Annotated in this window: 104 protein-coding genes, 1 pseudogene and 1 riboswitch (1 of these 106 only partly in view); of the genes and pseudogenes, 46 read left to right on the top strand and 59 right to left on the bottom strand. The window is 69.3% G+C overall.

All coding sequences use genetic code 11. The annotated features are described in order from the left end of the window. The 3 genes in view from FCK90_RS07640 to FCK90_RS07630 are tightly spaced (at most 4 nt apart) and all read left to right on the top strand, a layout consistent with a single transcriptional unit that may run on beyond the window. Positions 1 to 5: the 3' end of a thiolase family protein gene (locus FCK90_RS07640; protein ID WP_158033705.1), read on the top strand. Its footprint begins 1,210 nt before the window's first position; the window shows 5 of its 1,215 coding nt (coding positions 1,211–1,215); its start codon lies off the left edge, out of view; it ends in the stop codon at positions 3 to 5. A 4-nt stretch (positions 6 to 9) separates the two neighbouring features. Further along, entirely contained in the window at positions 10 to 813 is an 804-nt protein-coding gene (locus FCK90_RS07635) for an enoyl-CoA hydratase/isomerase family protein (protein ID WP_158033704.1), read from the top strand. Continuing rightward, positions 806 to 1,669 (top strand): 3-hydroxyacyl-CoA dehydrogenase family protein, encoded by an 864-nt coding sequence (locus FCK90_RS07630; protein ID WP_158033703.1) that lies wholly within the window; start codon positions 806 to 808, stop codon positions 1,667 to 1,669. The genes FCK90_RS07635 and FCK90_RS07630 overlap by 8 nt, the downstream gene beginning before the upstream one ends. A gap of 102 nt (positions 1,670 to 1,771) precedes the next feature. On the opposite strand, the gene FCK90_RS07625 is transcribed toward FCK90_RS07630, so the two are convergent. The 3 genes from FCK90_RS07625 to FCK90_RS07615 are packed head-to-tail and all read right to left on the bottom strand — an operon-like array spanning position 1,772 to position 5,311. Next, positions 1,772 to 3,094, bottom strand: a complete 1,323-nt coding sequence (locus FCK90_RS07625) for a dihydrolipoamide acetyltransferase family protein (RefSeq protein ID WP_158033702.1) — start codon at positions 3,092 to 3,094, stop codon at positions 1,772 to 1,774. Between the two features lies 1 nt (position 3,095). Then, entirely contained in the window at positions 3,096 to 4,166 is a 1,071-nt protein-coding gene (locus FCK90_RS07620; RefSeq protein WP_158033701.1) for an alpha-ketoacid dehydrogenase subunit beta, read from the bottom strand. Continuing rightward, positions 4,163 to 5,311 (bottom strand): thiamine pyrophosphate-dependent enzyme, encoded by a 1,149-nt coding sequence (locus FCK90_RS07615; protein ID WP_158033774.1) that lies wholly within the window; start codon positions 5,309 to 5,311, stop codon positions 4,163 to 4,165. The genes FCK90_RS07620 and FCK90_RS07615 overlap by 4 nt, the downstream gene beginning before the upstream one ends. 292 nt (positions 5,312 to 5,603) lie before the next feature. On the opposite strand from FCK90_RS07615, the gene FCK90_RS07610 reads away from it, so the two are divergent. Further along, positions 5,604 to 6,104: an Lrp/AsnC family transcriptional regulator gene (locus FCK90_RS07610; RefSeq protein WP_158033700.1), complete on the top strand. Its 501-nt coding sequence runs from the start codon at positions 5,604 to 5,606 to the stop codon at positions 6,102 to 6,104. 20 nt (positions 6,105 to 6,124) lie between these two features. Here the strand turns inward: FCK90_RS07610 and FCK90_RS07605 are convergent, their stop codons facing one another. Next, positions 6,125 to 6,547: a PaaI family thioesterase gene (locus tag FCK90_RS07605; protein ID WP_158033699.1), complete on the bottom strand. Its 423-nt coding sequence runs from the start codon at positions 6,545 to 6,547 to the stop codon at positions 6,125 to 6,127. A 133-nt stretch (positions 6,548 to 6,680) separates the two neighbouring features. Here FCK90_RS07605 and paaZ point away from each other — a divergent pair, with 133 nt between their 5' ends. Further along, a complete protein-coding gene (gene paaZ, locus FCK90_RS07600) occupies positions 6,681 to 8,807 on the top strand; it encodes a phenylacetic acid degradation bifunctional protein PaaZ (protein WP_181954237.1) in 2,127 nt (708 codons plus the stop codon). A gap of 22 nt (positions 8,808 to 8,829) precedes the next feature. Here the strand turns inward: paaZ and FCK90_RS07595 are convergent, their stop codons facing one another. The 3 genes from FCK90_RS07595 to paaI all read right to left on the bottom strand — a co-directional run bounded on the left by FCK90_RS07595 (position 8,830) and on the right by paaI (position 11,428). Continuing rightward, complete coding sequence (locus FCK90_RS07595; protein ID WP_158033698.1) at positions 8,830 to 9,435, bottom strand: TetR/AcrR family transcriptional regulator; 606 nt, start codon at positions 9,433 to 9,435, stop codon at positions 8,830 to 8,832. Between the two features lie 122 nt (positions 9,436 to 9,557). Then, a complete protein-coding gene (locus FCK90_RS07590) occupies positions 9,558 to 10,898 on the bottom strand; it encodes a phenylacetate--CoA ligase family protein (RefSeq protein ID WP_181954236.1) in 1,341 nt (446 codons plus the stop codon). Between the two features lie 122 nt (positions 10,899 to 11,020). After that, positions 11,021 to 11,428: a hydroxyphenylacetyl-CoA thioesterase PaaI gene (gene paaI, locus FCK90_RS07585; RefSeq protein WP_158033697.1), complete on the bottom strand. Its 408-nt coding sequence runs from the start codon at positions 11,426 to 11,428 to the stop codon at positions 11,021 to 11,023. Positions 11,429 to 11,659: 231 nt separating this feature from the next. Here paaI and paaA point away from each other — a divergent pair, with 231 nt between their 5' ends. The 7 genes from paaA (at position 11,660) to FCK90_RS07550 (ending at position 17,055) form a co-directional block, all read left to right on the top strand. Beyond that, positions 11,660 to 12,619: a 1,2-phenylacetyl-CoA epoxidase subunit PaaA gene (gene paaA / locus FCK90_RS07580; protein ID WP_158033696.1), complete on the top strand. Its 960-nt coding sequence runs from the start codon at positions 11,660 to 11,662 to the stop codon at positions 12,617 to 12,619. 130 nt (positions 12,620 to 12,749) lie between these two features. Next, positions 12,750 to 13,016 carry a 1,2-phenylacetyl-CoA epoxidase subunit PaaB gene (paaB, locus tag FCK90_RS07575; RefSeq protein ID WP_158033771.1) on the top strand — a complete coding sequence of 89 codons (267 nt, stop codon included), beginning with the start codon at positions 12,750 to 12,752 and terminating at the stop codon, positions 13,014 to 13,016. A gap of 2 nt (positions 13,017 to 13,018) precedes the next feature. Then, positions 13,019 to 13,840: a 1,2-phenylacetyl-CoA epoxidase subunit PaaC gene (gene paaC, locus FCK90_RS07570; protein WP_158033695.1), complete on the top strand. Its 822-nt coding sequence runs from the start codon at positions 13,019 to 13,021 to the stop codon at positions 13,838 to 13,840. A 55-nt stretch (positions 13,841 to 13,895) separates the two neighbouring features. Continuing rightward, a complete protein-coding gene (gene paaD, locus FCK90_RS07565) occupies positions 13,896 to 14,483 on the top strand; it encodes a 1,2-phenylacetyl-CoA epoxidase subunit PaaD (protein ID WP_246180075.1) in 588 nt (195 codons plus the stop codon). Next, positions 14,483 to 15,691 (top strand): 1,2-phenylacetyl-CoA epoxidase subunit PaaE, encoded by a 1,209-nt coding sequence (paaE, locus tag FCK90_RS07560; protein WP_158033694.1) that lies wholly within the window; start codon positions 14,483 to 14,485, stop codon positions 15,689 to 15,691. Before paaD ends, paaE begins: the two co-directional genes overlap by 1 nt. Positions 15,692 to 15,700: 9 nt before the next feature. Further along, complete coding sequence (locus tag FCK90_RS07555; RefSeq protein ID WP_158033693.1) at positions 15,701 to 16,486, top strand: enoyl-CoA hydratase/isomerase family protein; 786 nt, start codon at positions 15,701 to 15,703, stop codon at positions 16,484 to 16,486. 164 nt (positions 16,487 to 16,650) lie between these two features. Next, positions 16,651 to 17,055 carry a DUF6157 family protein gene (locus FCK90_RS07550; protein WP_158033692.1) on the top strand — a complete coding sequence of 135 codons (405 nt, stop codon included), beginning with the start codon at positions 16,651 to 16,653 and terminating at the stop codon, positions 17,053 to 17,055. Positions 17,056 to 17,076: 21 nt separating this feature from the next. Here the strand turns inward: FCK90_RS07550 and pdxR are convergent, their stop codons facing one another. Genes pdxR through FCK90_RS07530 form a run of 4 tightly spaced genes read right to left on the bottom strand, consistent with a single transcriptional unit; the run spans position 17,077 to position 21,489 of the window. Next, positions 17,077 to 18,576 carry a MocR-like pyridoxine biosynthesis transcription factor PdxR gene (pdxR, locus tag FCK90_RS07545; protein WP_158033691.1) on the bottom strand — a complete coding sequence of 500 codons (1,500 nt, stop codon included), beginning with the start codon at positions 18,574 to 18,576 and terminating at the stop codon, positions 17,077 to 17,079. Between the two features lie 50 nt (positions 18,577 to 18,626). Then, positions 18,627 to 19,343 carry a TSUP family transporter gene (locus FCK90_RS07540; RefSeq protein WP_181954234.1) on the bottom strand — a complete coding sequence of 239 codons (717 nt, stop codon included), beginning with the start codon at positions 19,341 to 19,343 and terminating at the stop codon, positions 18,627 to 18,629. Next, positions 19,340 to 20,098, bottom strand: coding sequence for an SDR family NAD(P)-dependent oxidoreductase (locus FCK90_RS07535; protein ID WP_158033689.1), 759 nt, complete (start codon positions 20,096 to 20,098; stop codon positions 19,340 to 19,342). Before FCK90_RS07535 ends, FCK90_RS07540 begins: the two co-directional genes overlap by 4 nt. Continuing rightward, positions 20,095 to 21,489: an aspartate aminotransferase family protein gene (locus FCK90_RS07530; RefSeq protein WP_158033688.1), complete on the bottom strand. Its 1,395-nt coding sequence runs from the start codon at positions 21,487 to 21,489 to the stop codon at positions 20,095 to 20,097. The genes FCK90_RS07535 and FCK90_RS07530 overlap by 4 nt, the downstream gene beginning before the upstream one ends. 228 nt (positions 21,490 to 21,717) lie before the next feature. Between FCK90_RS07530 and FCK90_RS07525 the strand changes: the two genes are divergently transcribed. After that, a complete protein-coding gene (locus FCK90_RS07525) occupies positions 21,718 to 23,250 on the top strand; it encodes an alanine/glycine:cation symporter family protein (RefSeq protein ID WP_158033687.1) in 1,533 nt (510 codons plus the stop codon). Between the two features lie 11 nt (positions 23,251 to 23,261). Here the strand turns inward: FCK90_RS07525 and FCK90_RS07520 are convergent, their stop codons facing one another. Genes FCK90_RS07520 through FCK90_RS07500 form a run of 5 tightly spaced genes read right to left on the bottom strand, consistent with a single transcriptional unit; the run spans position 23,262 to position 29,965 of the window. Further along, entirely contained in the window at positions 23,262 to 24,962 is a 1,701-nt protein-coding gene (locus tag FCK90_RS07520; RefSeq protein ID WP_158033686.1) for an amidase, read from the bottom strand. After that, positions 24,959 to 26,083: an agmatine deiminase family protein gene (locus FCK90_RS07515; RefSeq protein ID WP_246180073.1), complete on the bottom strand. Its 1,125-nt coding sequence runs from the start codon at positions 26,081 to 26,083 to the stop codon at positions 24,959 to 24,961. The genes FCK90_RS07520 and FCK90_RS07515 overlap by 4 nt, the downstream gene beginning before the upstream one ends. Continuing rightward, positions 26,083 to 27,642, bottom strand: coding sequence for an APC family permease (locus FCK90_RS07510; protein ID WP_158033685.1), 1,560 nt, complete (start codon positions 27,640 to 27,642; stop codon positions 26,083 to 26,085). The genes FCK90_RS07515 and FCK90_RS07510 overlap by 1 nt, the downstream gene beginning before the upstream one ends. A gap of 12 nt (positions 27,643 to 27,654) precedes the next feature. Further along, the gene (locus FCK90_RS07505) at positions 27,655 to 28,551 is read right to left on the bottom strand and encodes a universal stress protein (RefSeq protein WP_158033684.1); all 897 of its coding nucleotides are present in this window, start codon (positions 28,549 to 28,551) and stop codon (positions 27,655 to 27,657) included. Between the two features lies 1 nt (position 28,552). Beyond that, positions 28,553 to 29,965 (bottom strand): flavin monoamine oxidase family protein, encoded by a 1,413-nt coding sequence (locus FCK90_RS07500; protein WP_158033683.1) that lies wholly within the window; start codon positions 29,963 to 29,965, stop codon positions 28,553 to 28,555. Between the two features lie 133 nt (positions 29,966 to 30,098). Here FCK90_RS07500 and FCK90_RS07495 point away from each other — a divergent pair, with 133 nt between their 5' ends. Beyond that, the gene (locus tag FCK90_RS07495) at positions 30,099 to 30,755 is read left to right on the top strand and encodes a TetR/AcrR family transcriptional regulator (protein ID WP_158033682.1); all 657 of its coding nucleotides are present in this window, start codon (positions 30,099 to 30,101) and stop codon (positions 30,753 to 30,755) included. A gap of 10 nt (positions 30,756 to 30,765) precedes the next feature. Here the strand turns inward: FCK90_RS07495 and FCK90_RS16010 are convergent, their stop codons facing one another. After that, positions 30,766 to 31,335 (bottom strand): PaaI family thioesterase, encoded by a 570-nt coding sequence (locus FCK90_RS16010; protein WP_425481693.1) that lies wholly within the window; start codon positions 31,333 to 31,335, stop codon positions 30,766 to 30,768. Positions 31,336 to 31,518: 183 nt separating this feature from the next. On the opposite strand from FCK90_RS16010, the gene FCK90_RS07485 reads away from it, so the two are divergent. Further along, positions 31,519 to 33,573, top strand: a complete 2,055-nt coding sequence (locus tag FCK90_RS07485) for a M13 family metallopeptidase (protein WP_158033681.1) — start codon at positions 31,519 to 31,521, stop codon at positions 33,571 to 33,573. Positions 33,574 to 33,644: 71 nt separating this feature from the next. On the opposite strand, the gene FCK90_RS07480 is transcribed toward FCK90_RS07485, so the two are convergent. After that, positions 33,645 to 34,628 (bottom strand): hypothetical protein, encoded by a 984-nt coding sequence (locus FCK90_RS07480; protein WP_158033680.1) that lies wholly within the window; start codon positions 34,626 to 34,628, stop codon positions 33,645 to 33,647. A gap of 286 nt (positions 34,629 to 34,914) precedes the next feature. On the opposite strand from FCK90_RS07480, the gene FCK90_RS07475 reads away from it, so the two are divergent. The 3 genes from FCK90_RS07475 to FCK90_RS07465 all read left to right on the top strand — a co-directional run bounded on the left by FCK90_RS07475 (position 34,915) and on the right by FCK90_RS07465 (position 36,191). Beyond that, positions 34,915 to 35,358: a VOC family protein gene (locus FCK90_RS07475; RefSeq protein ID WP_246180072.1), complete on the top strand. Its 444-nt coding sequence runs from the start codon at positions 34,915 to 34,917 to the stop codon at positions 35,356 to 35,358. A 111-nt stretch (positions 35,359 to 35,469) separates the two neighbouring features. Further along, positions 35,470 to 35,862, top strand: a complete 393-nt coding sequence (locus tag FCK90_RS07470) for a YidH family protein (RefSeq protein WP_158033679.1) — start codon at positions 35,470 to 35,472, stop codon at positions 35,860 to 35,862. After that, a complete protein-coding gene (locus tag FCK90_RS07465) occupies positions 35,859 to 36,191 on the top strand; it encodes a DUF202 domain-containing protein (protein WP_158033678.1) in 333 nt (110 codons plus the stop codon). Before FCK90_RS07470 ends, FCK90_RS07465 begins: the two co-directional genes overlap by 4 nt. A 39-nt stretch (positions 36,192 to 36,230) precedes the next feature. Here the strand turns inward: FCK90_RS07465 and FCK90_RS07460 are convergent, their stop codons facing one another. Together FCK90_RS07460 and FCK90_RS07455 are read right to left on the bottom strand one after the other, a co-directional pair. Further along, a complete protein-coding gene (locus FCK90_RS07460; protein ID WP_158033766.1) occupies positions 36,231 to 37,643 on the bottom strand; it encodes an amino acid permease in 1,413 nt (470 codons plus the stop codon). Positions 37,644 to 37,900: 257 nt separating this feature from the next. Next, positions 37,901 to 39,187: an adenylosuccinate synthase gene (locus tag FCK90_RS07455; protein ID WP_158033677.1), complete on the bottom strand. Its 1,287-nt coding sequence runs from the start codon at positions 39,185 to 39,187 to the stop codon at positions 37,901 to 37,903. 169 nt (positions 39,188 to 39,356) lie between these two features. Further along, positions 39,357 to 39,450, top strand: a riboswitch (SAM riboswitch). 106 nt (positions 39,451 to 39,556) lie between these two features. On the opposite strand from FCK90_RS07455, the gene metE reads away from it, so the two are divergent. Beyond that, entirely contained in the window at positions 39,557 to 43,030 is a 3,474-nt protein-coding gene (gene metE, locus FCK90_RS07445) for a 5-methyltetrahydropteroyltriglutamate--homocysteine S-methyltransferase (protein WP_181954233.1), read from the top strand. 79 nt (positions 43,031 to 43,109) lie between these two features. Here metE and FCK90_RS07440 read toward each other — a convergent pair whose 3' ends face one another. After that, positions 43,110 to 43,529 carry a DUF3151 domain-containing protein gene (locus FCK90_RS07440; RefSeq protein WP_158033676.1) on the bottom strand — a complete coding sequence of 140 codons (420 nt, stop codon included), beginning with the start codon at positions 43,527 to 43,529 and terminating at the stop codon, positions 43,110 to 43,112. Between the two features lie 184 nt (positions 43,530 to 43,713). On the opposite strand from FCK90_RS07440, the gene FCK90_RS07435 reads away from it, so the two are divergent. The 4 genes from FCK90_RS07435 to iolB all read left to right on the top strand — a co-directional run bounded on the left by FCK90_RS07435 (position 43,714) and on the right by iolB (position 48,393). Next, positions 43,714 to 44,973 carry an FUSC family protein gene (locus tag FCK90_RS07435; protein WP_158033675.1) on the top strand — a complete coding sequence of 420 codons (1,260 nt, stop codon included), beginning with the start codon at positions 43,714 to 43,716 and terminating at the stop codon, positions 44,971 to 44,973. A 67-nt stretch (positions 44,974 to 45,040) separates the two neighbouring features. Next, a complete protein-coding gene (locus FCK90_RS07430; RefSeq protein WP_158033674.1) occupies positions 45,041 to 46,435 on the top strand; it encodes a galactokinase in 1,395 nt (464 codons plus the stop codon). Between the two features lie 193 nt (positions 46,436 to 46,628). Beyond that, positions 46,629 to 47,366: a GntR family transcriptional regulator gene (locus FCK90_RS07425; RefSeq protein WP_158033673.1), complete on the top strand. Its 738-nt coding sequence runs from the start codon at positions 46,629 to 46,631 to the stop codon at positions 47,364 to 47,366. A 94-nt stretch (positions 47,367 to 47,460) separates the two neighbouring features. After that, positions 47,461 to 48,393 (top strand): 5-deoxy-glucuronate isomerase, encoded by a 933-nt coding sequence (iolB, locus tag FCK90_RS07420; protein WP_158033672.1) that lies wholly within the window; start codon positions 47,461 to 47,463, stop codon positions 48,391 to 48,393. A gap of 61 nt (positions 48,394 to 48,454) precedes the next feature. Here the strand turns inward: iolB and FCK90_RS07415 are convergent, their stop codons facing one another. The 20 genes from FCK90_RS07415 to FCK90_RS07320 form a co-directional block, all read right to left on the bottom strand. Further along, positions 48,455 to 49,765 (bottom strand): MFS transporter, encoded by a 1,311-nt coding sequence (locus tag FCK90_RS07415; protein ID WP_158033671.1) that lies wholly within the window; start codon positions 49,763 to 49,765, stop codon positions 48,455 to 48,457. A 75-nt stretch (positions 49,766 to 49,840) separates the two neighbouring features. Beyond that, complete coding sequence (locus FCK90_RS07410) at positions 49,841 to 50,890, bottom strand: Gfo/Idh/MocA family protein (protein ID WP_158033670.1); 1,050 nt, start codon at positions 50,888 to 50,890, stop codon at positions 49,841 to 49,843. Then, entirely contained in the window at positions 50,887 to 51,804 is a 918-nt protein-coding gene (locus tag FCK90_RS07405) for a sugar phosphate isomerase/epimerase family protein (protein WP_158033669.1), read from the bottom strand. Before FCK90_RS07405 ends, FCK90_RS07410 begins: the two co-directional genes overlap by 4 nt. A gap of 74 nt (positions 51,805 to 51,878) precedes the next feature. Continuing rightward, positions 51,879 to 52,802: a hydroxyacid dehydrogenase gene (locus FCK90_RS07400; RefSeq protein ID WP_158033668.1), complete on the bottom strand. Its 924-nt coding sequence runs from the start codon at positions 52,800 to 52,802 to the stop codon at positions 51,879 to 51,881. Further along, entirely contained in the window at positions 52,795 to 54,024 is a 1,230-nt protein-coding gene (locus tag FCK90_RS07395) for a Gfo/Idh/MocA family protein (protein ID WP_158033667.1), read from the bottom strand. Before FCK90_RS07395 ends, FCK90_RS07400 begins: the two co-directional genes overlap by 8 nt. Before the next feature lie 99 nt (positions 54,025 to 54,123). Next, positions 54,124 to 54,915, bottom strand: a complete 792-nt coding sequence (locus tag FCK90_RS07390; protein ID WP_158033764.1) for an HpcH/HpaI aldolase family protein — start codon at positions 54,913 to 54,915, stop codon at positions 54,124 to 54,126. Continuing rightward, complete coding sequence (gene iolD / locus FCK90_RS07385) at positions 54,912 to 56,849, bottom strand: 3D-(3,5/4)-trihydroxycyclohexane-1,2-dione acylhydrolase (decyclizing) (protein WP_158033666.1); 1,938 nt, start codon at positions 56,847 to 56,849, stop codon at positions 54,912 to 54,914. The genes FCK90_RS07390 and iolD overlap by 4 nt, the downstream gene beginning before the upstream one ends. Before the next feature lie 49 nt (positions 56,850 to 56,898). Continuing rightward, positions 56,899 to 58,344 carry an aldehyde dehydrogenase family protein gene (locus FCK90_RS07380; RefSeq protein WP_158033665.1) on the bottom strand — a complete coding sequence of 482 codons (1,446 nt, stop codon included), beginning with the start codon at positions 58,342 to 58,344 and terminating at the stop codon, positions 56,899 to 56,901. A gap of 148 nt (positions 58,345 to 58,492) precedes the next feature. Next, complete coding sequence (locus FCK90_RS07375; RefSeq protein ID WP_158033664.1) at positions 58,493 to 59,500, bottom strand: LacI family DNA-binding transcriptional regulator; 1,008 nt, start codon at positions 59,498 to 59,500, stop codon at positions 58,493 to 58,495. A 63-nt stretch (positions 59,501 to 59,563) separates the two neighbouring features. Beyond that, positions 59,564 to 60,541, bottom strand: a complete 978-nt coding sequence (locus FCK90_RS07370; protein ID WP_158033663.1) for a sugar phosphate isomerase/epimerase family protein — start codon at positions 60,539 to 60,541, stop codon at positions 59,564 to 59,566. A gap of 90 nt (positions 60,542 to 60,631) precedes the next feature. Continuing rightward, on the bottom strand, positions 60,632 to 61,645 hold the full coding sequence (iolG, locus tag FCK90_RS07365) for an inositol 2-dehydrogenase (protein ID WP_158033662.1): 1,014 nt from the start codon (positions 61,643 to 61,645) through the stop codon (positions 60,632 to 60,634). 114 nt (positions 61,646 to 61,759) lie between these two features. Beyond that, positions 61,760 to 63,319 (bottom strand): sugar porter family MFS transporter, encoded by a 1,560-nt coding sequence (locus FCK90_RS07360; protein ID WP_158033661.1) that lies wholly within the window; start codon positions 63,317 to 63,319, stop codon positions 61,760 to 61,762. 227 nt (positions 63,320 to 63,546) lie between these two features. Beyond that, positions 63,547 to 64,422, bottom strand: coding sequence for a sugar phosphate isomerase/epimerase family protein (locus tag FCK90_RS07355; RefSeq protein ID WP_158033660.1), 876 nt, complete (start codon positions 64,420 to 64,422; stop codon positions 63,547 to 63,549). 31 nt (positions 64,423 to 64,453) lie between these two features. Beyond that, positions 64,454 to 65,497 carry a Gfo/Idh/MocA family protein gene (locus FCK90_RS07350; protein WP_158033659.1) on the bottom strand — a complete coding sequence of 348 codons (1,044 nt, stop codon included), beginning with the start codon at positions 65,495 to 65,497 and terminating at the stop codon, positions 64,454 to 64,456. 93 nt (positions 65,498 to 65,590) lie between these two features. Next, positions 65,591 to 67,096 (bottom strand): CoA-acylating methylmalonate-semialdehyde dehydrogenase, encoded by a 1,506-nt coding sequence (locus FCK90_RS07345; RefSeq protein ID WP_158033658.1) that lies wholly within the window; start codon positions 67,094 to 67,096, stop codon positions 65,591 to 65,593. Positions 67,097 to 67,142: 46 nt separating this feature from the next. Continuing rightward, positions 67,143 to 69,125, bottom strand: coding sequence for a 3D-(3,5/4)-trihydroxycyclohexane-1,2-dione acylhydrolase (decyclizing) (locus FCK90_RS07340; RefSeq protein WP_246180071.1), 1,983 nt, complete (start codon positions 69,123 to 69,125; stop codon positions 67,143 to 67,145). Continuing rightward, positions 69,122 to 70,105 carry a Cgl0159 family (beta/alpha)8-fold protein gene (locus tag FCK90_RS07335; RefSeq protein WP_158033657.1) on the bottom strand — a complete coding sequence of 328 codons (984 nt, stop codon included), beginning with the start codon at positions 70,103 to 70,105 and terminating at the stop codon, positions 69,122 to 69,124. Before FCK90_RS07335 ends, FCK90_RS07340 begins: the two co-directional genes overlap by 4 nt. 12 nt (positions 70,106 to 70,117) lie before the next feature. Next, positions 70,118 to 71,101, bottom strand: coding sequence for a 5-dehydro-2-deoxygluconokinase (gene iolC, locus FCK90_RS07330; protein ID WP_158033656.1), 984 nt, complete (start codon positions 71,099 to 71,101; stop codon positions 70,118 to 70,120). 55 nt (positions 71,102 to 71,156) lie between these two features. Beyond that, positions 71,157 to 72,119 carry a sugar phosphate isomerase/epimerase family protein gene (locus FCK90_RS07325; RefSeq protein WP_158033655.1) on the bottom strand — a complete coding sequence of 321 codons (963 nt, stop codon included), beginning with the start codon at positions 72,117 to 72,119 and terminating at the stop codon, positions 71,157 to 71,159. Between the two features lie 221 nt (positions 72,120 to 72,340). Then, positions 72,341 to 73,000: an SDR family oxidoreductase gene (locus FCK90_RS07320; protein WP_158033654.1), complete on the bottom strand. Its 660-nt coding sequence runs from the start codon at positions 72,998 to 73,000 to the stop codon at positions 72,341 to 72,343. A gap of 281 nt (positions 73,001 to 73,281) precedes the next feature. Between FCK90_RS07320 and FCK90_RS07315 the strand changes: the two genes are divergently transcribed. Beyond that, complete coding sequence (locus tag FCK90_RS07315) at positions 73,282 to 73,743, top strand: hypothetical protein (RefSeq protein WP_158033653.1); 462 nt, start codon at positions 73,282 to 73,284, stop codon at positions 73,741 to 73,743. Positions 73,744 to 73,757: 14 nt separating this feature from the next. On the opposite strand, the gene FCK90_RS07310 is transcribed toward FCK90_RS07315, so the two are convergent. Beyond that, positions 73,758 to 74,462, bottom strand: coding sequence for a hypothetical protein (locus FCK90_RS07310; RefSeq protein ID WP_158033652.1), 705 nt, complete (start codon positions 74,460 to 74,462; stop codon positions 73,758 to 73,760). 708 nt (positions 74,463 to 75,170) lie between these two features. Between FCK90_RS07310 and FCK90_RS07305 the strand changes: the two genes are divergently transcribed. Further along, positions 75,171 to 75,377: a cold-shock protein gene (locus FCK90_RS07305; protein WP_158033651.1), complete on the top strand. Its 207-nt coding sequence runs from the start codon at positions 75,171 to 75,173 to the stop codon at positions 75,375 to 75,377. Positions 75,378 to 75,624: 247 nt separating this feature from the next. Continuing rightward, positions 75,625 to 75,975: a hypothetical protein gene (locus tag FCK90_RS07300; RefSeq protein WP_158033650.1), complete on the top strand. Its 351-nt coding sequence runs from the start codon at positions 75,625 to 75,627 to the stop codon at positions 75,973 to 75,975. Positions 75,976 to 76,038: 63 nt separating this feature from the next. On the opposite strand, the gene FCK90_RS07295 is transcribed toward FCK90_RS07300, so the two are convergent. The 5 genes from FCK90_RS07295 to FCK90_RS07275 all read right to left on the bottom strand — a co-directional run bounded on the left by FCK90_RS07295 (position 76,039) and on the right by FCK90_RS07275 (position 80,729). Beyond that, positions 76,039 to 77,292, bottom strand: a complete 1,254-nt coding sequence (locus FCK90_RS07295) for a phospholipase D-like domain-containing protein (RefSeq protein ID WP_158033649.1) — start codon at positions 77,290 to 77,292, stop codon at positions 76,039 to 76,041. Between the two features lie 54 nt (positions 77,293 to 77,346). Then, the gene (locus FCK90_RS07290; RefSeq protein WP_158033648.1) at positions 77,347 to 77,799 is read right to left on the bottom strand and encodes a hypothetical protein; all 453 of its coding nucleotides are present in this window, start codon (positions 77,797 to 77,799) and stop codon (positions 77,347 to 77,349) included. Between the two features lie 106 nt (positions 77,800 to 77,905). Beyond that, positions 77,906 to 78,499, bottom strand: a complete 594-nt coding sequence (locus FCK90_RS07285; protein ID WP_158033647.1) for a hypothetical protein — start codon at positions 78,497 to 78,499, stop codon at positions 77,906 to 77,908. Between the two features lie 98 nt (positions 78,500 to 78,597). Beyond that, complete coding sequence (locus FCK90_RS07280; protein ID WP_158033646.1) at positions 78,598 to 79,878, bottom strand: ABC transporter permease; 1,281 nt, start codon at positions 79,876 to 79,878, stop codon at positions 78,598 to 78,600. Further along, positions 79,875 to 80,729: an ABC transporter ATP-binding protein gene (locus tag FCK90_RS07275; RefSeq protein ID WP_158033645.1), complete on the bottom strand. Its 855-nt coding sequence runs from the start codon at positions 80,727 to 80,729 to the stop codon at positions 79,875 to 79,877. The genes FCK90_RS07280 and FCK90_RS07275 overlap by 4 nt, the downstream gene beginning before the upstream one ends. Positions 80,730 to 80,918: 189 nt before the next feature. On the opposite strand from FCK90_RS07275, the gene FCK90_RS07270 reads away from it, so the two are divergent. Both FCK90_RS07270 and FCK90_RS07265 read left to right on the top strand, forming a co-directional pair. Then, positions 80,919 to 81,947 (top strand): TOPRIM nucleotidyl transferase/hydrolase domain-containing protein, encoded by a 1,029-nt coding sequence (locus FCK90_RS07270; RefSeq protein WP_158033644.1) that lies wholly within the window; start codon positions 80,919 to 80,921, stop codon positions 81,945 to 81,947. A 101-nt stretch (positions 81,948 to 82,048) separates the two neighbouring features. After that, positions 82,049 to 82,894 carry a PhzF family phenazine biosynthesis protein gene (locus FCK90_RS07265; RefSeq protein ID WP_158033643.1) on the top strand — a complete coding sequence of 282 codons (846 nt, stop codon included), beginning with the start codon at positions 82,049 to 82,051 and terminating at the stop codon, positions 82,892 to 82,894. Positions 82,895 to 82,970: 76 nt separating this feature from the next. On the opposite strand, the gene FCK90_RS07260 is transcribed toward FCK90_RS07265, so the two are convergent. From FCK90_RS07260 to FCK90_RS07250, 3 genes are all read right to left on the bottom strand, one after another. Further along, the gene (locus FCK90_RS07260) at positions 82,971 to 84,428 is read right to left on the bottom strand and encodes a benzaldehyde dehydrogenase (RefSeq protein WP_158033642.1); all 1,458 of its coding nucleotides are present in this window, start codon (positions 84,426 to 84,428) and stop codon (positions 82,971 to 82,973) included. Between the two features lie 161 nt (positions 84,429 to 84,589). Continuing rightward, positions 84,590 to 86,236 carry an MDR family MFS transporter gene (locus tag FCK90_RS07255; protein ID WP_158033641.1) on the bottom strand — a complete coding sequence of 549 codons (1,647 nt, stop codon included), beginning with the start codon at positions 86,234 to 86,236 and terminating at the stop codon, positions 84,590 to 84,592. After that, entirely contained in the window at positions 86,233 to 86,856 is a 624-nt protein-coding gene (locus tag FCK90_RS07250) for a TetR family transcriptional regulator (protein WP_158033640.1), read from the bottom strand. Before FCK90_RS07250 ends, FCK90_RS07255 begins: the two co-directional genes overlap by 4 nt. A 128-nt stretch (positions 86,857 to 86,984) precedes the next feature. Here FCK90_RS07250 and FCK90_RS07245 point away from each other — a divergent pair, with 128 nt between their 5' ends. The 8 genes from FCK90_RS07245 (at position 86,985) to FCK90_RS07210 (ending at position 95,536) form a co-directional block, all read left to right on the top strand. Further along, complete coding sequence (locus FCK90_RS07245; RefSeq protein WP_158033639.1) at positions 86,985 to 88,007, top strand: LLM class flavin-dependent oxidoreductase; 1,023 nt, start codon at positions 86,985 to 86,987, stop codon at positions 88,005 to 88,007. Positions 88,008 to 88,064: 57 nt separating this feature from the next. Next, complete coding sequence (locus FCK90_RS07240; RefSeq protein ID WP_158033638.1) at positions 88,065 to 88,481, top strand: GNAT family N-acetyltransferase; 417 nt, start codon at positions 88,065 to 88,067, stop codon at positions 88,479 to 88,481. Between the two features lie 199 nt (positions 88,482 to 88,680). Then, positions 88,681 to 90,018 (top strand): threonine/serine exporter family protein, encoded by a 1,338-nt coding sequence (locus FCK90_RS07235; RefSeq protein WP_158033637.1) that lies wholly within the window; start codon positions 88,681 to 88,683, stop codon positions 90,016 to 90,018. Between the two features lie 157 nt (positions 90,019 to 90,175). Then, positions 90,176 to 91,111, top strand: a complete 936-nt coding sequence (locus FCK90_RS07230; protein ID WP_246180070.1) for an alpha/beta hydrolase — start codon at positions 90,176 to 90,178, stop codon at positions 91,109 to 91,111. Positions 91,112 to 91,195: 84 nt separating this feature from the next. Further along, the gene (locus FCK90_RS07225; protein WP_158033636.1) at positions 91,196 to 92,266 is read left to right on the top strand and encodes a Gfo/Idh/MocA family protein; all 1,071 of its coding nucleotides are present in this window, start codon (positions 91,196 to 91,198) and stop codon (positions 92,264 to 92,266) included. Positions 92,267 to 92,374: 108 nt separating this feature from the next. After that, entirely contained in the window at positions 92,375 to 92,944 is a 570-nt protein-coding gene (locus FCK90_RS07220) for a TetR/AcrR family transcriptional regulator (protein ID WP_158033635.1), read from the top strand. Further along, positions 92,941 to 93,834, top strand: a complete 894-nt coding sequence (locus tag FCK90_RS07215) for a DMT family transporter (protein ID WP_158033634.1) — start codon at positions 92,941 to 92,943, stop codon at positions 93,832 to 93,834. The genes FCK90_RS07220 and FCK90_RS07215 overlap by 4 nt, the downstream gene beginning before the upstream one ends. Positions 93,835 to 94,678: 844 nt before the next feature. Further along, positions 94,679 to 95,536 carry a PhzF family phenazine biosynthesis protein gene (locus FCK90_RS07210; protein WP_158033633.1) on the top strand — a complete coding sequence of 286 codons (858 nt, stop codon included), beginning with the start codon at positions 94,679 to 94,681 and terminating at the stop codon, positions 95,534 to 95,536. 14 nt (positions 95,537 to 95,550) lie between these two features. Here the strand turns inward: FCK90_RS07210 and FCK90_RS07205 are convergent, their stop codons facing one another. Then, positions 95,551 to 96,108 carry a methylated-DNA--[protein]-cysteine S-methyltransferase gene (locus tag FCK90_RS07205; RefSeq protein ID WP_181954232.1) on the bottom strand — a complete coding sequence of 186 codons (558 nt, stop codon included), beginning with the start codon at positions 96,106 to 96,108 and terminating at the stop codon, positions 95,551 to 95,553. A gap of 241 nt (positions 96,109 to 96,349) precedes the next feature. Between FCK90_RS07205 and FCK90_RS07200 the strand changes: the two genes are divergently transcribed. Beyond that, entirely contained in the window at positions 96,350 to 97,216 is an 867-nt protein-coding gene (locus tag FCK90_RS07200; protein ID WP_158033631.1) for a hypothetical protein, read from the top strand. Between the two features lie 208 nt (positions 97,217 to 97,424). Here the strand turns inward: FCK90_RS07200 and FCK90_RS07195 are convergent, their stop codons facing one another. Beyond that, a complete protein-coding gene (locus FCK90_RS07195; RefSeq protein ID WP_158033630.1) occupies positions 97,425 to 97,694 on the bottom strand; it encodes a DUF1540 domain-containing protein in 270 nt (89 codons plus the stop codon). A 430-nt stretch (positions 97,695 to 98,124) separates the two neighbouring features. Between FCK90_RS07195 and FCK90_RS07190 the strand changes: the two genes are divergently transcribed. After that, a complete protein-coding gene (locus FCK90_RS07190) occupies positions 98,125 to 98,556 on the top strand; it encodes a carboxymuconolactone decarboxylase family protein (protein ID WP_246180069.1) in 432 nt (143 codons plus the stop codon). Then, positions 98,553 to 99,494, top strand: a complete 942-nt coding sequence (locus FCK90_RS07185) for a sigma-70 family RNA polymerase sigma factor (RefSeq protein WP_181954231.1) — start codon at positions 98,553 to 98,555, stop codon at positions 99,492 to 99,494. Before FCK90_RS07190 ends, FCK90_RS07185 begins: the two co-directional genes overlap by 4 nt. Before the next feature lie 22 nt (positions 99,495 to 99,516). Here the strand turns inward: FCK90_RS07185 and FCK90_RS07180 are convergent, their stop codons facing one another. Then, the gene (locus FCK90_RS07180; protein ID WP_181954230.1) at positions 99,517 to 100,539 is read right to left on the bottom strand and encodes a pirin family protein; all 1,023 of its coding nucleotides are present in this window, start codon (positions 100,537 to 100,539) and stop codon (positions 99,517 to 99,519) included. 10 nt (positions 100,540 to 100,549) lie between these two features. Beyond that, positions 100,550 to 100,855: a GNAT family N-acetyltransferase gene (locus FCK90_RS07175; protein WP_158033627.1), complete on the bottom strand. Its 306-nt coding sequence runs from the start codon at positions 100,853 to 100,855 to the stop codon at positions 100,550 to 100,552. Positions 100,856 to 101,068: 213 nt separating this feature from the next. Here FCK90_RS07175 and FCK90_RS07170 point away from each other — a divergent pair, with 213 nt between their 5' ends. Beyond that, positions 101,069 to 102,043, top strand: a complete 975-nt coding sequence (locus tag FCK90_RS07170; RefSeq protein WP_246180068.1) for an arsenic resistance protein — start codon at positions 101,069 to 101,071, stop codon at positions 102,041 to 102,043. A 129-nt stretch (positions 102,044 to 102,172) separates the two neighbouring features. Here the strand turns inward: FCK90_RS07170 and FCK90_RS07165 are convergent, their stop codons facing one another. The 5 genes from FCK90_RS07165 to FCK90_RS07145 form a co-directional block, all read right to left on the bottom strand. Next, a complete protein-coding gene (locus FCK90_RS07165; RefSeq protein ID WP_158033625.1) occupies positions 102,173 to 103,888 on the bottom strand; it encodes an ABC transporter permease in 1,716 nt (571 codons plus the stop codon). Beyond that, a complete protein-coding gene (locus FCK90_RS07160; RefSeq protein WP_158033624.1) occupies positions 103,885 to 104,871 on the bottom strand; it encodes an ABC transporter ATP-binding protein in 987 nt (328 codons plus the stop codon). Before FCK90_RS07160 ends, FCK90_RS07165 begins: the two co-directional genes overlap by 4 nt. Then, on the bottom strand, positions 104,868 to 105,767 hold the full coding sequence (locus tag FCK90_RS07155) for a MerR family transcriptional regulator (RefSeq protein WP_158033623.1): 900 nt from the start codon (positions 105,765 to 105,767) through the stop codon (positions 104,868 to 104,870). The genes FCK90_RS07160 and FCK90_RS07155 overlap by 4 nt, the downstream gene beginning before the upstream one ends. Positions 105,768 to 105,906: 139 nt before the next feature. Beyond that, a complete protein-coding gene (locus tag FCK90_RS07150; protein WP_158033622.1) occupies positions 105,907 to 106,926 on the bottom strand; it encodes a phosphatidate cytidylyltransferase in 1,020 nt (339 codons plus the stop codon). Then, entirely contained in the window at positions 106,926 to 107,669 is a 744-nt protein-coding gene (locus FCK90_RS07145; protein WP_158033621.1) for a CDP-alcohol phosphatidyltransferase family protein, read from the bottom strand. The genes FCK90_RS07150 and FCK90_RS07145 overlap by 1 nt, the downstream gene beginning before the upstream one ends. Positions 107,670 to 108,043: 374 nt before the next feature. Between FCK90_RS07145 and FCK90_RS07140 the strand changes: the two genes are divergently transcribed. The 6 genes and pseudogenes from FCK90_RS07140 to FCK90_RS07115 form a co-directional block, all read left to right on the top strand. Next, positions 108,044 to 109,141: an ABC transporter substrate-binding protein gene (locus FCK90_RS07140; protein WP_158033620.1), complete on the top strand. Its 1,098-nt coding sequence runs from the start codon at positions 108,044 to 108,046 to the stop codon at positions 109,139 to 109,141. Further along, a pseudogene (locus tag FCK90_RS07135) lies at positions 109,138 to 109,999 on the top strand (ABC transporter ATP-binding protein). The gene FCK90_RS07140 and the pseudogene FCK90_RS07135 overlap by 4 nt, the downstream one beginning before the upstream one ends. Further along, on the top strand, positions 109,996 to 110,832 hold the full coding sequence (locus FCK90_RS07130) for an ABC transporter permease (RefSeq protein WP_158033619.1): 837 nt from the start codon (positions 109,996 to 109,998) through the stop codon (positions 110,830 to 110,832). The pseudogene FCK90_RS07135 and the gene FCK90_RS07130 overlap by 4 nt, the downstream one beginning before the upstream one ends. 147 nt (positions 110,833 to 110,979) lie before the next feature. Continuing rightward, positions 110,980 to 111,921 (top strand): TauD/TfdA dioxygenase family protein, encoded by a 942-nt coding sequence (locus FCK90_RS07125; protein ID WP_158033618.1) that lies wholly within the window; start codon positions 110,980 to 110,982, stop codon positions 111,919 to 111,921. Positions 111,922 to 112,197: 276 nt separating this feature from the next. Then, complete coding sequence (locus FCK90_RS07120) at positions 112,198 to 112,740, top strand: hypothetical protein (RefSeq protein ID WP_246180067.1); 543 nt, start codon at positions 112,198 to 112,200, stop codon at positions 112,738 to 112,740. Between the two features lie 140 nt (positions 112,741 to 112,880). Continuing rightward, the coding region (locus FCK90_RS07115) for a hypothetical protein (RefSeq protein ID WP_220433302.1) at positions 112,881 to 113,325 on the top strand (445 nt) is incomplete at its 3' end.

Raw genomic sequence — 113,325 nt, 5'->3', positions numbered from 1 at the left:
CGTGACGCGATGAACGTTTCCGATTCGACGACGTTCACGGCGCTGACCGTCCGCTCGACGGAGGACCGCGTCCATGTCCAGCTGGACCGGCCGGAGGTGCGCAACGCGATCGACGCCGCCATGGTCGAGGAACTGCACGCGGTGTGCACCCACCTGGAGCGCGACCCGCGGACGCTGATCCTCACGGGCACTACCGTGAACGGCAAGGGGATCTTCGCCTCCGGCGCGGACATCGGCCAGCTGCGCGACCGACGGCGGGCCGACGCGCTGCGGGGGGTCAACTCCCGCCTGTTCGACCGGATCGCCAGGCTGCCCATGCCGGTAATCGCGGCCCTGGACGGCTACGCCCTCGGCGGCGGGGCGGAGCTCGCCTGGGCCGCGGACTTCCGGCTGGGCACGCCGCAGCTCAAGATCGGCCAGCCGGAGACCGGCCTGGGCATCATCGCCGCGGCAGGGGCGCTGTGGCGCCTCAAGGAACTGGCCGGCGAGTCGCTCGCCAAGGAGATCCTGCTGGCCGGCCGGGTCCTCACGGCCGAGGAGGCCCTGGCCGCCGGCCTGACCAGCGAGATCCACGAGGCCGACGGTCTCCTGGACGCCGCGCACGCCCTGGCCGACCGGATCGCACGGCAGGACCCCCTGGCCGTGCAGATCAGCAAGAAGGTGTTCCACATGCCGCGCGAGGCGCACCCCGCCGTGGACGAGCTCGCCCAGGCCATCCTGTTCGAGTCCCAGGCCAAGTTCGATCGTATGCAGGCGTTCCTGGACCGGAAGAAGACAGACCGGCAGAAGACGGGAGACACGAAGGATGACTGAAGAACACGCACGGAACGTCCCCGCCAGCGTGGGCGTGCTCGGCGGCGGCCGCATGGGCGGCGGCATCGCGCATGCCTTCCTGGTCTCGGGGGCCGCCGTCGTCGTCGTCGAGGTCTCCGCGGCGGCTGCCGAAGCGGCCAGGGAGCGGATCGAGGCGGACCTGGCCAAGTCCCTGGAGCGCGGCAAGCTCGACGGGAACCTGGATCAGTGGGCGCAGCGGCTGCGCGTCTCCGTGGACTACGGGGACTTCGCGGGCTGCGACCTGGTGGTCGAGGCCGTCCCCGAGGCCTGGGACCTGAAGGTCGCCAGCTTGCGCGAGATCGAGGCGAGCGTGGACGAGTCGGCGTGGATCGCCACCAACACCTCCTCCCTATCGGTCGACGGGCTGGCCGCCGAGCTCCAGCGGCCCGAGCGGTTCTGCGGCCTGCACTTCTTCAACCCCGTCCCGGCGTCCAAGCTGGTGGAGGTGGTCCTGGGCGAACGGACCTCCCCGGAGCTGGTCTCCCTGGCGCCGACCTGGGTCGGGGGCCTGGGGAAGACACCCGTGACGGTCCACGACGCACCGGGATTCGCCTCCTCGCGCCTCGGGGTGGCCATCGCCCTGGAGGCCATCCGGATGGTCGAGGACGGCGTGGCGACGGCCGAGGACATCGACAACGCCATGGTGCTCGGGTACAAGTTCCCCGTGGGACCGCTGGCGCTGACCGACATCGTGGGCCTGGACGTCCGCCTGGGCATCGCCGAGTACCTGGCCGCCGAGCTGGGGGAACGTTTCGAGCCGCCCCAGCTGATGCGCGACATGGTCGCGCGCGGGGAGCTCGGCCGGAAGTCGGGGAAGGGCTTCTACAGCTACTGAAACCCTTCCTTCTGCCGGCCACCGGCTACCGAGTGGTGAGTTGAGCCGCCCATCAGCGCTGATGGGCGGCTCAACTCACCACTCGGCGATGGGATACCGGTCTCAGAGCATCGCCACGGCACTCTCCGGGTCCTCCGCGCAGTCGGCGACGAAGCGGAGGAAGCCGCCGGCCGAGGCGCCGTCGCACACCCGGTGGTCGAAGGCCAAGGTCAGCACCATGATCTTGCGGATGGCCAGCTGCTCGTCGACCACCCACGGCCTGGAGATCACCCGCCCCATCCCCAGGATGGCCGCCTCGGGGTGGTTGATGATCGGCGTCGCCCCGTCCGTGCCGAACACGCCGTAGTTGTTGATGGTGAACGTGGAACCGGATAGCTGCGCCGCGGTCGCCTTCCCCTCGCGGGCGGTCTGGGCCAGATCGCGGAACTGCTCCTGCAACGCCTCCGCGCTCCTGCCCTGGGCATTGCGCACGACCGGGACCACGAGGCCCCGATCGGTCTGCGCGGCGAATCCCAGGTTGACGTCGCCGAACCCGACGATCTCCTGCCCATCCGGTTCCTCGGGAGCCGGGTCCACGCGGACGTTCAGCTCGGGGAACTCCACCAGTCCCGCGAGCGCGAACCGGGCCATGAACGCCATCAGCCCCGGCGCATGCCCCCGACGCTCTTTGAGCCGCGCTCGCAGGTCCATGAGCCCGGTGACGTCCACGTCCATCCAGACCGTCGCCTCCGGGATCTCCCGGCGGGAGCGCACCATCGTCTCCGCGATCGCCTTGCGGATCCCCGTGATCCGCTGCCGCCCGGCCACGGGCAGGCCCGTGCGGGGGTCCACGGACTCGCTCGTGCCGGTCTCCGGTATAGGCAGGGGGTCGCCGGCAGATCCGGTGGCGGATGTGGAGTCGGTGCTGACCGGGGAGCTCTCGATGGCCTCCAGGACATCACGGCGCATGATCAGCCCTCCGGGGCCGGAGCCGGTCAGCTCCCCCACGTGCACGCCGTGCTCGCGTGCGAGGTTGCGCACGAGCGGGGAGGTCACCTTGGGCGCCAGGCGCGGAGCCTCGGCCATCCTCTCGTGGGCCTGCCGAGCAGCCGCCTCGGCATCGGCCGTCCTCCGGCGACGACGACGGCGCCCCGTGTCCTGTTCCTGCGACGTTCCGTAGCCGATCAGGACGTTGCCGGATCCCTCCTGGCCGGTGTCCACGGAGATCAGGGGCTGGCCCGTCTGGAGGGTCTCGCCGGCCTGGCCGTGCAACTGCACGACCACTCCCGCCCACGGGCAGGGGACCTCCACCAGGGACTTGGCGGTCTCGACCTCGACGACCGGCTGATCGACGGCGACCTCATCGCCCTCGGCCACGAGCCAGCGCACCAGATCGGCCTCGGTCAGGCCTTCGCCCAGGTCGGGAAGCAGGAAAGTGCGGGGCATGTCAGTCCTCCCACTGCATGTCGTCGATGGCGTCCAGGATCCGGTCCACGGACGGCAGGTGGTACTGCTCCAATCTGGGCGCCGGGTACGGGATGTCGAACCCGGTCACGCGCAGCACCGGCGAGGCCAGCGAATGGAAGCAGCGTTCCTGGATCCGCGCCACCAGCTCGGCGGCCACGGAGGCGAAACCCTGCGCCTCGGCCACCACCAGGGCGCGCCCGGTGCGCTCCACGGAGGCGCAGACGGTGACGTCGTCCAGCGGCACGATGCTGCGCAGGTCCACCACCTCCACGCTGACGCCCTCCTCCTCCGCGGCCTGCGCCGCCTTCAGGGCGGTGGGCAGCGAGGGGCCATAGGTCACCAGGGTCAGATCGGTGCCCGCGCGGACGACGGCGGCGCGTCCTTCCCGGCGCTCGCCGCCGTCGTAGCGCGAGCGCAGCCGGCCGACGTCGAGATCGGCCTTGGACCAGTAGAGCTTCTTGGGCTCGAAGAAGACCACGGGATCGTCCGAGTCGATGGCTTCCCGGAGCATGAGGTAGGCGTCCTCCACGGTCGCGGGCACGTAGACCTTCAGGCCGGGGGTATGCGCGTAGTAGGCCTCCGACGAGTCGCAGTGGTGCTCCACCCCGCCCACGCCGCCCCCGTAGGGGATGCGGACGGTCACCGGGAGCCGCACCCGGCCGCGGGTCCGGTTGCCCATCTTGGCCAGGTGGGAGGCGACCTGCTCGAAGGCGGGGTAGGCGAAGGCGTCGAACTGCATCTCGACCGCGGGACGCATGCCGTTGATCGCCATACCCACGGCCGTGCCCACGATGCCGGACTCCGCCAGCGGCGTGTCGAAGCACCGCTGCCTCCCGTAGGTCGCGGCCAGGCCGTCGGTGACCCGGAAGACCCCGCCCAGGGTGCCCACGTCCTCGCCGAAGATCACCACCTCCTCGTGGTCCTCCAGGGAGTGGGCCAGCGCCGCGTTGAGGGCACCGGCGAAGGTGAGTTCCACGGGCGCGGGCTGTCGGGCAGCCGATACGGCCCCGGCGCCTCCCCTCCGGTCCGTGGCCTGCGTGGCGGCGGTCATCGCGCGTCCTCCTGGGCGTCGGGAGAGTCGGCCGCGGACTCGGCGGCCAGTTCCTCCATGAGCCGGTCGCGCTGCTGCCTCAGCTGCGCGGTGGGCTCGGTGTAGACGTGGTCGAACATCTCGAGCGGGTCCGGTTCGGCCTCGGCGTTCATGGCCTGCCGCAAGGCGGCGGCGACCGCTTCGGCGTTCCCGGTGATCCGGGTGGCGGCGTCGTCGTCGAGCACGCCGCGCGAGCGCAGGTAGGCCTCCATCCGCAGCACCGGGTCCTTCTCCGCCCACTGCCGGACCTCCTCCCGCTCCCGGTAGCGGGTGTCGTCGTCGGCGTTGGTATGGGCCTGCATCCGGTAGGTATGGGCCTCCACCAGCAGCGGGGTGCGTTCGGAGCGGGCCAGCTGCACGGCGCGCCGCAACGCGGCCAGCACCGCCACGAGGTCGTTGCCGTCCACGCGCTCGCCCGCCATGCCGTAGCCCACCGCCTTGTGGGCCAGTGTCGGGGCGGCCGACTGCCGGGCCAGCGGGACGGAGATGGCGTAGCCGTTGTTCTGCACCAGGAACACCACGGGCAGGCGGAAGACGGCGGCGAAGTTCAGCGCCTCGTGGAAGTCGCCCTCGGAGGTGGCGCCGTCGCCGCACATGGCCAGCACCACGGTGTCCTCCCCGCGCAGCACCGCGGCATGAGCGGCGCCCACGGCGTGCAGCAGCTGGGTGGTCAGGGGCGTGGCCTGGGCGCCGACGCGATGCTCGAGGGGGTCGTACCCGCAGTGCCAGTCCCCGCGGAAGGAGACCATCACCTCCAGCGGGTCCACGCCCCGGGCGATGACCGCCACGGTGTCCCGGTAGGTGGGGAAGAGCCAGTCCCCCTCGTCCAGGCACAGGGCGGCGGCGACCTGGCAGGCCTCCTGGCCATGGCTGGACGGGTAGACGGCCAGACGGCCCTGGCGCACCAGCGCCGTGTTCTGGTCATTGACCCGGCGGCCGACGATCAGCTGCTCGTAGGCCTCGAGCAGCAGGTCGTCCCCCGGGACGGGATACTCGTGGCCGGGGCCGGTCCCCTGCTCCTCGGCGGGCAGGAGCGTGCCGTCAGGGGAGAGCATCCGGATCTCCCGCTCGGCGGGCAGCATGTAGTCCTCGGGGCTGATCCCCATGCGGGCGCTGACCCGCTCGATGGGGGTCAGGTCTTCCTGCGCCGGGGGGATGGGCGGTCCCGCCGGGATGTCGATGGACTCGGACACGGCTCCTCCTGGACTGCGGCCGCGGTGGCGGCCCGGATGTATTGCTTTCCGTCCAGGCAGTGTGACCTAGGGATGAGATCCGTCTCCAGTAATCCGCCGATCATCGGACTAACCATGATTTCTTGGCTATATTGGTGGACGAAATGCCGAAGCGTGACCTGCCTCACAACGTTGTGTCCAGCAGCGTTCCGACCCAGGAGAACCCATGCCCCCACCGCGAGCGGAGTCCCCCGGCGATCCCGCCGGTCACCACGCGCCGGCCCTCGACGACGTCGACCGGCACCTCCTCGACGAGCTGATCCGCGATGGGCGGCAGTCCATCACCGCGCTGGCCGCCGGGGTCCACATCTCCCGGGCACAGGCGTACGAGCGCGTGGCCCGGCTGCGCGCCACCGGGGTGCTGAAGGGGTTCTCAGCCCTGGTCGACCCCGTCCGGGCGGGCCTGGGCACCTCGGCGTACGTCACCATGAAACTGCGGCAGAACTCATGGCGGGAACTCGAGGAGGCTCTGGACGCCGTCCCCGCCGTCGAGCACGTGGCGCTGGTGGGCGGGCAGTTCGACGTCGTCGTCCTGGTCCGCGCCCGGGACTCCCGGGAACTGCGCGACATCGTCTTCGAGCGCATCCAGCCCCTGCCCTATGTGCTGGAGACCCAGACGCACCTGATCTTCGAGGAACGCCCGTACCCGCAGAGGCTCGCCCGGTAGCCCGCCGGACCCGGGCGACCTCAGCCCGGGATCTCGCCCGTCTTCAGGAAATTGGTGATGCGCGCCGTGCACAGGCGCGTGCCGTCCTCATGCGTCAGCACCACCTCGTGCGTCGTGGTGGAGCCGCCCAGGTGGATGGCCGTGGCCACGGCCGTGACCAGGCCGGAGCGCCGCGACTGATGATGGGACGCATTGATCTCCAGCCCCACGGCCACCTTGCCGATGGTGGAGCCGTGGATCACCGCGGCCCAGGATCCGGCGGCCTCCGCGAGGGCGACCATCGCCCCGCCGTGCAGCAGCCCGAAGGACTGGCGGTTGCCCTCCACCGGCGCGGTGATCACGACGCGTTCGGCGGACTGCTCCAGCACCTGGACGCCCATCCGCTCGTCCAGTTCGCCGAGGCGGATGGCCCACGGCCCGGGCTGGTCTTGAAGGTCGGTCATCTCTTCTCCTGGCGGACGGGGCCGGGCGGCGGGAACCGTCCCGGCCCGGTTGTGGCTTAGGTCTCCATCACAGGCTATAGTCAGAATAACTGACCGAACAGTCAGGATATCCTCACCGCCGGAAGGAGCCCCCGTGAGCCAGTCCGTCTCCGAGAGCGCGACCGCAGCGCAGGCCCGCCACTGCGCCATTCTGCCCAGCTATGTCGAAGACGCCTGGTGGATACCGGAGGAGCCGGTGCGAACGACCGAAGTGCTGGACGCGGTCACCGGCGAGCCGGTCGCGACGGTCAGCACCGACGGCATCGACCTGGGTCGCGCCGTCGCGCATGCCCGCGCCGTCGGCCAGAAGTCCCTGGGAGAGCTGACCATCCATGAGCGCGCCCTGAAGCTCAAGCAGCTCGCCCTGCACCTGCAGGAGCACAAGAAGGAGCTCTACGACCTCTCCTTCCGGACCGGCTCCACCCAGCGGGATCACTACATCGACATCGACGGCGGCATCGGCACGCTGTTCACCTTCTCCTCGAAGGGCCGGCGCGAGCTGCCCAACGCCCAGACGATCGTCGACGGCAACATCGAGCCGCTCTCGGCGGACGGCTCCTTCCTGGGAGAGCACATCTACACCCGCCTTCCCGGCGTCGCGGTGCAGATCAACGCCTTCAACTTTCCCGTGTGGGGCATGCTGGAGAAGTTCGCGCCGTCGTTCATCGCGGGCGTGCCCTCCATCGTCAAGCCCGCGACCCCCACGGGCTACGTGACCGAAGCGTGCGTGCGCCTCATGGTCGACTCCGGCATCCTGCCGCCGGGCTCGATCCAGCTGATCTCCGGCTCCGCCCGCGACCTGCTGGACCACCTGGACTACCGCGACCACGTGGCCTTCACCGGCTCCGCCGGGACCGCCCGCACCCTGCGGGAGCACACCGGCGTCCTGGAGAACGGGGTGCGCTTCACCGCGGAGACGGACTCCCTCAACGCCGCGATCCTCGCCCCGGACGCCGGCCCGGGCACCCCGGAGTTCGACGCCTACATCACGTCCGTGGTGCTGGAGATCACCGCCAAGGCCGGCCAGAAGTGCACCGCCGTCCGGCGCGTCATCGTCCCGCAGGAGCACCTGGAGGCGGTCGTCGGCGCACTGGCCGAGCGCGTCGGGCAGGGCGCCTGCCTCGGTGACCCGAGGGAGAAGTCCACCACGGTCGGGGCGCTGGCCTCGGCCGAGCAGCTGGGCGAGGTCGCCGGTGCGGTCGAGCGCCTGATCGCCGCGGGCGGCGCGGTCCGCGTCGGCGGCCCCGAGGGGCAGAGGCCCGCCACCGGGTCCTTCTACCCCGTCACGGTGCTCTCCTTCGAGGACCCGCGCACCCCCGAGGTCCACTCGGTCGAAGCCTTCGGCCCCGTCACCTCCGTGATCGGCTACGGCACGATCGAGGAGGCCATCGAGCTCGCCGCCCTGGGCTCGGGATCCCTGGTGGCCACCGTCTGCACCCATGACCCGGGCACCGCAGCCGCGTTCGCCTCCGGGATCGGCGCCCACCACGGGCGCGTCCTGTTCCTGGACCGCGACGACGCCAAGACCTCCACCGGCCACGGCTCCCCCATGCCGCACCTCGTGCACGGAGGGCCCGGCCGCGCCGGCGGCGGAGAGGAGCTGGGCGGCGTGCGCGCCGTCAAGCACTACATGCAGCGCACCGCCATCCAAGGGTCGCCGGACCTGCTCACCGGCATCACCGGCATCTGGCACCAGGGCGCGACGGCCAGGATCGCCACCCGCGCCACCGTCGACTCGGGCGAGACCGAGCACCCGTTCCGCAAGTCGCTCGAGACCCTGCGCATCGGCGACCAGTTCCGCTCAGACCTGCGCACCGTGAGCCTGCAGGACATCACCGATTTCGCACAGGAGACGGGCGACACCTTCTACGCCCACACGGATGAGGAGGCGGCCACCGCCAACCCGTTCTTCCCCCGCAGGGTCGCCCACGGGTACCTCCTGGTCTCCTGGGCTGCCGGCCTGTTCGTCGATCCGGCCCCGGGTCCCGTCCTGGCCAACTACGGGCTCGAGAACCTGCGGTTCATCACCCCCGTCACCTACGACGACGCCATCCGGGTCACCCTGACCGCCAAGCAGATCACGCCCCGCGTCACCGACGACTACGGCGAGGTCCGATGGGACGCGGTGCTGCACAACCAGGACGACGAGCTGGTCGCCCAGTACGACGTCCTCACCCTGGTCGCCAAGACCTGGCCGCTGCCCGCGGCGGAGTCCGACTGACCGGTAGCCGGTCTCGGGCCGCTCAGGGGGCCCGGAGGCCGTCCAGCGCGATCTTGGCCACCGTGTCGGCCACCTCTTCCGGCCCGCCGATCCCGGTGGGCCGGTACCAGTCGACCATGGAGTTGACCATGCCCATCAGCAGCCGGGGTGCCGCGACGGCGCTGATGTCGGTGCGGATGTCGCCGTCGTCCTGGGCCTGGGCGATGAGCTCGCCCACCTGCCGGGTGAAACGCCGCCGTCGCTGCAGCGCCGTGATCTCCACCTCGGAGTTGCCCCGGACCCGCAGCAGCAAGGTCACGTAGGGCATCTGCTCGACCAGCACCCGCACGGAACCGCGGAGGACCAGCTCGAGGCGCTCCACGGCCGGCAGCGGGCGGGCGTGCACGGCGTCGTACTCCGCCTCCAGGGAGTCCAGGGCACGGTTCAGGGAGAGCTCGAGCAGCTCCTCCTTGGAGCTGACGTGATGGTAGATCGCCGACTTGGTGATCCCCAGGTGCTCTGCGAGCTTGCCCATCGACGTCGCGTCGTACCCGTGCTGGTTGAACACCTCGACGCATACCTGGAGCAGCTGCTCACGGTCGTACCCGGGCCTGCCACGTCGGACTGCTGCGGGCTGGGTTGTCGTCATAGGCGTTCAGGAACCTCGGCTGGCTGGGGCGGATCAGCAGCAGCCTACGCTGCCCCTCACGCCGCTTCCCAGCTCCCGGACACAGCAGGACTCATAACGGGCCTCGTCAGCGCCCGACGGCGTCATTCCTTGGGCCGCTCGTCGAAGATCCGGCGGATCTTGCCGGAGGACCGCTGCAGTGCTCCCGGCTCCTCGATCAGAATGGCCGCCGAGGACCCGATCTTGGTCTTGATCTCATGCTGCAGTCGCTTGGCGCCCTCCTCGGCGACCTCCCGCGCCACATCCTCGCGCCGCTCGATGCGCACGGACATCTGGTCCATGCGATCCGGGCGGGTGAGCACCAGCTGGAAATGCGGGGAGAGGGACGGGATCTGCAGAGCGAGCTCCTCGATCTGCGACGGGAACAGGTTGACCCCGCGCAGGATGATCATGTCGTCCGAGCGGCCGGTGATCTTGCCCATCCGCCGGTGCCCGGGCCTCGCGGTGCCGGGCAGCAGACGGGTCAGGTCGTGGGTCCGGTAGCGGATGATGGGCAGGGCCTCCTTGGTCAACGCGGTGAAGACCAGCTCGCCGGGACGGCCCATCTCCAGGACCTCGTCGGTCATGGGGTCGATGATCTCGGGCCGGAAATGGTCCTCCCAGATGTGCAGCCCGTCCTTGGTCTCGGCCGACTCGCCGGCCACCCCCGGCCCCATGACCTCGGAGAGTCCGTAGATGTCGGAGGCGGTGATGTCGAAGGTCTGCTCGATCTCCCTCCGCATCTCCTCCGTCCACGGCTCGGCCCCGAGCACGGCGTGCCGGAGCGAGGTCTTCCTGGGATCCAGCCCCCTGGCCCTGAACCCGTCGGCGATCGTCAGCAGGTAGGTGGGGGTGCAGAGGATCGCGGCGGGCTCGAAATCCGTGATCAGCTGGACCTGCTTCTCCGTCTGCCCGCCGGACATGGGGATCACCGCGCAGCCGAGCCGCTCGGCGCCGTAGTGCGCCCCCAGCCCGCCGGTGAACAGCCCGTAGCCATAGGCGTTGTGCACCCGCTCCCCCGACCGCACGCCGGAGATCCGCAGGCAGCGCGCCACCAGGGTGGCCCAGGTGGCGAGGTCGTTCTCGGTGTAGGCCACCACGGTGGGCTGGCCGGTCGTCCCCGACGAGGCGTGGATCCGGCGGATCTCGGAGAAGTCCACCGCGAACCCCTTGAAGGGGTATGCCTTCCGCAGGAACTCCTTGTCCGTGTACGGGAAGAGGCGGAGGTCCTCCAGCCGCTTGAAGTCGGACGGGTGCACCCCGTGCTGATCGTAGAGCTCGCGGTAGGCGGGCACGTTCTCGTAGGCGTAGTGCAGGCTCCAGCGGAGCCGCTCGAACTGCAGCGCCTCGATCTCATCCCGGCTCATCAGCTCCTCGGGGTCCGGTACGGAGCGATCCACACCCGGAGCTGCGGGGAGATAGGGATTGGCGATTGAGGTGGTCATGGTGCACAGTCCTCGTCGTTGAAGAAACTCTGGCGTGGGTGTCTCTGGCAGTGGGCGTTTCCGGCGGTAAGCCGGGTCGGGCCTGCGGGCGCGGGCGGGGCCGGCATCGGGCGCCCGCGGTGTCAGGCTTTGCGTGCCGCGGGAATGGTGCGGTGGCGTCCGCGGAAGAGGGCGATGACGGTCTCCCCGTGGGTCACGGTGATGTCGCAGATCCCGCTGCGCCCGTTCTCCTGGATCAGCCGCCCCTCGGCCTCCAGGACGTCGCCGGCCCGGGTGGGGGCCAGGAAGTTGATGTCCACGCCGGAAGCCACGGTCACGGTGCCGTCGTCGTGAACGGGGTGGTTGCAGGTCAGTGCGAAGCACGTGTCGGCCAGCGTGAAGATCATTCCGCCGTGACTGATCCCGAACCCGTTGGTCATCTCCTCCCGCACCGTCATGCGGACGACGGCGTGGCCGGGCTCGGCCGTGACGACTTCCATTCCCATCCACCGGGTGGCGGAGTCGTTGGCCAAGATCTTGTGCTCTCCCACACAACCTCCCAAAAATGACCGATCGGTCAGTAATAGGCACAGCGAACCACCACAGGCCATCCGTGTCAAGGCTCACACCGGAGCGCCCATCGTTACGGGGTCGGCATTGACTTGCGAGCCGCCGGGCACCTATCCTGACCGAACGGTCAGTAAATAGCCGTCAGCTCCCTCCCGCGAGGCCGCCTCGCGGGGAACACGGAGCACAGGGAGCACGCCAGGGAAGGAGCCGTCATGACCGATCAGGTTCACAGCGGTCAGGAGTACTTCGAGCACCTCATCGATCAGGACTCCCGCGTGGAACCACGCGATTGGATGCCGGACGCCTACCGGAAGACGCTGGTCCGCCAGGTCTCCCAGCACGCGCACTCCGAGATCATCGGCATGCAGCCGGAGGCCAACTGGATCAGCCGGGCCCCCTCGCTCAAGCGCAAGGCCATCCTGATGGCCAAGGTCCAGGACGAGGCGGGGCACGGCCTCTACCTCTACTCGGCCGCGGAGACGCTGGGCACCCCGCGCGACGAGCTCAACCAGCAGCTGCTGGACGGCCGGGCCAAGTACTCCTCGATCTTCAACTACCCCGCCCGGACCTGGGCCGACATCGGCGCCATCGGCTGGCTGGTCGACGGCGCCGCGATCTGCAACCAGGTTCCCCTGTGCCGTGCCTCCTACGGACCGTACGGCCGCGCGATGGTGCGCATCTGCAAGGAGGAGTCCTTCCACCAGCGCCAGGGATGGGAGATCCTCTACGAGCTCTCCCACGGCACCGAGGCGCAGCACCAGATGGCCCAGGACGCGGTCGATCGTTTCTACGGTCCCGCCCTGCAGATGTTCGGCCCCCCGGACGCGGACTCGCCCAACTCGCAGCAGTCGATGGCGTGGAAGATCAAGCGGTTCTCCAACGACGACCTCCGTCAGCGCTTCGTGGACATGATCGTCCCCCAGGCCGAGGCCCTCGGGCTGACCCTGCCGGATCCGGACCTGGCGTGGAACGAGGAGCGGGGGCACTACGACTACGGCGAGCTGGACTGGGACGAGTTCTTCGCCGTCCTCAAGGGCCAGGGGCCGTGCAACAAGCAGCGCATGCAGCGCCGCCGCGAAGCCCACCGGGAAGGCCAGTGGGTCCGCGAAGCCGCCGCCGCATACGCCGCCAAGACCTCCCGCACCGCCACCTCGGCACTGATCGGAGCCTGACGCCATGTCGGAGAACACCACCAGGAGCACCGCCGGCGACGGCGCCGAGGACAGCGGGACGACCACTCCGCCGACCCGGATCACGGCCGCCCGGGACCGTCAGGGCGGAGGGAGCGCGGAGGCCTGGCCCATGTGGGAGGTCTTCGTGCGATCGGCCCGGGGCCTGTCCCACGTCCATGCCGGCTCCCTGCACGCACCCGACGCCACCATGGCGGTCCGCAATGCCCGCGACCTCTACACGCGCCGCAACGAGGGCACCTCCGTATGGGTGGTCCCCTCGGATGCCGTGACCTCCTCCGACCCCGATTCCAAGGGCGGGTACTTCGAGTCCTCGGCGGGCAAGTCCTATCGCCACGCCACCTACTACACCAAGAGCGAAGGGGTGAAGCACCTGTGAGCATGGCATCCACCGAATCGGCCACCACCCAGTCGGCCGGCACCGCGATCACCCCGGAGGACATCGCCGCGCGGGGCGTCAAGGCCGACGAGGACATCGCCCGCTACGCGCTCATGCTCGGTGACGACTCCCTGATCCTCGCCCAGCGCCTGGGGCACTGGATCTCCCGGGCACCGGAGCTGGAAGAGGACGTCGCCCTGGGCAACATCGCCCTGGACCTCCTGGGGCATGCCCGGTTCTTCCTGACCTATGCGGGCACGGCCTGGGACAGGAGCGAGGACGACCTCGCATACTTCCGCGACGAGGAGCAGTTCCGCTCCTGCCGCCTGGTGGAGCAGGAGAACGGGGACTTCGGGCGGACCATCGCCCGACAGCTGATCTTCAGCTACTACCAGTACGAGCTCTACCGCCGCCTGGCGAACTCCAGTGACGCCACCCTGGCCGCGATCGCCGCCAAGGCGCTCAAGGAGGTCCAGTACCACCAGGATCACGCCACGCAGTGGAGCCTGCGGCTGGGGCACGGCACCGAGGAGTCGGCCCGCCGCCTCCAGGAGGGATTCGACGTCCTGTGGCCGTACGTCGGCGAGCTGTTCGAAGACGTCGAGCCGATCGCCGCGCTGGGCAACCGCGCGGTCGCGCCCTCCTCGCTGCGCGAGGACACGATGGGCCGGATCGTCTCGGCCCTCGAGGAGGCCGGCATGACCGTCCCCGACGCCAAGCCCGCCTACGGCTCGGACCGCACGGGCCGGTTCTCGGAGCAGCGGGGGTACATCCTGGCCGAGATGCAGGTCCTGGCCCGTCAGCACCCGGGTGCCACATGGTGACCCGGACGGAGCGCCGGAGGAGCCGGCACCGGATCGACCGATCACGGAATCAGGCATGAGCACCATGGAGATGCCCCGCATCGACTTCGAGCAGGACCCGGAGGCCGCCCCGCGCCCGACGGGCGACGACATCCCGCGGCGCGACGACGACCTGCGCCCCGGCGACCCCGCCGCCGCGCGGATCTGGGACGTCGCGGCCACCGTCAACGACCCGGAGATCCCTGTGCTCTCGGTGGCCGATCTGGGCATCCTGCGCGGCGCGAGCGCCGCGGGCGATGGCGCCGTCGTCGTCATCACCCCCACTTACTCGGGATGCCCGGCCATGGAGACCATCACCCGGGATCTGCGGGCGGCGCTGGCCGAGGACGGCTACTCGCCCGTGGAGGTGCGCACCGTGCTGCAGCCCGCCTGGACCACGGACTGGATGACCGAGGAAGGACGCCGCAAGCTCGACGAGTACGGCATCGCCCCGCCCACCGGGCGAGCCGCGGCCGGGCCGGTCGCCCTGAGCCTCGCCGTGAAGTGCCCGCACTGCGATTCCCTCTCGACCCGCGAGCTCACCCGCTTCGGCTCGACCTCGTGCAAGGCGCTGTGGGTCTGCAACGACTGCCTGGAACCCTTCGACCACTTCAAGGTGCACTGATGAGCGAAACGATCAACGCCCCGGCCGGGACCTCGCCCGTGGGGACCGGCGGCGCGGGGGCCAAGCGCCGTCGCGCGACCTTCCACCGGCTGCGGGTCTCGGAGATCCGCTCGCTGACCACCGACTCCATCGAGGTCACCTTCCACGTCCCGGAGGAACTGGCCGACGACTACGACTACGCCCCCGGCCAGTACGTGGCCCTGCGCGGCCGGATCGACGGCCAGGAGATCCGCCGCTCGTACTCCATCTGCGCCGAGCCCGTGCGCGGCGAGATCAAGGTGGCGATCAAGAAGACCCTGGGCGGCGTGTTCTCCACCTGGGCGAACGAGGAGCTCAAGGTCGGCGACGAGCTGGAGGTCATGAACCCGCAGGGCGCGTTCACATCCAGCCACTCGGTGAACATCACCTCCATGAACGACGCCGAGCAGCTGGCCGCCCGCGAGGTGGCCAAGAACGCCCACGTGCACCTGGTGGCCTTCGCCGCCGGCTCGGGGATCACCCCCATCATGGCGATCACCCGCGCGGTGCTGGCCGCCTCCGCGAACTCGTCGGTGGACCTGGTCTACGCCAACCGGTCGTCGTCGGACGTGATGTTCGCCGAGGAACTGGGCGATATGAAGGACCGCTACCCGTCGCGGTTCGCCATCCATCACGTGCTCTCCCGCGAACAGCGGATCAACCCGCTGCTGTCCGGGCGGATCGACGCCGAGAAGCTCACCGAGCTGCTGGACCACGTGATCCAGGTGGACCGCACCGACGAGTGGTTCCTGTGCGGCCCCTTCGAACTGGTGCAGATGTGCCGCGACACCCTCGCCGAGCGCGGGGTGCCGGAGGAGGCGATCCGCTTCGAGCTGTTCACCACGGGCAACCCCCAGGACCCGCAGGGGCAGACCGGCCGGGTGGTCCACGTGGACCCGTCCGGGGAGAACGTGGAGATCACCTTCACCCTCGACGGCCTGACGGGCCAGGTCGAGTCGCCCGTGGCGGCGCACGAGACGGTGCTCAACGCCGCCCTGCGCTCCCGCCCGGACGTCCCGTTCGCGTGCGCGGGCGGCGTGTGCGGCACCTGCCGGGCGAAGGTGGTGGACGGCGAGTACGAGATGGCGGAGAACTTCGCCCTGGAGCCCGACGAGGTGGCAGCCGGGTACGTCCTGACCTGCCAGACCCGCCCCACGGGCAAGACCCTGTCCGTCGACTTCGATTCCTGAGGTGCAGCCATGATCGAGACCTCGATCGACGACGGCGTTGCGGAGATCGTCCTCAACGCCCCGGAGAAGATGAACTCGCTGGACGAGTCCGCGCTGGCGGCTCTGGAACAGGCCTATGCGGAGGTCTCCTCCGCCGCCGAGGCCGGTGAGGTGCGGGCGGTGCTGCTGCGCGGGGAGGGCCGCGGTTTCTGCGCCGGGCGCGACATCTCGCACGTGACCCCCGCCGATGACGACGCCACGGCCTACCTGAGCGAGAAGGTCACCCCGGTACTGCGGACCATGAGCGCGGTCCCGGTCCCGACCTTCGCCGCGGTGCAGGGCGCCTGCCTGGGCGTGGGCCTGGGGCTGGCCGTCGCCACGGACGTGGTCTACGTGGCCGAGGACGCCAAGATCGGCTCGCCCTTCGCCAACCTGGGGGCCACCCTGGACTCCGGGGGCCATTGGCTGTTCACGGAACGGCTGGGGGCGCACCGCACCCTGGACCTCATCTACACCGCGGAGCTGATCAGCGGGACGGAGGCGGTGCAAGCCGGGCTGTTCTCCCGTGCGATCCCGCGTGACGAGCTCCTGGACTTCACCCGGACCAAGGCGACCCGGGTGGCGGGAGGGGCCACTCTGGCCTTCCGCGCCTCCAAGGAGCTGGTGGCGCAGATCCGCGACCGGCGCGTGGGGCTGTGGGAGTCCCTGGATGCGGAGAACATCGCCCAGGGGCAGCTGTGCACCACGGCCGACTACGCCGAGGGCTTCGCTGCGTTCCAGGGCAAGCGCAAACCGGAGTTCACGGGCCGGGGATGAGACGGGGCCGCCGTCGCCCGTCATCTCGCGGCACAGCGCGGCAACCCCTTCTCAGACCGGCAGGATGCTTCGTAAGCTGCATCGAACCAGCTGGGCACCGGCTTGCGGGCACCGGCCCTGGTGAGAAGGGCCTGCCGGCCGGTCCGTTCGACAAGGAGCGCACCGTGCATTCGACCAACTACCGCCGCACCCTGATCACCGTCGCCTCCGACACCCGCGCGCAGAAGGGCACCGAGCCCCCGCACGGCAAAGGCAGCATTGCCGAGCGCCAGTACGTTCTCCTGCACAACCGGGAGTACCAGCTCACCAGCGACGAGCTGATCTTCACCGTCTACGCGGACCGGCAGGGGATCCCCGCGCAGGAACGCGGCCGCGCGCTCAAGGAGTACTACGCCCAGGGACGCGCGTGCCTGCGGTCCTCTCCCCTGGCCAAGAGCTACGGCTGGGGATTCCATTTCGACGACGACGGCCTGCTCGCCCTGGTCCCGGTCGATTCCCAGCGCTACGCGGAACTGATCGAGGACGATTCGGTCACCAAGTTGCCGGCCATGCGCTCCAAGCGGGCCTGACCCGCCACAAGGCCCTCCGGGTCACGGCTGGGCGGCAGCCGCCTCCTCGGCCAGTCGCGACAGGACCCGGATCCCCGGGAGGATGCGGGCATGCGGGATGGCGCTGAAGCCGAGCCGGAAACTGTTGCGCGGGGGCTCCGGGCGGAGGTGGTACCGCTCACCGGGGGTGATGATGACTCCGTGCTCCCGTGCCCCGGCCGCCAGCGCCGTCGCATCGAAACCGGCGGGTCCGGTGATCCAGTAGTTCAGTCCTCCGGGCGGGGTGGGCACCTGCCACGGAAAATGCTCGGCGAGGGCTTCGCCGATGCCGGCCCAGTTGCGTTGCAGTTCCTTCCGACGCCACCGCAATGCCGTCTGATAGCTTCCCGATTCGATGAAATGCCCCAGTGCTCGCTGGTCGACCCCGGAGGGGTGCTTCGTGGCCAGGTAGCGCCGCTCCCTGAGCTCGGCGATGAGGGGTTCGGCGGCCACGACGAAACCGAGGCGCAGTGCGGGGGTGAGGAACTTCGAGAAAGTGCCGAGGTAGATCACCCTGCCGGAGTCGTCCGCGGCACGCAGAGGCGGAGTGGGCGCTCCGACGTAGCGGATCTCGGAGTCGTAGTCGTCCTCGATCACCAGGAAGTCCCGCTCCGCCGCCTGCCCGAGGATCTCCGCTCGGCGGTCGGGGGAGAGCGTCACGTTGGTGGGATGCTGATGGCTCGGCGTCACGTAGAGCAGGTCGAACGGCCGGGAGTAGTCGGGACGCACTCCCCGCTCGTCGACGTCGAAGAACTCCAGGCGGGCCCTCCGCCCGTGAAAGATACGCGCTGCGTCGAGATACCCGGGGTCCTCCATCGCCACCGTCCGCGTGCCATCGAGCAGCGCATCGGCGAGGAGGGCGAGCGCCTGCTGGGTCCCGGAGGTGACGATGACCTGCTCGGGCGAGGCGTGGATGCCCTTGAGAGGAAGCAGGAAGGTCGTGACGGCCTTCACGAGCAGCGGATCGTCGGTGTCCACGGCATCGCGGAGCGTGTACCCGGCGTGCGGGCCGTCGAAGGCGCGCGTCAACGCCCGGATCCAGGCGCGCGTCGGGAAGGTCGCGGGGTTCACCTGGCCCGAGAGGAAGGGGTACGGCGCGCTGAGGTAGTCGGGGTCGGAGACCGACTTGCTCTGCCACGGGTCACCCGCCCTGAGCAGGACCCCCTGCCAGTCGACGGCGGACTCGTCACCATCGGCCGGAGGCCCTCCGGGTCCGGGAGACGATGCCTCACCCGACGGCGGGGGCCCCGCAGCCGCCACGGTAGGCGAGGGGTAGAGCCCCGAACGCGGGCGGCTGATCAGCAGCCCCTCGGCGACGAGGGAGTTCAAGGCGGTGAGCACCGTTCCCCGCGAGACCCCCATGGACTGAGCGAGGAAACGGCTGGACGGGATCGGCCTCCTGGGCGGGTACGCGCCTTCGCGCAGCGCCGTCTCGACAGTCTCCCGCACCTGCTGGTGGAGCGGGCGGGAGGTCCCGGCGGGGGCGTTCTCGGGGTCGGGCATCTGGCATCTCCTCGTCACAGCACGGGTCACAGCACAGGTCACAGCACGGGTCACAGCACGGTACGCGTCAGGAGGAGGGCCCCCGCCAGAAGCGCGATCCACAGGCCGGCCTTCCGGACGGCGGTTCCCGGCAGCCGGCCCCGCAGCGGGGCGGCCGCGATCATGCCGATCGCGATGCCCGGAACGAGCCACAGCGCCCCGAGCGCGCTCGGGGCCTCGAGCCGGCCCGCCAGGACCAGGACGACCAGGGAGACCGTGCACGCCACGAGGAAGAACAGGGAGAGGTTGGCGCGGTACCGTTGCGGCTCGCTCCGGTTGTAGACGACCAGCAGAGGCGGCCCCGGAGCGGCGGCCAGGGTGCTGAGCGCGCCGCCCATCGTGCCGGCCAGCGCGAGGACCCATTGTCGCTGAGGGACGCGCAGGCCCGCCAGGGCCGCGGATGCGGCCGCGGTGACCGTCGCCCCGACCGCGAGGGAGAGCCAGAAGACATCCAGCCGCGGCAGCAGCGGCAGGGCCGCCAGGGCACCGACCACCCCGAGCAGCGACGGCAGGACCAGATCCAGGCTCCGCAGCCCCAGCCGGTCCTGCCAGAGCGCGATGGCGAAGACCGGCGGTGAGACGAGCAGGAGAATACCCGGCATCAGCTCTGGTTGCAGCGTCATGAGAAGCGGTCCCGCGATGACCCCGAACCCCGACCCGGCGACGGCCTGGATCCAGGAGGCTGCGGCGGCCACCGCGATGACGGCGACGATCAGCTCGACGGTCACCGCCTGTGGATCACCTGCGCGGAGGACTGATCGCGAGCGAGCATGAGGACCTGGTCGATGTTCACATGCGGCGGGCGAGTGGCCACCCAGACGACGGCGTCGGCGACGTCCTCCGCCGCCAGCGGGGTGACGCCGTCGTAGACGGCAGCGGCCTTGGCCTGATCGCCGCGGAAGCGCACCAGGCTGAAATCGGTGTGCACCATGCCGGGGTCGATCTCACTGATCCTCACGGGTTGGCCGAGCATCTCGATCCTCAGGACCCGCGAGAGGACGGCCACGGCGTGCTTGGCGGCGTTGTACCCCGCCCCGCCCCGGTAGGGCTCGCGTGCAGCGACCGATCCGATGTTCACGACCTGCCCGTCACCGGATGCGATCAGGCGGGGCAGCAGTGCCTTGGTCATCCGCAGCGTGCCGAGCACGTTGACCTCGTACATCCACTGCCAGTCCTCGACCGCGGCGTCCTGCACCGGTTCCGCCCCGAGGGCGCCCCCGGCGTTGTTGACCAGGAGGTCGACGGGGCCTACCGCCTCGGCGAACGCATCGACGGATGCCTGGTCGGTGACGTCCAGCGCGAGCGCCGTTCCCCCGCACGCCGCGGCGACCTCCTCCAGCAGGTCGATGCGGCGCGCGCCGAGGACCACCCGGTAGCCCGCCCCGGCGAGCGCGAGCGCCGAAGCGGCACCGATCCCGCTGCTGGCGCCGGTCACCACGGCGACTGGCGGACCACCGGCACGGCCGCGGGTCTCCGGGGTCATGCCGGCACCCCTTCGAGAACGGGCTCGTCGCGGGTACCGCCGGCAGAGGTCTCGACGTAGGAGTCGGCGACCTCCAGTGCGCGGTCGAGAATGGCCAGGGCCTCTCGCACCTCCTCCTCGGTGGTGTTCAGGGGCGGTGCCAGGTGGATGCGATGGTAGTTGTTGAAGACCAGCAGCCCGTCGTCCCTGCACGCTGCGAGCACGGCGCCGATCGCGGCGTTGCTGCTGCCGTATGGCGACAGCTCCTCGCGCGTCACCGGGTTCTTCACCAGGTCCAGGGCGAAAAAGGCGCCGAGTCCCCGCACCTCGCCCACGCTGGGATGTCTCGCGGCGATCCGGGCCAGCCCCGGTGCGAGGATCTCCTCCCCCAGCCTGGCCGCGTGCTCGACCGCGCGCTCGTCCACCATGGCCTTGATCGTGGCCACGGCGGCGGCGCAGGCCAGCGGGTGCCCGGAGTAGGTCAGGCCGCCGGGGTAGGGCCTGTCCCCGAAGAACTCGGCGATCGGCCGAGAGATCCCCACCCCGCCGAGGGGGACGTAACCCGAGTTCACTCCCTTGGCGAAAGTCACCAGGTCGGGGACGACGCCGTAGTTGTCCAGGGCGAACCACGCTCCGGTACGGCCGAAACCCACCATGACCTCGTCGAGGATCATGACGATGCCGTAGCGATCACAGATCTCGCGGACGCCCTGCAGGTAGCCGGGCGGGGGCGGCATGACGCCCGCGGTCCCCGGGATCGTCTCCACGATGATCGCCGCGAAGGCATCGGGGTCCTCGAAACGGATCGTGCTCTCGAGATGCTCGAGGGCACGATCGCGTTCCTCGTCCTCCGTGGTGGCGTGGAACTGGGTGCGGTAGAGGAACGGTCCGTGGACGTGCACGACGCCGGAGGCGCCGTAGTCGTTCGGCCAGCGGCGGTGATCACCGGTGACGTTGATCGCCTGCTGCGTCGCCCCGTGGTAGCCGCGGAAGAAGGACAGCACCTTGTAGCGTCCGGTGTACAGCCGTGCCATCCGGATCGCGTTCTCCACGGCCTCGGCTCCGCCGTTGGTGAAGAAGACCTTGTCGAAGCCGTCGGGCAGCCGCTCGGCCACCAGTCGGGCGGCCTCGGAACGCGCCCCGTTGGCGTGGGCGGGCGCGATCGTGCACAACGCCGCCGCCTGATCGCGGATCGCTTCGACCACCCTGGGATGCTGATGGCCGAGGTTGGTGAAGACCAGCTGGGAGGAGAAGTCCAGGTACCCCTTGCCGTCGGCGTCCCAGACCCGGGACCCCTCCGTCCGCGTGATCACGAGCGGATCGAGGGCGTTCTGCGCCGACCACGAATGGAAGACGTGAGCCCGGTCCTCCTCATAGATGCGGCGCCCCTCGGCGCTTTCGGGAATGGGCATGAGACCTCCTCGGCTACGGTGCGGATACGATGCCGAATCAGTATGCGTGGCCGGAAATCCCGGTGTAAGGACCAGATCCCGTCGACTTCCCAGAGCCAGTGGAAACACGAAAAGGGCATTCCCTGCCCAGATCGAAACCGGTGCGAAACGGCGGATTGGCTAACGTCGATGCAGCCGTATCCGTTTCCTCCCGGGTCTTCTCCCACATGATCGAATCGAGGTCCACCGGTGGAACAGCTCCACGACATTCTCGAAACCATCAGCGGGGCAGTATGGGGGCCCTGGCTCCTGCTGCCGCTCCTGCTCGGCACCGGCATATTCCTGACCATCAGACTGGGCGCGATCCAGTTCCGCCTGTTCGGCAAGGCGATGTCACTGGCCTTCGGACGACGCCGGAAAACCGGCGGGGAGAAGGGTGAGATCTCGTCCTACCAGGCGATGTCCACGGCCCTCGGGGCGACGGTCGGCACGGGCAACGTCGTCGGAGTGGCGCTGTCGCTCAGCCTGGGCGGGCCCGGTGCGCTGTTCTGGATGTGGTTCACCGCCCTGGTGGGGATGGCCTCCAAGTACGCGGAGTGCTTCCTCGGCGTACGGTTCCGCACCCGTGACAAGAACGGCGAGATGACCGGCGGGCCGCAGGTGTACCTGGTACGGGGGATCCCCAACCGGTTCGGCTGGTTCCTGTCCATGATGTTCGCCTTCTGCGCGGTCATCGCCACCTTCGGCGTGGGCAACATGACGCAGTCCAACGCGATATCCGTCAACCTGGCGAACTCGTTCTCCGTTCCGCCGGTCCTGACCGCCGTGGTCATCGGGCTCCTGACCCTGCTGGCCCTCATGGGCGGCATCAAGACCATCTCGCGCGTCACGCTGTTCTGCGTGCCCATGATGATCGGCTTGTACCTGCTGGGCGGGCTCTACATCATCGCCCTCAACTACCAGGGCATTCCCGAGGCCATCGCGCTCATCTTCGGCAACGCGTTCACACCGCACGGCATGGGCGGCGGCGCCGCCGGATCGCTGCTGATGGTCATCCAGATCGGCGTCGCCCGGTCCTTGTTCTCGAACGAGTCCGGGATGGGGACCGCCTCGATCCCGTCGTCGATCGCCCGGACGAGCCACCCGGTGCGGCAGGGGCTCGTGTCCATGACGCAGACCTTCGTCGACACCCTCGTCGTCATCTCCGTCACGGGATTCGTCCTGCTGACCACGGGGGCCTGGCAGGGCGACAACCCGGGGATCAACACGTCGACCGCCTTCGGTACGGGCCTGCCAGGCGAGTGGGGCGGCATGGTGGTCACTGTATGCCTGGTGCTGCTCGGGTACTCGACCGTCCTCGGCTGGGCCTACTACGGGGAGCGCTGCGTCGAGCGCCTCGGCGGTGCCCGTCTGGGGATCACCGCCTACCGAGTGGTCTTCTCCATCGCGTGCGGTGTGGGAGCGATCGCGCCGCTGTCGATCGTCTGGATCTTCTCGGACATCATGAACGGCCTCATGGCCATCCCGAACCTGATCGGGCTGATCCTGCTGTCCGGCCTGGTGGTGCGCGAGACGAAGCTCTATCTCAAGCACGACCCGGATTTCGAGGCCGACTCGGACCGGATCGGGAGGTTCATGGGCGATCACCTCGGGGCCCTGGACGCCCAGATCGACCACCAGGTGGATCTGTCCGTGTCGCCGTCGGCCCTCGAACACCCGACCACGACGGAGCTGCGCGTCATCGGCAAGATGAAAGAGATGCAGGAGGCCAGCCGGCGTTGAGGCTTCCGGACCTAACCGAACGACGGCGGGGTGCGGCGGGCACCCGTGGCCTCGAAGGCCGCCGCGAGGCGCAGGAGACGGGAATCGTCGAAGGCCCGGCCGGCGAACGTCAGGCCGACCGGCATTCCGGTATCGCTCATGGTGCCCATCGGGACGGTCACGGTGGGGATGCCCAGGTGACGCGGGACGAGGTTGCCGTTGGCCACCCAGGTCCCGTTGCGCCAGGCGAGGTCGGCTGAGGCCGGGTTGACGTCGGCATCGGCGGGCGCCACATCGGCGACGGCCGGGAAGACCACCGCGTCCAGCTCCAGGGAGTCCATCCACTGCTCGAGGTCCAGCCGGCGGGTCTCCTCGAGTCCCCGCAGTCCTTCCCCGAGCCCGGGGATCTCGGTCACCGCGGAGACGGGGTGCTCGCGCACGTGGGCGGGGTACCCGGCGATGTCGTCGTCGAAGCCGTCGTAGCGGTCCGGCAGGGCGCCCTCCGGATGCGGGAAGATCCGCGCGCCGTCGACGTCGGTCAGTGCACGCAGCTGCGGGTCCCCGTTGGCCTTGAGGAAGTCGTCCCAGGCCCAGGCCGAGAGGTCCACGATCTCCCGGCGCAGGTACTCCGAGCTGACCAGGCCCCGCGTGGCGATGGTGGGGGCACCCGGGCGGTCCCCTTCGTAATTGGAGACCACGGGGAACGGGACCTCCACGACCTCCGCCCCGGCGGCCAGCAGATCGTCACGGGCGGCGGCCCATCTCTCCATGACGGTTCCGCGCGTGACGATCCTCCGGCCGGTGGGTCCGCCGATCCCGGGGCTCTCCGAGGTTCCCGCCTCCGGATCGGCGTTGACGTACATCGCCGGCACGCCGAATCGCTGACCGGCCAGCACCTCGCGGGCTTCGGCGTCGCCGGTCACCGCCAGGCCGGGGTAGGAGCGCGGGCGGACCGCCGAGGCCGGGGGAACCGGGACCCACGGCTGCACCCGCCAGAAGTCACCGCGGGTGCTGTGATCGTCGGCCACGATCACGTCCAGGACCTCCAGCAGGTCGGCCATGGTACGGGTGTGCGGCACCACCACGTCCATGGTGGGCACCAGCGGCCAGTTACCGCGCATCGAGATCACCCCGCGTGACGGGGTGTAGGCGCACAGGGCGTTGTTCGATGCCGGGGCCCTGCCCGATGACCAGGTCTCCTCCCCCAGCCCGAAAGCGGCGAAGCCGGCCGCGGTGGCCGTCCCGGAGCCGTTCGAGGACCCCGAGCCGAAGGCGGAGGTCAGGTAGGCACGGTTGTACGGGCTCTCGGCGCGGCCGTACACGCCGCGCTGCATCCCGCCGTTGGCCATGGGCGGCATGTTGGTCAGCCCGATCAGCACCGCGCCGCCGGCCCGCAGCCGTTCGATCGCGAACGCATCCCACTGCGCCACCAGGTGCTCGAAGGCCGGGGATCCGGCCGCGACCATGAGACCGCGCACCTGATAGCTGTCCTTGGCCGTGTAGGGAATGCCGTCAAGCAGCCCCAGGAGCTGCCCCCTGGAGCGGCGCGCGTCCGATTCCCGCGCCTCCGCCAGTGCCGCGGGATTGCGGACGACGACGGAGTTCAGCGCTACGTCGAGGCGATCGATCCGTTCCAGGTAGGCCAGCACGAGGTCCTCGCTGGTGACCCGGCCGGATTCCAGCGCGGCGCGCAGCTGCGCGATCGATGCCTCCGCGACGTCGAAGGCGTTCACCGGGCTTGCTGCTCGCGCAACGGAGCCTGTGCCGAGGCGAAGGCTGGCTGCTGCTGGGTGATGCAGTGGATGCCGCCCCCGTTGGCGAAGATCTCGCGGGCGTCCACCAGCTCCACGGACCGGCCCGGATAGGCGGCCTTCAGGATCCCGGCGGCCACGGCGTCGTGGGGATCGTCGAAGGCGCACAGCACCACCGCATCGTTGGCGACGTAGTGGTTGATGTACGAGTAGTCCACGAACCCCTCCTCCGTGCGGGTCACGGTCGGCGCGGGTACCCGGACGATCTCCAGCTCCCTCCCGCGGGCGTCCGTGGCGCCTTCGAGGACCTCGAGGATGACCCGCGAGACCTGGTGGTCGGGATGCCCCGGATCCGTCTGGTCGTGCACCAGAACCTTCCCGGGCCCCGCGAAGGAGGCGACGATGTCCACGTGGCCGCGGGTGCCGAACTCCTCGTAATCCCGGGTCAGCCCGCGGGGCAGCCAGATGGCCTTGGTGGTCCCGAGCCGGGCGTGGATCTCCGCCTCGACGCCCTCGCGGGTGGCGCCGGGGTTGCGCCCCGGGTCCAGCTGGACGGTGTCGGTCAGCAGCACCGTGCCCTCGCCGTCGACGTGGAACCCGCCGCCCTCGTTGACCAGCCAGCTGTCCAGCACGGGGACCTCGGCCCGGCCGGCCACGAGACGGGCGATCCTGGCATCGTTCTCCCAGGAGGCCCACGACTGCCCGCCCCATCCGTTGAAGGTCCAGTCCACGGCCGCGGGGCGTCCGGCGGCGTCGCGCACGAACGTGGGCCCGATGTCGCGCATCCACGCGTCGTCGAGGTCGTGGACGACGACGCCGATGCCCTCAGGCAGCATCTCCCGCGCCAGCGCCGCGTCCGGTGGGGAGGCCACCATGACGACGGGCTCGTACCGCGCGATGGCCCCGGCCACCACGGCCCATGCCTGCCGCGCCCGGGTCAGGGACGCGGAGCCCTCGGGGCCGAAGGTGTCGTTGGCCGGGGGGAACGCCATCCACGTCCGCTCGTGCCGCTCCCACTCGGCGGGCATCAAGGATCCGGAGGGCGCGGATTCGGTAGGTCCGGAGGGGGCCGTCGTCGCGGGTTCCGGGGCGTGCTCGGGCATCAGTCGATCACCGGCAGTTCTGTGGTCTCGAAGCGGCTGCGGAAGAAGTCGGGGTTTCGGCGGTACTGGATGAACATGGCCACGAAGCCCAGGGCCAGGATGCCCACCCCGAGGATGAACACCAGGCCGATGCCGCCCACCTGGGAACCGGAGCCGTATTCGGGGTCCATCGAGTCGATCGAGGTCTGGACGAAGAAGACCAGCAGCAGGATCCCGCCCAGCAGAGGGGCCAGGAACTGGGACAGGAAGCTCTTGACCTTGCGGAAGGACTGGCGCCGGAAGTACCAGACGCAGGCCAGGGCCGTGATCCCGTAGTAGAAGCACACCATCATGCCCAGGGCGGTGATGGTGTCCCACAGGACGTTCTCGGAGATCACCCGCATGAAGGCGTAGAACACCGCGGAGATCACCGCAGAGGCGATCGTGGCGTAGCCCGGGGACTGGAACCGCGGGCTGATCCGGGCGTACTTCTCCGGCAGGGCGCCGTAGAAGCCCATGGCGAGCATGGTCCGGGCCGGGGAGATCATGGTCGACTGCAGGGACGAGGCGGAGGAGGAGAGCACCGCCACGGACATCAGGATCGCGAACGGTCCCATGACCGGCCCGGCGAGGGCCGCGAAGATGTTCTCCTGGATATCGGGATTGCCCATGCCCAGCCCCTGGTCGGAGACGCCCGAGAAGGACAGCATGGACAGGGAGACCACCAGGTAGAGCGTGACGATCACGAGCATGGTGGTGATCGCCGACTTGCCGGGGGTCGTGGTCGCTTCGGTGGACTCCTCGTTGAGGGTCAGCACCACGTCCCAGCCCCAGTAGATGAACACGGACAGGGAGATGCCCGCGGCGAAGACGGAGAAGGACCCGACCCCGAACGGGTTGAACCACTCCGGGCTGATGCTCAGGCCCCCGAAGGAGGTGCCGCCCGCGACGTGGGCGAAGGCCGCCACGGAGAACCAGAGCAGCACGACCACCTGGAAGGCCACCAGGATGTACTGGAGCACCTTGGTGGCCTCGAGCCCGCGGTAGGAGACCCACGCCGCCCCGGCCATGAACACCAGGCACGTGGCGATGTTGACCGGCACGTTGCGGGTCAGCTCGGCGATCGCGTCGTTGCCGGTGATCTGGGCCAGCGCCAGGTAGAAGAAGTCCACCGCGATCCCGGCCAGGTTGGACAGCACCAGGATCGTGGCCGCCAGCAGGCCCCAGCTGCCCATCCAGCCCACCCACGGGCCGAAGGCCTTGGAGACCCAGGTGAAGGTGGTGCCGGAGTCCGGCATGGCCCGGTTGAGCTGGCGGTAGCCCACCGCCACGAGCAGCATCGGGATGAACCCGACCAGCAGGATGGCGGGCAGGTGGGTGCCCACGGCAGCCGCGGTGGGGCCCAGCGCTCCCGAGAGCGTGTAGGCCGGGGCGATCGTGGAGACACCGATCACCACGGCGCCGAGCAGGCCCACCGAGGCCTTGCTCAGTCCCTTGGAGGTGTCCTGCGGGGCCTCCGTGCCCGCGGTGGGCTGGAGGCCCTGGGCGTTGCTCCCGCCCTCATGTCCGTTCGGCGACATCGTGCACGCTCCTTATCCGCCGAGGAGCCCGGCGCTGCCGGTCTCGGTCGCTCCGGGCCGCGGGACCACGACCATGGGTACGGGCAGGTGCCGCAGCAGCCGGGCCGCCGTGGTGCCCAGGAACAGCTGACGGCCCTGGGCCAGACGCGAGGAGCCGATGAGCAGGACGCCGCCGGGCTGCCAGTCCACGGTGGCCACCGCCTTCTTCAGCGAGGCGCCGGAGGCGACATTGACCTCGGTATCCGTCTCGGTCACGTCGCGGACGGTCTTCCCCACGTGCTCGCGCACGGATTCGACCACGGCCGCATCGCGGGCGCCGTCGTCGTCGGTGAGGAAGGAGATCACCTCCAGCGGCAGGCCCGTGCGATCGGCCACCTCGTGGGCCTCCCGGATCACCTGCTGCGCCCCCGGCCGTGTGCCCACGGCGGCGTAGATGCGATCCGGCGGCACCTGCGGCCTGTAGTTCCGCGGAGCCAGCGCGACCGGTACGGACGAGCTGTGCAGCAGCGCATCGGCCACCGATCCCACGGACAGCCGGCCCTTGCCGGATCCGGCGCTGATCGCGATCATGGCCGCGCCCAGCTGGTCGATGGCCTCGAGCAGGCCGGTCACCACGGAGTGCGAGCGCCACAGGTGGGTGCGCGCGGTCACGGCCCCGTCGGCCGCATCTCCGGCGGCCCCTTCGACGACGGCCAGCGCCTCCTCCAGCCAGACCCGCGCCTGGGCCTCGAGCACCGGTGAGATATCGCCGACCGGCGGGTAGACCCGCTGATAGGGGTTGTCCTCGCGCAGCACCAGGACGATCTCCAGCTCCGCCTCGAAGGCCCGGGCCATGGCCGTGGCCATCTTCAGGGCGTTCTGCGCGGACGTGGTGCCGTCGTAGCCGACGACGTACCGGGTGGTCTCCATGTCAGCCTCCCAGCACTTCACGGGCGGCGAGCCTGCCCTGGCGCAGGGCGCCGTCGACGTGCTGGTAGCCCTCCGCGGCGAGATCCGAGCACGCCCAGAAGATGGGGCCCACCGGATTGCGCTGGTCGGCGCCGTACCGGTGCAGTCCGCCCAGGTCGTAGCTGGCCGCGTAGGCGCCGCGGGTCCACTCCTCGGAGCCGAAGTCGGATTCGTAGTAGACCACCGGGTCCAGGGCCTCCTCGCCCAGGTAGTGCGAGAGGCTCTCCAGGATCAGCCTCTTCCGCTCCGCGGCGGGGAGCTTGAAGACCTCGTCGGCCTTCTCGTCGGAGACGAAGCCCACCAGGGTCCCCCGCGAGTCCCCGTGGTTGGTGTTGTCGTAGACCTCCTGGGAGAGCTCCGCGGCGCCGAATCCCGTGCCGGAGAGACCCTTCTCCCGCCAGAAGGGGGTCTCGTAGACCGCGTGCACCTTGATCACGATGCCCAGCGACTGGTGCTGGTGCATCTGGTGCTGCAGCCGGGGCAGCGGGGGCTCGAACGAGATCCGCGAGTACAGGTTCGGCGGGACGGCCACGATGACCTGCTGCGCCCTGACGGTGACCGGATCGGACCAGACGGTCACCCCGGTGCCCGGGGTGTGCTCGGCGTAGGTGTCCTCGGGGCCGCCCCATCGGATCGTGCGCACGGGTGCGTTCAGGAAGACGACGTCGTCGCCCAGTTGCTCGGCCATCGCCTCCGAGACGGACTGCATGCCGCCCACGACGCGGCGGTCCAGGATGAAGTCCTCGTCCACCAGGTTGGAGAAGGATCCCGCGGAGGCAGCCATGAGCACGGCCTGCAACGTGGAGAAGGCGTGAGACGGCTTGGTCAGCATCCCGCCCGCCACGTAGATGCCGATGTTGTTGCACGCGGCCTCGTCGTCGGAGAGCTGACGCAGCCAGTGGTGGAACGAGACGGTGTCCAGTTCGCGGGCCCGGGGGTGGGCCCAGGGCTCGGCCGCGCCGATATCCGCCGCGAGCTCGTCCAGGACGCCGATCAGCCGCTCCATCTCCGCGATGGTCTGCTCGCCCGCGGGAAAGGTCGCCCCGGTGTAGGTGTGCCGGGTGCCGTCGGGGGCGATATAGACGGAGTCCCCTTCGCGGTAGCGCTGGAAGGTCTCCAGGCCGAGCTCCTCCACCAGCCCGAGCAGCTCGGTCTGGTCCGGCGAGATCCACTGGCCCCCGATCTCCAGGAAGGCGCCGTCGATCACGCGCGACCAGGTTCGCCCGCCCACGCGGTCGCGGGCTTCCAGGACCGCCACGGTCTTACCCGCGGCCACGAGTTCGCGGGCGGCCCTGAGCCCGGCGGGCCCGGCACCCACGACGACGACATCGCGTTCGACGGCTTCCGTGCTTCCGAGAGTTCGCTGATCCGGCATGTGGTCCCCTTCACGTAAAATGAATGTGATTCATTAATGCGCACCTGAGTCGTCCCGTCAACCCCCGCGGGGTAGTTTTAACGGATCAGCAACATGCGGGCACGTTGACCAGGAGCGACCAGGAAGGACGGTCATGACCGACCATCCGAGGGCCGAGCGCCGTCGGGGACGACCGAGGCACACGGTCCTGACCCCCCAGCGGATCACGGACGCCGCGATGAAGATCATCCAGGCCAGAGGGGCGAAGGCGCTGACCATGGCCGCCCTGGCCCGCGAGCTCGGCGTCTCGGTCTCGGCGCTCTACAACCACGCGCCCTCCAAGCACGCCGTGCTGCTGCGGGTGCAGGACCGGCTCAATTCGGAGATCGACTGCTCGGGCTTCGGCCACCTGCCGTGGGACGCGGCGCTGGCACGCTGGGCACGGTCCTACCTGGAGGTCTACGCGCGCCACGTCGAGCTGATCCCCACGATGGCCGTACTGCCCGTGGCGAATGCGCCGCACACGCTGCGCATGTACGAAGCCGTGGCCTCCGGTCTGGTGGCCGCCGGGTTCGCGAGGGACGAGGTGGTCAACATGATCGTGGTCCTGGAGTCCCTGCTGTTCGGCTCCGCCTACGACGCGACCGCCCCGGGCGGTCTCTTCGAGCCCGGGGAGCTCGAGGAGCTGGCGCCCACGTTCACCTCGGCCGTGGATGCCCGCACCGGTGACCCTGCCGAGGGCGCGCGGCAGGCCTTCGAACTCGGCCTGGAGACCCTGCTCGATGGCTTCCGGGCGCGGCTGGGGGCGTAGCTCAGACCGCTCAGACCGCCTTCAGGAAGCAGGTGATGCGCGCCGTGCAGACCCGCTCGCCGGCGTCGTCCACCACGACGATCTCGTGGCTGGCCACCGTGCGGCCCGCGCGGATCGGCGTTGCCGTGGCGGTCACGTAACCGCTCGTGGCCGACTTGTGGTGCGTGGCGTTCACGTCCACGCCCACCGCGACCTTGCCGAAGCCCGCCGCGTGCAGCACGGAGCCGATCGAGGCGACCGACTCGCACAAGGCGATCGTGGCCCCGCCGTGCAGCAGCCCCATGGGCTGGCGGTTGCCCTCGACGGGCATCCGCGCCACGACGCGCTCGGCCGAGGCCTCGAGGTAGACCACCCCCATGCGCTCGTCGAGCTGCCCCGGGCGGTCGTTGAGGAGTTCCACGGGGTTGCCGGAACCGGCCAGGGCCTCCGCATCGGCGGGACGGCCGTCCGACGGCATGGCTCCGGCGAGCCTTGGTGCACGGTAGTCGGCCGGCGCGGGATCCTCGTGCAGCCACCGGTCCGAGTCGGCTGCGGTGGGATCCTCGTGCCTGGGGTGATTGGTCGGATCGGATGCGCTCATGGTCTCCCGTGCTCCCTTGCAACTCGCGTCGGCAGCCCTCGTCGGCTGATTCCGTGCTCCACATCATCCGTCAAAGGCGGCGCCGCCCGCCAGGCCGGCCGGGGAGATGTCCCGCGCCGGACGTGGTTACGCGGTGGGCGATGCTCCGGGCCGGCGCCCGGCACCCGCGTCTAGTCTGACGCTATGACCTCTGACGTGACTTCCGACGCCAAGACCGACGACAGCGCCCTGACCGTGCTCACCCCCTCGACCTTCGACCCGTCGATCCGGCCGCAGGAGGACTTGTTCCGCCACGTCAACGGACCGTGGCTGGAGTCGGTGGAGATCCCCGACGACAAGCCCCTGACCGGTGCGTTCATGGTGCTGCGCGACCGGGCCGAGGAAGCCGTCCGGGAGATCATCACCGGGGTCGAGGCCGGCGCTGCGGGGTCTGTCGAGTCCACCAAGGTGGCGGATCTCTACGCCTCCTTCATGGACGAGGAGCGCATCGAGTCCCTCGGAGCGGAACCGCTCCGGGAGGATCTCGCCCTCGTGGACGAGACCGCCGACGTCGCCGGCCTGCAGCACCTCTTCGGCGTCCTGCTCGCCCGGGGTGTCGGGTCGGTCCTGGGCGCCGACACCGACTCCGACCCCGGCGACCCCTCCCGGAACCTGGTCTTCGTGGGCCAGGCCGGCCTGGGGCTGCCCGATGAGGAGTACTACCGGGAGGATTCCCATGCCGGGATCCGCGACCAGTACCGCGGGCACATCGAGCGCATGTTCGCCCACGCCGGGTTCTCCGACGCCGCGGAGCAGGCCCAGCGGGTCTTCGACCTGGAGACCGACATCGCCTCCCGCCACTGGGACAAGGTGGAGGTCCGGGACCTGACCAAGATGTACAACCCGTACACCTGGGCCGAGCTCACCGGATCCTCGGAGTCGTTCGACTGGTCCGCCGTCGTGATCGACGGCCTGGGGCTCCCCGAGTCGGCCGTCGAGACCGTGATCAACGCCCAGCCGTCCTTCTTCACCCGGCTCGGCGAGCTGCTGACGGAGCAGCGCCTCGAGGACTGGAAGTCCTGGGCCCGCTGGCGCGTGATCACGGGGCGGGCCGCCTACCTGTCGAGCGTTTTCGTGGACGAGGACTTCGCGTTCTACGGCACCGTGCTCTCCGGTACCCCCGAGCTCAAGGAGCGATGGAAGCGCGGCGTGGGCCTGGTCAACGGGGTGCTCGGCGAGGCCGTGGGCAAGCTGTACGTGGAACGGCACTTCTCGCCGACCGCCAAGGCGCGCATGGACGAGCTGGTCGCGAACCTGCTGGCCGCCTACCGGTCGTCCATCGAGAAGCTGGACTGGATGACGGACGAGACGCGCGCCGAGGCACTGAAGAAGCTGGCGGCGTTCACCCCGAAGATCGGCTACCCGGAACGCTGGAAGGACTACTCGACCCTGGAGATCCGGGCCGACGACCTGGTCGGCAATATCGTGCGGACCTCGCAGTACGAACTCCGGGAGATGATCCGCAAGGCCGGCAAGCCCGTGGAGAAGCACGAATGGCTCATGACCCCGCAGACGGTCAACGCCTACTACCACCCGCTGCGTAACGAGATCGTGTTCCCCGCCGCCATCCTGCAGCCGCCGTTCTTCGACGAGGACGGCGAGGACGCGGTCAACTACGGCGCGATCGGCTCGGTGATCGGTCACGAGATCGGGCACGGCTTCGACGACAAGGGCTCGACCGCCGACGGCGAGGGCCGTCTGCGCAACTGGTGGTCCGACGCCGACCGGTCGGCCTTCGAGGAACGCACCGGCAAGCTGGTCGATCAATACGACGGCCTGGTGCCCGAGCAGCTCTCCTCCCAGGCGGATGCCCCCACGGTCAACGGGAAGATGACCCTGGGCGAGAACATCGGCGACCTGGGCGGCCTGTCGATCACCTACAAGGCCTGGGAGTTCTCCCGGGGCGTGGGCGACTCCGAGGACGGCGGCCCTGCTTCGGCCGATCCGGGCGCCTTCTCCGAGATGGACGACGCCGGGCTCTCCCCGGCGCAGAAGCTCTTCCTGTCCTGGGCCTTCGTCTGGCAGCAGAAGGCCCGCGACGAGACCGTGGCCCAGCGCCTGGCCGTGGACGTGCACTCGCCCAACGAGTTCCGGGCGAACCAGACGGCCCGGAACATCGACGCCTTCCACGAGGCCTTCGGCGTCACCGAGTCCGACGCGATGTGGCTGGCCCCGCAGGAGCGCGTCCGGATCTGGTGACCCGCTGATCCGTCGAAACCGGAGTCCGGTCGCCGATCAACCCTGATCGGCGACCGGACTCCGGTTTCGGTTTACGGGACGGCCTTCTCGGCCCGTCGTCGCGCTTCACGGACCACGTGAACGGCACGCGGCGGGCCGCCTCGCACGGATCGCAGATCCGCGGAGACGATCCGGGCCTCCACCCAGCCCGCGGCCTCGGTGGCCCGCTGACGTTCGATATCCCGCACGCACTGCCGATCCGAATCGTGGTGGGGGCCCTCGACCTGGACCGCGATGCGCCGCTGGAGGTCCGCCAGGTCCGGGTGGACCGTCCGGTGCCCGGGGGCCAGCAGCTCGACGTCCATCGACCAGCCGCTCAGTCCGTGACCCTCGAGGAGCAGCCGGGTTCGCGTCTCGAGCGCGGAGTCGACCCCGACCCGGGCTCTCAGCAGGGCAGCACGGACCCGGGCCACGCCCCGGCGTTTCGCCATGCGCTGCAGGTCCTGCCGCACCCGGGCGAGGTCTCTCATCGGCGGCACCCCAGCCGAGTACCCGTGAAGGTGCTCGTTGACGACCCCGTCCAGGACGGCGACCAGTTCATCGTCCGTGAGCAGCCAGGAAGCCCCCGGCCCGCGCATGGCGGCGATGTCGACCACCGTCCGGGTGGGTCCGGTCAGCCGGAGTCCGGAACGACTCCAGCGGTCCTCGGCTCCGAGCGTGCCGCTGTGCTCGGCGATGCCGGTCATCTCCGGTGGATCCCCCGGGCCCCAGCGGGTCAGGTGAACCGGCTCGGCTCGCCTCACCCGGAGGGGCAGCCGAAGACCGAGCAGGAGGCCGGCGGTGACGTGGCTGGCCGCCGTGCGGGGCAGCACCTGCTGCAGGGCGAGCAGGATGTCGGATACCCGGTCGGCGGGTTCCTCGGGACGGCGCCTGGCGGCCAGCGACCATACGTTCCGGGCCACGGAGTCGTACGCCACCCCTTTGAGCTGGCCCACGGTCACTCCGGCGGCCCGGGCCTCGTCCGTGGTGAAGCACCTGGCCGGCAGCACCGGCGGGAGGTGGGGTGGAGTCGGCATGCTCTCAGTAGGCCCGATCGCGTGATCGGCCGCTGTCCTGGCGCCCCGGACGGGGGACAAATCCCCGATGGGCCGGTCACGAGCCGCAGTGTGGAGCCCCGCCTCCGGCGTCGGCGTCGTCGGCGGGCGCCTTCCCCGCTCGAAACCGGAGGCTGGTCGCTGCTCAGCCCCGATCAGCGACCGGACTCCGGTTTCGACGGCGGAGGGGCCGCGTACAGCCGCATCCGGACCCTGGCCCGGGGTACCGGCGATGCGTAGACTCCGCTGCACCGGGGCGCAGGAGCCCGTGCGCTCCCTCGACGATGCGGAGCATCTCATGGCCACGCAATTCCTGACCACCTATCTGACCTTCCGTGGCGAAGCCGCGGACGCTCTCCATTTCTACGCCCAGGTCTTCGGCGGTCAGCCCGAGATCATGCGTCACGGCGACATGGGTGCCGAGGGCGCCGACGCCGATCTGGTCATGCACGGCCAGCTCGACGCGCCCAGCGGGATCCGGCTCATGGCCGCGGACCTGCCCTCCTTCATGGAGGGGGCCACGGGCGGGGCCGGCGGGGTCTCGCTGTGCCTGCACGGTGACGACGCCGAGGCCCTGCGCGGGTACTTCAACGCGCTCTCCGACGGCGGAGAGGTCCGGTTCCCGCTGGAGAAACAGGCGTGGGGCGACGAGTACGGCGAACTCGTGGACAGGTTCGGCATCCAGTGGGGCGCGAACATCGGCGCGTCCTGAGCCCGCTGCCACCCGCTCGAAACCGGACTCCGGTCGCCGCTCACCCCTGATCGGCGACCGGAGTCCGGTTTCGGCCGGACCGAGCCACCCGTCCGAACTAGCATCGGGGACATGACGGAGAACGACTCGCAGCCCTCCACCCAGCGCACCGGCCTGTCTGCGCGGGTGCTGGGCGGGGGCATCGAACCGGATCCGCGATTCACCCTGGCCAACGAGCGGACTTTCCTGGCCTGGATCCGGACCGCATTGGCGTTCCTCGCCGGTGGGGTGGCGCTGGAGGCCTTCGCGGGAGACGTCTTCCCCGCCCCCGTTCGCACGGGGCTGGCGATAGCCCTGCTGCTGGTGGGCATGGTCATCGCGGCGGGGGCCACCGTCCGGTGGATCCGGATCGAGCGGGCCATGCGCCACTCGCTGCCCCTTCCGCTGCCGTGGCTGGCCCCGATCCTCGCAGCCGGTGCCGCCGTGGCCACGGGCGTGATGGTGGGGGTGCTGCTCTTCCGATGAACCCTCGCCGCCACGGCCGCGCGGCCGACCCCGGGCTCCAGCCGGAACGGACCACCCTCGCGTGGAACCGCACGCTGGTGTCCTTCGTGGTGGTGGCCGCCTTCTTCCTGAGATGGGGGCCCGAGCACGGCGCGGTGGTGGTCGTGCTGTTCGGCGCCGCCCTTGCCGTGGCCCTGGGGATCTGGCTCACCCAGCGTCCCCGTTACGCCCAGCGCACCGAGACCATCGCCCGGAACCTGCACCGGGCCAGCGTGGGAGCCCCTTTGCTGCTGGGCGCGGCGGTGGTGCTTCTGGGCACCGCGGCCCTGGTGGTCGTGATCGCTCTCTGAGCAGCCGCAGCCGGCCCGCCCGCAGTTCCTTGCGCGGGGTCAGGCGGCCTCGTCGTCGCGGTTGCGGGACAGGTCGGCCTGGGCGGGCTGTACGCGCTGGGACTTGGTGACGAGCTTGTGGCCCCACCAGAAGGCCAGGAACAACGGCAGCCCGAGGTAGGAGGAGAGCAGCGACAGCGGGGTGATGGTGCCGTTGATGAACGCCTCGTAGCTCTGGCCCACGATCACCAGCAGGCACATGGCCAGCGCGACGACCGGGCCGGCCGGGAAGAACTTGGCCCGGAACGGCAGCTCGCTGACCGAGCGGCCCTGCGCCTTGAAGGCCTTCCGGAAGTTGTAATGCGTCCAGGCGATCCCGGCCCACACGATGAATCCGGCCAGCGCGGAGGCGTTGATCAGCCAGGTGTAGACGGCGCCGTCGCCGAACCAGGTGGTGCCGAAGGCCAGCAGGCCGAACGCGGAGGTGATCAGCAGCGCGTACATGGGCACGCCGCGCTTGTTGAGCTTGCGCAGGAACCGGGGCGCCTTGCCCTCCATGGCCAGGGACCAGAGCATGCGCGTGGAGGCGTAGAGGCCGGAGTTGCCCGCGGACAGGATCGCGGTGAGGATCACGGCGTTCATGACGGACGCGGCGAAAGCGACCCCGGCGTTCTGCAGCACCAGGGTGAACGGGGACATCGCCACGTCCTGGATGTCCGAGGCCAGCAGATGGGGGTTGTTATAGGGCAGCAGGAAGCCGATCACCGTGATGGCACCCACGTAGAACAGCAGGATGCGGAAGAACACGGTGCGGATGGCTTTGGGGACGGTGGTCTCCGGATCCTTGGCCTCACCGGCCGCGACCCCCACCAGCTCGGTGCCCTGGAACGAGAACCCGGCCACCATGAAGATCGCCAGCACCGTGATCGGGCCGCCCACGAACGGCGCCTCCCCCGCCGTCCAGTTCGTGAACCCCGGGTTCTCCCCGCCCAGGATTCCGAGGATCATCAGCACGCCGAGGGCCAGGAACACGACGACGGCGGCGACCTTGATCGCCGCCAGCCAGAACTCCCCCTCGCCGTAGGCCCGTGTGGACAGGGCGTTGAGACCGAAGACGATCAGGAGGAACAGCGCCGACCAGAGCCACGACGGCGAATCCGGGAACCAGTAGCGCATCACCAATGCCGCAGCCACGAGCTCGGCGGCCAGGGTGATCGCCCAGTTGAACCAGTAGTTCCACCCGATCGCGAAGCCGAAGGACGACGAGACGTAGCGGCCCGCGTGGTCGCCGAAGGAGCCCGAGGTGGGCCGCCAGGCGGACATCTCGCCCAGGGACTGCATCAGCAGGTAGACCATCAGGCCGATGGCGACGTACGCCGCCAGGGCGCCGCCGGGGCCGGCCGTTGCGATCGAGTTCCCGGAGGCCACGAACAGCCCGGTTCCGATGGCGCCGCCCATGGCGATCATGGTCATATGCCGGGTGTGCAGGCTGCGGCGCAGGCCCTCGCCCTCGGCCTTGGTGCTCACCTCATGGGACGGGCTTGTCGACACGGCGGGTGCCTCTCGTTCGGTGGGGCCGGGTACTGCGCTGCATCGTCAGGCTGCGTGTCCCAGCGGCATGGTCAATGAGTGAACTTCACCATGGATAAGGACCACATCCAAGCCGGATGCGGTCCTTATCCATGGTGAAGCCTTCGCGGTGAGGCATCCGCGGTGAAGCCGCGCGGCGCTCAGTCGATGAGGTCGCGCACCTCGATGGTGTGCTCCCGGCCCGGGCCCACGCCGATCGCGGAGATCCGGGTGCCGGACATGGCCTCCAGCTCGCGCACGTAGGTCTGGGCGTTGGCCGGAAGGTCCTCGATGGAACGGGCCCCGGAGATGTCCTCCGTCCAGCCCGGGAAGTTCTCCAGGATGGGCTTGGCGTGGTGGAACTCCGTCTGCGTCATGGGCATCTCGTCGTGCCGCACGCCGTCCACGTCGTAGGCCACGCACACGGGGATGGACTCGATGCCCGTGAGCACGTCGAGCTTGGTCAGGAAGTAGTCCGTGAAGCCGTTGATCCGGGAGGCCTGGCGGGCCATGACGGCGTCGTACCATCCCGTGCGGCGCGGCCGCCCGGTGTTCACGCCGAACTCGCCGCCGACGGTGCGCAGCCGCTCGCCCCACTGGTCGAAGAGCTCCGTGGGGAACGGCCCCGCCCCCACGCGCGTGGTGTACGCCTTGATGATGCCGATCGAGCGGGTCATCCGGGTCGGGCCGATGCCCGCGCCCACGCAGGCGCCCCCGGTGGAGGGGTTGGAGGAGGTCACGAAGGGGTAGGTCCCGTGGTCGACGTCCAGGAAGGTGGCCTGCCCGCCCTCGAGCAGGACGGCCTTGCCGGCGTCCAGGCCGTCGTTGAGCAGCCGGGTCGAGTCCACGATCATGGGTGCGAGCCGATCCGCATAGCCCAGGAAGTACTCGACGATCTCCTCCGTGTCGAAGGCCCGGCGGTTGTAGAGCTTGACCAGCAGCTCGTTCTTCTGCCGCAGCGCCCCGTCGATCTTCTGGGTCAGGATCGACTCGTCCAGCACGTCCTGCACGCGGATGCCCAGCCGGCCCACCTTGTCCATGTAAGCCGGTCCGATGCCGCGGCCCGTGGTGCCGATCGCCCGTTTGCCCAGGAACCGCTCCGTCACCTGGTCCATGGTCTGGTGGTACGGGGCCACCAGGTGCGCGTTGGCGGAGATCCGCAGCTTGGAGGTGTCGGCCCCCCGGGCCTCCAGGCCGTCGATCTCCTCGAACAGCGCCTGGGGGTTGACCACCACGCCGTTGCCGATCACGGGCGTCGCCTGCTCGGAGAGGATGCCGGCCGGGAGGAGCTTCAGCTCGAACTTGTCGCCGCCCACGACCACGGTGTGACCTGCGTTGTTACCGCCGTTGGGCTTGACCACGAAATCGACGCGGCCGCCCAGGATGTCCGTGGCTTTGCCCTTGCCTTCGTCGCCCCACTGGGCACCGACGATCGAGATCGCTGGCATATCTGATGCGCTCCTGACATTCGGCGCGGAAGGCACCGGTCTGCGGTCGTGTACCCGCCGAGTCTAGCGCGCGACCCGTCCGGGGCACGGCTTCCGGGGAGCACGGAATGCAATACCTCAAGCCAGAGTCGTTGCGAAGACATGGCGAGTCTGGTTGTATCTGTTGCGCTATCTATCCAGAGCGGCCGAGAGACCTGGCTTGTCGACGCCGCAGCAACCATCCTGTTCTTCAGGAACGGTGCTCCCGCCAGGACCGATGGAGCGAAAAGTGTTCCGTGGTCCACCGGACCGTCGTCGTCGATTCACGACGTACGGGCCGAGCGATCTCGTGCACCCTCTGTCGGGGGTACACGAGAGGAGACCTACGGCGTGGCCGACCCCCAGATACCGGCTCTGTCCTTCGAGCTGTTCCCGCCGCGTAGTGAGCGCAGCCGCGAGACGCTGCTGGCGACGCTCGATGCGCTTGCGCCCACCTCGCCCGACTACGTGTCCGTGACCGCGGGGACGGACGGGCTGCGCCGCCGACGAGCGCTGTCGCTGCTGAACCACCTGGTCAACGAGACCCCGTTCCGGCCCCTCGCCCATGTGGTGTGCGTCGGGCAGACCGAGACCGAGCTGACCGAGCTGATCGGCCAGCTGCTGGAGACCGGCGTACGGGGCATCCTCGCCCTGCGCGGCGACCGGCCGGAGGGCGTGAGCGAGCCGGGCGAGGACGAGCTGCCCTTCGCCCGCCACCTGATCGATCTCATCCGCCGGGTGGAGAACCAGCGCGCCGCCTACCTGTGCGCCGGCCGGGTCTCCGTGGGGGTCGCGGCCTACCCGATCAAGCACCCGGAGTCGACGAGCGTCAGCCAGGACCTGGAGGTGCTCCTGTCCAAGCAGCGCGCGGGGGCGGATTTCGCGATCACCCAGGTCTACCGCGAGCCCTCGGACTACGAGGATTACGTGACCCGTGCCCGCCGCTCCGGCATCGAGCTGCCCCTGATCCCGGGGATCCTGCCCGTGACGAATCTGCGCCGCTACCTGACCGTGTGCAGGCTGGCCGGCCTCACCCCCGACGTCGATCTGGCCCACGCCTTGGAGACGGCGACCTCGGATGCCCAGCGCCACCGCATCGGCGTCGACACCGCCGTGCACACCGCCCGCGCCGCACTGGCCTCGGGCGCTCCCGGGCTGCACCTCTACACGTTCAACGAGCACCAGGCGGCGCTGGACGTCCTGGAACGCCTCGATCTGCCCCGGCCCACGCCGCCGCAGGCCGATGACATCACGGCGCCGCTTCCCGCCGTGCAGCCCCCGCCCCGCCAGCGCGTCCATCTACCCGCCGATGCCGGGCCCGCCCGGGACCACGGCACCTCCACCACGACCCACGAACCCGGACCCCATGTCCCCGATGCCAAGGAGAACCCCATGACCGAGCAGAACACCGACCGCACCGCGTCCGAGAAGGCCTTCCCCTCCGCGACCGTCCTGGGCTACCCCCGCCTCGGGCCCAACCGCGAGCTGAAGAAGGCGCTCGAGTCCTACTGGGCCGGGAGGTCCGGCGCCCAGGACCTCGAGCAGACCGCCTCGGGCCTGCGCGACTACGCCGCCGACCGCATCGAAGAGCTGGGGCTCAAGGAGTCCTCGGCCGTTCCCGCCAGCTACGCCCTCTACGACCAGGTCCTCGACACCCTGGTGGCCGTGGGTGCCGTGCCCGCCCGGTTCACCGACCTGCGCGGGGAGAACGGTTCCGTGGACCGCGACGGCGCCTTCGTCCTGGCCCGCGGCGACGCCGCTCGTCAGCCGCTGGAGATGACCAAGTGGTTCGACACCAACTACCACTACCTGGTCCCCGAGATCGGCCCCCAGACCACCTTCTCCGCGGCTCCCTACGAGCTCGTGGCCGCCGTGGAGCAGGCCGCCGCCCAGGGCCGCACCGTGCGCCCCTCCATCGTGGGCCCCGTGACCTTCCTGGCCCTGGCCAAGGACGACGGCACCTCCGCCTCGCCCATCCGCCCCCTGGACCGGCTGGAGGACCTTCTTCCCGTCTACGCCCAGATCCTCGCCCAGCTGCGCACGGCCGGTGCCGAGTGGGTGCAGATCGAGGAGCCCGCCGTCGTCGCCGACTTCGCCCACGTCACGGAGGACGAGCTCGGTACCGCGATCGAGCGGGCCACCGCCTACCTGGCCGGCCAGAGCGCACGCCCCCAGATCCTCCTGGCCACCCCCTACGGCGACGCCGGGGACCTGCTCGCGCCGATCGCCCGCTCCGGGGTGGAGGCCGTGCACGTCGACCTGGTGCGCGGCGACCTCGACGCCGGGCAGCTGGCCCTGTTCACGGCCGACCGGGCCCCCGCGCTCGTGGCCGGCATCGTGAACGGGCGCAATATCTGGCGCACCGAGCTCGACGCCGCCCTGACCCGCCTGGAGGGCCTCCGCGACGCCGGGGCGAAGGTCTCGGTGGCCACCTCCACCAGCCTGATCCACGTCCCGCACACCCTGGAGGGCGAGGACGACCTGGATCCCGCGGTTCGCCGCTGGCTGGCGTTCGCCGACGAGAAGATCCAGGAGGTCGCCACGCTGGCCCGCGGCCTGGCAGAGGGCCGCGACGCAGTGGCCGGCGAGCTCCGGGAATCCGAGGAGGCCGCCGCCTCCCGCCGGGAGGCCCCCGGCGTCCACGACCCGGAGGTCCGTGCCCGTGCCGCCGCCCAGACCCCGGCCGACACCCAGCGGGGCGACGCCCAGCGCCGTCGTTCGGTGCAGGCGGAGCGCACCTTCGGCTCCGCCCGGCTCCCCGTGCTGCCGACGACGACGATCGGCTCCTTCCCCCAGACCGGGGAGGTCCGCAAGGCCCGCGCCGACTACAGGGCCGGCACCATCGACCGGGCGCAGTACGAGCAGTTCCTGCGCGATGAGATCGCCCGGGTGATCGAGCTGCAGGAGCAGCTCGGCCTGGACGTGCTCGTGCACGGCGAGCCCGAGCGCAACGACATGGTGCAGTACTTCGCGGAGAACTTCGACGGCTTCGAGGTCACTCACAACGGCTGGGTGCAGTCCTACGGATCGCGGGCGACCCGCCCCTCGATCCTGTGGGGCGATGTCTCCCGGGCTGGCGAGGGCCTGCGCGGCGATGCGTTCACCGTTCCGTGGATCTCCTTCGCCCAGTCCCGGAGCCAGCGCCCCGTCAAGGGCATGCTGACCGGACCCGTGACCATCCTGGCCTGGTCGTTCGTGCGCGACGACCAGCCCCTGGGCGAGACGGCCGACCAGGTGGCCCTGGCCCTGCGCGACGAGGTGGCCGACCTCGAGGCCGCCGGGATCGGGATCATCCAGGTGGACGAGCCGGCGCTGCGCGAGCTGCTCCCGCTGCGCCGCGCGGACCGCACCGCCTACCTGGACTGGGCCGTGGACGCATTCCGCCGGTCCACCGCTGGCGCTGCGGACGAGACGCAGATCCACACGCACCTGTGCTACTCGGAGTTCGGCGAGGTGATCGAGGGCGTGGACGCCCTCGATGCCGACGTCACCTCGATCGAGGCCGCCCGTTCCCGCATGGAGGTCCTCGCGGATGTCCGCTCGGTCGGCTTCGCACGGGGCTTGGGCCCGGGTGTGTGGGACATCCACTCCCCGCGCGTGCCTTCGGCGGACGAGATCGGGTCCCTCCTGATCAGCGCGCTGGACCACGTGGACGCCGATCTGCTGTGGGCCAACCCCGACTGCGGTCTGAAGACCCGCGGCTACGAGGAGACCAAGCGGTCCCTGGAGAACCTGGTGGCGGCCACCGCCCGGGTCCGCGAGCGCCTCGGGGCGACCGCCTCCTTCGACTCCGTCGTCGCGGGGCAGTCGACCACCGAACGCTGAGCACCCGGTAGGACAGCCGAAGGGCGGGGACGGTCTGACCGTCCCCGCCCTTCGTATGCCCCTGTAAGTCAGGGGGTGTTCATCGCTGCAGTTCCTCGGCGGCTACGGGGTCGGAGTCCGTGAGGAACGTCTGGATCCGCTCGGCCTCGTCCAGTTCCCCGATCGCCGCCGCGGCCTGCCCCAGGGCCGCGAGCGCCCGCAGGAAACCGCGGTTGGGCTCGTGGGAGTACGGAACCGGGCCGTGCCCCTTCCACCCGCTGCCCCGCAGCGCGTCCAGGCCCCGGTGGTAGCCCACCCGGGCGTACGCGTAGCCCTCCAGCGTGCGGCCGTCGCCCAGGGCCTCCTCGGCCAGCAGGGCCCACGGCAGCTGCTCCTTGGGGAAGGAGCGGGCCAGGTCCTCGGCCTCGTCGCCGGCGTCGTACCGCGCGTTGAGCTCCGGGTTCTCCTCGAGCAGGGTGGGGGCGGGTTCGCCCAACAGGTTCTTTCCGATCTGGCTCATGACGGTCCTTCCGCGGGAGGTCTGGGTGACGGTTTCCACCGTTCAGCCTATCGGCGCTCCACCGGCGGAACCCGGGAGACATAGATCACGGTTCCCGCCGGGAAATCGGTCCCGCCCATCCATCGACGGCACCGGCTCGCAGCGAATACGCTGGCGCACGCACACCGCGCGACAAAGGAGTTCCGTGCGTCTTCCCAAGCGGTCGTCGGCCCCGGTGGCCCCCGACGACGATCAGCTGATCCGCCCCTGGCACCAGGGGGCGATCACCCCGCCGCGGCTGCTGCTGGCACTGAAGGCGGCCACCGCGTGCACCATCGCCTGGATCGTCGCGCCGTTCATGCCCGGGGTCGTGGCGCAGTACCCGTTCTACGCCCCCTTGGGCGCCCTGTCCGTCATGTACCCCACGTTGCTGGGCTCGATGCGCACGGGCATCCAGACGATCGCCGGACTGGCCATCGGCATGGCGCTCGCGCTGGTCATCCTGCTGACGGACCTGAACACGGTCATCACGCTGTTCATCGTCATCGTGATCGGCACCGTGCTGGCCGGCGTCCGGAAGCTGGGGGCGGGTGCCGACTACATCCCGATGACCGCGCTGTTCGTGCTGGTCATCGGCGGCCCCAATGCCGATGACTACTCGATCGGCTACCTGGTGCAGATGACCACCGGCGCCGCGATCGGACTGGCCGTGCACCTGCTGATCGCCCCGCCCGTGGACATCCGCTCCGCCTCCCTCGAACTGGGCCGGGTGGAGAAGCTGATGGTGCACTACCTGCGCGATGTCGCCCGTGAGGTGCGCACCCCGGGCTCGACGTCGCGCCGGGACTGGATGGAGGTCAACCAGCAGGTGACCGAGATGACCATGGAGGTCCGCGGAGTCGTCATGGAGTCGGCGACCGGCATGAAGGGCAACCCGCGCATGCTGCTGCCCAACAACAAGAATCAGGATCCCGGGCTCGCCCGCCTGATCCGCGTCGAGTACGTGGGCTTCTACATGCGTAACCTCACGGACGTCCTCCGCCGGCTGTTCGCCTCCGACGGCTCGCACATGGTGGTCCCGGCGGAGGTCTCCAAGGAGCTCGAGCGGGCGCTGCGGGCCGTCGCCGAGGTCATGCGGGTGGCCTGGCGCGTGGACACCGCCTCCCTCCAGGCGCTGACCACAGCGCTGACCATCGTCCCCCTGAACCTGGACGACGACGAGAAGGACGAGGTCGCCCTCCTCGCCCGCCGCGCCCGGGCACGGATCGCGGACCTGTCGGACCAGCTGGAGAAGCTGGAGATCCGCAACACCTGGGACCACTGGTGGCTCGTCTCCGTGAGCACCGACCTGGAGCGCATCCTGCAGACGGTCACCGCCCACGGCGCCAGCAATCCCCCGCCTCCGCCCAGGCGCGGCCGCGCACGAACGCTGCCTTTTCCCCGGCCGGTCAGGTTCCGAGGATGAAGTGGGGGCGCGTCAGCGTTGCTGGGAACGATAGGCTCGTAAGCACTGCTCGTTTCCAGGAGGCCCCGTGACCACACACCGCGCACCATCGACAGGTCCAGGCGCGCCCGTGCCGGGCCGGGTCGGCGCTGCGGAGGGTCTCAAGCCGATCTGGGTGGAGCACCCCGATCTGGAGGCCATGGGCCGCCGCGGCTTCCGCCGGTTCCAGGGCGTGTTCGGACGGGAGCCGGAGGGCATCTGGATGTCCCCGGGGCGCGCCAACCTCAACGGCGAGCACATCGATTTCCTGGGCGGGCGCTGCCTGCCCATGGCCCTGCCCTACGGCACCCTGGTCGCCGCCGCACCCCGGACCGACGGGCTGCTGCGCATGCGGACCCTGGAACCCAGCCTGGACGCCGGCATCGTGGAGGTCGAGGTCGCCGGCATCGGCCCCGGCCGCCCCGAGGGCTGGACCGGATATGTCGCCGGCGCCCTGTGGGCTCTGCACATCGCCGCCCAGGACCACCCCGAGCTGGCCATACCCGAGAACTTCGGGGCCGACCTCCTGATCCGCTCGACCCTCCCCATGGGCGGCGGGCTGTCCTCCTCCGCGGCCCTGGAGTGCGCCGCCATCCTCGCCTTCGTGGGCATGGCCCTGGGTCGCACGGACCTCGACGACGGCACCCGCGCCGTCCTGGCCCGCGCCTGCATGATGGCCGAGGTCGAAGTGGTCGGAGCCGCCACGGGAGGGCTGGACCAGACGGCGAGCCTGCGCTCCCGCCCTGAGCACATCCTGTCCCTGGACTGCCGGGACTTCTCGATCGAGCACTACCCCGCCGCGCCCCTGCTCGAGGGCCACCGGCTGGTCGGCGTCGATACCAATACCCCGCACTGGCTGGGCGGCGACGAGTTCAGCTCCCGCCGCAAGGACGCCGAGGCCGCCGCCAGGTTCCTGGGCGCCGAACGCCTGCGGGACCTCCTGCCGGAGGCTCCGGGCCAGGCCGATGTGGACGCCGTGCTGGCCCGCTGGGACGAGCTGGCCCCGTCTGCGTCCCGGCTGGAGGGTCACGATCCCGGTGACGCCCGGCGGCGTCTGCGTCACGCCCTGACCGAGATGCTGCGCTCCGAGCGCATCGACGCACTGCTGCGCCACGGCGCCGACCCCTCGATGGCCGGCGGCGCACCGGGCGAACTGGGCCGGATCCTCTCCGAGGGGCACGCCTCCATGCGCGACGATGCCGAGGCCTCCTTCGCCACCGCCGACCTGATCGTCGCCATCGCCCTCAGACGCGGTGCCACCGGCGCCAGGCTGATCGGCGGCGGTTTCGGCGGTTCCGTCCTGGCCCTGCTGCCCGAGCTGAGGGTCGACTCGATCGTCGAGCACATCGACCGGGAGGTGCTCGCGGCGGGCCTGCCCCGTCCGCGGTTCCTGTGCATCGAGCCCAGCTCCTCCGGCCGCCAGCTCTGCCGGGAGTGCGTCTGACCACCACCCGATACCGTCCAGATGCGACTTGAACCGCCGATCAGAGCCGATGAGCGGTTCAAGTCGCATCTGGACGGCGCCGTCACGCATGATGGACAGGTGTAGGACAGATATGGATATGGATTCATCCTCCGGGCTTCCTATCCCGGTTTTGTCATGACAAAATGACATACATCACATGAAGGAGTTGCCCATGGCCACGGATGTACAGGTTGCGCTGGACCGGTCCTCTCCGGTCCCGCTGTACCACCAGGTGGCAACCGCCTTCGAGGCCGCCATCCGGGACGGGTCGCTTCCCCCCGGCACGCGCCTGGACAACGAGATCGAGCTGGCCAAACGCTTCAGCCTGTCCCGTCCCACGATGCGCCAGGCGCTGGATCAGCTGGTCCAGGCGGGGCTGGTGGTACGCCGCCGCGGGATCGGCACCCAGGTGATCGAGCCCCCCGTGCGCCGCCCGCTGCAGCTGTCCTCCCTCTACGATGACCTGATCGAGCAGGGCTCGAAACCCACCACCCAGCTACTGGAGTTCGAGGCCGTGGCGGCCGATACGGACCGGGCCGAGCTGCTCGGCATCAAGGAGGGCTCTCCGCTGCAGCATCTGCGCCGGGTGCGCTCCATCGACGGCACCCCCTTGGCGATCATGGAGAACTGGGTGCCCGCCGACGTCGTGCAGCTGACCCCTGAGCAGCTCAAGCACAGCGGCCTCTACGACCTCATGCGCGCCAACGGCGTCGACTTCCGCCTGGCCCATCAGCGCATGGGCGCCACCGTCGCCGATGCCGAGCAGTCGGCGCTGCTCGAAGTGGACGAGGGCTCGCCCCTGGTCCTCATGGAGCGCGTGGCGCGCGACTCGAACGGCCAGGCGGTCGACGGCGGCCACCATCTCTACCGTGCCGATATGTACTCGTTCGAGATGACCCTCGTGAAGTAGACGTGGATTCCGGCGGGCGGCGGGATCGCCGCCCGCCGGCACATGTCCGCGACATGTGCAAACGTTATGTGTAACCAACGTGCAAAGGAGCGCCATGACCACCGCATCTTCTGACTGGTTCTACCCCGCAGGGGCCACCGGCCACGACGACTGGTGGCTGGATCTGGGCACCCCGGATTCGCAGGTCCAGGCCCCCGGGTGGGCCCACACGGGGCTGCGCGTCGCGCAGCTGCAGCCGGGGGCGTCCGTCTCCCTCGCGGCGCAGGACGAGGAGCGCATCGTCATCCCGCTGACGGGATCCTTCACCGTGACGGTCTCCGGAGAGGCTGACGGCGACGCCTCCTACGCCCTGGCCGGGCGGGCGTCGGTGTTCAGCGGCCCCACCGATGTCCTCTACACCGGTGTGAGCAGGGGCTGCACCATCTCCTCCGACGACGGCGGGCGCGTAGCGGTGGCCTCCGCCCCCGCGAAGAACTCCTATCCCACCCGCCATGTGCTCCCCGACGACGTGCCGCTGGAGCTGCGCGGGGCCGGCAACTGCTCGCGGCAGGTGCACAACTTCGGCACCCCTCCCAACCTCGAGGCCGACCGCTTCATCGTGTGTGAGGTGCTCACCCCGGCCGGCAACTGGTCCTCCTACCCCCCGCACAAGCACGACGAGGAGAAGGACGGCGAGACCGCGCTCGAGGAGATCTACTACTTCGAGATGCAGACCGCCAAGAACATGCCCATCCCCTCACCCGAGGAGGGCGGCCCGGACGCCATGGGGTATCAGCGGGTCTACGCCTCGGACGAGCGCGAAATCGACGTCGCCGTCGAGGTGCGCACGGGCGACCTCGTCCTGGTCCCCTACGGCTGGCACGGCCCGGCCATGACCCCTCCGGGCCACGACATGTACTACCTGAACGTGATGGCCGGCCCCGGTCCGGTCCGCAAGTGGCTGATCAGCGACGACGCCCACCACGGCTGGATCCGCCAGACCTGGGAGGACCAGGAGATGGACCCCCGGCTGCCCTTCGCCGGCTGAGCCTTCCGGGCTGGCCGGGCCTTCCGGGCCGGCCGGGCCTTCCGGGCCGGCCGGTCCCCGGTCAGCCGCGGCGCTCCAGCTCGTCGTCCACATAGGTCTCCCGGGAGACCTTGCGGCCGAAATACGTGAGGGGAACGGCCGACAGCGCCAGCAGGACCAGCGGCACGGCCCAGCTTCCGGTGGCGCCGTGGATGAGCCCGATCAGCAGGGGACCCAGGCCCGCCATGAGGTACCCGGCGGGCTGGGTGAACCCCGAGACCCGCGCGGTGATCATCGGGTCCCTGGTCCGGGCGGTGATCAGGGCCAGCGCCGTCGGGAAGGCCAGGGACCCCAGACCGAGCAGGATCGCCCACGCGAGCGGCACGGTGGCGGGGGCCACCAGCAGGCCGCCGTACCCCAGGATCATGCACAGGCCCATCCCGGTGATCCAGGTGGCCAGCCGCGGGGAATGGGATACCAGCCAGGACATGGCGAAGCCTCCCGGAACCCCGATGAAGGCGACCACCCCCACCATGGCGGCGGCCGTGCCCAGGCTCAGGCCCGCGTCACGGTAGATCTGGGCCATCCACCCGAACTGGATGTAGGCGTTCGTGGACTGCAGCCCGAAGAAGACCGTCAGCGCCACGGCCGTGGGCGATCGCCAGACCGGGGTCCTCATGGCGGTCTGGCCGGCGTGCTCCGCCCTGACGCGCTCGCCGGAACTCCGGACGGGCTCCATCCTGCCGGTCGTGGCCGCGGGCTCACCGGCCGAGTCCAGGTCGTCGTCCCCGCCGCCCTGCCGGGAGGGCGCCTTCAGCCGCCATCCCGCTGCCGCCATGAGCACCATCCACACGGCGAGGGCGACGGCGGCCAGGCCTCCCCAGGAGGCCAGGGCATTGCGCCAGCCGCCCGTCATGTCGAGCAGCCACCCCGCGATCAGCAGGGGGACGGCACCGCCCACGGCCAGTCCGGTGGAGTACAGCCCGGCCAGAAGCGCCGGGCGGCTGCCGCCGAACATACGGATCACCGCGGGGACCAGCACGTTGCCCACCGCCATGCCGGACAGGGCCAGGGCGCTCAAGAGCACGAAGACCCAGCCCGCGCCGACGTACGGCCGGGCCAGCAGACCGGCCGCCATCAGCAGCAGGCCGAGCGCGATCGAGAACCCGACGCCCAGCCTCCGGGCCAGCGGGACCGCGGCCACCCCGGCAACCGCGAACATGAACCCGGGCAGCGCCGTCAGCAGCCCGGCGGTCCCGCTCGACAGGTCGAGCCCCTCCCTGATCTCGGCGAGCACGGAGCCCACCGAGGTCGCCCCGGGACGGAGGGTGATGGCCGTGATCAGGATCGCAATCCCTACGAGGGCCATCGCGGGGCCGCGGGACTTGGTCATCAGACGATCGTAACCTCAAGAAGACGGTGGGTGGTGCACTCCTCGATGCGCGCAGGGCCGGAGCCCGACCGCAGCTCATAGGGTGACGGGACGCCCCGTCCGGACCGACTCCTCGGCCGCCAGCACCAGCCGCATGGCCTTGAGGCCTTCAGCCGGCGGAGTCAGGCTCACCTCCTGGCCCTGGACGACCTTGAGGAAATGCTCCATCTCACGACGGAATGCCGGCTCGAAGCGGAAGATGAACTCGCTGTACCTGTCTTTCGGCGTGGCCGCACCGGGCTCGGTGGATTGCAGGGGTACCCGGGAGTCGAGCCCCGCGGCGAATGCGGCATCACTGCCGTAGACCTCGGTCCTGACATCGTGCCCGTCGGAGATGTTCCTGGCTCCCGTGATGACCGCCTGGACCCCGGAGGAGAACGTCAGCACCGCGGTCGCGGTGTCCAGGTCCTCGTGGCGGGCGTAAGCGGGTTCGTCGATAGCCGAACCCGTGGCATAGACGGAGACCACCTCGTCGTCCAGGAGCCACGGCAGCATGTCGAAGTCGTGGACCATGAGGTCGCGCCAGATCCCGCCGGACCCGGCCATGTAGTCCTCGGTGATGTGGTGATGGTCGTGCGCGATGGCGCGCACCAGCCGGACGGTGCCGGCTTCACCGGCGAGGGTCCGCCGGCGAAGCTCCTGGTAGGCGGTGTCGTAGCGCCGATGGAAGGCCACCATGATCGGGGTCTCGGCCCCGGCGAACTCATCGACGAGCTCTTCCATCTCCTCCATGGTCATCGCCAGCGGCTTCTCCACCAGGACGGGCACGCCCTCGCGCACCGCCTGCCGGGTCAGCTCCGGATGGGACCCCGTGGACGTCGCGATGACCACGCCGTCCAGGCCGGTCAGCCATTCCTCGTCCGCGAGCCGGGTGACGAGCCCGACCGGACGCGGCGGAGGGGCATGGTCGCCGCGCAGTTCAGCGGGAGCCCCGTCGGCGAGAGCCTCCCGCAGGGCGCGCTCAGCCGTGCCGAGTTTCTCCGGATCGCGCCCGATCAGCACGACCTCGTCCACGCCGCTGCTCTGCGCGACGTTGCGCGCATGCATCAGCCCGATGCGCCCCAGGCCGATGACGCCGATCCTCATGACGAACGAGCCTCCGACCTGATCGATTCGACCGTGCGGACCAGGTGCTCCAGACTCGCGGACACATCGTTGCGCGGTCCGCCGTCCTCCGACGGCGCCTGATCGAGGACCGTGTCCTGCTCCAGGACGAACCACCCCTGGTAGCCGGCCTCCTCCAGGTTCCGCAGGATGCTCTCCAGGTCCAGGTCGCCGCTGCCGAGCGGCCGGTACATCCCCTTCACCACGGCGTCGTAGTAGCTCAGCTCCCCCTGCTGGACGCGACGCGCCCACGCGAGGTCCACGTCCTTGGCGTGCACGTGCGAGATCCGGTCGGCATGATCGCGCACGAAGGCCACGGGGTCGATGCCGCCCACGAGCATGTGGCCGCTGTCCAGGCAGATGGACAGGTCCGTGTCCTCCAGGATCCGGTCCAGTTCCGCCTGGTTCTCCACCATCGTGCCCGCGTGCGGGTGCAGCGCGACGGAGACGCCCGCCTCGGTCGCCGCCTCGACGATGCGCTCCGCGTTCTCGCGCAGCCGCCGCCAGCCCTCTTCGTCCAGCACGGGCCGGGGGTCGTCGTAGCCGTCCACGCCGGTCGCGGCGGCCAGGACCAGCGTGCGGGCGCCCGCCGCCACGTACGCCTCCAGTTCGCGCCGCACCTCGGGCAGGGGGTCGTGCCCCGGGTCGTGGAGCACGGCCGGGACGAATCCGCCGAGAGCCGCCATCCCGTGCGCTCGGAGGATCTCCGCCTTCTGCTCCGGGTCCTCGGGCAGGAAACCGGCCGGGCCGAACTCCGCCGCCGCGAACCCCAGTTCCTGCATCTGCCTCAGCACCTCGGACGGCTCCATCTGGAAGCCCCACCCCGGGACCTCGCAGACCCCCCAGGAGATGGGGGCCGCGGCGATCCGCTGCCTGATCGGCTCTTCTGCGCTCATGGAGCTTTCTCCTTCATGTCGATGTCGTCCGGCGTCTTCGCCGTCGTCTGGAGGTCCGTGCGGACCGGGTTCCGTCATGCCCGGACCACGAACCGCGGGCTCCCGCCGTCGAGCACGTCGCGCACGGCTTGCGCGGCGTCGACGAACGTGGCCTCGGCCGCGCGGGTGCTCAGGCCCATGAGATGCGGGCTGAGCACCACCGACGGATGGTGGTACAGCGGGTGGTCGGCCGGCGGTTCGGGCTCGAAGGCGTCGAGCCCGACGCCGGCCAGCCGGCCCGTTTCGAGAGCGGCGAGCACCGCGTCCTCGTCCAGCAGGCCGCCGCGGCTGAGGTTGAGCAGGATCGACGACGGGCGCATGCGGCCCAGCTCGGCCTCGCCGATCAGCCCGCGCGTCTCGGGCAGCAGGGGCAGGTGCAGGGTCACGGCGTCGGAGGACTCCAGCAGCCCCTCGAGGGAAGCGGCCCGGATCCCATCGGGGATCTCGGCCACGGGATCGTAGGCCACGACGCGCATGCCGAAGGCCTCCGCGATCCGGTGGACCCGGCGCCCGATCCGCCCGTAGCCGACGATCCCGAGGGTGGCCTCCTCGAGATCGCCCACTACGACCTCGCCGCGTTCGTCCCAGCGCCCTTCGCGGACCAGGCGGGTCAGGGGCCCCAGGCGCTTGGTCAGGTGCAGCAGATGGGCGAAGACCCCTTCGGCCACGGCGTTCGTATTGCTGCCCGGCGTGATGGCCACCGGAATCCCGCGCGCGGCGGCGGCATCGACGTCGACCAGGTTGTAGCCGACCCCAGTGCGGGCGATGACCTTGAGCGCCGGCATGGCCGCCAGCTCCCCGGCACCGACCGGCGCGGCGGCGCGGACGATCGCGCCGTCGGCCCGGGTCAGCTCCTCTGCGGTGGGCTCCGGTGCGAAATCGACGTCGTCGCCCAGGACCGGGCACACGATCTCAGCGGGCACGGGACCCAGCCCGACCACCAGGGGACGTTCAGTCACGGCCGCCCTCCTCCGTCTTGCGGGCGGCGCTGGTGCCCGCCACCGGGGCGATGTCCTGCCAGGACCTGTCGGTCGCCGAGGCCTCCGCGGCGCTGACCACCCGCTGGGCGGCGAGCGCGTCCCGGATGTCGGCGTGGACCGACTCACGGCCCAGGAAGGCCGTGAGGAACTTCTTGGCCTCGATGACCTTGAGGTCGTCATAGCCCATCGGCGTCCCGGCCCCGGGCTGGAAGCGGGCGAAATCCCCGAAGTGGCTGTTGGCAAGCACCGTGGTGTACCCCACATGCGGGCCGGAGCGCCCCAGGGCGAGCTCGAGTTCGTTGAGCCGTTCGAAGTTCCACCGGAGGGATCCCTCCGTGCCGTAGACCTCCAGGCCGTACTGCGCCCGGGGCCCGACGGCGACCCGGGAGGCCTCCAGGGTGCCCACGGCGCCGGCGCCCTGCGCGTCGTCGCCGAAGGAGACCAGCATGGACGCGTAGTCCTCGTTCTCCACGGGCAGCATCTTCCCGTTCTCCACGACGGCGAAGTGGGTTCCGGTGCCCATGGGCAGTTCGGGGCGTTCCGTGTAGACGGTCGAGGTGGCGGCGGTGATCTTGTCGATCGGCCCCACCACGTAGTGGGCGAGGTCGACGAGGTGGCCCATCAGGTCCCCGAGCACCCCCGTGCCGGCGAGCTTCCTGATGAACCGCCAGGACAACGCGCCGTTGGGCTCGGAGGAGTAGTCGGCGAAGAAGGCCCCGCGGACGTTGGTGATCCTCCCGAGCGTTCCCTCCGCCACGAGCTGCCGGGCGTATTCGATCGCGGGGGCGCTGCGGTAGTTGAACCCCACGGCGGTGGCCACCCCGGCCTCGGCCGCGGCGTCGGCGATGCCCTGGGTCTCCGCCGCCGAACGGCCGGCGGGCTTCTCGATCCAGAAGGCCTTCCCGGCCCGGGCGGCCGCCTCCGCGATCTCCGCGTGGAGGAAGTTCGGCGCGCAGATGGAGACGACGTCGATCTCCGGGTTCGCCAGCACCTCCCGGTAGTCGTCGGTGCCGCTTTCGTATCCCAGCGCGTTGATCGCGTAGTCGACGCGATCCGCCGCTGTATCCGCCGCCTGGACCAGCCGGGGTTTGATGCCGAGCTCGGGGTAGACGATCGGCAGGTTGGCATAGGCCCGGCTGTGCAGCTGGCCCATCCAGCCGACGCTGATGAGGCCGATGCCGATTTCGCGGGGAACGGACATGGTGCTCCTTCGGTTCTCGGTGAGGTGTGAGATCAGTGTGATGCGAGATCAGTGAGGTGTGAAGGCGGTCTCAGGGGCGAGAGCGCCGACGGCCGGCGGTCACCCCGCCGCGGGCGAGCCCTCGCGCGCCTGCGCCATGGCCGCCGAGGTCGCGGCGGCCAGCAGGGTGGAGTCGGAGCCGACCGCCAGGAAACGGAATCCCTCCCGGCGTCTGCGGGCTGCCACCTCGGGCCCCGGACAGAGGATGCCCGCGGCCACCTGATGGCGTTCGGCCGCGGCGAGGACCCTCGCCAGCGCCTCGGTGAACTCGGGCGCCTCGAAGTCCACCGGGTGCCCGACCGCGTAGCTGAGATCGAGCGGGCCGACGAACAGCACGTCGACGCCGTCGATCGCGGCGATCTCATCGGCCTCCGCGAGCGCCTGCAGGGTCTCGATCTGGACGATGGTGGTGACCCTGTCGTCGGCCTGCGCCAGCGCCTCCTTGTCCAGCCCCCAGCGGATGGACCGGTTGTAGGTCGCCACGCCCCGGTCTCCCCTGGGCGGATAGCGCAGGTGACGCATGATGGAGCGGACCTGCTCGGCGCTCTCCACGCGCGGGATCATCACGCCGGCCGCGCCGGCGTCGAGGACACGGCCGATGCGCAGCCGCTCCGGCGTCTCGACCCGTACCAGGACGGAGGCGCCGTAGGCTCCCGCCGCGACGACGGCCGGCCCGACCTGCTCCTCGCCGCCACCGCCGTGCTCGAGATCCAGGACGACCCAGTCCACGCCCGCGGCGGCCATCACCTCGACGGCCATCGGGGAGGCCATCCCGGCGAAGCACCCGGAGGTGATGCCGCCGCCCCGGATCCTCCGCCTGACCGCACCCTGGTCGAGGGGACCGGCGCTCATACGTGCCACCGCTGGTCCTGGAGCCCCGCCTCGTACTCCTCGCGGATGGGCGCCACCCAGTCCTGCTCGGAGACCTCGGCGGGGGCCACGTCCCAGAAGACACCGCCCGGGGGGAGATCCACGAGGGGAACGGTGGGTACCACCAGCAGGACGGGGCCGTCCACGTCCCGCGTGCGGTCGAGCGCCTCGCGCACCTGCGCGGCGGTGGTCACGCGCTCGGCCTGCGCCCCCAGGCCCTGCCCGATCTGGCGGAGGTCGACCTCCAGGTAGTCGCCGTCCAGGCGGGCGTTCTCCCCGTCACCGCGGTAGCGGAAGTCGTTGCCGAACTGCTCGCCGAACTTCAGCATCTGCAGCCGTCGGATCACCTGGTAGCCGTGGTTCTCGGAGACCACGTAGGTGATCTTCATTCTCTCCTGCGCCGCCGTCAGGATCTCGGTGGGGTTCAGCAGGAAGGTGCCGTCGCCGATGAACACCGTGACCCGGTGGGCGGGGTCCGGGTCGGCGAGCCGCACCCCGATGCCCGCGGGCACCTCGTAGCCCATGCAGGAGAACCCGAACTCCAGGTGGCAGTTCCGCCCGGCGGTGGCGTCCCAGACCTTCAGCAGGTCCCCGGGAGGGCCTCCGGCCGCGGCGATGATCGTGTCGCCGTCCTGAGCGTGCTCCTGCAGCAGGCCGATGAGCTGGCCCTGGGTGATCTCCGCATCCGTGTCCGGGATGCCCAGTTCCGCGTGCTCCGGCGCGCTCTTGTCGAAGGGGGTGTCGGGATCCAGCGCGGCGGTCCGCTCGGGAGCCCATTCACCGCGCCTGGCGGCGATCTCTCGGCTCCACTGCTCCGGGACCCGGTAGTCCCCCAGAGCCGATCGCAGCGCGTCGAGGCCGAGCCGGGCATCGGCGACGACGGCGGTCGCACCCTGCTTGATGGCGTCCAGATCGGCGATGTTGATCGAGGCGAACCGCACGTCCGGGTTCTTGAACATGCTCTGCGAGCCGGTGGCGAAGTCGGTGAGGCGGGTGCCGACGGAGAGGACGAGGTCCGCCTCCGCGATGAGCTGGTTGGTGGCGGGGTTGCCCTCCAGTCCGATGCCGCCGAGCAGCCAGTCCGCCTCGGACTGCACCGCCCCCTTGCCCCCGAAGGTCTCGGCGACCGGGATCCCCGTCGCCTCCGCCAGCGATTCCAGTGCCACCGTGGCCTCGGAGTAGAGGACACCGCCGCCCGCGACGATGACGGGCTTCCGCGCCTCGCGGAGCCGGCCGGCGACGGCGGCGATCTCCTCCTCGTGCGGGATGGTGCGGCGGATGGGCCAGTCACGAGGTTCGAAGAGCGCGACCGGGAAGTCGTAGGCGTGGGACTGGATGTCCTGGGGCAGGGAGAGCACCACGGCACCGGTCTCCACGGGGCTGGTCAGGACGCGGAAGGCCTGCGGCAGCGCCGTGACGAGCTGTTCCGGCCGGGTGATGCGGTCGAAGAAGCGCGAGACCGGGCGGAAGGCGTCATTGACCGTGAGCCCGGGATCCTGCGGGTCCTCCAGCTGCTGGAGGACCGGGCCCTGCCTGCGGGTCGCGTAGGTGTCGCCGGGAAGCAGCAGCAGCGGCAGGCGGTTGACGGTGGCCAGCGAGGCCGCGGTGATCAGGTTCATCGCCCCGGGCCCGATCGAGGCGCTCACCGCCAGGGTCTGGCGACGTCGCGTGGCCTTGGCCAGCGCGGCCCCCGCGTGGCCCAGTGCCTGCTCGTTGCGGCCCTGGATGAACGGCAGGTCGTCCGAGTACTGGGAGAAGGCCTGGCTGAATCCGGACACGTTGCCATGGCCGAAGATGCCCGCCGCGGCCGGGACGATACGGCGCCGGTCGCCGTCGAGGACGGAGTACTGCACGGTGAGGTACTTGACCACCGCCTGGGCCACGGTCAGCCGGACGGTCTCATCGCTGTGGGTCATGATCTCTGCTCTCTGCTCAGGGTGGCTCGCGGGGCGTCCCGACGACGCCTCAGGTCCAGGGCTGTCCGTGGAGGACGATGGTCTTGGCCTCGGTCATCTCCTCGACGGCGGCGCGCGGGCCCTCCTTGCCGACGCCCGAGGCCTTGAGCCCGCCGTACGGCATCAGATCGGCACGCCACAGCGGGGTCCAGTTGATGTGGATGCTGCCGGCATCCACCTCCCGGGCCGCCTGCACCGCGGCGTTGACGTCCTTGGTGAAGATCCCGGCGGCCAGGCCGTAGGAGGTGCTGTTGGCCAGTGCGATGGCCTCGGTGATGTCCTCGGCGGTCGAGACGGCGACGGCGGGGCCGAACAGCTCCTCGTGGATGATCTCCGCATCCGGTGCCACGCCGGTCAGCAGTGCCGGTTCCACGATCGCCCCGTCGCGCTGCCCGCCGGTCTCCAGCCGCGCTCCGGCGTTGGCGGCCCCTTGGATGGCGGCCTCCACCCGCCGGGCCTCCTTCTCGGTGATCAGCGTGCCGACCGTGGTGTCCGCGCTGCCGGGGTCGCCGGTGCGGTGCTCGCGGACCTTCGCGAGCAGGGCGTCGTTGAAGTCCCCGGCGATGCTGCGGTGGGCGATCACTCGCTGGACGGAGATGCAGACCTGGCCGGCGTTGACGTAGCCGCCGGCGGCGACCGCCGAGGCGGCCAGTTCGAGGTCGGCATCGGGCAGCACGACCACCGGGGACGAGGCCCCCAGTTCCAGGGAGAGCTTCTTGACCCCTGCGATGCTGGCCAGGTGCTCGCCGACCGCCGTGGACCCCGTGAAGGAGACCTTGCGCACGGCCGGGTCGGAGACCAGGGCGTCGCCGACGGTGCTGCCCGGGCCGGGCAGCACCGACAGCACGCCTTCGGGCAGTCCGGCGTCGATGAAGCACTCGGCCAGCGCCAGCGCGGTCAACGGGGTGGTGCTGGCCGGCTTGAGGATCACGGCGTTGCCCGCGGCGAGCGCCGGCGCCACCTTATGCATGACCAGCAGTGCGGGGTAGTTGAACGGGGTGATCGCTGCCACGATTCCCGCCGGCTGGCGCAGCGTGAAGCCCAGCTTGTCCTGCCCGGTCCCGGGGTTGGCGTCCAGCGGCAGCGTCTGGCCGTAGAGCTGAGTGCCCTCGAAAGCCGCGAGCCGGATGATGTCGCCCGAACGACCGGCCTCGGACCTGGCCTCCTTGAGGGTCTTGCCGTTCTCCGCGCTGAGCACCGCGGCGATCTCCTCCGCGCGCTCGTCGGCCAGCTGCGCCGCCCGGTTGAGGATCGCGGCCCGCTCATGGGCCGGTGTGCGCCGCCAGCGAGCCGCGCCGCGCTCGGCGGCTTCGATGCTCAGCCCGACGTCTTCGGTTCCGGCGGCCACGACCTCACCGACGACCCGCCCGTCGTAGGGCGAGGTCACGGTCAACGGGCGCAGCCCGGGCTCTGCGGAGGGCTTCCATTCGCCTCCGATGAGAAGCTGGCGATGCATAGCGTGTCCTTCCGGGTGGTCACATTTTGAACCGGTTCAAAAAACAGTAGTGCGCATCACATCCACACGTCAAGAGCTTGTTTCCAGAAGGTGACCGGCCGGATTCACCGGCCGGTCCGGAGTCCTCCGGAGCGTCGGAACCCGCAGGTCAGGAGGATGATCCCCTGACCACGAGCCTCGGTTCCACCAGTTCCTCCCGGAGATCATGATCGCCGCCCATCGTCGCGAGCAGCGTCCGGGCGGCCTCGGCTCCGACGCGGGCGTTCTGCGGATCCACGCTGGTCAGTGAGATCCGGTGGAGCCCCGCCAGGAAGGTGTTGTCGAAGCCGGTCACGGCCAGGTCGGCGGGGACACGCAACCCGATCTGGTCGGCGGCGGACTGCACGCCGATGCCCACCAGGTCGTTGACCGCCACCACGGCGTCCGGCCGGCCGCCGTCCGCCACGGCTTTGCTGAACGCCTCGAAACCGGAGCGCTCGGTGAGGTCGGCCGGATAGACCCGGGCGTCCATCCCCTTCCCGGTGAGCACGTCGCGGTAGGCCTGCGCCCGCACCTGCGACACCGCGCCCCCTTCTCCCCCGACGAACGCGATCCTCTCCCGCCCCTGGGCGATCAGGTGATCGACCGCCAGGGATATCCCGGCATGGTCGTGCACCCGCACGGAGGAGCCGCCCGCCTGCCCGGCCGGGACGGAGCTCGCGTAGACGACGGGGGTATCGAGCGGCAGCGCGCTGTCCTGCGCGAGCGACCCGATCACCAGCACCCCCGAAGGCCTGAGGTCCTGGAACATCTGGATCAGCTGCTGGTCCACCCGCGGCGCGCCGGTGCTTCCCGGCCCCGTGGCACTCGTGAGCAGGCTATGCCGTCCCGCCTGCTCGAACACCACCCGTGCCGCATCGGCGATCTCGGGGAACAGCGGGTTGTGCAGGTTGCTGAGCAGGATGCCGATGAAGGAGGAGCGTTCGGTGGCGAGCGACTGCGCCAGGAAGTTGGGCTTGTATCCGAGCTTGTCGGCAGCGCGGAGGATGCGCTCACGCCGCAGGGGGCTGACTTTGCTGGCGTCCTTGAAGGCCAGTGAGACCAGCCCCTTGGACACCCCCGCCTCGGCGGCGACATCCCGGATGGTCGGACGCGACGCTCCACTGCTTCTCGGCATGACGAATATTCTGGCACGGGAGCCGGGCGCCCCGGATGACGGGGCGCCCGGCGTCGAGGTCTCTCAGATGCTTCCGTGGATATCGGCGGGAACCCAGTCCGGCGCCTCGGAGATGGCCACGGAGCGGAGCAGCTCCGCCGACCGGCGCACGCCTTCGGCCGAGGAGAGCAGCACATCCTCGTGCTCGATGTTCAGCGGGCCCTCGTAGCCGACCGACCTGAGGGTGTAGACGAAGTCCGCCCAGAAGGACGCCCCGCCCGGGTGCCCCAGGCCCAGCGTCACGAAGTTCCAGGACCGCTCGGCCGCGTCGGCCGGCGGCAGCGTGTCGAGCACGCCGTTGATACCGGCGTTGCGCCTGTCGATCCTGACGTCCTTGGCATGGACGTGGAAGATCGACGACCCCAGTGCCCGGATGACCTCGAGGATGTCGGCTCCCATCCACATCAGATGCGACGGGTCCAGGTTGGCGCCCACGACGTCGTCGCCGGCCATGTCCCGCAGCCGCTTCAGGGTGGCGACGTTGAACACCAGCTGACGGCCGTGCATCTCCACGGCCAGCCGAACGTCATGGCGCCGCGCGAACTCGGCCAGGTCGAGCCAGTACGGCCTGGCAACCTCCTCCCACTGGTATTCGAGGATCTCCAGGGTCTCGGGAGGCCAGGAGGTCGTGATCCAGTTGGGCGACTTCTCCCCCCGCGCGGCCGGAAGCCCCGACATCAGCACGACGGTGGGCACCCCCATCTCGGAGGCCACGCGGATCGTGTCCCGGACCACCCCGTCCTGCTGCGCCCCGGAGACCGGGTGGAGCTGATTCCCGTTGGCGTTCAGCGCGCTGATGGTCAGCCCCCGGGAGCCGACCGCTTCCGCGAGCGCATCCCGCGCCCCCGCGCTGCGTACCAGGGCCGCGAGATCGGTGTGGGGCGCCCCCGACCAGTTGCCCATGGCGAATTCGACGGTGTCCAACCCGAGTCCGGCCGCGGTGTCGAGGGCCTCCTCGAGGCTGCGGTTCCCCAGGGAGTCTGTGAGCAAGCCGATCTGCATGTGCGTCTCCTTCGTCGATCGTCGCTTCCAGGGGTCCTGCGCCCCCGGAGGCTCGTGCTTAGACGGTTGTTTCAGGCGGTCGCGGGCGCTTCAGCCGGCATCCAGCTGCACGGGGACGACCGTCCCCTCCTCGGCCGAGCGCTGGGCGGCGTCGGCGAGCAGCAGCGCCGCGCGGCCGTCGTCGAACGTGGGGCTCGACGACGGCTCCCCTCTCACCAGCTTGACGAACTCCGCCAGCTCGGCGGCGTACGCCTTCGCATAACGCTCCAGGAAGAACTCCTGGTAGGGAGGCCTGGCCTCCACACTGGCGGCCGTGGAGGCGCTGACCAGGCTGGTGGGGGCATTGGCCACCTGGATCATCCCGTGCTCGCCGAAGGCCTCGATCCGCTGATCGTGGCCGAACGCGCTGTGACGCGAGTTCACGATCGTCACGAGAGCCCCCGATGCCGACCGGATGGTGGTCACCGCCATGTCGAAGTCACCGTGCCGACGGGCGCCGTCGTCGAACATCTGCGTGCCGACGGCGCTGACTTCCACGAGATCCGGCAGGAAGAAACGGGCCATGTCGAAGTCGTGGATGGTCATGTCGCGGAAGATCCCGCCCGAGACCCGCACGTAGTCGGCCGGTGGCGGAGCCGGATCACGGCTGGTGAAGCACAGCTGCTCGAGGCGGCCGATCTCCCCCGCCTCGACCCGCGCCCGCACGGCGGCGAAGTCGGGGTCGAAGCGGCGGTTGAAACCCAGCGCGACGGGGACCCCGGAGGAGGCGACCTTCTCGCGCAGCGCGTCGACGCGGGCGATGTCGAGGTCTATCGGCTTCTCGCAGAAGGCCGGCACCCCCGCATCGACCGCCGACGAGATCAGGTCCACGTGGGTGGGGGTCGGCGAGGCGATCACGATCGCGTCGACCTCCCCCGAGTGGGTCAGTTCCTCCGGCGATTCGGTGACCTTGCCGCCGAAACGGGCGGACACCGAACGGGCGCCCTCGACGAACGGGTCCGCGATCCAGCTCAGCTCGACCGATGGATCCGCCGCGATGTTCCCGGCATGCACCCTGCCGATCCTGCCGGTGCCGATCAGGCCGATACGTACGGGAGAGCTCATGGCATGGGGTCCTTTCACAGAAAGAGCACGGGAGACCGGAGCCGGAGAACCGGGGGTCAGATGATCGACGGCCCGCACCGTGAAGGGCGGGCCGTCGATCGGAGGTTCCTGCTGTTACCTGCGCAGGAGCTTGGTCTCCCGGGTGACGATGTGGATGGCGCCGGTGGAGACGTCCTCCTCCAGCTTCTCCAGGGTGATACCGCGGGTCTCCGGCACGAACCTGACCACGAACAGCAGTGCGAGCAAGCCGACCGCCGCGAAGAGGAAGAACGTACCGGTGATGTGGATCGTGCTGATCAGCGTGGGGACGAACAGGGCCAGCAGGCCGTTCGTGGTCCAGCCGAAGAACACCGAGATGCCGATGCCCAGACCGCGCATGTGCAGCGGGAAGATCTCCGCGAGCCACACCCAGACCGCCACGTTGAGGAAGGTCTGCATGGAGAACACGAAGGCCACGATGAGCAGCAGCAGCACGTAGGGGCGGTAGGCCGCGTCCTCGGGCATCACGATCGAGGAGATGCCGATCAGGAGATGGCACGTCGTCGTGAGGGTCAGGCCGATCGCGAAGGTGAGACGCCGGTCGAGCCGGTCCATGTTGTAGAGGGCGATGAACCCGCCGACCACGGCGGCCACACCGGCCGAGATATTGGCGATCAGAGCGGCGTCGCCCGAGAACCCGGCCTCGATCAGGATGCGCTGGCCGTAGTACATGATCGAGTTGATCCCGGTGAGCTGCTGCGCCATGGCCACGCCGATGCCGATCAGCACGATGCGCACCAGCCACTTGCTCGACAGGAGGGCGCCCAGGCCGACCTTCTTGTCGTTGAACTTCTCCTCCTCCTCGGCGACCACCTGAACGTCGTGCAGCTCGGCGATGGCGCGATCCTCGGAACGCACGGTCTTGAGCACTGCCAGCGCGTCATCGTGCCGACCCTTCTCCACCAGCCATCGCGGGGACTCCGGCATGCGCAGCATGCCGAAGAAGAGGAAGATCGCGGGAATCGCGCACATCGCGAACATGACGCGCCAGACGCCGGCGTATTCGCCGAAGAGGTTGCCGATGATCGCGTTCATGACGAAGGCGAGCAGCTGACCGGAGACGATGGCCACCTCGTTGCGGCCGGTGATCGCCCCGCGGATCTCGAAGGGAGCCATCTCGGCCAGGTAGACCGGCACCACCGTCGAGGCGCCGCCCACGGCCAGGCCCAGCATGATGCGCCCCGCGAGCAGGACTCCGTACCCGACCCCCGAGAAGCTGCCGTGGTTCAGCCATTCGTGTTCCGCGCCACCGGCCAGCATGTAGTCCGGCAGGCGTGACCCGAAGGCCTCTCCGCCCGGGGAGAACACCACCAGCGCGGTCCCGATGAAGAACATGACGGCCAGGAGGATGATGGTCTTCCGGCGGCCCCAGGCGTCGGAGATCTTGCCGCAGAACAGGGCGCCGAACGCGGCGGCGAAGACCAGCGAGCTGATGGCCAGGCCCAGCTGCAGTTCGGTGAGCCCGAGCTCCCGCTGCATCGGCCCTTCGGCGCCGTTGCTGACGCCCGTGTCGTACCCGAAGAGAAGACCACCGAAACAGGCGATGATCGAGATGAGGCCGATCCGTTTCCGATACGGACCGGGAGTGAGCGGTGGCAGATTCGCTGCCCCCGTTTCTTGCGCGGTGCCGGCCATGAGGACTCCTTCGTCGTCGCGGCCGTGGCAGGACTGAAATGACCGCGGCCGTTGTGACTTACATCATGCCGCCAAAAAATCGCCCTGTCTATAGGTTGTCCGAACATATGCACAAATGATTTTCGGCCGTCCCAGATCCGCATCGGAGGACGGAAAACTGCCTCCGACCAGGGAGGATGTCCTTGGTCGGAGGCAGCTGGGGCGGTCGCATCCGCTCACGGGCCAGGTCAGCCCCGTGCGGCTTCCGTCCTGCTTCTCATCTGCTCGAGCTGATAGCGGGTGGTCTCCACGTTGTTCTCGCTCTCCGCGAAGACGCTCGTGACCATGACGGAGTCCTCGCGGTCGAGGAAGCCGTTGCGGTTGAGCTCGGCGAAGAAGGCGTCCCAGTCGACGTCGCCGTCGCCGATCCTCAGGTGCTGGTGGACCCGCGCCGCAGATCCGGGCGGGTTGGTGATGTAGCGCAGCCCGCCCGACAGATGGTGATCCAGGGTGTCGGCAATGTGCACCACCCGCAGCCGGTCGCCCACCTGGTCCAGGATCTGGTCCATGGGGTCTTCCATGTGGAACGAGTGCGCGGCCACGTAGACGAAGCCGAGGTTCGGGGAGTTGACCCCGCGGATGACCCGCCAGGCGTCCAGGCCCTTCTCGACGAAATCGTCGGGGTGCGGGTCGATCGCCACGTGGATGCCCTCCCGCTCGATGATCGGGACCAGTTCCTCCATCGAGCGGTAGAACGCGGCCTCGGACTCCTCCGCCCTCTCGGGGCGACCGGAGAACTCGGTGTTCATCTGCTCCACGCCCAGGTCGACGGCGATCTGGATGGCGCGCTTCCAGTTGCGGACCGAGGCCTCCCGGAGGTTCTCGTCCGGTGAGGACCATCGCTGCACCGGGAGGATCGAGGCCACGCCCACCCCGGCGTCCTTGCAGGCCTGCCCGAACTCCGACACGAGGGCGTCGTCGGCCTTCGGGTGCGTGAAGAAGGGGATGAAGTCCGGGTGGGGCGTCATCTGCAGCCATTCGAACCCCAGGTCCGCTGCGACCTTGGGGAACTCGAGCAGCGAGTGGGTGTGGTGGAAGGGAACCGGGTCAAAGGTGAATTTCACGGGGACTCCTCGTGATGGCTGGCATTCGGGCTTAGTTGTAGAACTCCGGCTTGGGGGCGAGTTCGACGTTCACGATCTGGCCTGACTCCTGGGAGGCCACTCCGGCCGCGCAGCATGCACCTGCGGCATATCCGTCCCAGGCGGACGGGCCGTCGATCTCGCCACGGCGCACCGCGTCGACCCACCGCTGCACCTCTTCGTCGTAGGCCGCGCCGAACCGGGTTTCGAAACCGGCGTCCACGGACGTCCCGGATCTGCCCGCCGTGGTCAGCTCGAGTTCGCTGTTCTCCCCGATCTTGACCACGCCGGTCTCGAAGGTCGCCTGCGTGTGGACCTGGTATCCCAGCCGGGCGTTGACGAAGATCTCGACGTCGGCCAGCAGACCGGATTCGGTCTGGGCCGTCACCTTCTGGGGGTCGTGGACGCCTTCCGGCGCATGGGAGCTGACCCGGCCGGTGCGCACCTGGACGTTGCTGATCTCCTCCCCCGTGAAGAATCTGATGGCGTCGAACTCGTGCACCACGGAGTCGTTGATGATCATCTCGTCCGTAAAGCCTGGAGGGCCCGCGGGGTTGCGGTGCTGGTGGTGCAGGGTCAGCAGCTGCCCGCACTCGCCCGACTCGATGGCGCTCCTGAGCTGCCGGTACCCGGCGTCGAAGCGGCGCATGAACCCGACCTGGATCAGCTGCTTGCCCGCGGCCGCCTCGGCCTGCACCACGCGCAGCGAGGCTTCGGGGTCCATGGTCAGGGGCTTCTCGCACAGCACCGGGACGCCCGCCTCGATGAGCTTCAGCAGCGGTTCCTCGTGCAGGAAACCCGGGGTGGCCAGCAGCACTGCATCGGCGGTGCCGCTGGCCAGCAGCTCGTCGAAGGACTCGAATACGTTCGGCACCCCGGCCTCGGCGGCGACCGCCGAGGCTCTGGCGCGGTCGACATCCACGACGGCGCTGACTTCAGCCCGGTGGATGCGGTGCGCGAGCCGGGTGACATGGTCCGAGCCCATCCTGCCGGCGCCGACGACGGCCACTCTCAGGGATGCGGGACGAACGTTTTCTGCGGTCTCGGTGATCGCCATGAAGACTCCTGAAGGTTCTGGTGAGGGGATGTGCCCGGCATCGCCGGGCACATCCCCGAGGGTGACTACGTGAGAAGTGGCGCGCGCCGCGCGTCAGTCCTGGCTCGAGGGGAAGTTCATCGACGCCCCCGAGAGGTCGTTGGCCTGGGGCCAGCGCTGGGTCACGGCCTTGCCGCGGGTGTAGAACCGCACGCCGTCCGGGCCGTAGATGTGGTGCTCCCCGAACAGGGAGTCCTTCCATCCACCGAAGGAGTGCCACGCGACCGGGACCGGCACCGGCACGTTGATGCCGATCATGCCGACGGTGACCTTGCGCTGGAACGTGCGCGCGGCGTTGCCGGAACCGGTGAAGATCGCCGTGCCGTTGCCGTACGGGTTGGAGTTGATCAGCTCGATGGCCTCCTCCAGGGTCTCCACGCGGACCACCGCCAGGACCGGGCCGAAGATCTCCTGCTCGTAGGCCGACATCTCCACGCCCACCTTGTCCAGGAGGGTCGGGCCCACGAAGTAGCCGTCCTCGTGACCCTCGACCACCAGGTCGCGGCCGTCGACCACGACCGCGGCGCCGGCCTGCTCGGCCTCGCCGACGAGCCGCTTGACCCGCTCCTGGGCCGAGGAGGTGATCACCGGGCCCATCTCCGAATCGGAGTGGGTGCCGTTGCCCACCTTGATCGCCTCGGCGCGTTCCCTGACCTTCTCCACGACGGCATCGGCCGCGTCTCCCACGGCCACGGCCACGGAGATCGCCATGCAGCGCTCGCCGGCCGACCCGAAGGCCGCAGCGGAGAGGTGGTCGGCCGCGAGGTCCATGTCGGCGTCCGGCATGACGACCGCGTGGTTCTTCGCGCCGCCCAGCGCCTGGACGCGCTTGCCGTGGGCCACGCCCGTCTCGTAGACGTACTTGGCGATCGGGGTGGAGCCCACGAAGGAGACGCCGTCGACCAACGGGTGGGTCAGCAGGCCGTCCACCATCTCCTTGTCGCCGTGCAGGACCTGGAAGACGCCGTCGGGCAGACCCGCCTGCTTCCAGTACTCGGCCAGCAGCAGCGACGCGGAGGGGTCGCGCTCCGAGGGCTTGAGGATGAAGGTGTTGCCCGTGGCGATGGCCAGGGGCGCCATCCACAGCGGAACCATGGCGGGGAAGTTGAACGGGGTGATGCCCGCGACCACGCCCAGCGGCTGGCGGAAGGAGAAGACGTCGAACCCGGTGGAGACCTGGTCCGAGTACTCGCCCTTGAGCAGCTGCGGGATACCGCAGGCGAACTCCACGACCTCGAGGCCGCGGGCCACCTCGCCCGCGGCGTCGGAGAGCACCTTGCCGTGCTCGGCGGTGATCGCCGCCGACAGCGCGTCGACGTTGGCGGCCACGAGTTCGCGGAACTTGAACAGCACGGACATGCGCTTGGCCAGGGAGATATCGCCCCAGGTGTCCGCCGCCGCACGGGCCGAGGTGACCGCGGCCTCGAGCTCCTCCGAGGAGCCCAGGTGGAGGATGCCGGAGACCTCGCCGGTCGCGGGGTTGTACACCTCCTGGGTACGGGTCCCGGCCCCGCGGGTGCGCTCGCCGTTGATCCAGTGCTCGATGTGGTTCTCGCTCATGATTGACGTCCTTTCGTAAGTGCTTGGAGTGGACTGACTGATGGCCTCAGCCGACGTGCGGGCGCTGCCGGGCCTTGTGCTCCGCGTAGACCCCGTAGGCCTCCTGCGTGGATTCCAGGTTGGAGACCCCCGTGACGGGGACGTCCCACCAGGATTCGGAGCTGGGGGCGTCGGCGTAGAGATCGGACTCGATGTGGATCACCACGGGGCCGGAGCCCTCGGGGCGCGCCTTGGCCTCGGCGACGGCTGCCGCGAGCCTGTCGATGGCGTCCTCGCCCGGCTCCACGCGGATGACCTCGGCCCCCAGGGACTCCGCGTTGGTGGCGAGGTCGATGGGCAGCGTCCCGGCGTCGTCGAAGGTGTGCTTCTCCTCGTCCAGGTACCGGTACTTGGTCCCGAACCGCTGCGAGCCCAGGGACTCGGAGAGCGCCCCGATCGAGGCGTAGCCGTGGTTCTGGATCAGCACGACGATCAGCTTGAGACCCTCGGCCACCGCCGTGACCAGCTCGGTGTGCATCATCAGGTAGGAACCGTCGCCCACCATGACGACGACGTCGCGCGGCTCGGTCACACCGGCGCCCGTGGCGTTCTCGGCCGCCGCGTCCGGTCCGATCCCCGCCTCGGCGAGGGCGGCCCGCTTGACGCCGAGCCCGCCGGCGATCTCGTAGCCCATGCAGGAGAAGGCGTACTCGACGTGGTAGCCCCAGGGATCCTTGACCCGCCACATCTTGTGCAGGTCACCGGGCAGGGATCCCGCCGCGCAGATGAGCACGTCCTGATCCGCCATGGCTCCGTTGACCGCACCGATGATCTCGTTCTGCGCGGGCAGCGGCTGCTGGCGGGAGGTGAACGCCTCGTCCAGGATGCCGTCCCAGCGCGCCTTCTCCCGGCGCACGGTCTCGGCGACCTCGTCCTCGGCGTGCCAGCCCTGCAGGGCTGCGGTGAGCTCGGTCAATGCCTTGCCCGCATCGGCCACCAGCGGTACCGATGCGCCCATCTTGAAGGCGTCGAAGGAGGCCACGTTGATGTTCACGAACCGCACGCCGGGGTGCTGGAAGGCGGTCTTGGAGGCGGTGGTGAAATCCTCGTAGCGGGTGCCGATGCCGATGATCACGTCGGCGTCGGCCACGTAGGCGTTCGACGCGGTGGAACCGGTGGAGCCCACTGCCCCCAGGCACAGCTCGTGGTCCCAGTCCAGGACGCCCACCCCCGCCTGGGTGTAGGCGACCGGGATGCCCGTGGCCTCGGCGAAGGCCTTCAGCTTGCCGTGCGCGAAGGCGTAGTGCACGCCGCCGCCCGCGATGATCACGGGGCGCTTGGCGGAGCGGATCACCTCGACGGCGTCGCGCAGCTCCTCGGCCTCCGGGTCGGGACGGCGGATGCGCCACTGACGCGGGGCCAGGAACTCCTCGGGCACCTCGACCCGCTCGGCCTGGACGTCCTGCGGCAGCGCCACCGTCACCGCGCCGGTCTCCACCGGGTCGGTCAGCACGCGCATGGCGTTGAGCAGGGCGGAGAAGGTCTGCTCCGGGCGCCAGACCCGGTCGAAGTACCGGCTGACCGGGCGGAAGATGTCGTTGACGGTCACGTCGTAGGCGTCCGGGCGCTCCAGCTGCTGGAGAACGGGGTCCGGCGTGCGGGTGGCGAAGACGTCGGAGGGCAGCAGCAGCGCCGGCAGGCGGTTGGTGGTGGCGAGCGCCGCGCCGGTGACCATGTTGGAGGAGCCCGGCCCGATGGAGGCGGTCACCGCATAGGTCTGGCGGCGCCGGGTGTGCCGGGCGTAGCCGACGGCCTGGTGGACCATCCCCTGTTCGTTGCGGCCCTGGTAGTAGGGCATGAGGCCGGGAGCCCGGACCTGCGCCTGCTTGAGGGCCTGGCCCACGCCGGCCACGTTGCCGTGGCCGAAGATCCCGAAGGTCCCCGGGATCGTGCGGACCTCGGTGCGGACGCCGTCGACGGTGTCGACGGTCCACTGGTTGCCGAGGAACTCCACGACGGCCTGGGCCACCGACATTTCACGGGTGCTCATCGATTGATCTCGCTTCCATCAGTAGCCGTGCCGGTTGCAGCGTTGACTGCGACGTCGTCCGCCGGCTCCCGCCCGTTGAGCAGGGAGGCCGCGGAGGACACGGCCGCGGCGACGTCGTTGTCCGGCGGGTAGAGCAGGGTGCGGCCCACGGTCAGGCCCTGCACGCCCGGGAGGGCCAAGGCCGCCTGCCAGGTCGAGAAGACCTCGTCGGGGTCACCGGACGGATCCCCGCCCAGCAGCACGGTCGGCAAGGTGGTCGAGGCCATCACGCGTTCCATGTCCTCGACCACGGGCAGCTTCATCCAGGTCCTCGCCGAGCTGGCGCCCAGCCCCTGGGCGATCGCGACCGAGCGGATCACGGCGTCGGCGGAGAGGTCGTTGACCACCCGGCTGCCGCGGTCGTTCGCGTGGACCTCCGAGATGAACGGCTCGACCATGGCGATCAGGCCGTGGGCGTGCAGGTCGTCGATGGCTTGGGCCGTGGACTCCAGCACCGAGGTGGTGTGGGGGTCGCCGAAGCAGATGCGGGTGAGCATCTTGCCGCCGTCGGCGCCGAGGGCATCGAGCGCGGCGGCCGTATGGCCGGTGAAGCGGTCGTCGATCTCGTTGACCAGTCCGGGGAGCCCGGCGCGGTTCATGGAGCCGAAGACGAGCTTGCCCTCCAGAGCGCCCAGCAGCAGCAGGTCGTCCAGGATGTCCGGGGAGCCCAGCACGCCGTCCACGCGCGGGTCCGCGAGCGCGATCTGGAGCCGGTCCAGGAGGTCCAGCCGGTCGGCCATGGCGTGGGGCTCGTTGCCCACGCCGAGGGAGCCGCGGGCCGGGTGGTCGGCGGCGATCACGAAGTTCTGCCGTCCGTAGACCAGACCCGGATGGCGCCGTCGGCTTGCGGCGGCGCGGGCGACGGCGTCCGGGTCCTCGAGGCGGATGCGGCTCAGGTGCTCGTAGCGGCGGGTATCGGTGCTCAGCGGTTCATAGGCCATGTCGACCAGCTCCTAGACGGTTTCCGCAGGCAGGGCCCGGCCGCGCTCGCGCAGCAGCTCGAACGCCTCTTCGGTGGTGGGCATGGCCTCGGAGCACGCGATGCGGGAGGCGACGATCGCCCCGCACGCATTGGCGAAGTCCAGGACCTGGGCCAGGGGCCAGCCGGCCAGCAGGCCGTGGCAGAAGGCGCCCCCGAAGGAGTCGCCCGCGCCCAGGCCGTTGACGGTCTCCACGGGCAGGGGTGCCGAGACCACGCGCTCGTCGGCGGTCGCGGCCATGACGCCCTGCGATCCCAGCTTGACCACGGCGATCTTGACCCCGGCCTCGAGCAGGCGGTCCGCCTGCTCGTCGGGGGTCCCGTGCCCGACGGCGACGGCGCACTCGGTCTCGTTGCCGATGGCCACCGTGACGTACGGCAGGATCTTCGCGACCTCTGCCCGGGCGTGCTCCTCCGAGTCCCAGAACATGGGGCGGTGGTCGAGGTCGAGGACGGTGTGCTGGCCCTCGCGCAGCGACTCCCTCGGGCGGGCCTCGTGCGCGGTGATCTGGGCGGTGCGGCTCGGCTCCTGGGCCAGGCCGGTCACCGTCGACCAGAACAGGGTCGCCTCGCGCAACGCGTCCAGGTCCACCTCGCCCGGGTCGATCGCCCAGTCGGGGGCGGTGGGCGTACGGCCGTAGAAGTACAGCGGGAAGTCCTCCGGCGGCCTGATGGCGCAGAAGGTCACGGGGGTCTGCAGGTCCGGCACGCTCGTGGCCCACTGGGGATCCACGCCGTAACGGCGCAGCTCCGAGCGGAGGTAGTCGCCGAAGGGGTCGGCACCCGTGCGGGTGATCACCGCAGTGTTGCGGCCGTGCCTGGCGGCGGCCACGGCGACGTTGGTCGGGGATCCGCCCAGGTACTTGCCGAAGGTCTTCACCTCCTCCAGGCCTACCCCGATGTCCTCCGGGTAGACATCGACGCTGATGCGCCCCATGGTCACGAGATCGTGGGTCATAGTCCTGCTCTCTTCTGCGGGCTGGTGGTTGGCGACGTCGTCGATCGGTGCGCGATCAGGCGACTCGGGTACGGGAACCGCAACCGCACAGGTACCGGCGGGTGCGCGTGGCGATGGGCAGCGGGACGTCGAACGAGGAGACCGGGTACATGTCCTGCTCCACGATGCCGAAGATCGGCCGGTCGAGCGCCTCGACCAGCTCGATGACCTCCGCCAGGTCCGGGGCGCCGGCGGGCGGCTCGACCATCACGCCGGCCAGGTTGGCGGCGGCCCAGGTCAGATCCTCCTCGCGGACCTTCTTCATGATCTCCGGGCTGATCTGCTTGAGGTGCAGGTAGCCGATCCGGTCGGGATACTTGCGGATCAGCTCGGCGGAAGAGGCTCCGCCGTATTCCGCATGGCCGGTATCGAGACACAGGGTGACCAGCTCCGGGTCGGTGCCCTCCAGGAAGGTCTCGATCTCCCCCATCGAGCAGACGTGGGAGTCGGCGTGGGAGTGGAACTGCTGCTTGAGGCCGTACTCCTCCTGCAGCACCTTGCCGAGCTCGTTGTGACCCGCGAACAACTGGTTCAGCTGGTCTTTGTCCAGGGTCCCGTTCTCGACCGCTTCCCCGGTGACATCGTCGCGCCACATCGCGGGGATGACGACGATGTGCTCGCCGCCCACAGCTGCCGTCAGCTCCGCGACCCGCCGGGCCGGCTCCCAGGCCGCCGCCGACTCGTCCTTGCCACGATGGAAGGCGGTGAAGACCGTACCGGCGCTGACCTTGAGATCACGGGCGGCGAGTTCTTCCGCCAGGCGCGAGGGGTCGTTGGGCAGGTAGCCGTAGGGGCCGAGCTCGATCCACTTGTAGCCGGCCGCCACGACCTCGTCCAGGAAACGCTCCCACGGGGTCTGCTGGGGGTCGTCCGGGAACCACACTCCCCAGGAGTCCGGCGCCGTTCCGATGATGAAGGTGTTCTCCGCCGTCGTCCCGGAAGTACCGGGGGTAGCGCTGGGGGAGGTCGGCGAGGTCATGGGTGTGACTCCTGGGTCAGCGGTCGAGGACTACTGGCGCGCATCGCCCTGCCGGGCGGTCACGCGATCACCACCGTCGTTGGTGTGATGCCTCACACTCTTCCAGTCCACCTGTTCTAATGTCAAGACAAACAGGCACGAACTCTGCCGAGCACCCGGAGACGACCCGCGGATCACGCAGAACCGCTTGTCGGCCGGGCACTCGGCAGCTGAAGTCCGGGCTACGCCGTGGCGAAGACCTCGTCGATGGGCTCATCGCCGTCGACGAAGTTCACCGTGCGGCCCACGGAGACGTCGTTGCGGACGGCCTCCAGGATCGCCCGTGCCACGTTGGCCCGCGAGGTCGAGGTGTCCTCGACCTTCTGCCCGTCCTCGACGACCCGGATCCTGCCGCTCGGCTCGTCGAGCGTGAGGGCCCCGGGGCCCAGGATGGTCCACCGCAGCGAGGAGTCGCGCAGGTGCGCGTCGGCCTCGGTCTTGGACTGAGCATAGGCGTAGAAGGAATCATCCTCGGGGACCCCGTGATCAGGGCCCGCTCCGAGATAGGAGACCATCACGTAGCGACCCACCCCGGCGCGCTCGGCGGCATCCATCGAGCGGATCGCGGCGTCGCGGTCGACCGCCCACGTGCGCTCCGGGTCACCGCCTCCGGCACCGGCGGTCCACACGACGACGTCGATGCCCTCGAACGCGGTGGTCAGCTCCTCCGTCGAGGCGTTCTGCACGTCCAGGACCACCGCCTTGGCGCCGGTCTCCTCGACCTCGTCGATCTGCTCGGGCTTGCGGATCCACGAGCTCACCTCTTCACCGGCCTCGGACAGCAGCGGCGCGGCCAGCAGGGCCACCTTGCCGTGGCCACCGATCAGAACGATGTTCGTCATGGTTCCCCCTTCCAGGGATTCGGGCTTCGCCGCCGGCCTCACATCCAGAACCGACGCGGTACCGGCAGCGATGAACTGCCTACAACGCTCTCACCGCAGGTCCCACGGGACCAGGCGTGTTCACGGTCAGCGACAAATCGGACACATCGCGTCACCGAGCGACTTAAACCGTGCAGGTCAGAGAGCGGGGTCTATTCTTTATCATTGATCTTTGGCCTGTTCCCTGGAGCATCATGCGCGCCCCCAAACCCTATTTCTGTTCCCGTTCGGTGGATATCCCCTTGTCCCCCGAGCGGACCGGCGACTTCATGGAGAACGCCGAGCAGTTCCTGGCTTTCTGGGCTTCACCCGGGGGAAGGACGGCATCCTCGACCACGCTGATCGCCCCGGGAACCGTTCTCGAGTACCCGCTCGCCCTAGGGCCCTTCACCCCTTCCTGGATTGCGATCGTCTCCCATTTCCACCGGGACGAGAAGGTCGTGCTCCGCTCGACCCGGGGGCCGGTGGACGCCCGGACCACCGTGGCGTGGGAGGGGCTCGCCTCCTCCCCGGGGACGACGCGTATCACCATGAGCGTGGAGGGGCGGGCCGCCAGCCGCTGGAACCGATCCCCAATACTGCTCGCCTTCGGGACCGATCGTTATCTGGTGGCCACGGGTCGGCGGCTGCTGCGCACGATCGAGGCCGCTATGGAACGCGACTCAGAGGCGGGCAGGGACGCGGAGGAGGGGCGGGGTCGCTGACGGCGCCGCCGGGCTCAGACCCCTGGCTCGGCGCCCTGGATGAAGTTCAGGACCCCCGGCGTCGCATCCAGCCTGATGGTCTTCTCCTGCGGTGATCCCGCGTACAGGATGACCTCCACATAGGCCACCTCGGATGCCCTGAGCGCCGCGAACATCTCGCGCACGGTCTCGAGTCCCTGAGGGCTGCGCGACCAGTCCCACAAAGTGGAATCCAGTCGTGCGGCGGGCTGACCGGGCAGGGAGATCTCGACACGGGACTGCATTCCGTCCGGCCCCGGCACGGGGCGGATCATGAGACCCTCGGCATTGCTGAAGACGCCCATCGCGGTGGCCCTGAGCAGGGCCACGATGTCCCTGGAGGCCTCTCCGATGAGCAGCTCGACCGCGGCCTCCCAGGTCACCTTGGGAGAGAGCCAGCGCGCCGCGCGGCTGCGCCGGTCACGGATGTCGAACCACAGGGCGTAGTCGCCCAGCCCCATGTCCAGATAGCTCACGGCCAGGTCTTCGCTGCCGACGTCCTGACCGGTTTCATTGGTACCCAGGGCCGCGATCAGGCCGTGGCGGAAGACCTCGCGGACGCCTCCGAACGAGTCATGCAGTTCCTGCTCGGGAATCGCGGCGGGTTCACCGTTCGGTCCGTAGGACCTGATCCGGGCGCACCAGGCGGTCCGGCTTCCGGCGCGCAGAAGAACCCGGCTCTCGCCGTCGGAACGCGCCACGTGGACCACCCCTGACCCATCTCCCTCTTCTCCCGCCGTACCAGCGGGACAACTCCATCTTTGCCGCCTGAGACTACCTGCAAAAGCATGCAGTTGTCGGGAATAGCCCCTACAAGCTTAGACATTAACAGAGAGCCGCCTGCCACTCAGGGGTCAAGTGGCAGGCGGCTCTCTTCTGTCCCCCTCCTGCAGCGAGACTCTTGATGACGACGCACCACCACCGTCATCGTCGCTACAGGAAGCTCAGCAGAACCGAACCCTCCAGTCGGAACTGCCGCCCTCTGTTCGAGGTGATAACTACTTAACCGCACCCGCCTGGCACGGGGCTGGTACACCCTTGGTATTTAACACGGCATGCCCTCAACGTTTCCTGGGTGCCAAGCCCCGTGCCATCGGTGGCTGCCTACCGAACCGGAGCGGAAGCCGCCCACCCGGTCAAGGACTGCCCATGGCCCCGCCCCGGGTCGGGCCTACGAACCTGAGCATGCAACCGACTGTGAACCCGACCGTGAAATTCGGCACGAAACGAGACCAGGGCCGTCACCTCGTGTACCGTTGTGGATAGTTGTCGTAAATTCCCGCACACGCGGGGCCAGCGCCGTTCGCGGCCGACTGTCCACCGGGACCAAGTCGTATGGAGCAAGACGACGGCAAGCGGTCGCCGAGAGTCGGCGTCCGTCACCGTTCCGGAAGGATCGACCAGCAATAATGCAGACCGGCACTGTCAAGTGGTTCAACGCTGACAAGGGATTCGGCTTCATCAGCCCCGATGATTCTCAGCAGGACGTTTTCGCCCACTTCTCGGCGATCAACGGTAATGGCTACCGTTCCCTGGAGGAGAACCAGCGCGTCGAGTTCGAGGTCCAGGAAGGCCCCAAGGGTCTCCAGGCTGCGAACATCACCGTCCTCGGCTGACCCGTTCCAGACTTCTGATCGTGCCCGGCATCCCTAGGGATGCCGGGCACGACTCTTTTTAACCCGGCTCCTCGCCGCCCGGGTCAGAATCTGTCATCAGGCCGCTTATGGCCCTATGTTGGATATAGCAGTGTTGGATACAGCAGTTCGAGCGCGCTTCCCCGTCGCGGTGGACGGGAGGCCGGTAGAAAGCCGTTGGCGGAGGCTCGCTCGCATCCCTTCAGGTGACGTCAGCGAGGAGGACCCCATGCCGAACAACGCGATCCCCGGTATCAACAACCCCGTTCAGGCCAACTCCGAAAGCGGAGTCCAGCAGACCACCCATGGCGGCCATCAGGACGACCACGGGCCGGAGGCAGGCCGCCATGACGCCGACGCCCCGGCCGCCGGGGTGTACTCCGGCGCAGCGGATGCCACGCAGAGTTCCCGTGACCCCGAGGGCGGCGCCCCCAGGCGGTCAGCCGGCTCCGCTGACCAGAAAGATCATCGGCAGAAGACCAACCCGTGGTACGCCGACGACCGTCTCGGCCTCGTGGTGGCCGGGCTCCTGGTCGCGGGCGTGCTCGTGGTCGCCTGGGCGGTCCACCGCAAGGAGTGAGCGCACGGGCGTGAGCCCAGGGCGACGTCTACCGCCGAAGACGTCTACCGCCGAAGGAGAGGTTCAGAGGAAGGACCGGAAGGGCGCGATGGCCAGCTCGGCCACCCACGCCAGCGGGTGCCGGTCCTCCCATTCCTCGAGGCTCAGCCGCTGCGAATTGGAGCTGTCGACCTCGAACACCCGCTCCATCACGGCGGCGAGGTCGTTGTCGATGATCTCCAGGTTGACCTCGTAGTTGAACGACAGGGACAGCCGGTCGATGTTCGCGGTGCCGACCGTCGACCACACGCCGTCGATCGTTGCCGTCTTGGCATGGATCATCGCGTTCTTGTACAGCAGCAGCGTGACCCCGGCGCGCAGCAGGGGCACGTAGAAGCCGCGCGAGGCCCAGTCCGCCAGGACGTGGTTGGAGTCCATGGGCACCATGATCCGTACGTCCACCCCGCGCTCCTGGGCCCGGATCAGGGCGTTCAGGATCTGATGGTCCGGGATGAAGTACGGGGTGGAGATGTAGATGTGATGCGTGGCCCGGTCGATGGCCTGCAGGTACATGCTCCGGATGGGGTAGACCAGCCGGAACGGCGTATTGGCCCACACCCGGACGCGGGAGTCCCACTCCGGAGGATCCAGCCGGGGAACCTTGTCGTGCTTGCCGGCCGCGCCGTTCCACACGGTCGCGAAGGACTGACGCAGGGCCCAGGAGTCCGGTCCGCACACTCTCAGGTGGGTGTCCCGCCACGTCGTGGCGTAGGTCGAGCCGAGGTTGTACCCGCCCACGTAGGCGGTGTCGTCGTCGACCACCAGGACCTTGCGGTGGTTGACCCCGGTGGTGCGGATGGGCGCCGTCAGGAGCTCGGGGCGCAGGACCGGGACCCGGTAGACCTTCACGGCGGGATCGAAGCGGTAGAACTTGGACGGGACCACCAGGTTGCCGAAGCCGTCGTAGATGACCCGGACGTCCAGCCCTCGCCGGGCGGCGCGGTTGACCGCGTCGAGGAACTTCTGCCCGTACTCGTCGCCCTTCCAGAGGTAAGTCTCCAGGAAGACGTTGCGCTCGGCGGCGTCGATCTTCTCGATCATGTCGTCGTAGAGGTCGGCGCCGAAGGTGAATACGTCGACGTCGGAGCTGGCCACGTCCGTGCCGAAACGACCGGGACGGGGGAAACCGGAGCGGGTCTTCCGCTGGCTCTTGGTCAGGGCGTCGTAGGCCACCAGGCCACCGATGGTCGCCGCCTGGGCTGTGACGACACCCAGTGCCGTGCGAACCACGACCTTCTTGACGAGGCTACGGATGGGGGTCGAAGCGGGGGCAACCATACGATCAGCCTACGGGACCGGGGATGACCCCGCGGCACGCCCCGTCTTCCCCCGTCATGGCCTCGTCCGTACCGCGGTCACGACCCAGGCCACGTTGATCGCTGCGTAGATGACGATCACGGCCGCCACCACGAGGCCGAGCATGCCGTAGAAGAAGACGTAGATCAGGCCGAAGAGCGCTGCCGCCGAGCCCAGGCACGCCAGGGCGATGCCCGCGGGCCGCGCCCATCGCTTCTCTCGCATCAGGAGGACCAGCACCAGCGCATAGACGCCGAGGACGACGATCCACCCGAGCACGGACGTGAAGCCGACGGCGGAGGAGGTGTCCAGCGCACTGCTGGAGCCGGGGCCCATGACCTCGTCGTAGGCCGTGAGGAGCTTGTCCCGGTACGTGTCCGTGGAGCGGGCGATGGCGTGCAGGACGTTCAGGAGCACATACGCACCGGCGGAGGCGATGAGCAACGAATACAGGCGGTTGGAGAGCAGCTGCTGCGGTTGCTGCGGCATGGCGGGTCCTTTCAGTACGGTGCCGCCCGAACCGTGCTGATCGCACGATCCGGGCGGCACCGGGTCGACCGTTCCGGTCGGTGGGGTCCTGGTGTCGTTCAGGCGGTCAGCCGCGGCGGCCGAGCCACGCGGCGACCTTCCCGTTGAAGGCCAGGACGAGCCAGTAGACGTTCACGGCGATGAACAGCAGGCCCAAAATCAGGTTGACGGCGTACATACCGCCCGCAGCAGTCACCTCAGGGGTGGGCCGCAATCCGTACGCCGTGAACAGGGTGCCGAGGATGGCCAGGACGATGCCCAGGATGCGGCTCCAGCCCCAGCGCTTCTTGATGCCGAGCAGCACCAGTGCGTAGCCGGCGATGGCGATCACCAGGGGGATCACCATGACCACGGCACCGCCGATGAGGCCGGCGTTCACGAACTGGTCGAGCTCCGCGCCACTGGCCACTCCCTGGGACTCCAGCTCCTCCCGGATGACCTCCCGGGTGGAGTCGCTGAACAGGGCCACGATCCCCACTACGGAGGAGATCAGGTAGAGCACGAAGGACGCCATGGTCAGCTGGAACAGCCGGTCCACCTGCGGGGGCTTGGTCAGTTCGAAGTTCTGATTGGGATCGTAGCCGGCGGTGCCGTACTTGTTTCCGCCCTGCGGGTTCTGGGGATACTCGGGGTACTGGGGGGACTGTGGTGCGTTCGTCACGTCAGCTCCTCCTTCGAGGTTTCTTCAGGGGACTTGATCTGGATCGGTGGGGGCGGGGGTGGGGCGCTGCCGCCGCTGCGGCGGCGCCCCACCGAGAACTACTCGTAGCGCAGCGCTTCGATGGGATCCTTGCGGGCCGCCCGGGCGGCGGGCAACGTGCCCGCGATGAAGGCGATCACCATGATCAGTACCACGATACCGAGCAGCTGCACCGGGGCGATCCCGTAGAGGGTCAGGCCCGCGACGCTGCTCAGCGCACCGCCTTCACCCGTCAGAGCAGCGTTGGCCACGGTGCCCACGAGCACGCCTCCGCCCACGCCGATGAGGGATCCGATCAAGCCGATGAGCACGGCCTCCGAGGAGAACAGCCCGAAGATCTTGCCCGGGGACATGCCCAGGGACTTCATCAGGCCGATCTCCCGGGTCCGCTCCTGCACGGACATCAGGAGCGTGTTGACGATGCCGAAGGCCGCCGCCAGCAGGGCGATCAGCGCGAAGCCGTTGAGCACCCAGGTCACCGCGTTGATGACGCCGCGGATCGCGCCCAGCTGGTCCTCGAAGGTCATGCCCAGCATCCCCTCGTCGGACAGGTCCGTCTTGACCTGGTTCTGCTGATCCAAGTCGGGAACCACCGCGGTCGCCGCGATGTAGGCCTGGGGGGTGTCGTCGGGGCCGCCGGAGACCTGGTAGTCGTAGAGCTTCTCGTTGAAGGACGACGACGGCACGGGGTCCGCGCCGGCACCGGAGATCATCTCGTCGGTGACACCGCTGATGGTCGCATCGAAGTCCTGCTCCTCGCCCACGACGTTGGTCATGCCGACCTTGACCGTCTCGCCGACGGCCGCTTCCGCGTCGTCGTAACCCAGGGCGTCCAGCCACGTGCTGGGGATCGTTATCTCATCGGCGTCCCTGGCGGGGCTCTCCCCGGCGGCGTACTCGAGGCTGCCGGACTGGCCCGGGGCTCCCAGGGTCAGCCGGTACTGGTCGCCGTTCTGCGCCTCGAGGTAGGTGGCCGAGACGAAGACCGTGGGATCCACGGACTCGACGCCGTCGATTCCGCGGACGGTCTCGATATCGCCTTCGCTGAGCATCGGCATGCCGCCGAACATCCCGTCGGAGGCCGCCTCGTCGGGGTCGTACTTCTGCGGGCCCTGGGACGTGGTCTCCGTCTGGTCCGCGATCTTCTGGACGTAGATCTGGTCCTGATCGCCGAAGCCCTCCAGCGCACGGTCCACGTACTGGTTGATGCCCACGCCCAGACCGGACGTCAGGGTCAGCGTGAACGCGCCGATGAAGATGGCGATCACGGTCAGGATGGTGCGCGCCTTGGAGCGCATGGTGTTGCCAAGGGCCGTGGTGACAACGTCCGTCGCCTTCATCGGGTGCCCTCCTCACGGTGTTTGGGGCCGTCCGAGTCCGCGGGGGCGGCCCACGGCTCGGTGGCCGGGTACTGGGGTGCTGGTGCGACGTGGGCGCCGGTGGAGGTGTCCTCCCGCTCTCCGCCCGTGGTGCCCTGGGCGGGCGCACCGGCCGAATCGGCGTGGATCTCCTCGGCCTGCACGATCTCGCCGTCCTTGAGATAGATCCGGCGATCGCACTTGGCCGCGAGGTCGTCGTCGTGAGTGACGATGACCAGGGTGATGCCCTGCTCGCGCTGCAGACCGAACAGGATCTCCTCGACCACCTCGGAGGTGTTCGAGTCCAGGTTGCCGGTGGGCTCGTCGGCGAAGATCACGGACGGGCTGGTCACCAGGGCACGGGCGATGCACGCGCGCTGCTTCTGGCCGCCGGAGAGATCAGTCGCCTTGTTCTTGGCCTTGTCCGCCATCTCCAGACGCTCGAGAGCCTCCATGCCGCGGCGATTGCGCTCGCGTTTGGCCACGCCGGCGATCTTGAGCGGAAGCACCACGTTTTCCAGGACGGTCTGATTGGGGTTCAGGAAGAACTGCTGGAAGACGAACCCGAAACTCTCGTTCCTGAGCTTGTGGATCTCCTTGTTCTTCAATTCCGACACGGGACGGCCGTTGAGCGCCACCACCCCCTGGGAGGGGCGGTCCAGCAACGCCATGAGGTGCATCAGCGTGGATTTACCGGAACCGGATTTCCCGATCACCGCCACTGACTCTCCACGCCGGATCTCCAGCGTCAGCCCTTTGAGGGCATCAAAACGGTTAGCCCCGCGTCCGTAGACCTTGACCAGATTTTCGGTCTCAAGGACCGCCGGTTCCATCGCCTTCGCCTCCTGATTGAGTGTGAATCGACCCCATGAGGGTCGCTGATTCCATGGTGTCGGATCCGGGGGCCATGGACATCCCTCGGGAGAATGAACCGTGGGTCGCAACGGCAGGTTTCACCCACGCGGTTTCCGACTTAGGGATGATTCGACAGTACAACGTTCCTCGGTGCATATGCTGAAGGGGTGCCGCCCTCCAGCCCGCAGCGGAACCGATCGAGACCGCCCGGGGGCCGGGCCGCCGTCCCGGCCGTCCGCCTCACGGTGGTCGTGGCCGCCGGGTCTCCGGCAGCCCGGCTTACCGACGACGCCGTGGAATGCGCCCTGGCGCGCTGGGGTGTCTCCCGCGGAACCGTGCTGGACCGGCGCTCTCCCTTTCCGGAGCGGTCGCGGCTGGCCGCGGACTCCCCCTCCGCAGCCGCATGCGCCTTGCGCGAGCTCAAGCAGCACACGGCCTCCGCGAGGCGCCTGGCCGCGGATTGCGGTCAGCGGGATCTGCTCGTGCTGCCCGGCGACGACGACCTGATCCCGCCGGAATGGGCGGAGACCGTGATCAGGATCCCACCCTGCGGCTCCGCGGGCTCCTTCCGGGCGGACGTGGGATCGGTGGCGCGGGAACTCGGGCGGAGCCGCAACGATGTCTTCCGCGAGCTGACCTCCACGGACGCCCTCTCCTTTACCCGCCTGCTCCGCGCCGAGAGGGCCGTGCTGGTCGAGGGCCGGACGGACCGGGCCGTCTTCGAGGTCCTGATCCGTCGCTTCGCCCTACCCGGCATCGCCGTGGTGGCCGCCCACAGCAAGGTCCGGATGGCGGCCCTCAATCTTCTGGCCACTCGCCTGGGCGTCCGGACATATGTGGTCTTCGACGGCGACGGCGGTCCCATCCCCACGGGTCCTGCCATGGCGCACCGGGTGGCCCGGACCCGGCGGATCCAGACGGAGAACCTGCTCCGCGGGCTCGCCCCTCAGGAGGCGGGCTGGGAGTTCGGCGGTCCGAGCACGGCCGGAAGCCGGTGGTGCGCCTTCTCAGCCGACCTGGAGGCCCAGTTGTCGGCCTGGCCCTCCTTCATGGCCGCCCTCGGCGCGCTGGGCGAGGAACTGGCGGCGAAGAACCACCGGGCGTTGCGGACGGCGGCCGTGCGGGCAGAGCTCGAGGACATGCCACCGGCTCTGTGCCGGCTGTGTACCGCCTTGGCCGGGATGGTTGAGGACTAGTTGAGGACTAGGCATGAGTCCGTCCGCTTTTACGTGGTCATCCCTCCACAGGCCCTCTCTCGGTGCCATCGGGCAGCGCGCTTGCCCTTAATCTCGGGAACATGAGCGTTCTTCCCCATCTCGTCGTGGACGTCTTCGCCGCAGCGCCGTTCCAGGGCAGCCCCGTCGCCGTCGTGCTGGATGCCGGCGAACTCACGGATCCGGAGATGTCGGCCATCGCCAGCTGGTCGGCCGCGACCGAGGTGGGTTTCGTGCTCCCGCCGACCCAAGCCGGGGCCGACTACAGACTGCGGTGCTTCGCACCCACCACCGAGGTCCGCTTCGCGGGGCTGTCCACCCTCGCGGCCTGCCGCGCCTGGCTGGATCAGGGCCATGAACCCCGCTCACCGGGCGGGGTCGTCCAGGAGTGCGACGCGGGCCTGGTGCACATCGCCGTCGGGCCGGGCGACAACCTGCAGTTCACGGCTCCGCCGTCGTACGACCGGGGCGTTCCCGACGAGCTCACCGTGGAGATCGCCCGCGAGGTCCTCGGCCTGGACCATGAGGACATCAAGGCCACCACGTGGCTGGACAACGGCCCGGGGTTCCTGGGCCTGCTGATCTCGGACGCCGAGACGGTGAAGGCCATGGATCCCAATATCCACGAGCTCGGGCAGCTGTGCGTGGGGGTCATGGGCGCCTACCCCGAGGGCGGTCGCACCCATTTCGAACTGCGTTCCTTCGCGCCGTCCCTGGGCGTCGCGGAGTATCCCGCGGCGGCCGCACTCAGCGCGAGCTTCGCCGCCTGGCTGGTGCCGCAGGAGATCGCACCCCGGTCGTACACGGTCTCCCAGGGCACGGCCCTCGGTCGCGCCGCCACGGTTCAGGTCGAGACCAGGGGCTCCGAGGTCTGGATCGGGGGTCCCGTCACCTCGCGGGTGCGCGGGCAGATCAGCCTCAGCGCCTGAACCCGCTGGATCGGCCAGGTCAGGGCCGATGCCAGGCCGGGGCGGGTCGGGACAGGCCGGATCAGGCCAAGCCGGATCAGAACGGGTACCGGACGATCTCCGGGGAGACGGTCACCCACTGGGTCTCGGTGAAGGCCTCGATGTTCGCGTCGGCCCCGCCGAAACGCGATCCCGTCCCGGAGTCGCCCACGCCGCCGAACGGGGCGTGGGCCTGGTCCCCCACGGTCATCTCATTGATGTGCACCTTGCCGGACCGAACGCCGTCGGCCACCTTCATGGCCTCGGAGACGGGGCCGATGACGGAGACGGACAGGCCGTAGTCCGAGGCGTTGACCATCTGCACGGCCTCGTCCGCCGAGCCGACGGAGAGCACGGGCGCCACGGGGCCGAAGATCTCGTCCTTCCACGCGGGCATCTCCGGGGTGAGGTCGGCCAGGACCGTCGGGCGGTAGAACAATCCGTCATGGGTGGCTCCCGACCGCACGGAGGCCCCGGCGATCACGGTCTCCTGGACGATGGAATCGATGTTCTTGAGCTGCCTCTCGTCGATGATCGGCCCCAGGTGGACCGGCCCCGCGGAGGGGTCGCCCACCACCAGGTTGTCCGCGCGCTCGGAGAGCTTGGCGAGGTACTCGTCGTAGACCTCCTCATGCACCACGTGACGGCCCGTGGTCATGCAGATCTGGCCTTGGTGGAAGAACGAGCCCATGGCACCGGCCGAGGACGCGAGGTCCAGGTCCGCCCCGGGCAGGACGACGACGGCGTTGTTGCCGCCCAGTTCCAGGTGCGTGCGCTTGAGGAGCCTGCCGCCCTCGGCACCGACGATCCGCCCGGCTGCGGTCGAGCCGGTGAACGAGACGATGCGGACCTCGTCGGCGGCGACGGCCGCCGCTCCGACGTCCCCTCCCCCGGGCAGGACCTGGAGCACCCCCTCGGGCAGGCCGGCCTCTTCGAAGGCGCGGGCGATCAGGAATCCGCCCGTCACGGTGGTGCGCGGATCCGGCTTGAGCAGCACCGAGTTGCCCAGGGCCAGGGCGGGAGCGGCCGACCGGATCGACAGGATGAGGGGGAAGTTGAACGGGGAGATCACCGTGACCACGCCTGCCGGGCGACGCCTGGCCAGCGACCAGTGGGCGGAGTCGGAGGGCAGCCACTGGCCCTGAGGGTGCGTGGGCAGGGCGGAGGCTTCGTAGCACTCGGCTGCTCCGACGTGGACCTCCAGATCCGCCTTGGGCGGGATGCCTCCCGTCTCGCGCACTACCCAGCCGGCGATCTCCTCCGCGTAGTCCTCGATGATCTGCCCGGCACGGCGCATGATCGCGGCCCGTTCGGACGGCTTGGTCCGTGCCCACTCCTCCTGGGCTTTCGCCGCACGAGTCGCGGCCTCGCGGACCTCGTCGGGGGTGGCGGTCCCCACGGTGGCCAGGACGTCGTCGTTGGCGGGGTTGCGGACCGTCAGCGGGTCGCCGCCCCCTGACGTCCATCGGCCGGTGAAAACGGCGTTCTCGAACAGGGCGGTGTCCAGAAGTCCCACGGTCGCTCCTTTGCGTGCCGGTGTTCAGCGGGCTGGGTCTCTGCCGGGTCGCAGAGGCGGCCAGAGCGGATCGGGAACTGGCCGGGACCCGGATCACTCATGATCCGGGTCCCGGCCAGTCTCTCAGAGCGTCCTCGGGCTCTGAGAACCCGAGGCGGTGCTCACTCCTGGATTCCGGAGTCCTCGCTCACCTTGTTGGACGTGCGCAGCGCGGTCTCGGGGACGAAGAACATCAGGATCGCCCCGACGACGACGAACGGCACGAGCCACAGGTAGACCGGGATCAGGGCGTCGTTGTAGGACCCGATCACGATCGACTGGATCTGCTCCGGAAGCGACCGCACGAGCTCCGGCGTGAAGTCGGCGCTGGCGTCCCCGCCGCCCGCACCGGTCATGGCCTGCGCGGGCATCCGCTCGGAGAGCATGTCCATGAGGCGCGAGGCGAACAGGCTTCCCACCACGGCCGAGCCCAGAGTGGCGCCGACCTGGCGGAAGAAGTTGTTGCCCGCCGTCGCCGTGCCGACCATGGAGGGCGGGAACACGTTCTGGACGATCAGCACCAGGATCTGCATCGTCATGCCCAGGCCGATGCCGAGCACGCCCAGCGCCAGGCAGACGCGCCACACGGGGAGATCCGCGGAGAGCTGGCCCATCATCACCAGGGCCCCCGCGATGATCACCATGCCGATGAGCGGGAAGATCTTGTACCGGCCGGTCTTGCTGACCACCTGGCCCGTGATGATCGAGGTGGCGAGCATGCACGCCATCATGGGGATCATGAGCAGGCCGGATTCCGTGGCGCTGGCGCCGTGCACCATCTGCAGGTAGGTGGGCATGTAGCCCAGGGCTCCGAACATCGCGATCCCCATGAACAGGCCGGCCAGCATCGTCAGCGTGAAGCTCCGGTTGCTGAACAGGGACAGCGGCAGGACGGGCTGAGCGGCCTTACGCTCGATCAGTACGAAGATCACGGCCAGGACCACGGCGGCCCCGAACAAGGACAGGATCTGCCAGGAACCCCAGTCGTAGTCGTTGCCGCCCCAGGTGGCAGCAAGGATCAGGGCCACGGTGGCGGCCCCCAGAGTGGCCATTCCGGCGAAGTCCACCTTGACCTGCTGCTGCGGGCGGGGCAGCTTCAGCAGGAAGGCGAACAGGCCGAACGCGAACAGCCCCAGGGGGATGTTGATCCAGAACGCCCAGCGCCAGCCGGGTCCGGTGGTCAGCCACCCGCCCAGCAGCGGCCCGGCGACGGAGGCCAGCGCGAAGACGCCGCCCATCAGGCCCATGTAGCGTCCGCGATCACGCGGAGGGACGACGTCGGCGATCACGGTCTGCGAGAGGATCATCAGACCGCCGCCACCCAGGCCCTGGACCACACGGCCGGCGATCATCCAGTCGATGTTGGTGGCCAGGCCGCTGATCGCGGATCCGACCATGAACAGGGTGATCGCGGCCAGGAGGACGGGCTTGCGTCCGATCTGGTCGCCGATCTTGCCGTACACGGGCATCATCACGGTCGAGGCGAGGATGTAGCCGGTGATCACCCACTGCATCTGGTGAACGCCGTCGAGATCTCCCACGATCGTGGGCAGGGCGGTCGAGAAGATCGTCTGGTCCAGTGCCGCCAGCAGCATCACCACCATCAGGCCCAGGAAGATCGGCAGGAGACGCCTGCGGTTGGAGCCGTCCGTCTCCTCGGTCTCGTAGTCCCAGGGCGGCGCACCGGCAGTACCGGTCGAAGCGCCGACCACAGTGGTCGGCGCCGTCTCGGGATGCGGCTCGCGCTCCGAGTAGTCGGTTGTGGTCATGACAGGTCCGTTCTGTTCAAGAAGTGATAGACCGCGACGGCGTGGTCGTAGTCCTGGGGGGTGGGGTCCTGGCCGGGCACATGCCCCGAACCGGTCCACGCGAAGCGGAGAATGCTGCCTGCCACGAGGACGAGCATCCGGACGCGTTCGGTCATGGACACGGCGTCGTCCTCGGTCAGGTCCGACGGCGGCTGTTCGGCCAGCCGTTGCAGCAGCGCCGCGCGCACCAGGTCCTCCGTGCGGTGCAGAGTCTGCTTGTGCAGCCCCATCAGCTCGGGGTGCTGATTCAGCAGGCGGTGGCGCAGGGACGGCGTGGTGGCCGGTCGCGCCGATACGACCACCTGGTCCAGCAAGGTGACCACTTGCCGCAGCAGGCCGGAGCCCGGCGTCAGGTCCGCCAGCGTGTCCTCAGGGACCACCGGGTCCCTGAGGCCCAGGACGGCGTGGTCTTTGGTGGGGAAATAGTTGAAGAAGGTGCGCGAGGAGATGCCGACCGCTTGGGCGATCTCATCGACCGTCACCGAATCCAGGCCGCGCTCCAGCACGGCCTCGGCGGCCTCACGGTGGATGGCCTCCCAGGTCTCCGCCTTCTTCCGTTCCCTGAGACTCTTTTCTTGCATGACTGCAATATTTGCACTCCAGCACTTTTTGCACAACTGCAATTTTTGAGATCTGTGACACGTCCCCTTATGAGGGAGGCGCGCCGGGCCGGCGGAATACGGGGCGGTCCCGTGAGGTTAGTGTGCACGTGAGCAAGAAGATCGGTTTCCTGTCCTTCGGGCACTGGAGCCCACACCCCACGTCGTCCACCCAATCAGCCTCGGATGCGCTGCTCCAGAGCATCGACCTCGCCGTGGCGGCCGAGGAGCTCGGCGCGGACGGTGCGTATTTCCGGGTCCACCACTTCGCCCGGCAGCTCGGCTCGCCGTTCCCGCTGCTCGCCGCGGTAGGAGCCAGGACGAGCCGTATCGAGATCGGCACCGGCGTCGTGGATATGCGGTATTCGAACCCCCTGACCTTCGCCGAGGACGCCGGCGCGGCCGATCTCATCGCCGGAGGCAGGCTCCAGCTAGGGATTTCCCGCGGATCGCCCGAGCAGGTGATCGACGGCTGGCGGTACTTCGGCTTCGAGCCCGCTGAAGGGGAGTCGGACGCCGACATGGCCAGGAGGCACACCGAGCTCGCCCTGGAGGCGCTTTCGGGCAAGCAGTTCGCGCAGCCGAGCCCCCGGCCCATGTTCCCGAATCCGCCCGGCCTGCTGCGCATCGAGCCCTATTCGGAGGGCCTGCGGGAGCGCATCTGGTGGGGCGCCGCGTCAGACGCGACGGCGCGCTGGAGCGCTGAGCTGGGCATGAACCTCATGAGTTCCACGCTGAAGACCGATGAGTCCGGCGAGCCGTTCCACGTCCAGCAGGCCAAGCAGATCCGGGCATTCCGCCAGGCCTGGGCCGAGGCCGGTCATGACCACGAGCCGCGAGTCTCCGTGAGCCGCAGCATCTTCGCGCTGGTCAATGACCTGGATCGAGCGTATTTCGGCGTCAACCGGGAGAAGTCGGACCAGGTCGGGATCATCGACAACGTGCGCTCGGTCTTCGGCCGCACCTACGCGGCCGAGCCGGATGTCCTGATCGACGAGCTGTCCCAGGACGAGGCGATCGCCGAGGCCGACACCCTCCTTCTGACGGTGCCGAACCAGCTGGGCGTCGAGTACAACGCGCATGTCATCGAGGCGATCCTGAAGGACGTCGCTCCGGCTCTAGGTTGGCGCTGACTAGCCAAGACCTGCTGGCAGAATCGAGTATCTGGCGGTTTCGAGCACAATGAGGGCATGATCCGGTCACTGACGACGACCGAGACGAACAGCCAGGAATTCCTGCATCTGCTGTGGCTCGCGACTGAGGTCGACGACCCTGAACTCGACCGGGTCATCCGCGAAGAACTGCCGCAGCTTACGGTGCTCGGCACCATCGAGGACAACCGTGTGCTCGCCTTCATCGCATTCCGCCCGGGTGAGGTCGCGACCGTGATCGAATACATCGCCGTCGCCGAGAACGCCCAGCGCAGTGGCCTGGGAACGGCGATGGTCGGTGCCGTGCGCGGGCTGGCGCCCGATCGTGCTGTGTACGCGGAAACTGACGATGATGCCGTGAACTTCTACCGGCGCACCGGATTCACGGTCACGGCGAAGGACCGCCCTGACTCCCGATGGCCTCATCGCCAGCGCTATGAGTGCTCGCTGAGATAGCGCAGCCAGCAAGGCTCGGCCCTGCTCATCGCACCAAACGGATCTCTTCTCCCTCTGTCCCGTACCCCGTTGGCCGCCGCGCACCATCCGGCGCTCGCACGAGCGCGATGACGATGCCCGAGCCAGCGGCCGGCAGGGCGGTCCCCTTATAACGCGGTCGTCCTCCGATAGCCTTCGAGCTACTCACGGGAAGGCGATCATGAACACTGCCAGTCAGGAAACCGAGCTTGCCGAGGCAGAGGTATGGGAACGTCTCGATGTGCTCCTGCGCCTCGGTACGGCGCAGAGGGAGGCGGGTCAATCGACGAGTGAGACGATCCGCAACGTCAAGGAGAGCGCGGCGGGGTTGGGGCTGCACACCGCCCAGGTCTGGATCACCGGCAGGACGGTGACCGTCGAATACGTGGATCCGCAGAATCGGGCGCTGAGCCGCACCGCAGCCGCTGCGGCGATCGATGCGATCAACTGCGAGCATCTGCGCCGCCTGGGGCTCGCCTCGACGTCGATGGCCGAAGGCCGTGCTACCCCGCGGCAATCCCGGCGGCTCATCGACGAAGCCACGACGTTCGAGCTTCCCTGGTGGTGGACGCTCGGAGGGCTCACGCTGCTGGCCTTCTGCATCGGCCTGCAGGTCGGCGGGACCACCGTGATGGCGCTGTGCGCGGCTCTCGTGCACCTGATCGCAAGCGCCACCGCACGGCTGACCGGCAGACTCGGGGTCACGCGGTTGTACGCAGTGGCCCTGCAATGCCTCGCAGGGGCGGCGACCACGGCAGCTCTCCTAGGAATAGGCGCCGTCTCCTGGATCGAGGCCGTCGGCTGCATCGCAGTCAGCTGGACGCTGCTCGTCCCTCTCCCGCTGGTGGTGAGCACCGTCGTCGACGCCGTCAATGCGGATCACCTGGCAGCCATGGCCCGTTTCGCCTCACTGGCGCTGGCTCTGGGCGGCATCGTCCTGGGTGGCCTCATCGTGGTCTCGGCTGCCGGCGACCTGCATTCCGAGACGGCCGATCAGATCGCACTGCCGTCACTGGCGATCCCGCTGGGTCTGGTGTTCTCCATGCTCGGCGCGATCTCCAACGCCATGGCCAACGCCGGCGGCCGCGCCTTGCTGATTCCCGCCGCAGCGGTCGGACTGTTCACGGCCTGCTGCAATCGAGCGCTGATCCACTGGGCGGGCATCCCCTCGGCCTGGGCCAGCACGATCAGCGCCGCGGTCCTCGGCTTCGCCGTCGCCCTCTGGGCCCGCAGGTCCGCTTATCCAGCACCGGTTCTGGCCCTGATGGGCATCACCGGCGCCTTGCTCCCGGGCCTGATCGTCTTCCAGGGACTCGCCCTGGAGATGTTCCATGACACCGGCCTGCAGTTCTTCGCCCAGGCAGCACTGATCGTCGCGGGCCTGGGTGTAGGAGTCACCGCCGGGTTCCAGCTGGCGTCCTTCATCGCCTCGAAGAACCGGCAGCGCACCCCTGTCCAACGGAGCGGGAGGCGACCGGCTCCACAGCGGGCCCGCATGCCCAGGACACATGACAGCTGAACGAACCTAGGAACAATTTTTCCTAGGTTCATCTTCGACCTGGCGGTTCACTGCGGGCCTCGGCAGACTATGAACCGGGCTGAAAATCTCGGCCCATGGATTCAACCGGCACAGGCCCGTACGGACGCTGCCGGACATCGATGAGGGGAGCCGACTGGTGGCAGAGAACATCGAACATGTGACGTTCCGCAACCCCGACATGGAGTGGGACATCGCAGCGGATCTGTATTTCCCGCCGTCCTTCGATCGCGACAAGACCTACCCCACCGTGGTGAGCGCGCACCCGATCGGAAGCTGCAAGGAGCAGACCTCCGGCAACATCTACGCCGACCGTCTGGCCCAGGAGGGCTACGTCGTCATCGCCTTCGACGCCAGCTTCCAGGGCGAAAGCGGCGGCACGCCCCGCCGCCTGGAGGATCCCGCCCAGCGGGTCGAGGACTTCCGGCGCGTCGTGGACTACCTGGTCACCCTCCCCTACGTCGACGACGACCGCATCGGCGTCCTCGGCGTGTGCGGTGGCGGCGGCTATTCCCTCAACGCGGTGATGACGGAGCGTCGTTTCAAGGCCGTCGTGTCCATCACCGGCGTGAACTACGGCCGGATGGTGCGGGAGAACTCGATCGCCCAGGGCGGGCCGATCGCAGCGATGGAAGCGGCCGCGGCACAGCGGTCGTCGGAGATCGCCGGGGCCGACTCGGAACTCAACGCGGCCCTCCCGCCCTCGGCGGAGGTTGCCGAGCAGATCGGCGACATCGACGTCATCGAGGCCTACGACTACTACTGCACCCCGCGCGGTCAGGCCCCGAACGGCCCGGCCACCTTCGACGTCGCCCACGGCGCCTCTGCCCTGGGCTGGGACGCGTTCCACCTCGCCGAGGTGCTGCTGACCCAGCCGGCGCTGATCGTGATCGGCGACAAGCCCGGTGGTTTCGGCGCGTACCGCGATGGCTTCGAGATCTACCGCCGGGCCGCTTCCCAGGACAAGGAACTGGTCGTCCTGGAGGGCGTTTCCCACTACGACCTCTACGACCAGCCCCAGGGCGCCGGCGCTGCCCTGGAGAAGGTGATCCCCTTCTTCGGCGAGCATCTCTGAGCCCGCCCCTCACCGATGGAGCCCTCCCGGAACCGGGAGGGCTCCACCTCGTCCATGGCTTCGTGCCCGCCGTAGGCTGATGGCATGCGGATAGCGACCATTGGAACCAGTTCGATCTCTGCCACGTTCGCCCAGGCCATCGGTGACGTCGACGGCGTCGAGCACACCGTTGCACTGTCCCGGGATGTCTCCCGCGGAGAGGACTTCACCCAGCGGACGGCGGAGGCCACGGGCAACCGTGCGCGCGTCGTCACGGACCTCGACGACCTCGCCGGCGCCGGGGATGTGGACGCCGTCTACGTGGCCAGTCCCAATGCCCTCCACCACGCCCAAGCCCGGACCCTGCTCGCCGCCGGCAAGCACGTGCTGGTGGAGAAGTCGGCGACATCGCGCCGGGACCAGTTCGCCGACCTGCTCGAGGTGGCCCACCGCTCCGACGTCGTGCTGATGGAGGCCATGCGCTCCGTGCATGACCCTGGCTTCGCACGGATCCGCGAGCTGCTGCCCGGCCTGGGGGCGCTCCGACGGGCGGAGTTCCGGCTGTGCCAGTACTCGAGCCGGTACGACCGCTTCCTGGCCGGTGAGACCCCTGCGATCTTCGACCCAGGGCTCTCGGCGGGAGCCTTGATGGATATCGGGACGTACTGCGCCCACCCCGCGGCCGCCCTGTGGGGCGAGCCGGCACGAATCCACGCTGAGGCCACGATTCTTCGGTCGGGTGCCGACGGCGCCGGGACCGTGCTGTGCGGCTACGACTCCCCCGCGGGCTTCGCGGCCAGCCTGCACTATTCGAAGATCACCTCGTCCGCGACGCCGAGCGGCATCGAGGGAGAGCAGGCCACCCTGGAGATCGATTCGATCACCACGCCCCGCCGGCTCGTCCTCCGCGGGACCAACGGGAGCACGGAAACCATCGTGGTGGACGGGGCGGGCGGCGGATCGGGCGCCCCGCAGAACATGCGCTACGAGCTGGCGGAATTCGCCCGCCTGGCAACGGCCCCGGCAGGCCAGCGCGACGACGACGCCCTCCGGGCCCACCAGCAGGCCTCCCTGGACACCCTGGCCGTGCTGGACCGGACGCGGCAGATCATCGGCGTGCGGTTCCCTGACGACCCATGGGCCGCCCAGGAGAGCCGGACTGCGGGCGGCGTTTGACCTCTGCTCACCCTTCCCTGCCGTAAGACGCCATAACTAGACAGATCTGTCTAGTTATGGTCGACTACTCCATGCCCGACGTCGTCGACACTGGCTGGGGAACTCACCATGGCACCACGAACACCGGCTCGCGAGCGCATCCTCGCTGCGGCTGCCCGCAGGTTCTACGCGGATGGCATCGCCGCCACGGGGATCGATGCCGTCATCGGCGAGGCGGGGGTGGCGAAGATGAGCCTCTACAACAACTTCGACGGCAAGTCCGCCCTGGTCGAGGCCTACATCGATGTCCGCCACCGTGAATGGATGGACCTGCATCGGTTGCGGGCCGCCACGGCCACAACCCCCCGCGATCGCGTCCTGGCCGTGTTCGACGCCTACCTGGACCACGCCAAGGGCGACTACGAGAGGGGATTCCGCGGCTGCGGCCTGCTGAACGCGGCGGGCGAGCTGACCGCCGACGATCCGGCACGGGCAGCGGTGCTGCGACACAAGACGGAGGTCCAGGCCCTCTTGCGCGCCGCGCTGCGCGAGATGACCGACGACGCACGGGCCGAGGCCCTGACCGAGCACATGGCGTTCCTGCTGGAGGGCTCGATGTCGCTGGCCGGCCTGGAACGCACCGAGGATCGCATCGTGCACGCCCGCGCGCTGGCCGAGGGGCTGGTCGACGCCCTGTGAGCGCCGCCGGATCGACGGCGGGCATCCTTGCTGTCTTCATCACGGCCGTCCTGTGGGGCACCACCGGCACCGCGGCGACCTTCGCTCCGGAGGTGAGCCCCATCGCCATCGGCTCGGCGGCCATGGGGATCGGCGGGCTGCTGCAGGCGCTCATCGCGCTGCCGGCCCTGCGCCGGGACCGCTCCGTCCTGTCCGGAAACATGGGGCTGGTGGCTGTGGGAGCCTTCGCCGTCGTGGTCTACCCGCTGACGTTCTACAGCTCGATGCACCTGGCCGGCGTGGCCATCGGCACCGTGGTCTCGCTGGCCAGCGCTCCCTTGGCCTCCGGGGTGCTGGAGCTGCTCCTGGACCGGCGCCGACTGAGCCCGCGATGGATCGCGGCCGCGGGACTGGGCATCACGGGCAGCACGCTCCTGTGCGTGGCCAAGGCCGCGCAGCCCAGTGCCTCGGCCGCCGAGACGCTCGCGGGGATCGGGCTCGGCCTGCTGGCCGGAGCCAGCTACGCCCTCTACTCCTGGGCGGTGCACCGGCTGCTGGGTCAGGGAGCTGCGCGCGGCTCCGCCATGGGCTCCGTCTTCGGGCTGGGCGGGCTGATGCTGCTCCCGGTGCTGCTGGTCACGGGCGGTCCGCTCCTGGACTCACCGGGCAACCTCGCGGTGGGCGCCTACATGGCCGTCGTCCCGATGTTCCTCGGTTATCTGCTCTTCGGCGTGGGCCTGACCCGAGTACGCCCCAGCACGGCCACCACGATCACGCTCAGCGAGCCCGCCGTGGCCGCCCTGCTCGCGATCGTCGTGGTCGGCGAGCGGCTCTCCCTCCTGGGATGGACCGGCCTGGCCGTTCTGGCGCTCGCCCTGGGGGTGCTGGCCACGGGCCGCCGGACCTCGTGAGCACTGACTGGCGCTTTGAACACGGAAAAGTGCAGGAAACCGCCCGGAGATTGCATTTATCCGTGTCCGGAACGCCAGAGCAGCCATAGGAGCGTGCAGAGATCTCCTCGAGCCCGCTCTCCAGCCAGCGACGGCGCACCATCTGGACCCGGACCACACCGATGGTCAGGAGCAACCAGGTCACGCAGAACGTGACCGCGAGCTCCAGGACACCGGCGATGTCCAGGACCCGGACATCCAGGAACCCGTACGGCGCCTGCGCCGAGAGGTAGATCTGCGCCAGCAGGGTCAGGGCGCCGTAGGCGACCGGCATCAGCAGCGTCGCGATGGACGCCCCGGCCGGCAGCTTGCAGGGGATCATGCCGAACAGCACGTGCGCGAGAGCACCGCAGGGCACCAGGACGTGCAGCGAGTAGATGCTCGCCTGCTCCATCACGCTACGGGGGACCATGGGAAAGTCCGCGACGATCATCAGCCACCAGCCCAGGCCCGAGCAGAACACTCCCACGACCCCGGTCAGGTACAGGAACGCACCGGCCGCCGAACGACGGAAGACCAGGCAGCCGAGCGCGCAGATCAAGGCGGACAGGCACGTGAAATACCGCAGGAAGAACAGCTTCTCCTCGTTGATCGGCTGCACCGCCTGCAGAGTCACACCCGCCAAGCAAGCGAACATCAGCAGGAGGGCGATGGGATCGACGGCACGGGTGGATGGTGCATCGGCCGCCCGCCTCATGAATCCCCCCGCACTTTCACCGGTCTTTCGAAGTTCGCTCCAAGCCAACCACAAACACCCCGGGGAGATGAGACAGCGCACCGGCATCCCGAGAGGAAGAATCGTGCCATGGCCGTACACGAGTTCTCCCAGGTAGACGTCTTCTCCTCCAGCCCCCACCGCGGTAACCCGGTGGCCGTGGTCCACGACGCCGATCGCATCACTGACGAGCAGATGGCTCGCTTCGCGAACTGGACCAACCTCTCGGAGACCACCTTTCTCCAGACGCCGACCACGGAGAACGCCGACTACCGGCTGCGGATCTTCACCCCGGACGAGGAGCTCCCCTTCGCCGGCCACCCCACGCTGGGATCCGCCCGCGCCTGGCTCGAGGCAGGCGGCGTGCCGCGCACGCCGGGACAGGTGGTGCAGGAATGCGAGGCGGGGCTGATCACGATCCTCCTGGACGACGACGGCCTCGCCTTCGCCGCACCACCCCTGATCCGGTCGGGCGAGGCGGACTCGGACACTCTCGCCCGCGCCATGGAGGTGCTCAACCTCAAGCCCGGGCAGATCGAGGCCTCTCATTGGGTGGACAACGGCCCCGGCTGGCTGGGCCTGGTCCTTCGCGATGCCCGGGCGGTCCTGGACGTGGTTCCCGATCCGGAGTCGTTCGCCCGCCACGACCTGCGCATCGGGCTGCTCGGTGCCCATGATCCGGCCAGGCGGGCTCCCGGATCACCCGACGTCGAAGTCCGCGCCCTGATCTCCATGGGCGGCAGCGTCCGCGAGGATCCCGTGACCGGGAGCCTGAACGCGGGGTTCGCCACGTGGCTCATCCCGGCGGGGCTGGCCCCCGAGGAGTACCTGGCCGCTCAGGGCACCGTGCTGGGCCGGGCAGGACGCGTGAGCGTGCGCAGCGACGGCGAGCAGATCTGGGTGGGCGGCCAGACATCCGTGGCGATTCACGGGGTAGCGCACTTCTAGTCCGGATCGGGTGCTCATTTCCAGGGCGAAGGCCCATACCCCAGCACGGCGCGCTCGTGCGCGAGCAGGGTCCTGCGCATGCAGGGCGAGTTGGGGGACTCTCCGGTCGTCCCGTCCGCCCGGATCACCCGGTGGACGGGCAGGAAGAGGGACACGGGGATATCGCGGCATGCCGTCCCCACGGCGCGGGCAGCACGCGGGGACCCGGCCATCGCCGCCACCTCGCCGTAGCTCATCGTCTCCCCGAACGGGATCTCGGCGATCACCCGGTAGACGTCACGCTGGAAGTCGTTGCACATCCCCAGGTCGATGCCGACCTCGAACTCCAGCCGACCGCCGTCGAACCACTCCTGCACCTGCTGGACGAGCCACGTCAGCCCTGGGGACTCCTGCTCCGGCGGCTCGCCGAGGTACCCAGCCAGCTCCTCCAGCAATGCGTCCTCGTCCGGGGCGTCGCTGCCATCCGGCGCGGAGAAGCGGGTGCGCAGGACCCCGTGACGTGTGGTGACGATCAGCATCTCCCCGACAGGAGTCTCGGCCCAGGCCGAAGCCGGGTGGTCGGGAGTGCGCATGACAGCCATGGTGTCACGCCGCACCGGGATGTCGGCAGGCCCCCCGGGCGGAAGGAACGCGCTCCGCCAGACCGAATGAGGCACCTAATTAGCACATAACTTTATGACCTAATTTGTCATAGGGGTTGACGCCCCCCTCCCGGCTTAGGTTAGGTTCGCCTCACTTGTTGTTGCAGAAGCAGCGCAGGAAGGCACGCCCCCGCGAGCACGACCAACGTCCACGAGAGACCTGGAGACCCGAATGACCGCCTCGAGCGAACGCGCGAGCACTCGGACCAGCACCGCCAACAGCCACGCATCATCAGGCAACGCCCACGGCACCACCCCCTGCCACCTGGACGTCAACGCCACCGATACGGCGGCGCGGTTGCTGAACGGGGCGGGCAGCGTCGTCATCGTATGTCATGACGGAACTCAGGGCTACACCCTGGATACGGCGCTCCACGGCGCCGCAGCGGACGGAAGCCGGTACCTGGTGGCCGCCCCCGGCCACGACGAGTGGCCGGAGATGCAGCCCGGGCGCCCGCAGCGGGTGGCGATGACCATCTCCGCGGACGCTCCGCTGCCGGACATCCGGATGAACACCGCAGAGCTCACCGGGCACGCCATGCTCACCCGGTGCTCGGAGGACGAAGAGCTGGCCCTCCTGGCCGAAGGCCCGCTGCCGTCCTCTGTCGCCCGCACCTTGGCCTGCTGGCCGGGCGCTCAGCTGTGGCGCGTGGAGCCGCTGCGCATGACCATCCATCACGTTCACGGATCGCACGCCCTGGACAACGAGGCCCTCAAGCCTCGCGCCGCATGGCCCTCCCCCTCGGATGAACTGGACGCCATCGAGGCGCTGCGCTCCGAGTGGGGCACCTATCTGACCGAAATCATCCCTGCACTTCGCGCGGCGTCAACGGTGACCGCCGCGTTCCCAGACGCGCCGGGTGGCGCGCACTGCGCCACGGGGCGCGCCTACCCGGTAGCGGTAACCGACCGCGATCTTTCGTTCTTGGTGGCCGAAGGCCCCAAGCGCGAAACAGTTGTGGTGCCTTTGATGCGGCCAGCCCGCTCGGTCGACGATCTCGTCAACGGAGTGCGCGAGCTGGTGGCGGGCACCGCCTAGACGGCATGACTGTGGCTCGCCACTCCACGGGCGGAGCAGCGAGCCACAAGCCATCTTCTCCCCATCAGGTTGTAAGGATCCTGGCCCTGATCAACCTGATAGCGAGAGCCCCCGCCCACGCCTGGCAGTGATGTGCGGGGGCTCTCGTCAATCCACGCGGCCTTTCGACGGGCGGCCGCGGGATTGTGCGCCTGTTCGGACTCGTGGATCAGCGAGCCTCGAAGGACAGGCAGTCAGCCGTGGACTCTCCCACGGTGATGGCCGACGCGGTGCACATCAGGTCCTCGTTGAACTTGCAGTTGGCGCGCTGGCAGGCGCCGACGTGCGCACCGGCGGTGGGCAGGCCACCACGGGCATCCAGCGAGATGAAGGTGGCGCAGCCGTGATCGGTGATGGTCACGGCCTCGGCGGTGCAGCCATCGTTGTTGTAGGCGCAGGCGGTAACGGTGCAGGTCTTGACGTCGGTGACGGTAGGCATTTCGGTCTCCTCTTCTCGAAGCCTCGGAACGCCCAGCGCATCCCGTTCAGCTTGGTCTGTCGGGGCGGTTTTCCTTCAACTTTCCTTCAACCGCGTACCTCAAGATTAGGAAGCACCCCGGGTTAGCACAAGCAAGGAAGGCCTTACAATGATTAGGTCAATATCACGTTGCTTATTTATCGAATATGGCTCTGGCAAGGGCTTTTACCTCACCGGCATGACGCCGTGTGAATAAGCGCAAGGGCGCGTACCGAAATAGATTTGGTAACGGGTGGCCCCGAGAGGACACCGGCGCCAGCGGCGGCACACGGCGCGATCGCCGATGTCACATTCCGGCCTTCAGCGGCGTCAGACAAGGTGAGGCGGTACCTACAGCTCGGCACGTCCCGTGCCGTCCGCCCACACCGAAAGGACGCGATCAATGCCACGGATGATCCTGCAGAAGGTAATCCCCCTCGGGTACGCTCCGGTGCTCGCATTGGAGGGGTACGCGCGCCGCAGCAACGACCGGCGTACATACGAATTGGTCAAGATCCGGGCCTCTGCTCTCAACGGATGCGGGTACTGCTCGGCGATGCATGTCCGCGATGCGCTCGCGCAAGGCGAAGCAGAGAACAGGATCGAGGCGTTGCGTTCGGACTGGCGCGCACTCGACGTGTGGTCGCCCGCGGAGGAGGCCGCCTTGGCGCTCACCGATGAGGTCACCAGACTCGGTGAAAGCGGAGTCAGCGACACCGTCTGGAACGCCGCGGTGGAGCAATGGGGCGAGAAAGGTACTGGACACCTGATCATCGCGATCTGCACCATCAACGTGTGGAACAGGATCGCGATATCCACCGGACTCGAGGCCGCCGACCTGTGAACGACCACCCGGCAGAGAAACAAGTACTGGATGACGGCACGACCCTCTCCGTGGGGCGCCCACTTGATCTCAGCCCGGAGCAATACGCGACGCTGAACACTCGGGTCCTCGGAGTCGCATATCGGATGCTGGGCAGCTGGAGCGATGCCGAAGACGTGGCCTCGCGGACCTGGATGCGATGGCATACCTCCCGGCCGGATTCGGTTCGTGAACCAGCGGCGTGGCTGACAACCGTAGCCACGCGTATCAGCCTCGATCTGTGGCGAACCGCAACACGACGTCGCGAGGACTACATCGGACCATGGCTGCCGGATCCGGTGGACCCTTCGTTGCTACCGGAGGAGAGCACCGAGCAGCGCGAGACCCTGACGATGGCGATGATGCACTTGATGGAACGGCTGACTCCGGACGAACGTGCGATCTATGTGCTCCGGAACGCCTTCGGTTACAACTACCCGGAGATCGCCGAGATGGTCGGGCGCACTCCCGCCGCCTGCCGGCAGCTGAGGCACCGGGCCCAGCTCAAGCTCGGCGAGCTTCCCCCGCACCTACCCGCGAAGGAGCAGAGGACGACCATGGATCGCCTGGTCTCGGCCATTCTCGAAGGGCGGGTCGCCGATGCGATAGCTCTGGTCAGCGCGGACGCGGTGCTGATCACCGACGGCGGTGGCCGCACGAAGGCAGCGCTGCGACCTGTCATGGGGGCAGATCATGTGGTCCGGTTCCTCGTCGGCGTCGCGGAGAAATCCCGGCGCTCCGCCGACGGGAAAACGGTCCGCATCGAGACGATCGAGGTGAACGATGCCCCGGGCTACCGCGCGCTGATCGGCGATGAAACCCGGGTATTCGTCCTCCAGATGAACCGGGAGGGCTTGGTCACCACCGTCTTCGCGCAGAGCAATCCGGCCAAACTGACGGGCGTGCGGGGCCCGGCGTGATGGCACCGCTCTCCCGGCGCTCTCACCCTCGCGAGCGCAGCCTGGCGTTCGGCAGGACCGGAGCGGGCAGAGGTGCCGGCTGCCCGGCCGGATAGGGCCCGAAACGGGGAGCATCGCCCGCGGGAAGTCCGGCGGCTTGCAGCTGCCCGGGGGCGGGCGCCTCCTCGAGGCCGATCTCGTGCTGATAGATCGCCCGGTAGGCCTCGACCTCTTCGTGGGAACGGCCGATGAAGTTCCACCACATCACGATCTGCTCGCCCAGCGGCTCACCGCCCAGCAGGAGGATCCTGACGGCGCCGTCATCGTCGGTGGCCACCACCCTCAGCTCGCCGCGTTGCGGCGCGAAGTACGCGAGGTGATCCTTGGGCAGCGCGACCCCGTCGGCCACGGGCGCGCCGCGGTCCACCAGAAGGGCGTGTTCGAAAGCGGGATCGAGGGTCAGGTCGATGGAGGCACCCGGTTCCATGATCAGTTCGGCGCCCAGCAGCGGGGGTGTGCGGGTCTCCACGGGAGAGCTCGACCCCGCCAGCGACCCCAGGAAGACGCTCAGTCGCCATCCATCGCCGACGACCGCTTCGGGGACGTAGTGGATGAACTCGTGCTCCATCTCCCGGGTCGAGTCGGGCAAGGCGTACCAGAGCTGGGCGCCGTGCAGCACGGTGGTCTGCGGGGCGGAGAACTCCTGATGGGTGATGCCGCGCCCGGCCAGCATCAGGTTCATCTCACCGGGACGCACACGCGCGCTGTTGCCTGCGGAATCCAGGTGGTCGATCTCCCCGGTGTACAGCCAGGAGACGGTGGCTAGGCCGGTGTGAGGGTGCCGGGGCACGTTCATGCCGTTGGTCGCGGAGATGTCGTCCGGGCCGTAGCTGTCCAGGAAGCACCATGCCCCCACCAGCGAGCGACGGCGCTGCGGCAGCGTCCGGCGTACCGTCATCCCGCGGGGTCCGCCCAGGGGCACCAGGCGCGGCGGAAGGATCTGGATCTCGGAGCCTCCCTCCGATTCGCAGAGGGTCTCCAGCGGCGTGGGCTCAGTGTTGCTCACGGTCTCCGCCTCAGCTGGTCAGATCTTGATAGTCGGGGTTCTTGCGCAGCCACACCTGGATGTACGGGCACGAGGGGATCACCTTCCGATCGTGCTCCCGTGCGGTCTCCATGGCGAAGCGGACGAGCTGGGAGGCCAGGCCCCGGTTGCGGTGCTGCGGTCGCACACCGGTGTGCACCATGTTCCAGGCCGCTGCGCCGTCGGGGGTATGCGCTTCGAGGTAGTCGACTTCGCCGATCTTCTGGTCACCGTCGAACAACTCGATCGCGTTGCGCTCTGCATTGTGCTGCAGGGAGATCTCCGGGTTTTGCGTCATTGCTTCCACACCTATCGGACCGTTCGTTCCCCCGGCCACCGGCCGGTAGTCAGGGACATGTCACATAAACGCTGCGGGTCAGCGGTTCATTCCATGGCGCTTCTCATGTCACGATTGCCCTGCCGCGATGGGTCCGCCGCCCATGGCCTCCGATCCCGGCAACGGAACCCAGTGCAGCGAGAAGGCCAGTGCAACGAGAAGGACGGAGTCCAGTTGACCGCCACGGCGCACCGGACGGTGCAATGGCTCGAGAAGCACCAGGTGGCCCTCTATCTCGCGGCCATGGGGGCCGGCGTCCTGCTCGGCCTGACGCTGCCGGCTGCCGCACCGCTGATGGAAGCGGCGATCAACCCGGCCATCGCGATCATGCTGTGGAGCACGTTCCTGGCGATTCCGCTGACGCATCTGGCCCGCGGCTTCCGCGACGTGAGGTTCCTGGGCATCCTGCTGGCCTTGAACTTCGTGGCGGTTCCGCTGGTGGTGTGGGTCCTGACGCGCCCCCTGGCTGATCAGCCCGCCCTGTTGGTGGGTGTGCTGCTGGTCCTCCTGGTGCCCTGCATCGACTGGGTCATCGTCTTCACCGGCCTGGCCGGCGGAGACGGGGCGCGTATGACGGCGGCCTCCCCCGTCCTGATGGTCGCCCAGATGGTGCTCCTGGCCCCGTTGCTGCTCCTGATCGGCGGTCCGGGCCTGGTGGTCGACGTGGATCATGGCCCCTTCGTGGAGGCGCTGTTCCTGCTCCTGCTGCTGCCTCTGGCGGCGGCCGCGGCGGTGCAGACGGGCGCCTCCCGCTCCCGTGCCGTGGCGCGGGTCCAGGCAGCCGGGCAGGGGCTGATGGTGCCCGCCCTCATGCTCGTGCTGGTCGTCGTCACAGCGTCCCAGGTTCATGCAGTCGGTTCCCGGGCGGGCGAGCTGATCCGGACGGTTCCGGTGTTCGTGGCCTTCGTCGTCGTCATGACGGCGATCGCGGCGGTGACCGTGCGGGCCACCCGTCTGCCGACGGCGACGGGGCGCGCCGTCGTGTTCAGCGCCGTCGCCCGCAACTCCCTGGTGGTGCTGCCCTTCGCCCTCGCCCTGCCGGAACGCTACGATCTGGCACCGCTGGTGGTCTTGACCCAGACGCTGGTCGAGCTGGTGGCCATGGTGATCCTGCTCCGCGTAGTCCCATTAGCGATACCGACACGCTAACCCTCCCCGCCTCTACTCCCCGCCCCTCTCCGCCCCTCTCCGCCCCTCTCCGCCGAGTGTCCGATTGCATACCGATTTTTCGCGATTTCCGGTACCCAATCGGACACTCGGCGGAGAGGGGGAAGGGGGTCAGCCCGTTGTCACGTCGCGCCTGCCGACTGACGCAGCGGCCCCTACGACGCCGAGTACGCCGATCGCCGTCAGCAGGATCATCTGCGCCCAGGGCCAGTCATCGCCGAGGGCCGGGGCCCAGGCGTAGAGGCTCAGGTCCAGCACCCACTGCGGCGGGTTCACCAGCCCCCCGAAGGTCTGGATGGACGCAGCCACCGCCACAACCGCCCAGATCGCCCCGGACCAGCGCGGGACGACCGCGATCAGCACGGCCACCACGCCGACGCCCGCCAGGACGGCGGGCACCTGCCCGAAGGTCGCGGTCATGGACTGGCGGAAGGCCTCACCGGCGCCGACCTCCCCGGCCATCTGCATCTCTCCCAGCCAGCCCATGAGTGCTGCGGAAGCAGCCAGCAGCACGACCGAGCAGACCGCGGACAGGGTGCACCGGGCCAGCAACGAACGCCACCGTTTCGTGCCGGCGGTGAGCTCCAGGTCGAGGTACCCGGCCTTCTCCTCGCCTCGCCACCTCAGGACGGCGGAGATGGCGAACACCGCGACCAGGATCGCCACGTAGAGCCCCAGGAACTCGTAGAACTGGGCCAGGAGGTTCTCGGGCGCCAGGGTGTCCGCGGCCGCGGCGAGGTCACCCGCGTCGACGCCGGGCGCACCACTCGCAGCGGACGAGGCGGACATCTGCTCCAGAAGCTGCCGCGTGGGCTCGCTCTCCCGCAGTGTCTGCACCAGCCCTCCGGTCATGGATCCGAACAGCGCAGCGATGAGCAGCACGGCCACGGCCCAGCCGGCCACGTGCGAACGTCCGGCCGCCCAGCTCCACGACTCCACGGAACGCACCCGCATTCCGCGCGTGGAGGTGGAACGGTCCGGGAGGATGGACTCCGAGTACTCCCGCCGGGTGTAGAGGGCGGCCACGCAGGCGATGAGCGCGAGACACGCGCCCGCGAAGACCGCCAGGGCCCAGGTGCGGTCGTGCGTGTAGGGGGAGACCACTTCCTTCCACCCGAACGGGGAGAACCAGTTCAGGGCCTTGAGCCACTGCGGCCAGTCGCTGTTGGAGATCGCCTCGTCCGCCATGACACGCATCAGGAACGTGACGCCCACGAAGATGAAGGCCCAGGAACGAGCTCCGCGGGCCTCGCCGCGCAGCTGAGCGAGGACCATGGCCACAAGGCCCACCGTGAAGCCGGCCAGGGTGGTCAGCGCGCCGAAGCCCACCGCGCCGACGAGAGTGAGTTCGTCGGCTGCCAGGTCCTCGGCCCAGAGCATCTGGACGATCAGGACTGCCGACGAGCCCCCGCCGACCAGCAGGCACGCCGTGAACACCAGGATCATGGCCGCCACCAGCGGCGCCATGGGCTTCACCCCGGAGGCTCGGACGAGTTCGAGGGTCCCGGCGTCCTCTTCGCCCCGTGTGGTGGAGACCGCCAGCAGCAGGGCCATGACGCAGGTCAGGACCACCACATAAGCCCCGACCTCCCAGGTGAACAACTGCCCCAGGGTGCCCGGATCATGCAGGATGCCGTAGAGCAGTCGCGTCCCGTCCGTGTTCTGCATCTGCGCCACCAGGGGCGCGCGTTCGGACAGCCCGGGGTAGGTCTGCTGATACGAGGGCACGGTGATCGCCACCAGCAGCAGGAGCGAGAGCGCCCAAGCGATCAATGCGACACGGTGCCGCCTGAACATCAGGCGCGTCGCGGGCCACAAGCCGGTCATCGCGCATCCACCTCGTAGTGGCGCAGGAACAGGTCCTCCAGCGACGCCGAGGCCACCCTGACGTCGGTACTGCCGGCGACGGCGACCTTGGCCAGGACCACGGGCAGGCGAGCGCGATCGACCGGGAAGTCGAGCGCTCCGCGGGGCGATTCCCCGGGGGCGAGTCTGGTGTCGATCCCGCTGCCGGCCAGGTCGGCGGCCAGGCGGGCCAGGGTTTCGTCGTCGTCGTGGACGGTGACCTCCACGGCCGCCAGGTGCTGGAGACGGGCCAGGGAGCCGGATTCGACCACGACGCCGTCCTTGATGATCGTGACGTCCGTGCAGAGGCGCTCCACCTCGCTGAGGATGTGGGAGGAGAGCAGGACGGTACGACCTGCGGCGGAGGCCTCCTCGACGCAGTCCTGGAAGATCTGCTCCATGAGGGGGTCGAGGCCGGAGGTGGGCTCGTCCAGGATCAGAAGGTCCGTGGGCGCGGCGAAGGCTGCCACGAGCATGACCTTCTTGCGGTTGCCGGTCGAGTAGGAGCGGACCTTCTTGGTGGGGTCCAGCGAGAAGCGCTCCATGAGCTCCTCCTCGCGGGCCGCGTCCCTGCGGCCCCGCAGCCCGGCCAGCACGTCCAGGACCTGACGGCCGGTGAGGTTGGGCCACAGGGCGGTATCGCCGGGGATGTAGGAGACGTTCCGGGTGACCTCGGAGGGCCGGCGACCGGGGTCCATGCCCAGCACGCGGACGGTGCCCGAACTGGCGCGGTACAGGCCCAGGAGCACGCGGATGGCGGTGGACTTGCCGGCGCCGTTGGGGCCGAGGAAACCGTGGACGGTTCCCCTCTCGACGGTCAGGTCCACACCGTCGAGAGCGTGGAACGTACCGAACTTCTTGACCAGGCCCCGTACCTGGACGGGAGCCTCAGCCGCGGCCGGATCGCCGTGCGGTTCGGCCTCGGGCTCCCGGGATGCGACGGGCCTGCCTGCGACGTGGCTCATGAGGGGTCTCCTGCGGAATGGGCGGCAAGGTACGGGTGGATGGCAGGAGTTCCCTGCTCGAAGGCTCCCCGGTCGATCAGGTGGTTGAGCCCGTCGAGGGTGCGGCGGATCAGCTCACGCTGGCGCGGATCGCGGTACTCGAGCATCAGCAGCCTCAGGACCACGGAACGGATGCCCGGCGTGGACCAGCCGGGTATGACGGTCAGGTAGAGCTCCACGAGCTCGCGGTGCCTGAGGCACCAGGCGAGCATGTCGTCGGCCAGGACGGTCATGGTCTCCTCCGCCTGGTCTTCCGGGACTTCGGTGATGCCGGCGAAGCGCACGAGGAAGTCGACGCACTGCTCGACGGCCTCTTCGTCCATGGAGAAGGCATCGATCACGTCGCCCTTGATCAGCCCGCGCTGGCAGAGCATCTCCGCCATGCGCCGCTCGCGGCGCAGCACCCGCTGGATGTGGGCGTCATGCGGGACGGCTCGTTCCAGGCGTTCGTAGATCTCCGAGATCTCCCGGGGGATGGACGAGAGTCCGCGCCCGGATTCGGCGGAGTCGATCAGGTGCAGCACGCGTTCGCGCTGGCCGTGAAGGTGCTCGATGGCGCCGTCGATGTGCTCGAGCGTCGCATACAGATCGTGGATCGCCCCCGGCAACTCCGGACCGGACGTGGGTGTCCCGTCGTCCTCGTCGGGAGGCTCCTCCACGAGGAGGTCGCGGATGGCGCCAAGGCTCAGGCCCGCCTGGGCAAGCCAGCGGACCCGGAGGACCCGCGCCACATGTTCCAGGCTGTAGTCCCGTCGGCCGGCGTGCACGGGAGGAACGGGGACGAGCCCTTCCTGGTGATACCAGCGGATGGTGCGGACGGTGGTTCCCGTCAGCTCCGCCGCGTCCTTGATCTTCATGGGTTCATCGTGGGCCGTGACGTTACGTCACAGTCAAGAACCGCAGGCACTTGTTTCCGCAGGGCCTGGGCATCTGAAGGTCCGGGCATCAGGACCCGGCGCCCGGACGTCGCCCGGACGACGCCCAGACGGCGCGAACTCAGGTGAAAAAGAACCGCACCAGGTGGAAGAACACCGGCGCCGCGAAGACCAGGGAATCGAATCGGTCCATGATCCCGCCATGGCCGGGGATCGCCGACCCGAAGTCCTTGACCCCGCGATCTCGTTTGATCGAGCTCATCACCAGCCCGCCCAGGAACCCCATGACGCAGGAGACGAAGGCGAGCACCGCGGCCTGCCAGGGCGCGAACGGGGTGGCCCACCACAGGGCGGCGCCGAGTGCGGTGGCGGTGAGCACGCCGCCGATCAGCCCTTCCCAGGTCTTGTTCGGACTCACGGACGGAGCCACGGGATGCCTGCCGAGGGTCTTGCCCCACACGTACTGCAGCACGTCGGAGCCCTGCACCACGATCACCAGGAACAGCATGAGCGCAGCCCCCTGAGAACCGCCGGAGCCGGGCGGGGAGCCTTCCGCCTCCACCCGTCCGAGCTCCACGACCGCGGGCAGCTGCAGGAGCGCCGGTACATAGGACACCGCGTAGACGCACACCATGAGCGCCCACTGCACGCTCGCGGCCCGGTACATGAAGTTGCGCGTGCGACCCTGCAGGGCGGCCACCGCGGGCAGGAAGAGGAACGCGTACACGGGGATGAAGACGGCGAACATCCCGTACCAGTGCTCCCACAGGAACCAGTAGTGCAGCGGGGTGATCACGGCCAGCCAGAGGAGCGTGTGCCGGTCCCGTCGTCGATCCGGGAGCAGCGCCGCCATCTCGCGCAGGCCGACCAGCGACAGCACCGCGAAGAGCACGACGACGGCGGTCTCCCCCACCAGCAGCGTCAGCCCCAGAGCGCCGATCATGATCCACCAGGCCCAGGTGCGCTGGCGCAGTTCGGACCGGAACGAGGCTTTGTCCTTGAGAACCGATGCACTGATCAGCTCCACGACCACGGTGGCCGCCAGCAGCACGACGAGCGCGCCGGCCAGCAGCCAAGCGGCCTGACCACCGACGAGGCCGATCCGCGTGGTGCCCTCGAAGACCTCCGCGAGCCAGGACATCACGGCGCCCCGGGAGGCTGGTGGTGCTGGCCACCGGCCGTCAGCGCGGCGTTCTCCAGATCACGGGCGATGCACTTCAGCCGGACGACCACCGTGGCCAGGGACCCCAGAGCGATGACCGCCAGCGCCAGCACCAGGGAACTGCCCAGGGGCAGCCCGAGAGGAGCGGTGGTGAAGGGCTCGGCGATCGACAGCAGGCAGCCGAGCACCAGCACCCACATCCGCCGGGGCTTGGACATGGGCCCCTCGAAATGGTTGGACAGCCCCTGCGCCGCCCCCAGCGAGCGCACGTAGGCCGTGAGCACCGCCAGCGACGCTGCGATCCAGCCGATGGCGATCCCACCGGGAACCTGCGTGGCCGCGTATCCGGCGCCCGCCAGGAACAGCAGGTCGGACAGGCGGTCGGGGAGTTCGTTGTAGAGGTCCCCCACCGGTGAGCTCATCCCGCCCTCCACGGCGAGCATCCCGTCGAGCATGTTGGCCAGCAGGCGCAGAGGCGCGCAGAGCGCGGCGAGGAGCAGGAGGAGGGCGCGGGGCACGGCGTCGTCAGCGCTTCCCGCAGCGATCAGAGCCGCGCATCCGATGGCGGCGATGACGACGGAGGCCACGGAGATCATGTTGGGGGTCAGGTGCAGCTTCTGCAGTCCGCGTGCGGTGCGCCGCGCCCAGCCCGTGGTGCGCTGCGGGACCACGCGTCGCATCGTGCGTTCGTCGTCGGTGCTGGACGAGCTGCGCTCGCTCATGGTCCGTCCTTCTCTCTGGTCCGTGGACCGGCCGGTGGTCGTCACCCGTGGGAGGGACTCACGGGACAATCCAAGAATAGCGATTGCAAATCATTGCCGTGCATCGCATCCCGCACATGCCTCTATGTGAAGCGGCGGAAAGTACACCCGGGGAGCCTTCGAGCCCCACCCGTATGACCGTCTTTGACAGCCCGTGACGCCCCGTGACGCCGATATCCCATAATTCCTACCGGATGAGTAGGTTTTACATCCCCGAGGTCTTCCCCAGATGGCTTCGCGGCGACCACGTCGTCGCCCGATGAGCCGCAGCAAGTGGGAGCCCAGGCCTCCCGCCACCGTCCATCCGTCCATCGGTCCGAGGAGAACGAATCCCCATGGTGCACGATCCCGCGCAGCGGGTACGCCGTCTGCCCACCCGACGCAGCCTTCTGGAGTCCGCCCTGGCCATGGCCGCCGGGGGAATGGTGACGTCTTGTGCATCGGCCGGGCAGGCGACCGCTCCCCTGGCGGCCGACGGGTCCACGATCGTGCGCTATCCGGGCTGGCCCAGCTCGGTCCTCCATGTGGAGCTGGCCGAAGATCTGGGTTACCTGGACGGGGTGAGCCTGCAAGGGGTGGGCTCCACGACCAGCGGACCCCAGGACATCCAGGCCGTGGCCACCGCGTCCTCCGACATCGGATACGCGTTCACGGGCGCGGTCATCAAGCTCGCTGAGGCCGGCGCCGACATCCAGGCCATCAGCCTCGAGTACGGATCGGACGCCACGCGGTTCGACGCTCTGATGACCGGGGAGGATCGCGAGATCCACACGCAGCGGGACCTGATCGGCAAGACCGTCGCCATGAACGCCCTGGGCGCTCATGCCGAGGCCTACGTCTCCACCTGGCTGCGTACCGGAGGGCTGAGCGAGGAGGAGATCGCCTCCGTGACCCTCGTGGCAGTGCCTCCCAATGACATCGCTCAGAACATCCTCCGCGGGCACATCGACTGCGGATGCCTCTCCGGCATCGCCCAGGACGTCGCCCTCACCCAGGGCGGGATCCGGGAGGTCATGCGGGACACGGACCTGTTCGGGCACTTCGCCGCGGGGGAATCGGCCGTGCGCCGGTCCTGGGCCGAGGCGAACCCGGAAGCCACCACGATCGTGGCCACCGGGATGGACAGGGCCATCCGCTGGGCTGCGGACCGCCCTCGCGATGAGGTGATCGACCGCCTGCAGTCGTTCGTCGCCCGCAGGGACCGCAACGAGAAGACCGAGCCCCTGACCCACTACAAGGGCCCGGGCCTGGGCTCAGGGGGCTTGATGTCCGATACGGACTTCACACGCTGGGAGCCATGGCTCAACGCCACCCGGATCGTGGACGGGCCCGTGACCCCCGGCGACTACTACACCAACGACTACATCCGGAACGACACCGCCGCAGCCATCACCCCGGCCCCGGCGACCTCATTGTCAGGAGCGCCATCATGAACCTCGCCCTGTCCGCCACGCGTCACCCCGGGACCCTGCCGGGAAGAGGACAAGACACCGCGAAGATCCGCCTGGAGCACGTCACCCAGACCTTCCGCGTCCGCACCGACCAGAGCCATGAGGCCCGCCCCCTCGTGGCGCTCTCCGATATCAATCTCAGGATCGACGACGGCGAGTTCGTCACCCTGGTGGGTCCATCCGGCTCGGGCAAGTCCACGCTGCTGGACCTGCTGGGCGGGCTGTCCCCGGCCGACCTCGGGGCGGGTACTGATCGACGACGCCGAGGTCCACGGCCCTGGCCGCGATCGCGGCATCGTGTTCCAGCAGTACGCCCTGCTGCCGTGGCGCACCGCCCTGGACAACGTGGCCTTCGGCCTGGAGTCCATGAGGCACCGGCGCCGCGACGCCCGGCAGAAGGCCCTCGAATACCTGGATCTCGTGGGCCTGACCGGTTTCGAGCACCGCTATCCGCATGAGCTGTCAGGGGGAATGAAACAGCGGGTGGCCATCGCCCGGTCCCTGGCCTACCGGCCGGACGTGCTCCTCATGGACGAGCCCTTCGGGGCGCTCGATGCGCAGACCCGTGAGCGGCTGCAGGTGGAGCTGCTCGAGATCTGGCGGCGCACCGGCACCACGATCGTGTTCATCACGCACTCGATCGAGGAGGCCGTGGTGCTGGGACAGCGCGTCGTCGTCCTGGACACGAGGCCGGGACGCATCAAGGCGGAGATCCCGGTCCACCTGGACCACACCGATCCCGACCAGGACCTGCGCTCGACGAGTTCCTTCATCGACGCCCGTCACCAGGTGTGGAGCCTGCTGCACGGCGGAGCTGCCACCCATGGGGGTGCGCGATGACGGCCACCTCCCCCGTGACCGACCGGCCGGAGAGCAAGGACATCCCGGCTCTCCAGCCCGCCCGGCATGCGCAGACCGGCCGCAGCCTGCTCAGGGGCGGCCTGCCCATCGTCGCCTTCCTGCTCCTGTGGGAGTTCGGGCCACTGCTGATGAGCCCGAGCGGGCGGGTATTCCTGCCGCAGTTCCACGTGGTCGTCGGCGCTTGGTGGTCCATGCTGCTCGACGGCGTGATCTGGCAGCATTTCCAGGCGAGCCTGCTCCGGTCGCTCATCGGCTTCGCGATCGCCACGGTCGCCGGAGTGGCCCTGGGCCTCGTGATCGGGTGGTACCGCCCGGTCGCCGAAGCGCTGAACCCCCTTTTGGAGATCTTCCGCAATACGGCCGCCCTGGCATTGCTGCCCGTCTTCACCCTGCTGCTGGGGATCGGGGAACTGTCCAAGGTCTCGATCGTGATCTTCGCGGCGTTCTTCCCCGTACTGCTGAACACCATCGCCGGAGTGCGGTCCGTGGACCCGCTCCTGATCCGGGCCGGGCGATCGCTGGGGCTCTCCCAGGTGCAGATGTTCCGGCACATCGTGCTCCCGGCGGCGGTCCCCACGACCTTCACGGGGATCCGCATGGCCGGAGCGGCATCGATCCTGGTGCTGATCGCCGCCGAGATGGTGGGTGCCCAAGCCGGACTGGGCTTCCTGATCACCTCCGCGCAGAACAGCTTCCTGATCCCGGACATGTACGCCGGACTCGTCACGATCTCCCTCCTGGGGCTGCTCGTCAACGCCGGGCTGCTGCGGGTGGAGCGGCACTTCTCCCGGTGGCAGGACGGCGAGAGGTGAACCATGCACTGTCCTGTGCGGCGTCGTCCGCCCCCTCGGACCCACGGCTGCCCGGCCTTCCTGGCACCCGTATCCAGCGCGGTCTGTAACGGCCGCCCCCGACCGACCGGTGGATTCCCCACCTCGACCATCCATTCAGGAGCAACCATGACCACCATCACCAACGCACCCGCTTCCGCCCAGGCGATCGACCTGGGGGCCACCAAGCTCACCGCCAACATCGGCGCCGAAGTCCGGGGACTCGACCTCTCCCAGCCGCTGGACGCACCCACGGTCGAGACGATCCGTCGCCTGCTCGACGAGCACAAGGCAGTCGTCTTCCGGGACTCGGGGATCGCCGATGAGGCAACGCAGTCAGCTTTCGCGGGCCAGTTCGGCCCGCTGACGGCGGCCCACCCCACCGTCGCTTCCAGGACCGGCCAGCGCGAGGTGCTGACCGTGAACTCCGAGGAGTCCGTGGCCAACCAGTGGCACACGGACGTGACGTTCGTGGTGAATCCCCCGCAGCTGTCGACGCTGCGCCCCGTCACGCTGCCGCCATACGGCGGGCAGACGCTGGTGGCCAACGCGGGGGCCGCTTTCCGGCATCTCCCGGAGGAGCTGCAGCGCTTCGCCGAGACCCTGTGGGCGCTGCACACCAACGAGTCCGACTACATCCGGCCGCAGTACCGTTCCGATCTGGACAACTCCGACTACCGTGCGGAGTTCGAATCGACGCGGTTCCAGACGGTGCACCCCGTGGTGCGGGTGCATCCCCGGACCGGGGAGAAGGGCCTGTTCATCGGGGCCTTTGCGCAGCGGCTGAAGATCCTCGGCGTCTCCCCCAACGAATCCGTGGATCTGCTGCGGACCTTCCAGGCCCATATCGAGCGACCCGAGTTCGTCTTCACCCACACGTGGCGTCCCGGCGACCTGCTGGTCTTCGACAACCGGATCACCCAGCACTACGCCGTCGACAACTACGACCGCCTCCCCAGGCTCATGAGGCGGGTCACCGTGGCCGGTGACATCCCGGTCAACGTCAAGGGCGAGCCGTCGCAGTCCCTCGAGGGCGATGCGAGCACCTATTCTCCGGTCATCGGCGCCTGAGTCCGTCCGTGGGTCACCCCTGTCGTCTCGCGATTCATCCCCGTCGTGTCGCGGAGGAGCGCGAATAGGCGAGTCCCGGGGTCGGGGCAGACAATCTCAGGCCGGCCCTGGCCCCGAGACTCGTGCGCCTGCGAGACTCGGGGAATGAACCGTCGTCGGAAGCACCCCAGGTCCTTAGGTCGCACCCGGCACAGACTCGCTCATCCCCCCGGCGGTCGGGCCCATCGGTTTCGCGACCACGGTGTCGCATTTGCGTGGGGAATCGCCGAGGCCACGGTGTTCTTCGTCGTCCCGGATTTCTGGACCTCGTACCTGGCGCTGGGCCGCCGTCGTCGTGGATTGGCGGCGACGGCGACGGCCACAGCCGGTGCCCTGCTGGGCGGAGCAGTGACGTACCGGTGGGCGTCGTCCATGCCGGAGGCCCGATCGGCCGAACTGGCCGCCCGGATCCCTGCGATCAGCCCGGCCATGGTGGAGAAGGTCGACCGGCAGCTGGCCGAACACGGGCTTCCCGCCCTGATGATCGGGCCGTTCACGGGTACGCCCTACAAGCTGTACGCCCGCTCCGCAGGGGTGCAGGACCTCTCCCTGCCCGCTTTCCTGCTCTGGTCCGTACCGGCGAGAATGACGCGTTTCGTCATGGTGACTGCCGCTGTCGGCGGGATCGCCGCGGCCGCCCGACGGACAGGACTCTCGGCGCCCGGTCGCGGGGTCACGCGAATACCAGGAGTGACCCCGGAGGCGGCCGAACGCATCGTGTTCTTCACCGCCTGGGCGATGTTCTACTCGTGGTTCTTCCGCTCCGTCGGACGCGAATGATTCCTGGGCTAGCTATTCACGGGGAACCGCTACTGACCTCTTCATGCGTATAAGAATTTCTTAAAGGAAATTCTCTTCGGGGGCTTGTTGGGGGTTGTTTTCGGGCTTGTGTTGTCTGACCCTCGTGGGAGGCTGGGAGCATGAACGGGGCAGGTCAGAAGGGGTTCGGGCCCTTCGAAGACGCTGAGGGGAACGGGGTTCCTTCCGGCCTGGGGCAGGGCCCCGCGCACACCCCCGCCGGTGACACTGCCGGTGCCTGTGGTCACGACGGTGCCGGTGGCCACGACAAACCCCTGACCGGCGCTGCCAGGACCAGTGGCACTGACGCGGCCCAGCAACCCTCGGAGCTGTCGTTCCTGGATGGGGAGACTGCCCAGCAGCTGGTGGCGGGTATTCAGGCGGCGGCCCGGGTGGAGGCCGCCGCCAGGGGCCGGCTGCTGCGGTTGACCGCAGACCTGTACGAGGCGGCGTTGGCACGCCGGGGTGAGAGCCTGCCCGAGTACCTGGCTCAAGCTGGGCCGTGGGCTGCCGCAGCGGTGGTGCACGGTGAAGCGGGTGTGGTGGCCGGTGATGTGGCCGCAGAAA

Source organism: Kocuria coralli, assembly GCF_008831305.1.
GTDB lineage: Bacteria > Actinomycetota > Actinomycetes > Actinomycetales > Micrococcaceae > Kocuria > Kocuria coralli.
This window is presented reverse-complemented; position numbering and strand designations above follow the sequence as displayed.

Excerpts from the sequence above, each read along its gene's own strand:
- FCK90_RS07360 (WP_158033661.1), bottom strand. The coding sequence starts at position 63,319 with ATGGCCGGCACCGCGCAAGAAACGGGGGCAGCGAATCTGCCACCGCTC.
- FCK90_RS07460 (WP_158033766.1), bottom strand. The coding sequence starts at position 37,643 with ATGACCATGATCGCCATGGGCGGCGCCATCGGAACCGGGCTGTTCGTG.
- iolG (WP_158033662.1), bottom strand. The coding sequence starts at position 61,645 with ATGAGCTCTCCCGTACGTATCGGCCTGATCGGCACCGGCAGGATCGGC.
- FCK90_RS07205 (WP_181954232.1), bottom strand. The coding sequence starts at position 96,108 with ATGCGCACTCCCGACCACCCGGCTTCGGCCTGGGCCGAGACTCCTGTC.
- pdxR (WP_158033691.1), bottom strand. The coding sequence starts at position 18,576 with ATGCCCGACCCCGAGAACGCCCCCGCCGGGACCTCCCGCCCGCTCCAC.
- FCK90_RS07225 (WP_158033636.1), top strand. The coding sequence starts at position 91,196 with ATGCGGATAGCGACCATTGGAACCAGTTCGATCTCTGCCACGTTCGCC.
- FCK90_RS07275 (WP_158033645.1), bottom strand. The coding sequence starts at position 80,729 with ATGGAACCGGCGGTCCTTGAGACCGAAAATCTGGTCAAGGTCTACGGA.
- FCK90_RS07375 (WP_158033664.1), bottom strand. The coding sequence starts at position 59,500 with ATGCCGAGAAGCAGTGGAGCGTCGCGTCCGACCATCCGGGATGTCGCC.
- FCK90_RS07370 (WP_158033663.1), bottom strand. The coding sequence starts at position 60,541 with ATGCAGATCGGCTTGCTCACAGACTCCCTGGGGAACCGCAGCCTCGAG.
- paaE (WP_158033694.1), top strand. The coding sequence starts at position 14,483 with ATGAGCGAAACGATCAACGCCCCGGCCGGGACCTCGCCCGTGGGGACC.
- FCK90_RS07200 (WP_158033631.1), top strand. The coding sequence starts at position 96,350 with ATGACCGCCTCGAGCGAACGCGCGAGCACTCGGACCAGCACCGCCAAC.
- FCK90_RS07495 (WP_158033682.1), top strand. The coding sequence starts at position 30,099 with ATGACCGACCATCCGAGGGCCGAGCGCCGTCGGGGACGACCGAGGCAC.
- FCK90_RS07335 (WP_158033657.1), bottom strand. The coding sequence starts at position 70,105 with ATGGCCTATGAACCGCTGAGCACCGATACCCGCCGCTACGAGCACCTG.
- FCK90_RS07415 (WP_158033671.1), bottom strand. The coding sequence starts at position 49,765 with ATGACCAAGTCCCGCGGCCCCGCGATGGCCCTCGTAGGGATTGCGATC.
- iolD (WP_158033666.1), bottom strand. The coding sequence starts at position 56,849 with ATGACCCACAGCGATGAGACCGTCCGGCTGACCGTGGCCCAGGCGGTG.
- FCK90_RS07455 (WP_158033677.1), bottom strand. The coding sequence starts at position 39,187 with ATGCCAGCGATCTCGATCGTCGGTGCCCAGTGGGGCGACGAAGGCAAG.
- FCK90_RS07160 (WP_158033624.1), bottom strand. The coding sequence starts at position 104,871 with ATGAGCCACGTCGCAGGCAGGCCCGTCGCATCCCGGGAGCCCGAGGCC.
- FCK90_RS07210 (WP_158033633.1), top strand. The coding sequence starts at position 94,679 with ATGGCCGTACACGAGTTCTCCCAGGTAGACGTCTTCTCCTCCAGCCCC.
- FCK90_RS07500 (WP_158033683.1), bottom strand. The coding sequence starts at position 29,965 with ATGCCGGATCAGCGAACTCTCGGAAGCACGGAAGCCGTCGAACGCGAT.
- FCK90_RS07125 (WP_158033618.1), top strand. The coding sequence starts at position 110,980 with ATGACCACCATCACCAACGCACCCGCTTCCGCCCAGGCGATCGACCTG.
- FCK90_RS07175 (WP_158033627.1), bottom strand. The coding sequence starts at position 100,855 with ATGACGCAAAACCCGGAGATCTCCCTGCAGCACAATGCAGAGCGCAAC.
- paaB (WP_158033771.1), top strand. The coding sequence starts at position 12,750 with ATGTGGGAGGTCTTCGTGCGATCGGCCCGGGGCCTGTCCCACGTCCAT.
- FCK90_RS07410 (WP_158033670.1), bottom strand. The coding sequence starts at position 50,890 with ATGAGGATCGGCGTCATCGGCCTGGGGCGCATCGGGCTGATGCATGCG.
- FCK90_RS07220 (WP_158033635.1), top strand. The coding sequence starts at position 92,375 with ATGGCACCACGAACACCGGCTCGCGAGCGCATCCTCGCTGCGGCTGCC.
- FCK90_RS07320 (WP_158033654.1), bottom strand. The coding sequence starts at position 73,000 with ATGACGAACATCGTTCTGATCGGTGGCCACGGCAAGGTGGCCCTGCTG.
- FCK90_RS07395 (WP_158033667.1), bottom strand. The coding sequence starts at position 54,024 with ATGTCCGTTCCCCGCGAAATCGGCATCGGCCTCATCAGCGTCGGCTGG.
- FCK90_RS07240 (WP_158033638.1), top strand. The coding sequence starts at position 88,065 with ATGATCCGGTCACTGACGACGACCGAGACGAACAGCCAGGAATTCCTG.
- FCK90_RS07325 (WP_158033655.1), bottom strand. The coding sequence starts at position 72,119 with ATGACCTCGCCGACCTCCCCCAGCGCTACCCCCGGTACTTCCGGGACG.
- FCK90_RS07505 (WP_158033684.1), bottom strand. The coding sequence starts at position 28,551 with ATGGAGACCACCCGGTACGTCGTCGGCTACGACGGCACCACGTCCGCG.
- FCK90_RS07140 (WP_158033620.1), top strand. The coding sequence starts at position 108,044 with ATGGTGCACGATCCCGCGCAGCGGGTACGCCGTCTGCCCACCCGACGC.
- FCK90_RS07425 (WP_158033673.1), top strand. The coding sequence starts at position 46,629 with ATGGCCACGGATGTACAGGTTGCGCTGGACCGGTCCTCTCCGGTCCCG.
- FCK90_RS07295 (WP_158033649.1), bottom strand. The coding sequence starts at position 77,292 with ATGGTTGCCCCCGCTTCGACCCCCATCCGTAGCCTCGTCAAGAAGGTC.
- iolC (WP_158033656.1), bottom strand. The coding sequence starts at position 71,101 with ATGACCCACGATCTCGTGACCATGGGGCGCATCAGCGTCGATGTCTAC.
- paaA (WP_158033696.1), top strand. The coding sequence starts at position 11,660 with ATGACCGATCAGGTTCACAGCGGTCAGGAGTACTTCGAGCACCTCATC.
- FCK90_RS07345 (WP_158033658.1), bottom strand. The coding sequence starts at position 67,096 with ATGAGCGAGAACCACATCGAGCACTGGATCAACGGCGAGCGCACCCGC.
- FCK90_RS07265 (WP_158033643.1), top strand. The coding sequence starts at position 82,049 with ATGAGCGTTCTTCCCCATCTCGTCGTGGACGTCTTCGCCGCAGCGCCG.
- FCK90_RS07440 (WP_158033676.1), bottom strand. The coding sequence starts at position 43,529 with ATGAGCCAGATCGGAAAGAACCTGTTGGGCGAACCCGCCCCCACCCTG.
- FCK90_RS07150 (WP_158033622.1), bottom strand. The coding sequence starts at position 106,926 with ATGTCCTGGCTCGCGGAGGTCTTCGAGGGCACCACGCGGATCGGCCTC.
- FCK90_RS07280 (WP_158033646.1), bottom strand. The coding sequence starts at position 79,878 with ATGAAGGCGACGGACGTTGTCACCACGGCCCTTGGCAACACCATGCGC.
- FCK90_RS07510 (WP_158033685.1), bottom strand. The coding sequence starts at position 27,642 with ATGTCGCCGAACGGACATGAGGGCGGGAGCAACGCCCAGGGCCTCCAG.
- FCK90_RS07535 (WP_158033689.1), bottom strand. The coding sequence starts at position 20,098 with ATGACCCCGGAGACCCGCGGCCGTGCCGGTGGTCCGCCAGTCGCCGTG.
- FCK90_RS07465 (WP_158033678.1), top strand. The coding sequence starts at position 35,859 with ATGAACCCTCGCCGCCACGGCCGCGCGGCCGACCCCGGGCTCCAGCCG.
- FCK90_RS07470 (WP_158033679.1), top strand. The coding sequence starts at position 35,470 with ATGACGGAGAACGACTCGCAGCCCTCCACCCAGCGCACCGGCCTGTCT.
- FCK90_RS07305 (WP_158033651.1), top strand. The coding sequence starts at position 75,171 with ATGCAGACCGGCACTGTCAAGTGGTTCAACGCTGACAAGGGATTCGGC.
- FCK90_RS07190 (WP_246180069.1), top strand. The coding sequence starts at position 98,125 with ATGATCCTGCAGAAGGTAATCCCCCTCGGGTACGCTCCGGTGCTCGCA.
- FCK90_RS07615 (WP_158033774.1), bottom strand. The coding sequence starts at position 5,311 with ATGGGGATCAGCCCCGAGGACTACATGCTGCCCGCCGAGCGGGAGATC.
- FCK90_RS07625 (WP_158033702.1), bottom strand. The coding sequence starts at position 3,094 with ATGCCCCGCACTTTCCTGCTTCCCGACCTGGGCGAAGGCCTGACCGAG.
- FCK90_RS07390 (WP_158033764.1), bottom strand. The coding sequence starts at position 54,915 with ATGAGCGCCGGTCCCCTCGACCAGGGTGCGGTCAGGCGGAGGATCCGG.
- FCK90_RS07630 (WP_158033703.1), top strand. The coding sequence starts at position 806 with ATGACTGAAGAACACGCACGGAACGTCCCCGCCAGCGTGGGCGTGCTC.
- FCK90_RS07485 (WP_158033681.1), top strand. The coding sequence starts at position 31,519 with ATGACCTCTGACGTGACTTCCGACGCCAAGACCGACGACAGCGCCCTG.
- paaC (WP_158033695.1), top strand. The coding sequence starts at position 13,019 with ATGGCATCCACCGAATCGGCCACCACCCAGTCGGCCGGCACCGCGATC.
- FCK90_RS07610 (WP_158033700.1), top strand. The coding sequence starts at position 5,604 with ATGCCCCCACCGCGAGCGGAGTCCCCCGGCGATCCCGCCGGTCACCAC.
- FCK90_RS07515 (WP_246180073.1), bottom strand. The coding sequence starts at position 26,083 with ATGCCCGAGCACGCCCCGGAACCCGCGACGACGGCCCCCTCCGGACCT.
- FCK90_RS07290 (WP_158033648.1), bottom strand. The coding sequence starts at position 77,799 with ATGCCGCAGCAACCGCAGCAGCTGCTCTCCAACCGCCTGTATTCGTTG.
- FCK90_RS07130 (WP_158033619.1), top strand. The coding sequence starts at position 109,996 with ATGACGGCCACCTCCCCCGTGACCGACCGGCCGGAGAGCAAGGACATC.
- FCK90_RS07380 (WP_158033665.1), bottom strand. The coding sequence starts at position 58,344 with ATGCATCGCCAGCTTCTCATCGGAGGCGAATGGAAGCCCTCCGCAGAG.
- iolB (WP_158033672.1), top strand. The coding sequence starts at position 47,461 with ATGACCACCGCATCTTCTGACTGGTTCTACCCCGCAGGGGCCACCGGC.
- FCK90_RS07635 (WP_158033704.1), top strand. The coding sequence starts at position 10 with ATGAACGTTTCCGATTCGACGACGTTCACGGCGCTGACCGTCCGCTCG.
- FCK90_RS07590 (WP_181954236.1), bottom strand. The coding sequence starts at position 10,898 with ATGACCACCTCAATCGCCAATCCCTATCTCCCCGCAGCTCCGGGTGTG.
- FCK90_RS07555 (WP_158033693.1), top strand. The coding sequence starts at position 15,701 with ATGATCGAGACCTCGATCGACGACGGCGTTGCGGAGATCGTCCTCAAC.
- FCK90_RS07480 (WP_158033680.1), bottom strand. The coding sequence starts at position 34,628 with ATGCCGACTCCACCCCACCTCCCGCCGGTGCTGCCGGCCAGGTGCTTC.
- FCK90_RS07530 (WP_158033688.1), bottom strand. The coding sequence starts at position 21,489 with ATGCCCATTCCCGAAAGCGCCGAGGGGCGCCGCATCTATGAGGAGGAC.
- FCK90_RS07145 (WP_158033621.1), bottom strand. The coding sequence starts at position 107,669 with ATGAGCGAGCGCAGCTCGTCCAGCACCGACGACGAACGCACGATGCGA.
- FCK90_RS16010 (WP_425481693.1), bottom strand. The coding sequence starts at position 31,335 with ATGAGCGCATCCGATCCGACCAATCACCCCAGGCACGAGGATCCCACC.
- FCK90_RS07195 (WP_158033630.1), bottom strand. The coding sequence starts at position 97,694 with ATGCCTACCGTCACCGACGTCAAGACCTGCACCGTTACCGCCTGCGCC.
- FCK90_RS07255 (WP_158033641.1), bottom strand. The coding sequence starts at position 86,236 with ATGACCACAACCGACTACTCGGAGCGCGAGCCGCATCCCGAGACGGCG.
- FCK90_RS07605 (WP_158033699.1), bottom strand. The coding sequence starts at position 6,547 with ATGACCGACCTTCAAGACCAGCCCGGGCCGTGGGCCATCCGCCTCGGC.
- FCK90_RS07165 (WP_158033625.1), bottom strand. The coding sequence starts at position 103,888 with ATGACCGGCTTGTGGCCCGCGACGCGCCTGATGTTCAGGCGGCACCGT.
- FCK90_RS07340 (WP_246180071.1), bottom strand. The coding sequence starts at position 69,125 with ATGAGCACCCGTGAAATGTCGGTGGCCCAGGCCGTCGTGGAGTTCCTC.
- paaD (WP_246180075.1), top strand. The coding sequence starts at position 13,896 with ATGAGCACCATGGAGATGCCCCGCATCGACTTCGAGCAGGACCCGGAG.
- FCK90_RS07250 (WP_158033640.1), bottom strand. The coding sequence starts at position 86,856 with ATGCAAGAAAAGAGTCTCAGGGAACGGAAGAAGGCGGAGACCTGGGAG.
- FCK90_RS07595 (WP_158033698.1), bottom strand. The coding sequence starts at position 9,435 with ATGACGACAACCCAGCCCGCAGCAGTCCGACGTGGCAGGCCCGGGTAC.
- FCK90_RS07620 (WP_158033701.1), bottom strand. The coding sequence starts at position 4,166 with ATGACCGCCGCCACGCAGGCCACGGACCGGAGGGGAGGCGCCGGGGCC.
- FCK90_RS07405 (WP_158033669.1), bottom strand. The coding sequence starts at position 51,804 with ATGAGCGCAGAAGAGCCGATCAGGCAGCGGATCGCCGCGGCCCCCATC.
- FCK90_RS07300 (WP_158033650.1), top strand. The coding sequence starts at position 75,625 with ATGCCGAACAACGCGATCCCCGGTATCAACAACCCCGTTCAGGCCAAC.
- FCK90_RS07235 (WP_158033637.1), top strand. The coding sequence starts at position 88,681 with ATGAACACTGCCAGTCAGGAAACCGAGCTTGCCGAGGCAGAGGTATGG.
- FCK90_RS07350 (WP_158033659.1), bottom strand. The coding sequence starts at position 65,497 with ATGGCGATCACCGAGACCGCAGAAAACGTTCGTCCCGCATCCCTGAGA.
- FCK90_RS07155 (WP_158033623.1), bottom strand. The coding sequence starts at position 105,767 with ATGAAGATCAAGGACGCGGCGGAGCTGACGGGAACCACCGTCCGCACC.